General features: G+C 66.6%; 83 protein-coding genes, 2 tRNA genes, 3 rRNA genes, 2 pseudogenes and 1 riboswitch (2 of these 91 running past the window's edge). Of the genes and pseudogenes, 45 read left to right on the top strand and 45 right to left on the bottom strand.

Features of this window, described 5'->3' with window-relative positions:
• On the top strand, positions 1-1,406 hold the 3' portion of the coding sequence (locus LG3211_RS04190; protein WP_057941723.1) for a DNA polymerase Y family protein. It extends 115 nt beyond the left edge of the window; the window shows 1,406 of its 1,521 coding nt (coding positions 116-1,521); the start codon falls outside the window, past its left edge; the stop codon is at positions 1,404-1,406.
• A gap of 75 nt (positions 1,407-1,481) precedes the next feature.
• Here the strand turns inward: LG3211_RS04190 and LG3211_RS04185 are convergent, their stop codons facing one another.
• The 6 genes from LG3211_RS04185 to LG3211_RS04160 all read right to left on the bottom strand — a co-directional run bounded on the left by LG3211_RS04185 (position 1,482) and on the right by LG3211_RS04160 (position 9,319).
• Positions 1,482-3,314 carry an ABC transporter ATP-binding protein gene (locus tag LG3211_RS04185; protein ID WP_148649170.1) on the bottom strand — a complete coding sequence of 611 codons (1,833 nt, stop codon included), beginning with the start codon at positions 3,312-3,314 and terminating at the stop codon, positions 1,482-1,484.
• Between the two features lie 761 nt (positions 3,315-4,075).
• A 5S ribosomal RNA gene (gene rrf, locus LG3211_RS04180) occupies positions 4,076-4,190 on the bottom strand.
• A gap of 175 nt (positions 4,191-4,365) precedes the next feature.
• Positions 4,366-7,229, bottom strand: a 23S ribosomal RNA gene (locus LG3211_RS04175).
• A gap of 257 nt (positions 7,230-7,486) precedes the next feature.
• Positions 7,487-7,563: transfer RNA gene (locus LG3211_RS04170), tRNA-Ile, on the bottom strand.
• A 32-nt stretch (positions 7,564-7,595) separates the two neighbouring features.
• A tRNA-Ala gene (locus tag LG3211_RS04165) sits at positions 7,596-7,671 on the bottom strand.
• A 103-nt stretch (positions 7,672-7,774) separates the two neighbouring features.
• A 16S ribosomal RNA gene (locus LG3211_RS04160) occupies positions 7,775-9,319 on the bottom strand.
• The 16S, 23S and 5S rRNA genes sit together here with 2 tRNA genes alongside, the layout of an rRNA operon.
• 762 nt (positions 9,320-10,081) lie before the next feature.
• On the opposite strand from LG3211_RS04160, the gene LG3211_RS04155 reads away from it, so the two are divergent.
• Complete coding sequence (locus LG3211_RS04155) at positions 10,082-10,525, top strand: DUF192 domain-containing protein (protein ID WP_057941721.1); 444 nt, start codon at positions 10,082-10,084, stop codon at positions 10,523-10,525.
• Between the two features lie 73 nt (positions 10,526-10,598).
• Here LG3211_RS04155 and LG3211_RS04150 read toward each other — a convergent pair.
• Positions 10,599-10,861, bottom strand: a pseudogene (locus LG3211_RS04150) (rubredoxin).
• Between LG3211_RS04150 and thiE the strand changes: the two are divergent.
• Positions 10,860-11,498 carry a thiamine phosphate synthase gene (gene thiE, locus LG3211_RS04145; RefSeq protein WP_057941720.1) on the top strand — a complete coding sequence of 213 codons (639 nt, stop codon included), beginning with the start codon at positions 10,860-10,862 and terminating at the stop codon, positions 11,496-11,498. The pseudogene LG3211_RS04150 and the gene thiE overlap by 2 nt on opposite strands.
• Positions 11,491-12,774 (top strand): glutamate-1-semialdehyde 2,1-aminomutase, encoded by a 1,284-nt coding sequence (gene hemL, locus LG3211_RS04140; RefSeq protein ID WP_057941719.1) that lies wholly within the window; start codon positions 11,491-11,493, stop codon positions 12,772-12,774. Before thiE ends, hemL begins: the two co-directional genes overlap by 8 nt.
• A 66-nt stretch (positions 12,775-12,840) precedes the next feature.
• Here the strand turns inward: hemL and LG3211_RS04135 are convergent, their stop codons facing one another.
• The 3 genes from LG3211_RS04135 to LG3211_RS04125 form a co-directional block, all read right to left on the bottom strand.
• The gene (locus LG3211_RS04135; RefSeq protein WP_057941718.1) at positions 12,841-14,955 is read right to left on the bottom strand and encodes a TonB-dependent siderophore receptor; all 2,115 of its coding nucleotides are present in this window, start codon (positions 14,953-14,955) and stop codon (positions 12,841-12,843) included.
• Between the two features lie 150 nt (positions 14,956-15,105).
• Positions 15,106-15,525 (bottom strand): HIT family protein, encoded by a 420-nt coding sequence (locus tag LG3211_RS04130; RefSeq protein ID WP_057941717.1) that lies wholly within the window; start codon positions 15,523-15,525, stop codon positions 15,106-15,108.
• 34 nt (positions 15,526-15,559) lie between these two features.
• Positions 15,560-16,780 carry an acetylornithine/succinyldiaminopimelate transaminase gene (locus LG3211_RS04125; RefSeq protein ID WP_057941716.1) on the bottom strand — a complete coding sequence of 407 codons (1,221 nt, stop codon included), beginning with the start codon at positions 16,778-16,780 and terminating at the stop codon, positions 15,560-15,562.
• A 284-nt stretch (positions 16,781-17,064) separates the two neighbouring features.
• On the opposite strand from LG3211_RS04125, the gene LG3211_RS04120 reads away from it, so the two are divergent.
• Entirely contained in the window at positions 17,065-18,660 is a 1,596-nt protein-coding gene (locus LG3211_RS04120) for a M20/M25/M40 family metallo-hydrolase (protein ID WP_057941715.1), read from the top strand.
• Positions 18,661-19,681: 1,021 nt separating this feature from the next.
• On the opposite strand, the gene LG3211_RS04115 is transcribed toward LG3211_RS04120, so the two are convergent.
• Complete coding sequence (locus LG3211_RS04115; protein ID WP_057941714.1) at positions 19,682-20,500, bottom strand: SDR family oxidoreductase; 819 nt, start codon at positions 20,498-20,500, stop codon at positions 19,682-19,684.
• A 104-nt stretch (positions 20,501-20,604) separates the two neighbouring features.
• On the bottom strand, positions 20,605-21,267 hold the full coding sequence (locus LG3211_RS04110; RefSeq protein ID WP_057941713.1) for a protein kinase family protein: 663 nt from the start codon (positions 21,265-21,267) through the stop codon (positions 20,605-20,607).
• 204 nt (positions 21,268-21,471) lie between these two features.
• Between LG3211_RS04110 and LG3211_RS04105 the strand changes: the two genes are divergently transcribed.
• Positions 21,472-23,517, top strand: a complete 2,046-nt coding sequence (locus LG3211_RS04105) for a bifunctional DedA family/phosphatase PAP2 family protein (RefSeq protein WP_057941712.1) — start codon at positions 21,472-21,474, stop codon at positions 23,515-23,517.
• Here the strand turns inward: LG3211_RS04105 and LG3211_RS04100 are convergent.
• The 3 genes from LG3211_RS04100 to LG3211_RS04090 form a co-directional block, all read right to left on the bottom strand.
• Positions 23,493-24,083 (bottom strand): LON peptidase substrate-binding domain-containing protein, encoded by a 591-nt coding sequence (locus LG3211_RS04100; RefSeq protein ID WP_057945263.1) that lies wholly within the window; start codon positions 24,081-24,083, stop codon positions 23,493-23,495. The two genes, LG3211_RS04105 and LG3211_RS04100, sit on opposite strands and share 25 nt — an antisense overlap.
• A 153-nt stretch (positions 24,084-24,236) precedes the next feature.
• The gene (gene mpl / locus LG3211_RS04095) at positions 24,237-25,577 is read right to left on the bottom strand and encodes a UDP-N-acetylmuramate:L-alanyl-gamma-D-glutamyl-meso-diaminopimelate ligase (protein WP_237049880.1); all 1,341 of its coding nucleotides are present in this window, start codon (positions 25,575-25,577) and stop codon (positions 24,237-24,239) included.
• 266 nt (positions 25,578-25,843) lie between these two features.
• Positions 25,844-26,422, bottom strand: coding sequence for an adenylate kinase (locus LG3211_RS04090; protein ID WP_057945261.1), 579 nt, complete (start codon positions 26,420-26,422; stop codon positions 25,844-25,846).
• Positions 26,423-26,606: 184 nt separating this feature from the next.
• Here LG3211_RS04090 and LG3211_RS04085 point away from each other — a divergent pair, with 184 nt between their 5' ends.
• From LG3211_RS04085 to LG3211_RS04070, 4 genes are all read left to right on the top strand, one after another.
• Positions 26,607-27,911 (top strand): 6-phosphofructokinase, encoded by a 1,305-nt coding sequence (locus LG3211_RS04085; protein WP_057941711.1) that lies wholly within the window; start codon positions 26,607-26,609, stop codon positions 27,909-27,911.
• A 9-nt stretch (positions 27,912-27,920) separates the two neighbouring features.
• Positions 27,921-28,835, top strand: a complete 915-nt coding sequence (locus tag LG3211_RS04080; RefSeq protein ID WP_057941710.1) for a helix-turn-helix domain-containing protein — start codon at positions 27,921-27,923, stop codon at positions 28,833-28,835.
• Between the two features lie 106 nt (positions 28,836-28,941).
• Positions 28,942-29,406, top strand: a complete 465-nt coding sequence (locus tag LG3211_RS04075; protein ID WP_057941709.1) for a VOC family protein — start codon at positions 28,942-28,944, stop codon at positions 29,404-29,406.
• Positions 29,407-29,626: 220 nt separating this feature from the next.
• Positions 29,627-30,436 carry a hypothetical protein gene (locus LG3211_RS04070; RefSeq protein WP_057941708.1) on the top strand — a complete coding sequence of 270 codons (810 nt, stop codon included), beginning with the start codon at positions 29,627-29,629 and terminating at the stop codon, positions 30,434-30,436.
• A gap of 76 nt (positions 30,437-30,512) precedes the next feature.
• Here LG3211_RS04070 and LG3211_RS04065 read toward each other — a convergent pair whose 3' ends face one another.
• From LG3211_RS04065 to LG3211_RS04060, 3 genes are all read right to left on the bottom strand, one after another.
• Positions 30,513-31,046, bottom strand: a complete 534-nt coding sequence (locus tag LG3211_RS04065) for a hypothetical protein (RefSeq protein WP_237049829.1) — start codon at positions 31,044-31,046, stop codon at positions 30,513-30,515.
• Positions 31,047-31,202: 156 nt separating this feature from the next.
• On the bottom strand, positions 31,203-31,373 hold the full coding sequence (locus LG3211_RS26260) for a hypothetical protein (protein ID WP_187313131.1): 171 nt from the start codon (positions 31,371-31,373) through the stop codon (positions 31,203-31,205).
• Positions 31,374-31,468: 95 nt separating this feature from the next.
• Positions 31,469-31,654 (bottom strand): hypothetical protein, encoded by a 186-nt coding sequence (locus LG3211_RS04060; protein WP_057941707.1) that lies wholly within the window; start codon positions 31,652-31,654, stop codon positions 31,469-31,471.
• Between the two features lie 620 nt (positions 31,655-32,274).
• Between LG3211_RS04060 and LG3211_RS04055 the strand changes: the two are divergent.
• The 3 genes and pseudogenes from LG3211_RS04055 to LG3211_RS04050 all read left to right on the top strand — a co-directional run.
• A pseudogene (locus LG3211_RS04055) lies at positions 32,275-34,299 on the top strand (sodium-translocating pyrophosphatase); the annotation flags it as partial.
• Between the two features lie 45 nt (positions 34,300-34,344).
• A complete protein-coding gene (locus LG3211_RS26975; protein WP_235115165.1) occupies positions 34,345-34,803 on the top strand; it encodes an OmpA family protein in 459 nt (152 codons plus the stop codon).
• Positions 34,804-35,066: 263 nt separating this feature from the next.
• Entirely contained in the window at positions 35,067-36,026 is a 960-nt protein-coding gene (locus tag LG3211_RS04050; RefSeq protein WP_222837571.1) for an alpha/beta hydrolase family protein, read from the top strand.
• Between the two features lie 91 nt (positions 36,027-36,117).
• Here the strand turns inward: LG3211_RS04050 and LG3211_RS04045 are convergent, their stop codons facing one another.
• The 4 genes from LG3211_RS04045 to LG3211_RS04030 all read right to left on the bottom strand — a co-directional run bounded on the left by LG3211_RS04045 (position 36,118) and on the right by LG3211_RS04030 (position 40,175).
• A complete protein-coding gene (locus LG3211_RS04045; RefSeq protein WP_148648738.1) occupies positions 36,118-36,675 on the bottom strand; it encodes a hypothetical protein in 558 nt (185 codons plus the stop codon).
• Positions 36,676-36,999: 324 nt separating this feature from the next.
• A complete protein-coding gene (locus LG3211_RS04040; protein ID WP_057941704.1) occupies positions 37,000-38,538 on the bottom strand; it encodes a M91 family zinc metallopeptidase in 1,539 nt (512 codons plus the stop codon).
• Between the two features lie 144 nt (positions 38,539-38,682).
• A complete protein-coding gene (locus LG3211_RS04035) occupies positions 38,683-39,096 on the bottom strand; it encodes a discoidin domain-containing protein (protein ID WP_057941703.1) in 414 nt (137 codons plus the stop codon).
• Between the two features lie 83 nt (positions 39,097-39,179).
• A complete protein-coding gene (locus LG3211_RS04030; protein ID WP_057941702.1) occupies positions 39,180-40,175 on the bottom strand; it encodes a sterol desaturase family protein in 996 nt (331 codons plus the stop codon).
• 334 nt (positions 40,176-40,509) lie between these two features.
• Between LG3211_RS04030 and ppa the strand changes: the two genes are divergently transcribed.
• Together ppa and LG3211_RS04020 are read left to right on the top strand one after the other, a co-directional pair.
• Positions 40,510-41,058 carry an inorganic diphosphatase gene (ppa, locus tag LG3211_RS04025; protein ID WP_057941701.1) on the top strand — a complete coding sequence of 183 codons (549 nt, stop codon included), beginning with the start codon at positions 40,510-40,512 and terminating at the stop codon, positions 41,056-41,058.
• 274 nt (positions 41,059-41,332) lie between these two features.
• Complete coding sequence (locus tag LG3211_RS04020; protein ID WP_057941700.1) at positions 41,333-42,727, top strand: trypsin-like serine peptidase; 1,395 nt, start codon at positions 41,333-41,335, stop codon at positions 42,725-42,727.
• Positions 42,728-42,858: 131 nt separating this feature from the next.
• Here LG3211_RS04020 and LG3211_RS26255 read toward each other — a convergent pair whose 3' ends face one another.
• The 9 genes from LG3211_RS26255 to thiC form a co-directional block, all read right to left on the bottom strand.
• The gene (locus LG3211_RS26255; protein ID WP_187313130.1) at positions 42,859-43,644 is read right to left on the bottom strand and encodes a hypothetical protein; all 786 of its coding nucleotides are present in this window, start codon (positions 43,642-43,644) and stop codon (positions 42,859-42,861) included.
• A 122-nt stretch (positions 43,645-43,766) separates the two neighbouring features.
• A complete protein-coding gene (locus tag LG3211_RS04010; protein ID WP_057941698.1) occupies positions 43,767-44,864 on the bottom strand; it encodes a M35 family metalloendopeptidase in 1,098 nt (365 codons plus the stop codon).
• A 40-nt stretch (positions 44,865-44,904) separates the two neighbouring features.
• A complete protein-coding gene (locus tag LG3211_RS04005; protein ID WP_057941697.1) occupies positions 44,905-46,269 on the bottom strand; it encodes a S8 family peptidase in 1,365 nt (454 codons plus the stop codon).
• Positions 46,270-46,534: 265 nt separating this feature from the next.
• Entirely contained in the window at positions 46,535-49,477 is a 2,943-nt protein-coding gene (locus LG3211_RS04000) for a TonB-dependent receptor plug domain-containing protein (protein WP_057941696.1), read from the bottom strand.
• 125 nt (positions 49,478-49,602) lie between these two features.
• On the bottom strand, positions 49,603-49,842 hold the full coding sequence (locus LG3211_RS25400; RefSeq protein ID WP_148648737.1) for a hypothetical protein: 240 nt from the start codon (positions 49,840-49,842) through the stop codon (positions 49,603-49,605).
• Between the two features lie 444 nt (positions 49,843-50,286).
• Positions 50,287-51,201 carry a helix-turn-helix domain-containing protein gene (locus LG3211_RS03995; protein WP_057941695.1) on the bottom strand — a complete coding sequence of 305 codons (915 nt, stop codon included), beginning with the start codon at positions 51,199-51,201 and terminating at the stop codon, positions 50,287-50,289.
• A gap of 143 nt (positions 51,202-51,344) precedes the next feature.
• A complete protein-coding gene (locus tag LG3211_RS03990; RefSeq protein ID WP_057941694.1) occupies positions 51,345-53,672 on the bottom strand; it encodes a winged helix-turn-helix domain-containing protein in 2,328 nt (775 codons plus the stop codon).
• A gap of 288 nt (positions 53,673-53,960) precedes the next feature.
• On the bottom strand, positions 53,961-54,647 hold the full coding sequence (locus LG3211_RS03985) for an ion channel (RefSeq protein WP_057941693.1): 687 nt from the start codon (positions 54,645-54,647) through the stop codon (positions 53,961-53,963).
• Positions 54,648-54,922: 275 nt separating this feature from the next.
• Positions 54,923-56,815: a phosphomethylpyrimidine synthase ThiC gene (thiC, locus tag LG3211_RS03980; RefSeq protein ID WP_057941692.1), complete on the bottom strand. Its 1,893-nt coding sequence runs from the start codon at positions 56,813-56,815 to the stop codon at positions 54,923-54,925.
• Positions 56,816-56,881: 66 nt separating this feature from the next.
• Positions 56,882-56,985: riboswitch (TPP riboswitch) on the bottom strand.
• A gap of 150 nt (positions 56,986-57,135) precedes the next feature.
• Here thiC and LG3211_RS03975 point away from each other — a divergent pair.
• The gene (locus tag LG3211_RS03975; RefSeq protein WP_057941691.1) at positions 57,136-57,798 is read left to right on the top strand and encodes a hypothetical protein; all 663 of its coding nucleotides are present in this window, start codon (positions 57,136-57,138) and stop codon (positions 57,796-57,798) included.
• A 25-nt stretch (positions 57,799-57,823) separates the two neighbouring features.
• Here the strand turns inward: LG3211_RS03975 and LG3211_RS03970 are convergent, their stop codons facing one another.
• Positions 57,824-58,987: a M23 family metallopeptidase gene (locus LG3211_RS03970; protein WP_057941690.1), complete on the bottom strand. Its 1,164-nt coding sequence runs from the start codon at positions 58,985-58,987 to the stop codon at positions 57,824-57,826.
• 457 nt (positions 58,988-59,444) lie between these two features.
• On the opposite strand from LG3211_RS03970, the gene LG3211_RS03965 reads away from it, so the two are divergent.
• The 18 genes from LG3211_RS03965 (at position 59,445) to glpK (ending at position 83,103) form a co-directional block, all read left to right on the top strand.
• The gene (locus LG3211_RS03965; protein WP_057941689.1) at positions 59,445-60,029 is read left to right on the top strand and encodes a YbhB/YbcL family Raf kinase inhibitor-like protein; all 585 of its coding nucleotides are present in this window, start codon (positions 59,445-59,447) and stop codon (positions 60,027-60,029) included.
• A gap of 355 nt (positions 60,030-60,384) precedes the next feature.
• Complete coding sequence (gene thrA, locus LG3211_RS03960) at positions 60,385-62,958, top strand: bifunctional aspartate kinase/homoserine dehydrogenase I (protein WP_083512297.1); 2,574 nt, start codon at positions 60,385-60,387, stop codon at positions 62,956-62,958.
• Positions 62,955-63,947: a homoserine kinase gene (locus LG3211_RS03955; RefSeq protein WP_083512296.1), complete on the top strand. Its 993-nt coding sequence runs from the start codon at positions 62,955-62,957 to the stop codon at positions 63,945-63,947. Before thrA ends, LG3211_RS03955 begins: the two co-directional genes overlap by 4 nt.
• A gap of 193 nt (positions 63,948-64,140) precedes the next feature.
• Positions 64,141-65,436 carry a threonine synthase gene (thrC, locus tag LG3211_RS03950; protein WP_057941687.1) on the top strand — a complete coding sequence of 432 codons (1,296 nt, stop codon included), beginning with the start codon at positions 64,141-64,143 and terminating at the stop codon, positions 65,434-65,436.
• A 166-nt stretch (positions 65,437-65,602) separates the two neighbouring features.
• Positions 65,603-66,172 (top strand): hypothetical protein, encoded by a 570-nt coding sequence (locus LG3211_RS03945; RefSeq protein ID WP_148648736.1) that lies wholly within the window; start codon positions 65,603-65,605, stop codon positions 66,170-66,172.
• Between the two features lie 473 nt (positions 66,173-66,645).
• Positions 66,646-68,379, top strand: coding sequence for a dihydroxy-acid dehydratase (gene ilvD, locus LG3211_RS03940; RefSeq protein ID WP_057941685.1), 1,734 nt, complete (start codon positions 66,646-66,648; stop codon positions 68,377-68,379).
• A gap of 57 nt (positions 68,380-68,436) precedes the next feature.
• Positions 68,437-69,462, top strand: a complete 1,026-nt coding sequence (gene ilvC / locus LG3211_RS03935) for a ketol-acid reductoisomerase (protein ID WP_057941684.1) — start codon at positions 68,437-68,439, stop codon at positions 69,460-69,462.
• The gene (gene ilvG, locus LG3211_RS03930; protein WP_057941683.1) at positions 69,462-71,216 is read left to right on the top strand and encodes an acetolactate synthase 2 catalytic subunit; all 1,755 of its coding nucleotides are present in this window, start codon (positions 69,462-69,464) and stop codon (positions 71,214-71,216) included. The genes ilvC and ilvG overlap by 1 nt, the downstream gene beginning before the upstream one ends.
• Complete coding sequence (locus LG3211_RS03925; protein ID WP_036111253.1) at positions 71,200-71,436, top strand: ACT domain-containing protein; 237 nt, start codon at positions 71,200-71,202, stop codon at positions 71,434-71,436. Before ilvG ends, LG3211_RS03925 begins: the two co-directional genes overlap by 17 nt.
• 239 nt (positions 71,437-71,675) lie before the next feature.
• Positions 71,676-72,464: an aminotransferase class IV gene (locus tag LG3211_RS03920; RefSeq protein WP_057941682.1), complete on the top strand. Its 789-nt coding sequence runs from the start codon at positions 71,676-71,678 to the stop codon at positions 72,462-72,464.
• A 2-nt stretch (positions 72,465-72,466) separates the two neighbouring features.
• Positions 72,467-73,615 (top strand): threonine dehydratase, encoded by a 1,149-nt coding sequence (locus LG3211_RS03915; RefSeq protein WP_083512294.1) that lies wholly within the window; start codon positions 72,467-72,469, stop codon positions 73,613-73,615.
• Positions 73,612-75,198: a 2-isopropylmalate synthase gene (locus LG3211_RS03910; RefSeq protein ID WP_057941681.1), complete on the top strand. Its 1,587-nt coding sequence runs from the start codon at positions 73,612-73,614 to the stop codon at positions 75,196-75,198. Before LG3211_RS03915 ends, LG3211_RS03910 begins: the two co-directional genes overlap by 4 nt.
• 184 nt (positions 75,199-75,382) lie before the next feature.
• Complete coding sequence (leuC, locus tag LG3211_RS03905) at positions 75,383-76,807, top strand: 3-isopropylmalate dehydratase large subunit (RefSeq protein WP_057941680.1); 1,425 nt, start codon at positions 75,383-75,385, stop codon at positions 76,805-76,807.
• Positions 76,807-77,451, top strand: a complete 645-nt coding sequence (gene leuD, locus LG3211_RS03900; RefSeq protein ID WP_057941679.1) for a 3-isopropylmalate dehydratase small subunit — start codon at positions 76,807-76,809, stop codon at positions 77,449-77,451. The genes leuC and leuD overlap by 1 nt, the downstream gene beginning before the upstream one ends.
• Entirely contained in the window at positions 77,441-78,529 is a 1,089-nt protein-coding gene (gene leuB, locus LG3211_RS03895) for a 3-isopropylmalate dehydrogenase (protein ID WP_057941678.1), read from the top strand. Before leuD ends, leuB begins: the two co-directional genes overlap by 11 nt.
• Positions 78,530-78,956: 427 nt before the next feature.
• Positions 78,957-80,480 carry a glycerol-3-phosphate dehydrogenase gene (glpD, locus tag LG3211_RS03890; protein WP_057941677.1) on the top strand — a complete coding sequence of 508 codons (1,524 nt, stop codon included), beginning with the start codon at positions 78,957-78,959 and terminating at the stop codon, positions 80,478-80,480.
• A 280-nt stretch (positions 80,481-80,760) separates the two neighbouring features.
• Positions 80,761-81,480: an MIP/aquaporin family protein gene (locus tag LG3211_RS03885; protein ID WP_222837570.1), complete on the top strand. Its 720-nt coding sequence runs from the start codon at positions 80,761-80,763 to the stop codon at positions 81,478-81,480.
• 117 nt (positions 81,481-81,597) lie between these two features.
• On the top strand, positions 81,598-83,103 hold the full coding sequence (glpK, locus tag LG3211_RS03880; RefSeq protein WP_057941675.1) for a glycerol kinase GlpK: 1,506 nt from the start codon (positions 81,598-81,600) through the stop codon (positions 83,101-83,103).
• Positions 83,104-83,193: 90 nt separating this feature from the next.
• Here the strand turns inward: glpK and LG3211_RS03875 are convergent, their stop codons facing one another.
• The 3 genes from LG3211_RS03875 to LG3211_RS03865 form a co-directional block, all read right to left on the bottom strand.
• Positions 83,194-84,615 carry a sialate O-acetylesterase gene (locus tag LG3211_RS03875; protein ID WP_083512293.1) on the bottom strand — a complete coding sequence of 474 codons (1,422 nt, stop codon included), beginning with the start codon at positions 84,613-84,615 and terminating at the stop codon, positions 83,194-83,196.
• Between the two features lie 164 nt (positions 84,616-84,779).
• Entirely contained in the window at positions 84,780-87,986 is a 3,207-nt protein-coding gene (locus LG3211_RS03870; protein ID WP_269465120.1) for an efflux RND transporter permease subunit, read from the bottom strand.
• A gap of 118 nt (positions 87,987-88,104) precedes the next feature.
• The gene (locus LG3211_RS03865) at positions 88,105-89,268 is read right to left on the bottom strand and encodes an efflux RND transporter periplasmic adaptor subunit (protein ID WP_083512292.1); all 1,164 of its coding nucleotides are present in this window, start codon (positions 89,266-89,268) and stop codon (positions 88,105-88,107) included.
• Between the two features lie 534 nt (positions 89,269-89,802).
• Between LG3211_RS03865 and LG3211_RS03860 the strand changes: the two genes are divergently transcribed.
• From LG3211_RS03860 to LG3211_RS03850, 3 genes are all read left to right on the top strand, one after another.
• Positions 89,803-90,465 (top strand): TetR/AcrR family transcriptional regulator, encoded by a 663-nt coding sequence (locus LG3211_RS03860; protein WP_057941672.1) that lies wholly within the window; start codon positions 89,803-89,805, stop codon positions 90,463-90,465.
• Positions 90,466-90,635: 170 nt separating this feature from the next.
• Positions 90,636-91,301: a protein-L-isoaspartate O-methyltransferase family protein gene (locus LG3211_RS03855; protein ID WP_057945256.1), complete on the top strand. Its 666-nt coding sequence runs from the start codon at positions 90,636-90,638 to the stop codon at positions 91,299-91,301.
• A gap of 88 nt (positions 91,302-91,389) precedes the next feature.
• Positions 91,390-92,808, top strand: coding sequence for a TolC family outer membrane protein (locus LG3211_RS03850; protein WP_057941671.1), 1,419 nt, complete (start codon positions 91,390-91,392; stop codon positions 92,806-92,808).
• 282 nt (positions 92,809-93,090) lie between these two features.
• On the opposite strand, the gene waaA is transcribed toward LG3211_RS03850, so the two are convergent.
• On the bottom strand, positions 93,091-94,389 hold the full coding sequence (waaA, locus tag LG3211_RS03845; RefSeq protein ID WP_057941670.1) for a lipid IV(A) 3-deoxy-D-manno-octulosonic acid transferase: 1,299 nt from the start codon (positions 94,387-94,389) through the stop codon (positions 93,091-93,093).
• A gap of 142 nt (positions 94,390-94,531) precedes the next feature.
• Here waaA and lpxL point away from each other — a divergent pair, with 142 nt between their 5' ends.
• Positions 94,532-95,458, top strand: coding sequence for an LpxL/LpxP family Kdo(2)-lipid IV(A) lauroyl/palmitoleoyl acyltransferase (lpxL, locus tag LG3211_RS03840; protein WP_057941669.1), 927 nt, complete (start codon positions 94,532-94,534; stop codon positions 95,456-95,458).
• Positions 95,459-95,491: 33 nt separating this feature from the next.
• On the opposite strand, the gene LG3211_RS03835 is transcribed toward lpxL, so the two are convergent.
• The 6 genes from LG3211_RS03835 to LG3211_RS03810 all read right to left on the bottom strand — a co-directional run bounded on the left by LG3211_RS03835 (position 95,492) and on the right by LG3211_RS03810 (position 100,574).
• Complete coding sequence (locus LG3211_RS03835) at positions 95,492-96,835, bottom strand: O-antigen ligase family protein (RefSeq protein ID WP_057945255.1); 1,344 nt, start codon at positions 96,833-96,835, stop codon at positions 95,492-95,494.
• 34 nt (positions 96,836-96,869) lie between these two features.
• On the bottom strand, positions 96,870-98,012 hold the full coding sequence (locus LG3211_RS03830) for a glycosyltransferase family 4 protein (RefSeq protein ID WP_057941668.1): 1,143 nt from the start codon (positions 98,010-98,012) through the stop codon (positions 96,870-96,872).
• 10 nt (positions 98,013-98,022) lie between these two features.
• A complete protein-coding gene (locus LG3211_RS03825; RefSeq protein WP_057941667.1) occupies positions 98,023-98,226 on the bottom strand; it encodes a zinc-finger domain-containing protein in 204 nt (67 codons plus the stop codon).
• Between the two features lie 286 nt (positions 98,227-98,512).
• Positions 98,513-99,226, bottom strand: coding sequence for a pirin family protein (locus tag LG3211_RS03820; protein ID WP_057941666.1), 714 nt, complete (start codon positions 99,224-99,226; stop codon positions 98,513-98,515).
• 37 nt (positions 99,227-99,263) lie between these two features.
• The gene (locus LG3211_RS03815; RefSeq protein ID WP_057941665.1) at positions 99,264-99,842 is read right to left on the bottom strand and encodes a YceI family protein; all 579 of its coding nucleotides are present in this window, start codon (positions 99,840-99,842) and stop codon (positions 99,264-99,266) included.
• 144 nt (positions 99,843-99,986) lie between these two features.
• Complete coding sequence (locus LG3211_RS03810; protein WP_057945254.1) at positions 99,987-100,574, bottom strand: malonic semialdehyde reductase; 588 nt, start codon at positions 100,572-100,574, stop codon at positions 99,987-99,989.
• A gap of 144 nt (positions 100,575-100,718) precedes the next feature.
• On the opposite strand from LG3211_RS03810, the gene LG3211_RS03805 reads away from it, so the two are divergent.
• On the top strand, positions 100,719-101,666 hold the full coding sequence (locus LG3211_RS03805) for a mitochondrial fission ELM1 family protein (RefSeq protein WP_057945253.1): 948 nt from the start codon (positions 100,719-100,721) through the stop codon (positions 101,664-101,666).
• Between the two features lie 147 nt (positions 101,667-101,813).
• On the opposite strand, the gene LG3211_RS03800 is transcribed toward LG3211_RS03805, so the two are convergent.
• Both LG3211_RS03800 and glnE read right to left on the bottom strand, forming a co-directional pair.
• Positions 101,814-102,224, bottom strand: coding sequence for an immunity 22 family protein (locus LG3211_RS03800; RefSeq protein ID WP_057941664.1), 411 nt, complete (start codon positions 102,222-102,224; stop codon positions 101,814-101,816).
• A gap of 151 nt (positions 102,225-102,375) precedes the next feature.
• A complete protein-coding gene (gene glnE, locus LG3211_RS03795; RefSeq protein WP_057941663.1) occupies positions 102,376-105,225 on the bottom strand; it encodes a bifunctional [glutamate--ammonia ligase]-adenylyl-L-tyrosine phosphorylase/[glutamate--ammonia-ligase] adenylyltransferase in 2,850 nt (949 codons plus the stop codon).
• A gap of 997 nt (positions 105,226-106,222) precedes the next feature.
• Between glnE and LG3211_RS03790 the strand changes: the two genes are divergently transcribed.
• The 5 genes from LG3211_RS03790 (at position 106,223) to LG3211_RS03770 (ending at position 112,972) form a co-directional block, all read left to right on the top strand.
• Positions 106,223-106,723 carry a hypothetical protein gene (locus LG3211_RS03790; protein WP_057941662.1) on the top strand — a complete coding sequence of 167 codons (501 nt, stop codon included), beginning with the start codon at positions 106,223-106,225 and terminating at the stop codon, positions 106,721-106,723.
• A 32-nt stretch (positions 106,724-106,755) separates the two neighbouring features.
• The gene (locus LG3211_RS03785) at positions 106,756-108,165 is read left to right on the top strand and encodes an XVIPCD domain-containing protein (protein WP_057941661.1); all 1,410 of its coding nucleotides are present in this window, start codon (positions 106,756-106,758) and stop codon (positions 108,163-108,165) included.
• 430 nt (positions 108,166-108,595) lie between these two features.
• Positions 108,596-110,629: a multicopper oxidase family protein gene (locus LG3211_RS03780; protein WP_057941660.1), complete on the top strand. Its 2,034-nt coding sequence runs from the start codon at positions 108,596-108,598 to the stop codon at positions 110,627-110,629.
• Positions 110,630-111,003: 374 nt separating this feature from the next.
• Positions 111,004-111,495 carry a hypothetical protein gene (locus tag LG3211_RS03775; protein ID WP_057941659.1) on the top strand — a complete coding sequence of 164 codons (492 nt, stop codon included), beginning with the start codon at positions 111,004-111,006 and terminating at the stop codon, positions 111,493-111,495.
• Between the two features lie 28 nt (positions 111,496-111,523).
• Positions 111,524-112,972: an XVIPCD domain-containing protein gene (locus LG3211_RS03770; protein WP_057941658.1), complete on the top strand. Its 1,449-nt coding sequence runs from the start codon at positions 111,524-111,526 to the stop codon at positions 112,970-112,972.
• A 31-nt stretch (positions 112,973-113,003) separates the two neighbouring features.
• Here LG3211_RS03770 and LG3211_RS03765 read toward each other — a convergent pair whose 3' ends face one another.
• Positions 113,004-115,007, bottom strand: coding sequence for an esterase/lipase family protein (locus tag LG3211_RS03765; protein WP_148648734.1), 2,004 nt, complete (start codon positions 115,005-115,007; stop codon positions 113,004-113,006).
• A gap of 158 nt (positions 115,008-115,165) precedes the next feature.
• Between LG3211_RS03765 and LG3211_RS03760 the strand changes: the two genes are divergently transcribed.
• Positions 115,166-115,343 carry the beginning of a hypothetical protein gene (locus tag LG3211_RS03760; protein WP_057941656.1) on the top strand. Its footprint extends 185 nt past the window's final position, so 178 of the gene's 363 nt are visible here — the first part of the coding sequence; the start codon lies at positions 115,166-115,168; its stop codon lies beyond the right edge, outside the window.

Genomic DNA, 115,343 nt, shown 5'->3' with positions numbered 1-115,343 from the left:
TGCCGGTGATGGCGGCGACCACCTGCTGCATCGCCGCCAGTCGCGAAGCCAAGCTGCACGGCGTCAAGACCGGCACGCCGGTGCACGAAGCGTTGGAACGTTGCCCCGATATCGCGATCGTGCAGGCGCGGCCGGCGCGTTACGTCGAACTGCATCATCAGCTCATCGCCGCGATCCAGGACTGCATCCCGATCGACGGCAAGCCGCTATCGATCGACGAAGTCGCCTGCCGCCTGATCGGCCGCGAGCGCCAGCGCGACAACGCCGTGGCGATCGCGCACAAGATCAAGCAGACGCTGATCGATCGCGGCCTGAGCCCGGCGATCCGTTGCTCGATCGGCATCGCGCCGAACACCTTTCTCGCCAAGACCGCGTCGGATATCGAAAAGGTCGATGGTCTGACCGTGGTCGAACTCGCCGATCTGCCCACCGCATTGCATGGCCTAGGCTTGCAGGATCTGTGCGGTGTCGGTCCGTCGATGCTGCAACGCCTGATCGACGCCGGCATCGAGACCGTCGAACAACTCACCGCCGCGCCGCGCGAACACCTACGCGCGATCTGGGGCGGCATCGAAGGCGAGCGCTTCTGGGCGCAATTGCGCGGCATCGAGCCCCCCTCGCGTCAGCGCAAGGCGGTCGCCTCGGTCGGCCATTCGCATGTGCTCGATCCACAACTGCGAAGCGCCGCGGGCATGCGCTCGGTGTTGTTCAAGCTGCTCGCCAAGGCAGCGATGCGTTTGCGCATGGAGCAGTGCAAGGCGCGCGGCCTGAGCATTCATATCCGGTTCGTCGGCAAGGAGCAGCGCTTCAGCCGCGATCTGTCCTTCGCCCCGCTCGACGACACGCCGACCTTGCTGCAATTGATGGCCGAAGCGATCGAACCGCTGATGCGCGCCGCAGGTAATGGCCGCTGGAAGGTGAAACGGTACCCGCCGCTGTCGGTGGCGGTGTCGCTGATCGATCTGCAGCCTTGCGCCGCCGACAGCGCCTCGTTGTTTCCCGAGCGCCAGCGCAATCAGGCGCTCACCCGCGTGCTCGACCAGGTCAATCAACGCTACGGCAACAACCGTCTGTACTTCGGCGCGATGCAGGACGCGCTGGTGCACGGCGCCGCGCCGATGCGCATTCCGTTCCAGCACATTCCAGACGAGGCCAGCGAAGCCGATCTGGGTTCCGCGGCGCTGGTCGCCGATCCGAGCATGGACGAGCTGTGGCTGCAGCGCGAGCGCCAGTTCAAAGCGATGGCGGAGACCGCGCATCGCCAGGCGCGCGAACGCAGCGCCGGCTCGTCCAGGCCGGCACCCGCGGCGCCCGCCCATCAGCCTTCCGGCGTCGGCGGTTGGGTGCGCAAACGCCGCACGTCCGACGACGAGGGCGGCGTCGGCACCACGGGCTCGCTGTTCTGAACAACGCCCCGAAATCGAGGCGTAAAGCCCCTCCCCCGCAAAGCGGGAGAGGGGTTGGGGTGAGGGCATCCCAGGTTACGCATCCATAGCCACGAAGCCCCCGGTCTGCCGCTTCCACAAGCGCGCATACAGACCTTCGCGCGCGATCAGCTCTTCGTGCGTTCCGGTTTCGATGATGTGGCCCTTGTCCATGACCACCAACCGATCCATGCGCGCGATCGTCGATAGCCGGTGCGCGATCGCGATCACCGTCTTGCCTTCCATCAACGTTTCCAGGCTTTCCTGGATCGCCGCCTCGGCTTCGGAGTCCAACGCCGAGGTCGCTTCGTCCAGGATCAGGATCGGCGCGTTCTTCAACAACACGCGCGCAATGGCCACGCGCTGACGCTGCCCGCCGGACAACTTCACGCCGCGCTCGCCGACGAGGGCTTCATAGCCGATACGACCTTCGCCATCGACCAGGCGCGGGATGAATTCGGCCGCCCGCGCCTTGCGTGCGGCTTCGAACATCGCCTCGTCGCTCGCGTCCGGACGGCCGTATAACAGGTTGTCGCGAATCGAGCGGTGCAGCAGCGAGGTGTCCTGCGTGACCACGCCGATCTGCGAACGCAGGCTTTCCTGAGTGACGCCGGCGATGTCCTGGCCGTCGATGAGGATGCGGCCGCCTTCCAGGTCGTACAGACGCAGCAGGATGTTCATCAGGGTCGATTTGCCCGCGCCCGACGGCCCCACCAGGCCGATCTTTTCGCCCGGTTTCACCTCCAGATCCAGATCGGCGATGAGCCCGCTGTCCTGCCCATAGTGGAAGTGCACGTTCTCGAAACGCACGCGGCCCTCATCGACCTGCAACGGTTTGGCCTGTTCGCGATCGACCACCGTCAACGGCCGCGAAATCGTCTCGATGCCGTCCTGGACCGTGCCGATGTCCTCGAAGATCCCGTTCACCGTCCACATGATCCAGCCGGACATGTTGTGGATGCGGATCACCAGGCCGGTCGCCAGCGCGATCGCGCCGACGCTGATCGACCCCTGATGCCACAGCCACAAGGCCAGGCCGCAGGTGCCGACGATCAACAGACCGTTGAGCGTGGTGATGCTGATGCCCATCATCGTGGTCATGCGGGTCATGTCGCGCGAGCGCTGGGTCTGCTCGATCATCGCTTCGGCCACGTACTCCTCTTCCCGCCGCGAGTGCGCGAACAGCTTGAGCGTGGCGATGTTGGTGTAGCCATCGACGATGCGTCCCATCAACTTGGAACGCGCGTCCGATGCGCGCCACGAGCGCAGCTTCACCCTCGGCACGAAGTAGAACAGCAAGCCGATGTAGACCGCGATCCACACCGCCAACGGCGCCGCCAGCCATACGTCGGCCTGGGCGAACAGATAGATCGCCGAGGCCGAATACACGATCACGTACCACAGCGCGTCGAAGGTCTGCGTGGTGGATTCGCGCAGCGACGGGCCGGTCTGCATGATCCGGTTGGCCACGCGGCCGGCGAAATCGTTCTGGAAGAAACTCAGACTCTGCCGGAGCATGTAGCGATGGGTTTGCCAGCGCACCAGATTGGTCATGCTGGGATGCACGGTCTGATTGAGCAGCAGGTCGTGCAGGCCCAGGCACAGCGGACGCACGATCAACATCACCGCCGCCATCCATAGCAACTCGTCGCCGTGCTGCACGAACAACTGCGCCGCCGGCGTGGTGTTGACCAGATCCACGACCTTGCCGAGATAGTCGAACATCACCACTTCGACGATCGCGACGAAGAAACCGACCACGGTCAGCATCACGAAGATCGGCCAGGCCTGTCTTATGAAATGCCAATAGAACCGCGCGACCGAACGCGGAGGCATCGCCTCCGGGGCGGGCCGGAACGGATCGATCAACGATTCGAACCAACTGAAAATTTTCATGGCGTAGTGCCTTTTGAACTTAGGAACGACTCCCGGGCGCGCGCATCGCCCGAAGTCGCGGTCGAAAGCCGCACGGGACGAGCAACGCACGCGAGCGAACAGGCGCCGCATCGGCGCGAGATCAACGGATCGGGAGTGAGGCGGCGGACGCGCGCGTGCGATCCAGGGCCAAATCGCCCGGGAGCGGTGAACGGTCTGCCAAGGGCGGCTCGGGACGTCCCCGAGACCGCAAGCGCCGACTTAGCGGCGGACCTTGCCTGTGGTGGTGAACTTCATTCGACGACTCTCCTTTTCCGACTTAACGATCGATGCCGTCAATGCGCGGCGACGATCGGTGGCGCGGCCCGTCCCGTCGGGACGATGCGGCCGGCAAGCTGACGCTCATGGCGGCAGCGGGGCGAGTGTACCCGGACTTGGCGGCGGCATGCCGGCGCGGCGCTGAACTGGCTGGTTTCTTTTTGTACATGGCCGGATTGGGCACGGTTCGGTGTCGAGGCGCCGGGGGCGGAGCGCGTAAGCGTCAGTCGGCGGGGGCTGGAGCATTCAGGCATTCGACGGACTGCGCCCCCAAGGATTCAGCGGCACCGTCTGAATCGCCAACCGCTTCCATGATGAATCAACTGCGCGTCGGAAGTAACTTCCAAGTAGCTGCTGACCACAGAAGAAACAGCGAACGAAACATCGGACTGTATTAAGTTTCTCGCGCACAAAGAAAAACGCCGCAACCAGAAGGTTGCGGCGTTTTAGGGTAAAGCCCCTGGCGATGACCTACTCTTGCATGGCTTAGGCCACACTACCATCGGCGCATATGCGTTTCACTTCCGAGTTCGGGATGGGATCGGGTGGTTCCACACAGCTATTATCACCAGGGAGAGGGTGGAGGGTCGCAGGTCTCGATGGATTGAGTTGCGCGCACGCTCTCGTGGGATTGCTTCAGACGGAAAGGAGCCCGTCGTCGGCGAATAAGTTGGAATGTAGCGAGTCAGTGTTTGGTTTGGAACGTCTTCGGACGTGTCACATAGAGACCAAGGCAACTTGAGGTTATATGGTCAAGCCACACGGATCATTAGTACAGGTTAGCTCAATGCATTGCTGCACTTACACACCCTGCCTATCAACCACCTAGTCTTGATGGTTCCTTTAGGGGACTTAAAGTCCCGGGAGATCTCATCTTGAGGCGCGCTTCCCGCTTAGATGCTTTCAGCGGTTATCGCTTCCGAACATAGCTACCCGGCAGTGCCACTGGCGTGACAACCGGAACACCAGAGGTTCGTCCACTCCGGTCCTCTCGTACTAGGAGCAGCCCCTCTCAAATCTCCAACGCCCACGACAGATAGGGACCGAACTGTCTCACGACGTTCTGAACCCAGCTCGCGTACCACTTTAAATGGCGAACAGCCATACCCTTGGGACCGACTACAGCCCCAGGATGTGATGAGCCGACATCGAGGTGCCAAACACCGCCGTCGATATGAACTCTTGGGCGGTATCAGCCTGTTATCCCCGGAGTACCTTTTATCCGTTGAGCGATGGCCCTTCCATACAGAACCACCGGATCACTAAGACCTACTTTCGTACCTGCTTGATCCGTCGATCTTGCAGTCAAGCACGCTTATGCCTTTGCACACAGTGCGCGATGTCCGACCGCGCTGAGCGTACCTTCGTGCTCCTCCGTTACACTTTGGGAGGAGACCGCCCCAGTCAAACTACCCACCATACACGGTCCCCGACCCGGATTACGGGCCTAGGTTAGAACGTCAAGCACGACAGGGTGGTATTTCAAGGATGGCTCCACCACAGCTAGCGCCATGGTTTCATAGCCTCCCACCTATCCTACACAGACGAACTCAACGTTCAGTGTAAAGCTATAGTAAAGGTTCACGGGGTCTTTCCGTCTTGCCGCGGGAACGCTGCATCTTCACAGCGATTTCAATTTCACTGAGTCTCGGGTGGAGACAGCGCCGCTGTCGTTACGCCATTCGTGCAGGTCGGAACTTACCCGACAAGGAATTTCGCTACCTTAGGACCGTTATAGTTACGGCCGCCGTTTACTGGGGCTTCGATCAAGAGCTTCGCCTTGCGGCTGACCCCATCAATTAACCTTCCAGCACCGGGCAGGCGTCACACCCTATACGTCCACTTTCGTGTTTGCAGAGTGCTGTGTTTTTGATAAACAGTCGCAGCGGCCTGGTCACTGCGGCCCCCCTCAGCTATTAACCATGGAGGGCGCACCTTCTCCCGAAGTTACGGTGCTATTTTGCCTAGTTCCTTCACCCGAGTTCTCTCAAGCGCCTTAGAATTCTCATCCTGCCCACCTGTGTCGGTTTTCGGTACGGTCTGCGTAAGCTGAAGCTTAGGAGCTTTTCCTGGAAGCGTGATATCAGCAGCCTAGCCCTAATGGGCCGGTCCTTAGTCTCAACGTTGCGCCCCCGGATTTGCCTAAGGGCACCGCCTCAACTCTCTCACCAGGACAACCAACGCCTGGCCTGCTTAACCTTCTCCGTCCCTCCATCGCACTTACGCGAGGTGCAGGAATATTAACCTGCTTCCCATCGACTACGCATTTCTGCCTCGCCTTAGGGGCCGACTCACCCTGCGTCGATTAACGTTGCGCAAGGAAACCTTGGGCTTTCGGCGTGCGGGCTTTTCACCCGCATTATCGTTACTCATGTCAGCATTCGCACTTCCGATACCTCCAGCAGACTTCTCAATCCACCTTCATCGGCTTACGGAACGCTCCTCTACCGCGCATACAAAGTATGCACCCCAAGCTTCGGTTTATCGCTTAGCCCCGTTAAATCTTCCGCGCAGACCGACTCGACCAGTGAGCTATTACGCTTTCTTTAAAGGGTGGCTGCTTCTAAGCCAACCTCCTGGCTGTCTGTGCCTTTCCACATCGTTCACCACTTAGCGATAAATTTGGGACCTTAGCTGTGGGTCTGGGTTGTTTCCCTTTTCACGACGGACGTTAGCACCCGCCGTGTGTCTCCCGGATAGTACGTACTGGTATTCGGAGTTTGCCATGGTTTGGTAAGTCGCAATGACCCCCTAGCCATAACAGTGCTCTACCCCCAGTAGTATTCGTCCGAGGCGCTACCTAAATAGCTTTCGAGGAGAACCAGCTATCTCCGGGTTCGATTAGCTTTTCACTCCTAATCACACCTCATCCCCTACCTTTGCAACGGGAGTGGGTTCGGGCCTCCAGTTGATGTTACTCAACCTTCACCCTGGGCATGACTAGATCACCCGGTTTCGGGTCTACTGCCCGCGACTATGCGCCCTTATCAGACTCGGTTTCCCTTCGCCTCCCCTATACGGTTAAGCTTGCCACGAACAGTAAGTCGCTGACCCATTATACAAAAGGTACGCAGTCACTCTTGCGAGCTCCTACTGCTTGTACGCACACGGTTTCAGGATCTATTTCACTCCCTTCACCAGGGTTCTTTTCGCCTTTCCCTCACGGTACTGGTTCACTATCGGTCGGTCAGGAGTATTTAGCCTTGGAGGATGGTCCCCCCATGTTCAGACAGGGTTTCTCGTGCCCCGCCCTACTCGATTTCATCGCATCAGCCCCTTCGCATACAGGGCTGTCACCTTCTATGGCCGAGCTTTCCAGCTCGTTTTGCTGAAGCTGATGCAACTTAAGGGCTAGTCCCCGTTCGCTCGTCACTACTTAGGGAATCTCGGTTGATTTCTTTTCCTCCGGGTACTTAGATATTTCAGTTCTCCGGGTTCGCTTCCAGCAGCTATGTATTCACTGCAGGATACCTATTGCTAGGTGGGTTTCCCCATTCGGACATTACGGGATCAATGCTTATTGCCAGCTCCCCCGTACTTTTCGCAGGCTGTCACGTCCTTCATCGCCTCTGACCGCCAAGGCATCCACCGTGTGCGCTTATTCGCTTGACCATATAACCCCAAGTTGCCTCAGGATTACACGGGTCCAGGGGTACAAAGCCCGGACTCGAATATAACGACTCAATTAATAAAGTGTCTCTCGACACTCGCCTTAGCCTCTACGACACGTCATGGACATTCCGTCTCAAAACGCTCGCTACATTCCAGTTTTCAAAGAACACGTTAAAGGCTTCAGCGCCTTCGACGTTTCAAATCTTTATGTGTGCGCAATTCAGAAGTTTTGTCGCTTGCTCTAGCCTTCGCCAGGGTGGTGGGTCTGGGAGGACTCGAACCACCGGCCTCACCCTTATCAGGGGTGCGCTCTAACCACCTGAGCTACAGACCCAATTCGTCCCTGCGGACTACTTACTGGCTAGGTGGTGGAGCTTGTCGGGATCGAACCGACGACCCCCTGCTTGCAAAGCAGGTGCTCTCCCAGCTGAGCTAAAGCCCCATCGAAACGGGACGACTCCGCAATCGCCCTGTGGCGATCGGGAACTCTGAATGCAGGTTACTTGTGCGGACGTCCGACGAGCAATTTGCTGTCTTTAGTCTCTAAAGGAGGTGATCCAGCCGCACCTTCCGATACGGCTACCTTGTTACGACTTCACCCCAGTCATCGGCCACACCGTGGCAAGCGCCCTCCCGAAGGTTAAGCTACCTGCTTCTGGTGCAACAAACTCCCATGGTGTGACGGGCGGTGTGTACAAGGCCCGGGAACGTATTCACCGCAGCAATGCTGATCTGCGATTACTAGCGATTCCGACTTCACGGAGTCGAGTTGCAGACTCCGATCCGGACTGAGATAGGGTTTCTGGGATTGGCTTGCCCTCGCGGGTTTGCAGCCCTCTGTCCCTACCATTGTAGTACGTGTGTAGCCCTGGCCGTAAGGGCCATGATGACTTGACGTCATCCCCACCTTCCTCCGGTTTGTCACCGGCGGTCTCCTTAGAGTTCCCACCATTACGTGCTGGCAACTAAGGACAAGGGTTGCGCTCGTTGCGGGACTTAACCCAACATCTCACGACACGAGCTGACGACAGCCATGCAGCACCTGTCTCACGGTTCCCGAAGGCACCAATCCATCTCTGGAAAGTTCCGTGGATGTCAAGGCCAGGTAAGGTTCTTCGCGTTGCATCGAATTAAACCACATACTCCACCGCTTGTGCGGGCCCCCGTCAATTCCTTTGAGTTTCAGTCTTGCGACCGTACTTCCCAGGCGGCGAACTTAACGCGTTAGCTTCGATACTGAGAGCCAAGTTGCTCCCAACATCCAGTTCGCATCGTTTAGGGCGTGGACTACCAGGGTATCTAATCCTGTTTGCTCCCCACGCTTTCGTGCCTCAGTGTCAGTGCTGGTCCAGGTAGTCGCCTTCGCCACAGATGTTCCTCCCGATATCTACGCATTTCACTGCTACACCGGGAATTCCACTACCCTCTACCGCACTCTAGTAAGCCAGTTTCCAATGCCATTCCCAGGTTGAGCCCAGGGCTTTCACATCAGACTTAACAAACCACCTACGCACGCTTTACGCCCAGTAATTCCGAGTAACGCTTGCACCCTTCGTATTACCGCGGCTGCTGGCACGAAGTTAGCCGGTGCTTATTCTTCCGGTACCGTCATGACATCGGGGTATTAACCCAATGCTTTTCTTTCCGGACAAAAGTGCTTTACAACCCGAAGGCCTTCTTCACACACGCGGCATGGCTGGATCAGGCTTGCGCCCATTGTCCAATATTCCCCACTGCTGCCTCCCGTAGGAGTCTGGACCGTGTCTCAGTTCCAGTGTGGCTGATCATCCTCTCAGACCAGCTACGGATCGTCGCCTTGGTGGGCCTTTACCCCGCCAACTAGCTAATCCGACGTCGGCTCATCTATCTGCGCGAAGCCCGAAGGTCCTCCGCTTTCACCCGTAGGTCGTATGCGGTATTAGCGTAAGTTTCCCTACGTTATCCCCCACAAATAGGCAGATTCCGACGTATTCCTCACCCGTCCGCCACTCGCCACCCAAGGAGCAAGCTCCTCTGTGCTGCCGTTCGACTTGCATGTGTTAGGCCTGCCGCCAGCGTTCACTCTGAGCCAGGATCAAACTCTTCACTTAAATGTTTCGATTCCAGCCTTGCGGCCTTCATCAATGCTTTGAGTGCAGACTTCGTTCCAGGCCAATTACTCAATTTGCATTTGCATGCTCTTCAAATCTTTGGACTCTGTTACGAACGTCTGCAAGATGGACAACTATCCACTCGCCAGACGCCCGCACAAGTCACCTGCGCACACTGTCAAAGATCCTTGAAACCGGCCTCAGCGCCTGGTTTCGTACTCGCCACCGAAGTGGCCGAGCGAGCCGCACACTATACAGCAGTTTTCGTGAACGTCAACACCTGTCCGCGAAACTTCTTGCTGCTTCCCGACTCCAACTTCGCTTCGATTTCCGAAGCTTCCGTCTCACCGGGCCGCGCATCTTACAGCATGTTTCCGACTCGTCAACCACCTCGTCGAAACCGCCGTTTTCCGCGCTCCGCAACTCGATAAACCGAACTGCGGGCCGCGCATCCTACAGCATGTTTCCGATGCGTCAACTACCCATCGAAACCGCTGTTTTCTGCGCCCCAACCGCTCGATGAACAGGGCGGCGGGCCGCGCATCTTACAGCATCATCTTCGACCGTCAACTCCTGCCGAAAACGCTGTCTTCCGCGCTTCCCACCGACCGATACAACCCGTCAGCGGGGCCGCGCATTATGCAGATGCGCATGGGGTTGGGGAAGGGGGGCTGAGCAAGAAAAACGAAATAATTTCGGCTTGACGATCGCCCCGTGCTGGCCGATGGTCGCGCCATCCATCGCGCTATAAGGAATTACGCCATGCTCAAGCGGTTCGCGCTCTTGCTCGCCTGTGCCGCGGCGCTCGTCGGCTGCGCCTCGGACTCGGCGGAAAGCTGGGTCGAGGTCCGCGGCCAGCGCTATCGGGTGGAGGTTGCCAAGACCGACGAAAGCCGCCAGCGCGGGCTGATGTTTCGCGATGAGATGGCGGCCGATCACGGCATGGTGTTCGTGCACGAGGCCGAGACGCCGCAGGCCTACTGGATGAAGAACACCCATATCCCGCTGGATATCCTGTATTTCGACAGCAAGCGCAGGCTGGTCACGCAACAGCGCGACGTGCCGCCGTGTTCGGCCGGCGACCGCTGCCCGCCCTATCCCAGCGATGCGCCGGCCAAATACGTGCTGGAGCTCAATGCCGGCCAGGCGGCCAAGCTGAAGCTGGAGAGCGGGGACGAAATGAAGCTCGGTCCCGGAATCGACTGACGGCGCCGGCGCGGGCCGGCTGAACCGTATCGCCCGCCGCCATAGCGCGGGCCAAGAGGTCGGAGCCGGTGGCTCAGACCTCCATCATCTCGAAATCGTCCTTGGTCACGCCGCAGTCCGGGCAGGTCCAGGTATCGGGGATATCCGCCCAGCGCGTGCCCGGGGCCAGGCCTTCTTCGGGCAGGCCCTTGGACTCATCGTAGATAAAGCCGCACACGACGCACATCCAGGTGCGGTAGGCGGTGGTCGCGGCGATCTCGGACATGGGCGGATAATGCTTGGCGTTGCGGGACGGGCATTGTCCCATCCCGCCCTCCCCGACGGAAGCTGACCCATGAAATCATCCTGGCCGCGGCGCGGCCTGTACGCGATCACGCCCGACGAACCCGACAGCGGGCGGCTTGCGGCGCGGGTCGCCACGGTCCTGGAGGCCGGCGCGGCCTGGCTGCAATACCGCAATAAACAGGCCGACGCCGGTTTGCGGCGCCAGCAGGCCCTGGCGCTGTTGCCGCTGTGCCGGGCGCGCGGCGTGCCGCTGATCGTCAACGACGACTGGCGCCTGGCCGCCGACATCGGCGCCGACGGCGCGCATCTGGGCGAAGACGACGGCGAACTGGCCGCCGCGCGCGCCGCCCTGGGCGATGCCGCGATCCTCGGCGCCTCGTGCTACGACGACATCGCGCTGGCGCGTACTGCCGCCGCTCACGGCGCCAGTTACGTCGCCTTCGGCGCGTTCTTCACCTCGCCGACCAAGCCCAATGCGCGCCGCGCCGCGCCGCAACTGCTGCAACAAGCTGCGGCGCTGGGCTTGCCGCGAGTGGCGATCGGCGGCATCACCCCGGACAATGCGCGCGGCCTGGTGCTCGCCGGCGCCGACCTGCTCGCGGTGATCAGCGGCGTGTTCGACGCGCCCGATCCCGCCGCCGCGGTCGCCGCCTACCTTTCCTGTTTCGAAGAAGAAGCCAATGAATAACCCACGCTCCCACGATCTGTTCACCCGCGCCTCGCAACTGCTGCCCGGCGGCGTCAATTCGCCGGTGCGCGCGTTCAAGTCGGTCGGCGGCGAACCCTTCTTCGCCGAGCGCGCGCAAGGCGCGCATCTGTTCGACGTCGACGGCAATCGCTATATCGACTACGTCGGCTCGTGGGGCCCGATGATCGCCGGCCACGCCCATCCGCAGGTGCTCGCCGCGGTCGAGCGGACCATGCGCAACGGCCTGAGCTTCGGCGTGCCGAACCCGCTGGAAGTGACGATGGCCGAAGCCATCACCCGCATCGTGCCGAGCTGCGAGATGGTGCGCATGGTCAACTCCGGCACCGAAGCCACGCTGTCGGCGATCCGGGTGGCGCGCGGCGCGACCGGCCGCAGCCGCATCGTCAAATTCGAAGGCTGCTATCACGGCCACGGCGACAGTTTCCTGGTCAAGGCCGGCAGCGGCGCGCTGACCCTGGGCCTGCCGAATTCGCCCGGCGTGCCGGCGGCGCTGGCCGATCTCACCCTGACCCTGCCCTACAACGATTTCGACGCAGCCACGCGCTTGTTCGAGCAAGCCGGCGACGACATCGCCGGCCTGATCATCGAACCCATCGTCGGCAACGCCAACTGCATCCTGCCCGAAGACGGTTATCTGCAGCATCTGCGCGAGTTGTGCAGCCGGCACGGCGCGCTGCTGATATTCGATGAGGTCATGACCGGTTTCCGGGTCGCGCTGGGCGGCGCGCAACAGCGCTACGGCATCGTTCCGGACCTGAGCACCTTCGGCAAGATCATCGGCGGCGGCATGCCGGTCGGCGCTTACGGCGGCCGGCGCGATCTGATGAGTCAGGTCGCGCCGAGCGGCCCGATCTATCAGGCCGGCACGCTCAGCGGCAATCCGGTGGCGATGGCCGCGGGCCTGGCGACGCTGGAACTGATCCAGGCGCCGGGCTTCCACGATGCGCTGGAACGCAGCACGCACGCGCTGTGCGACGGCCTGGAAGCGGCCGCGCGCGAGGCCGGCGTGGCCTTCCACACCACCCGCGCGCCGGGCATGTTCGGCCTGTATTTCCGCGAAGGGCCGGTGCGCAGCTTCGCCGATGCCATGGCTTCGGACACCCAGCGTTTCAATCGTTTCTTCCACGGCATGCTGGAGCGCGGCGTGTATCTGGCGCCGTCGGCGTTCGAAGCCGGATTCGTCTCCAGCGCGCACGGCGAGGCCGAGATCGCCCAGACCATCGAAGCGGCGCGGGCGGCGTTCGCCGCGTTGTAAGCGAACCGACTGCGCAAACGAAAAGGCCGACGCATTGCGTCGGCCTTTTCGTTACGGCAACCGCGATCAGAACGTGAACGTCGCGCTCAAGCCGATGTTGCGCCGCGCGCCGAACCAGCAATCGCCGCGACCACCGCAGTAGCTGAAATAGCGCTTGTCGGTGAGGTTGGTGACATTGAGAGCCCAACGCCAGGCACCGACGTCGTAGGACACCATCGCATCGCCGAGAACGACCGACGGCGTGGTCGGGCTGGGCGGTTCGACGAAATCGCTGAAGTAGCGCACGCCCAGGCCGGCGGCGAAACCGTCGTGGCCGCCGATGCTGAAACGCTGCTTGCCCCACACCGCGGCCTGATGGCGCGGTGCCGGGGTCAGCTGCTTGTCGTTGTCGAGATAGTTGTAGTGCGCGGTGATCTCGAAGCTGGAGGTCAGCTTGCCGGTGAGTTCGAGTTCCAGCCCGTTGACCTTGGTCTTGCCGACCTGCAGGTTGTTGTTCGGATTCGACGGGTCGGCGACCAGGCGGTTTTCTTCGCGCAATTCGTAGGTCGCGGCGGTGAAGCTCAACTCGCGCCCGGCCGGTTCGAACTTGACGCCGGCTTCGACCTGCTCGCCCTTCTGCGGCTTGTAACGCGCGCCACTGATGGCGTTGGTGCCGGCCACCGGGGTGAAGGACTCGCTGTAGCTCACATACGGCGACCAGCCGGCCCAGTCGTGGAACATCACGCCCAGGCGCTTGGTGGTGGCACTGGATTTTTCGTCGGGCGCGCCGACCTTGCCGCTCTTGGCCCGGTCGTGGCGCAGGCCGGCGACGACGATCCAATGCTCGCCGATATGCATCTGATCCTGCAGATACAGGCCGATCTGGCGCTGGCTGGTATTGACCGCGGCGCCCAGCGGCGGCGGCGTGTACGGCACGTAGACCGGATTGAACACGTCGATCGGCGGCAGCGTGCCGCCGCGTTCGGGCGAGCCGTCGAAGCTCTGCGCCTCGCTCTGCTTGAAACGCTGCGCATCCAGGCCGAGCAGCATCTGATGCTTGACCGGGCCGGTGCCGAAATGGCCCTCGACGTGCTGGTCGATGTTCTGCATCCGCGCCTCGTTGTGGGCGAACCAGCCTTCGCGGTTGATCACGCGCTGCTGCGGATCGATGAAGGGATTGAGCGGATTGCTGAAGGGATCGGCGTAAACGGTGACGTAATCGACCTCGTTGCGCGAGGCGCGGAACGACTGGCGCAAGATCCAGTTCTCGTTGAAGCGGTGTTCGAACAACCAGCCGGCGCTGCTGTGGTCGGTGTCGTAGTGGTCGCCGGGATTGCCGATGAAACGGCTGGCCGGAATACGCCCGTTCGGATTCGGCGAAATCAGCCCGCTCCACTGGAAGAACTGCGAGGTCGAACCGGTGCGGTCCTGCTGCCAGCGCAGCAGGAAGGTCAACGAGGTGTCTTCGCTGGGGCGCCAGGTCAGCGACGGCGCGATCAGGCGGCGGTCGTCGTTGACGTGATCGACCTGGGTGTCGCTGTCGCGGTACAGGGCGACGAGGCGATACAGCCAGGTGCCGTCGGCGGTCAACGGGCCGGTGAAGTCGGCGTTGATCTGGCTGCGGTCGAAGCTGCCGACCTGCACGCCGATCTCACGCTGGGTCTGCGCCTGCGGGCGCTTGCTGACCAGATTGATCACGCCGGCGGTGCTGCCTTGTCCGAACAGCATCGACGACGGGCCGCGCAGCACTTCGATGCGTTCGAGCATGTACGGATCGGTGCGGGTGGTACTGGTGTAGTAGTTGTACGCGCTGCGCAGGCCGTCGAGGTATTCGGTGGGATCGCTGCCGCGGATCAGGGTCCAGTCGCCGCGCGAATCCAGCCCGTAGGCGTCCGAACGCACGCCGGCGGCGTAGTTGAGCGCGTCCTGGACGTTCTGCGCGCCCTGGTCGCGCATCTGCTCGCCGGTGACCACAGTGATCGCCTGCGGGGTTTCCCCGATCGGCGTGTCGGTCTTGGTCGCGGTGGTCGCGTTGGCGGCCTTGTAGCCGGTGGCCTGGCCTTGGACGACGACGTGGTCGAGGTTGGTGGCCTGCGGATCGGGCGCGTCGGCGGCCTCCGCGGGGGCGGCGGCCAGAGCGGGCGCGCTCAGGGAAAAGGCGATGGCCAGGGCCAAGGGCGCCTGAAGATGGCTGCGGGACATGCGGGGGGACTCCGAGGGCTTGAAGCAAACGAGAATTATTATCGTTTGAACGAAATGCCTACGTAAAGCCCCTGTGAACGCGATCGGCCGACAGGGCGTGCGGCGAAATACCGGCGCCGGGGCGATCGGGTCAGAAAATCGAGCGCGCGATCAAAGCCGCGCGGCGATGCGCTCGGCCAGACGATCCAGGCTGGCACGATCGCTGGGCTCGGGCAGGCCGTCGCGGTACGCGCTCAGGATGCCGTCGTTGTGGCGGCGCGGCTGCACATGCAGATGGACGTGCGGGACTTCCTGCCCACCCGCATCGCCGTTGGATTGCCACAGATTGAGCCCCGGCGGCGGCTCGTGCGCGGCCAGCGCCTTGGCCACGCACACCGCGACCGCCATCAGATGCCCGGCCGTCGCCTCATCCAGGGCATAGATGTCCGGCACGTGCCGGCGCGGCACGACCAGCACGTGCCCTTCCACGGCCTGGCGCAGGTCCATGAAGGCGACGACGCGATCGTCGCGGTAAACGAAACTCGCCGGCGCGCGGCCGGCGAGAATTTCGCAGAAGACGCATTCGCTCACCGGCGATGCCGCCCACGCGCGCCGGCCATCGGCCTCAGCGTCCGAGGAACTTCAGCAGCGCCGCGCGCAGGCGCGACAGGCCGTCGGCGATGTCGGCATCGCCGATGTTGAGCGCGGGCACGAAGCGCAGCACGTCCGGCCCGGCCTGCAGGACCAGCAGGCCGTGTTCGACGCAGCGGTCGAGGATTTCGCCGGCCTTGCCCGCGTACTCGGGCCGCAGTTGCACGCCGATCATCAGGCCGCGGCCGCGGACTTCCGCGAACAGGCCAAGCTCGGCGTCCAGCGAGGCCAGACCATCGCGAATCGCCTGCGCCTGGCGTTCGACATTGGCCGCGATCTGCGGCGAGCGCAGTTCGCGCAGCGCCGCGCCCGCCACCGCCGCCGCCAGCGGATTGCCGCCGAAGGTGGTGCCGTGGGCGCCGAACTGCATCGCCTGCGCGGCCTTGCTCGCCACCAGCATCGCGCCGATCGGGAAACCGCTGCCCAGCGCCTTGGCCAGGGTCACCGCGTCAGGCTTCACGCCGTAACCGTGGCAGGCGAACAAGTGCCCGGTGCGGCCCATGCCGCATTGGATTTCGTCCAGGATCAGCAAGGCGCCGTGGCGATCGCACAACTCGCGCAGGCCGCGCAGGAAATCTTCCCGCGCCGGCGTCACCCCGCCCTCGCCCTGCACCGGCTCGACCAGCACCGCGCATACCGCGCCATCGGCCATCGCCGCTTCGGCCGCGGCCAGATCGTTGAAATCGCTGTAGCGAAAGCCCGGCGGCAGCGGCTCGAAACCTTCGTGGTACTTGGGCTGCGCGGTGGCGGTGACCGCGGCCAGGGTGCGGCCGTGGAAGCTGCCGCGGAAACTCAGAATCACCCGGCGCTCGGGTTCGCGGCCCTGCGCGGTGGCCCACTTGCGTGCGAGCTTGATCGCCGCCTCGTTGGCTTCGGCGCCGGAGTTGCACAGGAATACGCGCTCGGCGAAACCCGAGGCTTCGACCAGTTGCTCGGCCAGATGCAGCGGCGGCTCGCTGATGAAGACGTTGCTGGTATGCCACAGCTTGCCGGCCTGCTCGGTCAGCGCCGCGACCAGCGCCGGATGCGCGTGGCCGAGCGCGTTGACGGCGATGCCGGCACCGAAATCGACGTATTCGCGGCCGTCCAGATCCCAGATGCGCGAGCCTTTGCCGTGATCGAGCACGATCCGGCGCGGGCGGTAGACAGGCAGGTAGTAGCGCTCGGAGAGGGCGTACAGCGAGGCGGTATCCATGGGGGCGTCGATGCGGCGAGGGGAACGGAACGGCCATTGTCGCCGATCGCTGTGGCGCTTGCAGTGCCGAAGGCCGGCAGGGCGGCCTGGGCGCGGCCGGGCGCCGGCGCGGGGCCGGGAACGCGACGGCCGCCATCCCTGTTGCGATGCCAATGCGGGCATCATCAGCCGGCGCCCAGGCAACGGCGCATGCGGCCGCGTTCCCGCTCGGGACCACGTCCGCAAGCGCCATCCGATCGCTGCTCCAACGCCGATTCAACGTTACCTACGACGAGGGAAACGCCATGAGTTCACGCTGTCGCCGTATCGCTACGCCGTTTACGATCGCCGCGCTGTCCGCCTCGCTGATGTTGGCGCTGAGCCCGGCCTTCGCCGCGCCGCCCCAGATCGTCATCACCGAAACCCAGGCCTTCGACGCCAGCTCGGTGCCCGCCTACACCGGCGATTACGCCGACGTGTACGCGCAGTTGGACAAGCAGCGCGAAGCCGATGTCGCGCAACTGCAACGCTGGGTGCGGCAGCCGTCGATCAGCGCGCAGAACAAGGGCATCGCGCAGATGGCCGAGTTGCTGCGCGATGATCTGTCCAAGCTGGGTTTCCGCGACACCGCGCTGGTGCCGACCTCCGGCCATCCGGGCGTCTACGGTTATTACGACGCTGGCGCCGCGCACACGCTCGTGGTCTACATGATGTACGACGTGCAGCCGATCGAGCCGACCGGCTGGAAGGTCGATGCCTTCGCAGGTTCGCTGATCGATGAGCCCAAGCTCGGCAAAGTGCTGATGGCCCGCGGCGCGACCAACCAAAAAGGGCCGCAGCGCGCGTTCCTCAACGCGCTCGATGCGGTGATCAAGACCCGCGGCAAGCCGCCGGTGAATCTGATCGTGCTGGCCGAGGGCGAGGAAGAACTCGGCTCGCCGCACTACCCCGAGGTCGTGGCCAAGTACCAGGAACAACTGCGCAAGGCCGATGGCGTGTTCTTTCCGATGAACACCCAGAACCGCGACGGACAGGCGTCGATGTTCCTCGGCGTCAAGGGCATCGTGTACATGGAGCTGGAGGCCAAGGGCAATCCGACCACCGGCGGCCCGCAGCGCAACGAGGTGCACGGTTCGCTCGCGGCCAAGCTCGACTCGCCGAGTTGGCGGCTGGTGCAGGCCTTGGCGACGTTGACCACGCCCGACGGCGAAATCGCGGTGCCGGGCTATCGCGACGCGATCCGCGCGCCCAATGCCGAGGAGCAGCGATTGTTCAACGGCATCGTGCGCGGCGCCGAGGGCGAGCAGGCCAAGCAGCTCGAAGGCCTGGGCGCGGCGCGCTGGAAAAACGGCCGCAACGTCCGCGAGGCCGCGGCCGCGGAGTTGTTCGATACCACTCTCAACATCGACGGCCTGGTCGCGGGTTATACCGGCGAAGGCGTGAAGACGATCCTGCCGCATCGCGCGGTGGCGAAGGTCGATTCGCGACTGGTGCCGAACCAGACGCCGGATCAGGCCTTGGCGTTGATCCGCAAACAGCTGGATGCGAAAGGGTTCCAGGACATCGAGATCCGCAAGCTGTCCGGCTATCCGCCTGCGCAGACTTCGGTCGATGCGCCGCTGACTCGTGCCGCGCTGGGCGTCTATCGCAAATACGGGCAGACGCCGCCGGTGGCGCCGCGTATCGGCGGCAGTGCGCCGTACTACGTGTTCACGCAGACCTTGGGTCTGCCGATGATCGCGGGCGGACTCGGGCACGGCAACGGGGCGCATGCCCCGAATGAGTACATGGTGATCGAGCCGGAAGCGGGGTCGAAGATCGCGGGGTTGGTGCAGGTGGAGCGGTTCTATGTGGATTTGCTGTATTCGTTGTCGGATGCGTTGAAGCAGTCGGGTAAGTAAGACCGGTTCGCGCGGCGGCTTCAGCGTGAGGCGGCTTCGTGTTTTCGGGTGTGGCCGAACATCCGGCGCAGCAACTGATGAATTGCTCCGCATTTGCTCTGGCACTGTACTTGCTCCTGCTTTGACTTGCCCCTGCTTCGCACTTGCTCTGGCCCAGCGCCGCTTGTAACTCGCGAGACCAGGGACACCCGGAGGGCGGCGCACATGGACGTGCGCCGGGTCCCACCTTGGGCAGGATGCCCAATGTGGGACCTGCCCGCGAAAGCACCGCACTCGTGGCTCTTGATTCGAAACAGCCCAAAGCCCTTTCTTTGGTTACTTTTGACCGAAGGAAATCCCGTGGGACTTTGTCGCTTTGGACAAAGAAAGTGACCCGCCGCTCTATGGCGGAAGCGTTAGGCGTTTGATCTTGCCCTTGCTGTTGCTTGAGGCTTCTTTTCTCGTCATTCCCGCGAACGCGGGAATCCAGTGCCTTTCGTGCGAGAACGCTTGAAGTCGCTGGATTCCCGCTTTCGCGGGAATGACGGCAGGAGGGAGTGCGCAGGCCTGGGTGCTTCGATCAGAGGCTTCGGGTTCTTTAGAAGCTTCAAACAAGGTCAAACGCTACAAGCAAGATCAAACGCTAAACGCTTCCGCCATAAAGCGGCGGGTCACTTTCTTTGTCCAAAGCGACAAAGAAAGTAACCAAAGAAAACGCATTGACTGTTTCGAGTCAAAAGCCACGAGTGCGTAGCTTGCGCAGGCAGGTGCCACATTGGGCATCCTGCCCAAGGTGGCACCCGGCGCACGTCCATGTGCGCCGCCCTTCGGGTGTCCCTGGTCTCGCGAGTTACAGGCGGCGCCCAGCAACGGCAAAAGCTAAAGCTAAGCAAAGCCGGAGCAGAGCAAGGCCGGAGCAGAGCAAGGCCGGAGCAGAGCAAGGCCGGAGCAAAATCTTGGCGTTCGCAGGCGCTATGGCAAGAGCCGTTGCAACGCGGACCCCACCATTGTCGAAACGAAATGCCGCCGGCAAAACGCTACGTCAATCCAAGAACAAGTCCGGCAGCAACGACTGGCCCGGATCGACCGCGTACTTGCTGAAATCGGTCACCCCCGCCTCGCTCAATACCTCTTCGTCGATCAGGAAATGACCGTAGAAGCCCTTCGCCGGCCGCACCAGCACCGCGTGCGCGGCGTCGGCGACGATTTCGGGTTTGCGGCAACGGTCCAGGGGGACGCCGGGGATCAGGTTCAGAGCATCGGTGGCGATGATGGTCTTCGGCCACAGGGCGTTGACGGCAACTCCGGTTGGACCGAATTCGCCGGCCAGGCCCAGGGTGACGAAGCTCATGCCCATCTTCGCCAAGGTGTAGCCGGTGTGCTGCGCCCACCACTTCACCTCCAGGCTCGGCGGCGGCGCCAGGGTCAGGATATGCGGGTTCGGCGCTTGTTGCAGATACGGAAGACAGGCCTGCGCGCACAGGAAACTGCCGCGCGAATTCACCTGCTGCATCAGGTCGAACCGCTTCATCGGCGTGTCCAAAGTTCCGCGCAGCCAGATCGCGCTGGCGTTGTTGACCAGGATATCGATGCCGCCGAACGCATCCACCGTCGCCGCGACCGCGGCGTTGACCTCGTCTTCTTCGCGAATATCGCACTTGAGCGCGAGCGCGCGACCGCCGGCGGCGGCGACTTCGGCCGCGACGCTGTGGATGGTGCCCGGCAACTTGGGATTGGCGACCGAGGACTTGGCCGCGATCGCGATGTTGGCGCCGTCGCGCGCGGCGCGCAGCGCGATCTCGCGACCGATACCGCGCGAAGCGCCGGTGATGAAAAGGGTCTTGCCGGACAGAGTGCTCATGGTTTGGGCCGTGATTGGGGATTCGGGATTGGTGATTCGCAAAAGCCGAAGCGTACGACCCATCCTATCCCGAATCCCTAATCACAAATCCCCAATCCCCGCCCTCAAGGCTTAGGCCCCTGCCCCTCGTTGTCTTCCCAATGCAGGATGCGCCGGGTCACGAAGCGATACACCGGCTTGCCGGTCGCGAACCAGGCCTCGCGCACCCACGAGTGACGCTTGAGCACGCGCCGCTCCACCGGCGTCAGCGCGTTCGCGCAATAGGTGCGCTTGTGCTTGAGCAGATGGCGCAGGTCCTCGCGCGCAAGCAGCCGCATCCAGCGCGAGCGCGGGTCGCCGCGCACGGCGAGTTGGAAATCGATGATCGCCGGAGTGCCGTCGGCCAACACCAGCCAGTTGGCTTCCTTGGCCAGATCGTTATGCGCCAGGCCGCGCCGGTGCAGGCGCTGCAACAGGCGCCGGGCCAGCCGGAAATAGGCCAGATCGCCATGTGGCGGGCGCTGGTACATGGCCGCGCCTTCCATATAGCTGCGATCGAGCCGGCGCCCGTTCCAGCGCAACAACTGCGGCGTCGCCTCCAATCCGTGCACTTGCTGCAGCGCGCGGGCCTCGCGCCGCGCCAGCCACCAGGCCGGCAGACGCAGCCACAGCGGCACGTGGGCCAGATCGCGGCGCACGAACAGGCCGCCGGCATCGCGCATCAGGGCGATGCGGCCGAAACTGTCGGCCTTCAGCGCGGCCACTTCGATTTCACTGACGTCGGACATCGGGGAAGTGTACTTCGGGCCCGGTCGGGGGCATTGGACGCAGAGTGTGGGGATTACGGAACTCGCAGCCTTGCCGCGACTCGATTCATGGAGAACGGCCCCCGTCCACCGCCCTCGTTCCCCTTCCGCCCCGTCCCTGTCCCGTGCCCTCAGTCACGCCCACCAGTCACCCGCGCCACAGAATGGCCTGCCTATAATCGTCCGATGGACTCAGCCTGGCTAGAAAGCGCGACCGCATGGATCGCGGCCAATCCGATCGCGGCCGGCATCGTGATCTTCCTGATCGCGTTCTGCGATGCGCTCATCATCCTCGGCATCGTGGTGCCGGCGCTGCCGTTGCTGTTCGCGGTCGGCACGCTGGTGGGCCTGGGCCACATCAACGGCCCGTACGCGCTGATCTGCTCGACCCTGGGCGCCTTCGCCGGCGACGGGCTGAGTTACTACATCGGCCACCGCTGGGGCCCGCAATTGCGCGAGCGCTGGCCGTTCGCGAAATATCCGCAATGGCTCGACCGCGGCGAGAATCTGTTCCGCCGCAACGGCAGCAAGGCCATTCTGATCGCCCGCTTCGTCGGCGCGATCCGTCCGTTCGTGCCGGCCATCGCCGGCATGCTGCGCATGCCGATGCGCCGCTACGCCCTGCCCAGCCTGATCGCCTGCGTCGGCTGGTCGGCGCTGTTCCTCGCCCCGGGTTGGGTGCTGGGCGCGTCCTACGACGCGGTCGCGGCGGTCGCCGACCGGCTCGCGGTGGTGCTCGGCGGCCTGGTGGTGGCGGTGGCGCTGGTGTGGGCCACCGTGCTCTACACCTGGCGCTGGTTCGCCAATCACGCCGACAACCTGCTCGCGCGCGCGCTGCGCTGGACCCGCGCGCACCCGCGCCTGGGCCGTTACGCCGCCGCGCTGATCGATCCGAACCGGCCCGAATCGGCGTCGCTGGTGATGCTGGCGGTATGTCTGCTGGCGATCAGCTGGATCTGGTTCACCCTGCTCGCCACCTTGCTGGCCAGCGGCGGGCCGCTGCAGATCGATCACACCGTCCACGAGTTCATGTGGACTTTGCGCAATCCGCTCGCCGACCGGATGATGGCCGCGCTCGCTGGCCTGGGCGATCTGCAGGTGCTGGCACCGGCGTCGATCGCGGTGCTGGCCTATCTGGCCTGGCGGCGGCGCTGGATGGCCGCGGCGCATTGGGTCGGCGCGATCGTGTTCGGGCTGGTGCTGACCTCGGTGCTGGAAGCGGCCATCGACATGCCGCGTCCGCCGACCGCGCCGGCCGGATTCGGCTTTCCTTCGGTCGCGGTCACCATGACCACGATCGTGTTCGGCTTCTTCGCCGTGCTGATCGCGCGCGAATTGCCGGGGCGGCAACGGGTGTGGCCGTACTTGCTGGCGGGCGTGGTCACTACCCTGGTCGGATTCGCGCGGCTGTATTTGGGCGCGCACTGGCCCAGCGATCTGGTCGGCGGCACCTTGTTCGGCATCGTCTGGCTGTTGCTGCTGGGCATCGCCTATCGCCGCCACGTGGCGCGTTCGTTCTGGATGCGCCCGCTGGCGTGGTTGTTCTACAGCGTGTTCGTGATCGCGGCCCTGTGGCATGCGCCGCGTTCGGCCGATGCGCTGCTGGCCAAGTTCGCTTCGGCCACGCCGACCACGGTGCTGGACGCCGCGCAATGGTGGCAACGCGACTGGACGCAACTGCCGGCGCAGCGCAACGAACGCGATGCGCGCCGGCGCTGGCCGCTGGACATCCAGATCGCCGGCCCGCTGCCGCCGTTGCGCGTCAGTCTGGAAGCGGCCGGCTGGCGCGTGCAGGAACAGGCCGACTGGCTGGCGACCATCGCCCTGCTCGACGACGACACGCCGCCACGCGAGCAAGTCGTGCTGCCGGCGACGCTGGATGCGCAGGCCGAATCGCTGCTGATGCTGCGCGACGGCCCGACGCCCGACGTGCAATACGCGCTGCGCCTGTGGCCGGCGCCGTCGGTGTTGTCCGACGGCACGCCGCTGTGGATCGGCACCACCCAGACCCTGCGCCTCAACCAGCCCTTCGGCGCGGCGGCGCTGTGGCTGCCGCAGTCCGACGACGGCAACGCGCACGCGCAGGTGCGTCATGCGCTGACCGGTTTCACCATGATCCAGCAGGCGCATCCGAAGAACGGCGTGAAGGTGTTGCGAGTGCGTTCGCAGTATCGGCCGCCGGGCGACGCGCCCGCCTCGCCCCAACCTCAGGGCAACAGCGACAGCAACTGATCCAGGCGCAGGTGCGGATCGTCTATCTGCAACAGCACTTGCCGCTGCGGCAACGACAGCGGCAATAGCTCGGCCAGGCGCCAGCCGACCCAGGCCGCGTCGTCCATGCGCGAATGCGGGGCCTTGGCGTGTTCGCCGCCGGCCTGTTCCAGCAGACTTTCGAGCAAGGTCACCAGCAGCGAATGCTGCGGCCGTACGACTTCCTCGCCGTCGCCGGCGCACCATTGCACTTCGGCGACCTGCAGGCCGTTATCGCGCACGCGCACGCGGCTGGCGTGGAAGCGGCGCGCGCCGCGCACGCGCAAGGTCAGCAGGCCGTCGTCGCCGGTGCCGAAGTCTTCAATCAAGGCTTCGGTGCCGTAGGCCGCGGCCGATGCCGGGTTGCCGACTTCGCTGCCGTCGATGATCAAACACACGCCGAAGCCGCGGCCCTGGCGGCCGCATTCGCGCACCAGATCCAGATAGCGGCGTTCGAATACGCGCAAACCCAGCGAGCCGCCCGGCAGCAGCACGGTGTGCAAGGGGAACAGTCCCAGCGTCTCGGCGGCGGCGGTGTCGGCGGACATGGCCGCAGTGTAACCGCGGCGCGCGCGCTCACCCAGCCGGTTGCGGTGGCGAGAATGCGATGCGGCGGCGAAGCCTGCGACCGGCATCGCAGAGCGAGTCGGGCGATGCCCTCGCCGATGCCGGCGGGCGCTTGGCCCGCCGCGTAACGATCGTCAGCTAGCTTGCGATTCGCGCAAGGCGGCGAAGAACCGGCGCGGCGCGCCGTCGAAGCCGCCGTTGGACATGAACACGACGTGGTCGCCCGCGCGCACGCGTTCGCGCAAGGCCGCGATCAGCGCATCGGCGTCAGGCACGGTGACGCCTTCGCCGCGCAATCCGCCCACGACCTTGCCCGCGTCCCAGGCCAGTTCGGGGCGATGCAGAAACACCACCGCGTCGGCATCGTTCAACGACGGCGCCAGCGCTTCGCAATGCGCGCCCAGCCGCATCGAATTGCTGCGCGGCTCCATCGCCACCACGATCCGCGCCGAACCCACGCGCGCGCGCAGGCCGGCGAGCGTAGTCGCGATCGCGGTCGGGTGATGGGCGAAATCGTCGTACACGGTGACGCCGCCGGTTTCGCCGATCACTTCCAGCCGGCGCTTGACGCTGCGGAATTCCGCCAGCGCCGGCAGCACCGTCGCCACCTCGACACCGACCGCGTTCGCCGCCGCGAGCGCGGCCAGCGCGTTCATCACGTTGTGGCGGCCGAGCAGCGGCCAGCGCACTTCGCCGATCTCGCGGCCGCGATGGACGACGACAAAGGCGCTGCCGTCTTCGTGGATCATGCGCGCGGTCCAGTCGTAACCGGCCTTGCCTTCCAGGCCGAAGCGCTCGACCGGCGTCCAGCAGCCCATCGCCAGCACTTCGCTCAGGCGCTCGTCCTCACCGTTGACGATCAGGCGTCCGCGACGCGGCACGGTGCGCACCAGGTGATGGAACTGGCGCTGGATCGCGGCCACGTCGGGAAAAATATCCGCGTGGTCGTATTCCAGATTGTTGAGGATCGCCACCAGCGGCCGGTAGTGGACGAACTTGCTGCGCTTGTCGAAGAACGCGGTGTCGTATTCGTCGGCCTCGACCACGAACTCGCGGCCCGCGCCGATGCGCGCGGACACGCCGAAGTCCTCCGCCACCCCGCCGATCAGGAAGCCCGGCTTGCGGCCGGCGGCTTCCAGCAGCCAGGTGAGGATGGTGGTGGTCGTGGTCTTGCCGTGGGTTCCGGCGACGGCGAGCGTGTCGCGGCCCGGCAGCACCTGCTCGGACAGCCACTGCGCGCCGGAGGTGTATTTGCGGCCGTCGTCGAGGACTTGCTCGACCGCGGGATTGCCGCGCGAGAGCGCATTGCCGACCACGATTTCGTCGCAATCGGCGGAAATGTGCTCGGGTCTGTAGCCCTGCTGCAGCGCGATGCCGAGTTGTTCGAGCTGGGTGGACATCGGCGGATACACCGCCTGGTCGCTGCCTTCGACTTCATGCCCGAGTTCGCGCGCGAGCGCGGCGACACCGCCCATGAACGTGCCGGCGATGCCCAAGATATGGAGCTTCAAGATCCGAAATTCCGAAAGAGACTGCGAATGTTCAACGTAGCGGCTCCCGCTGGCACCAACTCCCCCTCTCCCGCTGGCGGGAGAGGGATGGGGTGAGGGGGCGCGAAGGTCGGCGAGCGGCGCAACCTGCCTGGCACCAACTCGAACCACCTGGCTTTCAATATGGCGTGGGGCTGCGCTTGCCCTCACCCCAGCCCTCTCCCGTGAACGGGAGAGGGAGCAAAAGCGAATCAGCCGACAACCGGCGCCGGCGACAACGCCTCGACGATCCGCGTGAACACCTCATCCAGCGAGCCCACGCCATCGACCACGGTCAGGCGCCCATGCTGGCGGTAATACTCGATGACCGGCGCGGTGACTTCGTCGTAGACCTTCAGGCGGGTGCGGACCGCGTCCGGACTGTCGTCCTTGCGGCCTTGCTCGGCGGCGCGGCCGGCGATGCGCTCGACCAGCAGCTCGATCGGCACTTCCAGCTGCACGGCGAAGTCCATCGGCTGGCCGATCTTCTTCAGCAGCGCATCCATCGCATCGGCCTGGGCCAGATTGCGCGGGTAGCCGTCGAGGATGAAACCGCCGGCGGTGTCGGGACGCGAGAAGCGGTCCTCGAGCATGCCCAGCAGGATTTCGTCGCTGACCAGGTTGCCGGCATCCATCACCGCCTTGGCTTCCAGGCCCAGCTTGGTGCCAGCGGCGACTTCGCCGCGCAACAGGTCGCCGGTGGAAATATGCGGCACCTGCAGATGCTCCTTGAGCCGCGTGGCTTGCGTACCCTTGCCGGAACCGGGCGCGCCCAGTAGTACCAATCGCATCAACATCGCTCCTAAGACACATGAAACCATGGCGTCCGTGCGCCCTGGCGACGGACCCGGCCCGCCGGCCGCGCTTGAAGCTGGCCAGTCCGCGGGGCGGCGCTACACTCGAAGCTGCCAACCACCCGCCGGGCAAAATGTTGCGGTCAGCTTACCGCAAACCGGCGCCAATCCTGGAATCCCCATGCCGACCGGAACCCCCGCCAGAAAGTCGCCCCGCCCGTCTTCGGGCAAGATCGCCGGAAACCTGCTTTACGCGCAATCCGGCGGTGTGACCGCCGTCATCAATGCCACCGCCGCCGCGGTGATCGAGACCGCCCGCGCCCGCGGGGTCAAGGTATTGGCCGCCCGCAACGGCATCCTCGGCGCGCTGCGCGAGGAGCTGATCGACACCTCGAAGGAAACCGCCGCGGCGATCCGCGCCCTGGGCCACACCCCCGGCGGCGCGTTCGGCTCGTGCCGGGTCAAGCTCAAGTCGCTGGACGCCGACCGCGCCCGCTACGAGCGCCTGCTGGCCGTGCTCAAGGCCCACGACGTGCGCTGGTTCCTCTACAACGGCGGCAACGATTCGGCCGACACCGCCCTCAAGGTCTCCCAGCTGGCGGCCGAATTCGATTACCCGCTGACCTGCATCGGCGTGCCCAAGACCGTGGACAACGATCTGGCCGTGACCGACTGCTGCCCGGGCTTCGGCTCGGCGGCCAAGTACACCGCGGTGTCGGTACGCGAGGCCGCGCTGGACGTGGCGGCGATGGCCGAGACCTCGACCAAGGTCTTCGTCTATGAGGCCATGGGCCGCCACGCCGGTTGGCTGGCCGCGGCCGCGGGCCTCGCCGGCGACGGCCCGGACGCCGCGCCGCACCTGATCCTGTTCCCGGAGCGGCCGTTCCAGGAAGCGGATTTCTTCGCCAAGGTGAAGGCCACGGTCGAGCGCGTGGGCTATTGCGTGGTCGTGGCCAGCGAAGGCATCCAGACCGCCGACGGCCGCTTCGTCGCCGATGCCGGCGGCGGCAAGGATTCCTTCGGCCACACCCAGCTCGGCGGCGTCGCTTCGCATCTGGCCGGGCGGGTCAAGGACGCGCTGGGCTACAAGGTGCATTGGGCCCTGCCCGACTATCTGCAGCGCTCGGCGCGGCACGTGGCGTCGAAGACCGACGTCGAGCAGGCGCGCGCGGTCGGCAAGGCCGCGGTCGAGTTCGCCCTGAAGGGCATGAACTCGGTGATGCCGGTGATCGTGCGCACTTCCGATGCGCCGTACCGCTGGAAGATCGAAGCCGCGCCGCTGAACAAGGTAGCCAATCACGAGAAGAAGATGCCGGCCGGGTTCCTGCGCAAGGACGGCTACGGCATCACCGCCAGCGCGCGCAAATACCTGGAGCCGCTGATCCGCGGCGAAGCGCCGCCGCCGTACGGGCGCGACGGCCTGCCGCAGTACGTGGCGCTGAAGAACACCGCGGTGAAGCCCAAGCTGCCGCCGTTCGAGGGCTGAGCGGCGACCGTGTCCAGCCGCGCGCCGCTGCTGCCGCCCCTGCGGCCCTGGATCGAACAGGTCTGGGTCAGCGCGCGCGCCGACGCGGCGCCGGCGCATGCGCGCGAGCATTCGCTGCCGAGCGGGTCGATGCATCTGGCGATCCGGCTCGACGGGCCGCCGTTGCGGTTGTATGCGGATGCGGACGATCGGGTCGGGCGCGGTTATTCGGCGGCGGTGGTGGCGGGTGTCCGAGCTTCGTACTGCATCAAGGACACGTCGTTGCCGGCCGCTTCGGTTGGCGCGGTGTTGCGTCCGGGCGCGGCGCTGGCGCTGTTCGGGGTGTCGGCGGCCGAGTTGGAAAGCCGCCACGTCGATCTGCGTGAGTTGTGCGGCGCGCGCGCCGACGACTTGTACGAACGCCTGTCCGCCTGCGCCGATCCGCGCCGCCGCCGTGCCTTGTTCGAACGTTTCCTGCATGCGCAGCTGCGGCCGGTGCGTGGGCTCGATCCGCAGATCGCGCAGGCGGTGAGCAGCCTGCAGCGCAGCGCGCCGGCCTTGCAGGCAGCGGCGCGGTTGGAAACGATCGTCGCCGATGAGGATGACGACGACGACCTGCGCATCGCCGCGCTGGCCCGGGCCAGCGGACGCAGCCACCGCCACTTCATCGCCGGCTTCCGCGATCTCGCCGGTCTGGCGCCGAAGCGCTATGCGCGGGTGCTGCGTTTCAAGCGTCTGCTCGCCGCGCTGGCGGCGACGCCGCGGCCGCAGTGGGCGCAGTTGGCGGTGGATACGGGGTATTTCGATCAGTCGCATCTGATCCGAGAGTTCCGCCGCTTCGCCGGGGTGAGTCCGCGCGAGTATCTGGCGGCGGGGGCGGCCTCGGCGCATCACTTGCCGCTGGGAACCGCGCGCGGCGATTTGAGCGGAAAGCATCGGGGCTGAAAGCCCCTCCCACAAAAGCCCCTCCCACGAACTCGGTAAATTTCGTCCAATCCGCAGCGCCGGCGGCACCGCACACTCGCGCTCACTTTCCACACGGAGCCCCCTCATGGCCGTCCACGAACTGTTCTCCTACCTGTGCGTGGCCGACGCCCAGGCCGCGGTCGAGTTCTACTGCAAAGTGTTCGAGGCCAGCGAGAAGTTCCGCCTGGTCGAACCGGGCGGGCGCATCGGCCATGTCGAACTCGACCTGGGCGGCACCACCTTGATGCTGTGCGAGGAATTCCCCGAAGTGGACATCCGCCGGCCGCAGCCCCAGCACGGCCACAGCCATACCCTGCATCTGCACGTGGACGACGCCGACGACACCGTCGCCCGCGCGGTCGCCGCCGGCGCGCGGCTGACCATGGCGCCGCGCGATCATTTCTACGGCGAGCGCTCGGGCACGGTGATCGATCCGTTCGGCCATCGCTGGAACATCGGCCACAGCATCGAGGCCTTGGCGCCGGAGGAAATGCAGCGCCGCTACGATCTGGACCCGGATTGCGCCGGCGGCGAAACGGCGTCCGACTGAAGCCCGGCGGGCCGGACGGTACAGCCCGGAAGGCCCGCCGCGGCGCGTGGCCGGCGGTCACCGCATCTGTGCGCCGCGTCGCCTAATCCCGCCCCCCGGGGCGGGATAGCCACCGAAAAACGTTGAATCGCCCACCCGATTGCGGCAATCTGCCGCCGTCGGCGTTCGTGCGGGATCAGAGCGCAGGGACGCAACGATTCATCATTACAGGGAGTCCTTCATGAAAGGCAAGTTTCTGGTTCCGTTGGTGCTGCTGATCCCTTCCCTCTCGGCCGTCGCCGGCCAGTGCGAAACCAATTTCGTCAAGAAGGGCAACATGATCACCGGCACCGAGTACTTCACCTCGGTCCAGGTCAGCGGTCTGTCGGCGGCCAGCGCCATCGGCCAGGTCCGCAACGCCGGCATCGCGCGCAACATGGTCGTGCTCGACGAAGACCTGAACGCCGGCACCCTGGTGCTGGAAGAGCCGTCCACCGCGATGAGCCGTCCGCTGCCGCTGCAGGTCACCGCCGACAACAGCGGCACCGTGACCGCGTCGCTGAAGCTGCGCAAGGCATCGGTCGGCCATACGGAAGAAATCAAGAAAGGCATCTGCGAGATGATCGGCTCGCTCAAGCCGGGCAAGACCGCGCCCTCGCGCGCCGCCGCGCCCAAGCCGCTGCCGACCGTGATCGACGCGCCGCGCCTGGCGCGTGAAATCGAAGCGCAGGCGAAGGAAAACGCCGCCGTGGTCGCCGACCGCTACAAGGGCCGCGTGTACACGGTGAAGGGCTCCAACGCCGGCGTCAGCGACGGCAAGAACGGCCGCTACTACGTCACCTTCCAGGCTACCACCTCGCTGATCCCGGGCATGGCCGGCAGCGATCGCGAGCTGTTCGCCACGCGCGTGCGCTGCCTGCTGCAGCCCAACCAGAAGGCCTATGCGCTGACCTTGCGCGCCAACGACCGGATCCAGCTCACCGGCACCTTCGATGAGTACAACGACACCGACTTCGTGGTCGAACTCAAGGATTGCGTCGGCGTCAAGTAAGCCGACGCTCGCGCTGGAAACGCAGAGGGCCGCGAAAGCGGCCCTCTTGCTTTATCGAAGTTGGAAACCGCCGCGCTCAGCCGCCGCAGGCCTTGCCTTCCACCGTCATCGACGCGGCGAACATCGGCACCGCCGCCAGTTTGCTGGCCGCGGCCTTTTCTTTTTCTTCCTGCAGGTACAGACGCGACTTGCCCTGCGCGTCCAGCGTCGGCGGCGCGATCGCGGCCGGCTTGCGCCAGATCCGCACCACCGCCTGTTGCTGCGTGCAGGCCGCGTTGGAAACCCGGATCAGATCGTTGAACAACCAGCCGCCGGCCACCGAGGGCTGGGCCTTGGCCGCATCGACGAAACGCGCGCGCGGCTGGCAATTCGGGCTGGTGCGCACGACCGCGAATTTGTACGGCTGCGCGGCCTGGCCGGTGAACGCGCCCTCAAGGCGCGCGCAGGCTTCGGGAATCTGCCGCAGCGTGCGCACCTCGCCGACCGGCTGGGCCGGCACGGCGGCATCGCGCTTGATCTCGGGCGCCGGATCGGCGGCGGACACCGGGGCGGCGTTCAACGCCAGGGCGCTGAACAGGCTGACACTGACTAGGACGGGGACGTAACGCATCGTCGGCTCCGGTTCGCAAGGCCGACGCAGCCTCGCACGCAGCGGCTGAACCGTCACTTCACCCCGGCCGCGCGGGCGTTCGCGCGGCGGCGCGCCGTGTTGCGCATCGGCGACGATCGCGCCGCCGACACGCGCGATACCACGATGGGCGACCGGTCAGACCGGGCACACGCCGATGGCGCAACACTGCTGGCAATACGCCAGCGATGCTCCGGTAGCCCGGCAACTGGCGATGCAGCCGGTGCCGGCCTGGGGCACGGCCACGGCCGACATGCCCACGCCCAGGCCGAAAACGAAGAGACAAGCGACGATCCATTTCCTGCGCATGAGGACTCCTTATCGTTGCCAGCCGCGCATCCGGGGTATATCCGGCGGGCGCGGCGAAAGCCGGCGGCCGCGTTACGGCCGCCGGCACGCTCGGCTCAGTCGATCACCGGGCACTGCTTCTGCACGCAGCAGGCCCAGCAGTACGCGTGTGTGTTGGTGAGCTTGCACTCGGCCAAGCACGCGGCCATTTCCTCGGTGATGTTCGCGCTACCGGCGAAGGCGGTCACGCCCAGGCCCATGCCGAACAAAAACACGCAACCTGCGATCAGCTTCTTGCTCATTCGTTTCTCCCCAATCGTTTGAAGTTCGACGGAACATCCTTTCCTGCACTTCAAGCGCGCGGGCCCCGGATCGATTCGCGACTCGGCGCCCGGCTCTCGGCCGCGGATGCAGCGATCCGCGGCGCGCGCCGCGCCGGTCGTGGCGATTCCATGACCTTGCGGCACGCGCTGCGATCTAAGCCGCGTGCCGCGGCAGTGTCAAACCGGCCCGTCATGCGCGGGCAAACAGCGGTGCGCACGTTCGCGCGGCCGGCCGCGCGAACGTGCGCGCGGCCTCGCCCCGGCCACGCATTCAGCCTCGAATGACTCCCGCCTATGGACGCAGGTCAAGCCCGCGCCGGGATCGAGTCGGGAACAAACTCGATGGGTTCCGTGACACGGGTCGCAAGCCCGCCTCGAATGTCTCCGCGGCCCCGGCGCGTCAACGGCGCGTGGTTTCGTCGGCCCAGTGCCTATGCCATAGTCGGCCCACGCCGTGTTCGCAGCACGGCGTCGCTGCAATGCAGCACGCGCAGCGCGCGGGACGCGATTCCACGGCGCATCGGCCAACGAGCGAATTCGCGGCTTACAACTCGATCCGTTGTCCTGTGATGTCCACTTTCTAACTCGGGGAGGGGTTCATGCTGGAGCAGTACGGTTTGATTCTGGCGCTAGGCTGCGCCGTCATCGCGATCCTTTACGGCATCGTGTCCGCGCGCTGGATCAGCGCTCAACCCGCCGGCAACGCACGCATGCAGGAGATCGCCGGCGCGATCCAGGAAGGCGCACGCGCCTATCTCAATCGTCAATACACCACCATCGCCATCGCCGGCGCGGTGTTGTTCGTACTGATCGGCATCTTCCTCAACTGGCATACCGCGATCGGTTTCCTGATCGGCGCGGTGCTGTCGGGCGCGGCCGGCTACATCGGCATGAACGTATCGGTGCGCGCCAACGTGCGCACCGCCGAAGCCGCGCGCAAGGGCATGGGCCCGGCGATGGACGTGGCGTTCCGCGGCGGCGCCATCACCGGCATGCTGGTGGTCGGCCTGGGCCTGCTGGGCGTGGCCGGGTACTGGCTGGTGCTGGCCAAGATGGGCGTCAGCGGCGAGAAAGCCCTGCACGCGCTGGTCGGCCTGGCGTTCGGTTCCTCGCTGATCTCGATCTTCGCCCGACTGGGCGGCGGCATCTTCACCAAGGGCGCCGATGTCGGCGCCGACCTGGTCGGCAAGGTCGAAGCCGGCATTCCCGAGGATGACCCGCGCAACCCCGCGGTGATCGCCGACAACGTCGGCGACAACGTCGGCGACTGCGCCGGCATGGCCGCGGACTTGTTCGAAACCTACGCGGTGACGGTGATCGCGACCATGCTGCTGGGCTCGCTGATGGCCGGCGAAGTCGGCGGCAACGGCGTGCTGTATCCGCTGGTGCTCGGCGGCGTGTCGATCATCGCTTCGATCATCGGCGCGTTCTTCGTCAAGGTGAAGACCGGCGGCTCGATCATGGGCGCGCTGTACAAGGGCGTGATCGTCTCGGCGGTGCTGGCGGCGATCGCGTTCTATCCGATCACCACCGAGCTGATGCGCGATTCCAGCTTCGGCGCGATGAACGTCTACGGCTGCGCGCTGATCGGCCTGATCCTCACCGGCGTGATCGTGTGGATCACCGAGTACTACACCGGCACTCAGTACGCGCCGGTCAAGCATGTCGCGCAGGCCTCCACCACCGGTCACGGCACCAACATCATCGCCGGCCTGGGCGTGTCGATGAAATCGACCGCGCTGCCGGTGATCGCGGTATGCGTGGCGATCTGGAGTTCGCACTACCTCGCTGGCCTTTACGGCATCGCCATCGCCGCGACCTCGATGCTGTCGATGGCCGGCATGATCGTGGCGCTGGACGCCTACGGCCCGATCACCGACAACGCCGGCGGCATCGCCGAGATGGCCGAACTTCCGCCGGAAATCCGCGCCATCACCGACCCGCTGGACGCGGTCGGCAACACCACCAAGGCGGTGACCAAGGGCTATGCGATCGGTTCGGCCGCACTGGCCGCGCTGGTGTTGTTCGCCGATTACACGCATAACCTGCAGGCTGCGCATCCGGGCGTGGTGTTCAACTTCGATCTGTCCGACCACATGGTGATCATCGGCCTGTTGATCGGCGGCCTGATTCCGTACCTGTTCGGCGCGATGGCGATGGAAGCCGTCGGCCGCGCGGCCGGCGCGGTGGTCGAGGAAGTGCGGCGTCAGTTCCGCGACATTCCCGGGATCATGGAAGGCACCGGCAAGCCGCAGTACGACAAAGCCGTGGACATGCTGACCAAGTCGGCGATCAAGGAAATGATCGTGCCCTCGCTGCTGCCGGTCGCGGTGCCGGTGGTGATCGGCCTGCTGCTGGGACCGAAAGCGCTCGGCGGCCTGTTGATCGGCACCATCGTCACCGGCATCTTCGTCGCCATCTCGATGACCACCGGCGGCGGCGCCTGGGACAACGCCAAGAAGTACATCGAGGACGGCCATCACGGCGGCAAGGGTTCGGAAGCGCACAAGGCCGCGGTCACCGGCGACACCGTCGGCGACCCGTACAAGGACACCGCCGGCCCGGCGATCAATCCGCTGATCAAGATCATCAACATCGTCGCGCTGCTGCTGGTGCCGCTGTTGCCGGTCGGCGGTCTTAACGCGTCCGATGCCGGAGTCCCGCAGCCGATGCCGGCGCTGACCGCGCCGGCCGACAGTTCGGGCGGATCCGGCGTAGGCGGCGAGCCCGCCGCCGAAGCTCCGGCCGCCGATGCGGCCGCTTCGTCCGCCGCGAGCGATGATGCGAACACAAGCGGCAGCGACGCCGCCTCGCCGCAGCGCAGCGCCAAGCTCTACTTCGAGGTCGGCAAGTCGCAGCCTCCGGCCAATGCCGAAGCCGATCTGGCCGGCGTGGTCGCCGCGCTCAAGGACGACGCCAGCACCAAGGCGCGCATCTCCGGCTTCCACGACGAAACCGGCACCGCCGCGACCAACGCGGAGCTGGCCAAGAAGCGTGCGCAGGCGGTGCAGCAGTGGCTGGAATCGCAGGGTATCGCGGCCGACCGCATCGTCCTCGACAAGCCGGCGATCGCTACCGGCGGCGGCGACGCCAAGGAAGCGCGGCGGGTCGAGATCACCGTCGAGTAACACCGGCAGCGCAGGCTGCATACGACGACGGCGGCTTCGGCCGCCGTTTTCGTTTTTGGCGTTGCGGTGGGAGACAACTGTGGTGGGAGGGAGCTTTAGCCCCGATGCTTTTCGACCCGGCACCGCCATCTGAAAGAAAAGCATTGGGGGCTGAAGCCTCTCCTGCAACAGATTCCGAGGCATGCGCGGGTTGTGGCTATGATTGCGCCGAACCATTCAGGCTCAACACCCGCATTCACCACGGGACTCACAGGAAGGACACGATGAAAACGAACTATGGATGGCTGCTGATGCTCGCGCTGATCGCCGGCGGTTGCGCGCGCTCCGGCGTCGACGCGAACCCGCCGGGCACGGCTTCGAACGCAGACGCGGAAGCGAAAACCCTCAGCCAGGCGCGCGCCTCGGTCGATCCGCAACTGATCCGCCAGCAACGCGACGGCACGCAGGTGCCGGTGCCGCCGCAGGGCACGCTCGATCTGGTGCGCTATCCGTCCGCGGCCGGCGAACTGGCCGCCTATCTGAGTCCGCGCCCCGCGCAGCCGGGCAAGCATCCGGCGATCATCTGGATCAGCGGCGGCGACTCCAACACCATCGGCGACTCGTGGACGCCGCAGTCGCGCGACAACGATCAAAGCGCGATGGCGTTCCGCCAGGCCGGCGTGGTGACGATGTATCCCTCGCTGCGCGGCGGCAACGACAATCCCGGCGTGCGCGAAGCGTTCTACGGCGAGGTGCAGGACATCCTGGCCGCGGCCGATTATCTGGCCAAGCTCGATTTCGTCGATCCCAAGCGCATCTACCTGGGCGGGCACAGCACTGGCGGCACCCTGGTGCTGTTGGTCGCCGAAACCGACCCGCGTTTCCGCGGCGCATTCGCCTTCGGCCCGGTCGCGGACGTGTCCGGTTACGGCGAAGGCATGCTGCCGGTGGCGCTGGACAACGAAGCGGCGATCCGCCTGCGCTCGCCGGTGCATTGGACCGCGTCGATCCGCAGCCCGGTGTTCGTATTCGAAGGCGACCACGACGCCAACACCGAAGACCTGCTGCTGTTGCGCAAACTCAATCAAAGCCCGCAGGCGAAGTATTTCCTGATCCCGCGCGCGACCCACTTCACCACGCTGGCGCCGGCCAACGAGTTGATCGCGAAGAAGATCATCGCCGACCGCGGCGAACACAGCGATATCGGCTTCAGCGAGGCCGAACTTTCGCAACTGCTTCCGTAAGCGATCGTGGCCGATCGCTCGGACTATGCGTGAGCGCAGCCGCTGCGCTCACGCTCCGCGCCTGTCGCAAGGCGCGGCGTCCTTGCGGGCTTCAGGATTCAAAAGCCATGCGCGCGACATCGAACCAAGGCGTGCACAGCGTTTGCTGACGTTCGGCCACGGCGAACGACGCGCGCCAGATTTCGACGTCGCCGACCTGCTCGGGCGAGTTGAAGTCGGCCTCGGCGAATGCGGCCACGCCCAGGCACCAGCGCAATCGCTTCGGCGCCTGCAGGCCGGGCAATGCGAATTCGAAATGCCCGTTGGATTGCGCGCCGGCCGCGAGCTTCGCCGCCAGCGGCGTGGGCGGCGATACCGGCGCCGGGCGCGGCAACGGCAGGGCAATGTGTTCGAGCACGACGTCGTCACCGACGTTGCGCAATGTCGGTGCGGCGATCGCGCCGGCTTTCTGCCGGCCGCTCGCGAGCGCATGGCGATCGCCGCGATCGAACACCGCCAACGCCCGCGCGCCGGTGTTGCGCAATCGGTAATCCACCCGCAGTACGCGCTTGGCCGGATCGTAGGCGAAGGACGCGGCCAGCTCGGCGTCCTGCCCTTGCACCTGGGTTTTCGCCGCTGCGGCCGATGAGGCATGGGTGGAAGCAGACATGGTCCGGCCGGGCTCCGCGGCGAAACAGGGAGACGACGCTGCCGCGGCTATGGCCAGCAACGCGATGGGGAAACGGGCAGCAGATTTTTTGAATTTCATACCGCGACTCGGATAAGGGAACGGTACTAGAGGTGTGGTTTTTTTTGTGAGAGGGGCTTCAGCCCCGATGCCGTCCGGTCCGATGCAGCGATCTGAAAGGAAAGCATCGGGGCTGAAGCCGCTCCTACAAAAGATCTCGCGGCAATCTAAACAAAGCGAAGGCAGCCCGCGGTGAACGCGGGCTGCCTTCAGGCTCCCCTAACCTAACCGCAGTGGCAGCGATATTCAGAGCGAATAGCTCGGCCGGTCCGGCAAGCCGAGTTCGCCGCGCAAGCCGTTCTCGGTCAGATGATCGGGATTGGCCGTGGTCTTGGGCGTGCCGGGATCGCCGTCGAAGTCGTAGGCCGGCGCGCTGGTTTCCAGGCCCACCGCCTGACGTTCGGCATTGGGCACCCGGCCGTCGTCCGGACCGGTGCCGCGATAGGTGCCCGGCTGGAAGCTGCCGTTGACGCCGTTATAGGAATGCGACATCTCGTGATACAGCACCACCACCGGCGCCGGGAATTCGGCCATGTGGAACGAGGGGTTGTAGCTGATCTGCACGTCGCCGCCCTTGCCCGGCTTGCCGTTGACGATGTCGGCGTCGTTGCTGAAGGTCTGGGCGTAGCCGTTCTGCTCGTTGGCCAGTTCCTTGATGGTCACGGTGTTGCCGCGCGCGGCGGCCTTGTCGAATTCGGCCAGCATCTGCTGCCCGTTCGGCGAGCTGCGCAGGAAGTCGATCTCGGCGCCGACGCGCTGCTTGAACGCATCCGAGCCTTCGATGCTCACGCCCTTGCTGGAGCTGATCTCGACGTTGATCACCGTGTTCCTGGCGCCGCCGGCGGCATTGATCAGATCGGCGGCGGTCTGCGCATAGACGGTGTCGGTGCCGGACTGGTTATCGACCGTGTCCTTGCCCGCGCCGGTATAGACCGCGTCGTCGCCTTCGCCGCCGCGCAAGGTGTCGTCGTCCAGGCCGCCGGACAGCATGTCCTTGCCGGCGCCGCCGTCGAGCGCGTCGTTGCCCTTGCCGCCTTCGAGGAAGTCCACGCCGTCGCCGCCGGCCAGGCGATCGACGCCGTCGCCGCCGTACACCACGTCGTCGCCGCTGCCGGCGTCGAGACGATCGTCGCCGCTGTTGCCGAACACATCGTCGCGGCCGGCGCCGGTGCTGATGTCGTCGTTGCCCAGGCCGCCGTCGATGCGATCGGCGCCGGCGCCGGTGGCGATCTTGTCGTCGCCCGCGCCGCCATCGACGACGATGTTGACCTTGACGTTGGAGGCGACGTTGATGGTGTCGTTGCCGGCGCCGCTGCGGATGGTGAGTTCCTGGTTTTCGCCCAGGCGCACTTCGTACTTCTCGCCGTTGACGCCGACATCCAGGGTGCCGTCGTCGCGCTGGGTGATCTGCACGTCGTCGTTTTTCGCGCCGGTGCTCAGCACCACCTGGTCGGTGCTGACGTAGGTGCGGCCGCCGCCGGCATCGGCCAGGGTCTGCTCGCGCGCGATCGAGACTTCGGCGCCTTGATGCAGCGGATCGATCTGGACGGTCTTGCCGTCGGGCGTGCTGCCCTGGCTGCGCTGCTGCGGATTGGTGTCGGTGCCTTCGATGCGGACCGCATCGCCCGTCGCCGCGCTTTGCGCCGGCGCCAGCAAGGCGGCCGGATCGGCGGTCACCTGTGGCTGCGGGTCGAGCAGACGGCTCGGGTCGTTGGCGGCCGGGTTGTCCCAGTAGCTGTCGGCCGGGGGCGGCGCGGGACGGGTGGCATCGAGCTGTACGGACATGTCGGACCTGCGATGGACGGAGTTCGAGCCTCCATAGATACGCAGACGTATGGCCGCATCCAAGCTAGGGCGTACCCAAGCTAGGGTCGGCACCAGGGTCGGCACCAGGGTCGGCCCGCGGCCGGCGCGGGCCGCTGGCGCGGGTTACCAGACTTCCAGTTCGTAGATCCGCGTGGCCGGATCGGCCGGGTCCTGCGCGGGTTGGCTCACCTCCAGGCGCACGTAGCGCGCCTGCATCGGTGCGATGCGATGGGTGCTGACGCCTTCGACGTTGTCGTCGATCTTCACCACTTGCCGCCACCTCGCGCCGTCGGGCGACACCGACAGGGCGAACGCGCGGGTGTTCATCGATGCCGGTTCCGCGCCGGCCTGCGCATGCTTGACCGTGAAGCCGTGCAACGTGCGCAGCGATTGCAGATCCACCTGCAGCCACGCCGGCCGTTCCAGCGAGCAGAACTTGTCGTGGGTCTTGCTGGCGAGCAAACCGTTGACCGCTTTCTCCGCTTCCTCGCCGGGCTTGCAGATCGTCGAGCCCGTGGTCGGACGCTTCAGAGCCAAGTTAACCCGCGCAGGTTCCAAGGCCTGCGCCGACGACCCAAGCAAAACCAGACTCACCGCCACGCCCCACCCGCACCAACGCGTCATACCGATGCCCTCTGTTGCGCCAGCCACGCACGTTTGCTCGCCTCGGCCGTCTTGTGGTCGCCGTCGTGGCTCCAACCCGGCGGCATCACCAGATACAGCAACTTGTTCTTCAATCCCGGCGCTTTGGCGATATCGCGCCCCAAGGCATGGAACTCGCCCAGGTAAGCGTCGAGAAAACTGCCGGGCTTCATCGGCCGGGTGATGCCGTATTCGATGCGCACGTCTTCGCGCTGCGGCTGGTAGGTGCGAAACACGCGGTCCCAGACGTTGAGCAGATTGCAGAAGTTGGTGTCCATGTAGACCACGTTGCGCGCGTGATGCACGCGGTGATGCGCGGGCGTGAGGATGATCCGGTGCAGGAACCCCAGGCGTCCGTCCTTGAGCGCGTGTTCGCCCAGATGGATGAACTGCCCCCACAGGCCGTCGATGAACATGATCAGCAGCAACAGCGGCGGCTCCACCCCGGCCAGGATGCAGATGCTGGTGCGTACCAGGTCCGCGTACGGCGCCTCCAGGAACAAGTGCGCGTAGTTGACGGACAGATTCATCGCCACCGGCGCGTGATGAGTCGAATGCAGACACCACAGCAGCCGCACCTTGTGCGCGAGGTAGTGGTAGACGAAGTGCGCGAACTCCCAGACCAGATAGCCGTAGATCAGGCCCGGCACGCTGATGCCGACCTGAAACGGCGCGTACGGCTGCAGCAGGCCGATGCACAGGGTGACCACGCCGAAGGTCAGGAACGCCGAGATCAGCCGGTTGGCCAGCATGGTCAGGAACGGGAGCTTGTAGTCCTCAAGCTTGAACTGGCGATGGGCGATGGTGCGCAGCAGCTCATAGACCAGCAGGACCGGGATCACCGGATACAGCAGCGCCGCCGCGCCGTCGGCGCTGAGCAGGGCCCGGTAGCCGCGCTCGGCCAACAGCTCCAGCAATGCGCCCAGGCCGAAAAAGCCGACCAATTCCTGCTGGACATGCCCCCACCACTGCATCGCCGCCCCCGGATTTATATCGATCTAAATCGAGGATAGACAGCCGGGCCGGCAACCGGCAAGCCGGCGGCCGCGCAGGCGTTGGACGGCGGATTTGCGTTTTTTGGACGCCTCCCCAGGTGCCGTCGGACCTCGGCGCTCGATCGCGCGTTTCGCCGCCGATCGCCGCACGAAGGCCGGGCTTTGCCGCCGATTGGACGTTTACGCGCCGAGCGGGGACGCACCGATCCGCCCTGCCCCTCGTGCTGCAATGCAACAGCCGGCCGCGTAGAATGGCGCACCCCTTTCTTTCATCCGGCCCGCACCTGCGCGGGCCTCAGCAGTCGGAGCACACATGGGTCTGGACCTCGTTCCCACCGGCAAGAACCCGCCGCACGAGCTCAACGTCATCATCGAAATCCCGAAGGACGCCGAGCCGGTCAAGTACGAGGTCGATAAGGCCTCCGGCGCGATCTTCGTCGACCGCATCCTCTCGACCCCGATGCGCTACCCCTGCAACTACGGCTACGTGCCGCACACCGTCTGCGGCGACGGCGACCCGGCCGACGTGCTGGTGGTGCTGCCGCTGCCGCTGATCCCCGGCTCGGTGATCCGCTGCCGCCCGGTCGGCGTGCTGCGCATGGTCGATGAGGCCGGCAGCGACGAAAAGATCCTGGCCGTACCGGTGGACAAGGTCTTCGCCGGTTACAGCCACATCAACGACATCGACCAGGTCAGCCCGCACTGGCTCGAGCGCATCGGCCACTTCTTCGAGCACTACAAGGACCTGGAGAAGGGCAAGTGGGTGAAGCTCGACGGTTGGGGCAACGCCGAGGAAGCCAAGAAGATTCTTGTGGAGTCGATCCAGCGCTACGCGGCCGAGGCCGACAAGCCGAACTTCTGATCGATTCGCCGCATCGCACGACCGGATGCAAAAAAGGCCGCCCCGATGGGCGGCCTTTTTTTTGCCCCGCGCCGAAGCCGGCATTGGCGCCGATAGCCTCGCGGCTTGGGCGACTTGCGAATTGAGACCGGTCTCACGGTCGAACACACCGAGGGCGCTTTCTGTCCACATCGTGTGGGTAGGGAGACCGCGAGTGGGCGGCGTTACAACTACTGCCCCTCTCCCGCTTCGATGGGGCTATCGGCTTACCCACCGCACTCAGGAATCCATGCCCATGATCGCAAAGAACGCGCTGTCGCTTGCCTTGCTCGCCGGATTGTCGGGTTTCACGACTCTCGTCTCGGCGGAAGAAATGGGGCCCGCTCCCGTCACCGCGGCGCCCTCGGCCAAGGCTCTGGGGGGCGTCGAGTTCGCCACAGGCAGCAAGTCGAAGGCCATCCGGGCGGTCGATCTGGGCCTGCCGGAACAAGCCGCGCTCACCGCGATCCGAGGCCGTCGCGCCGATCAGGTCAAGAACGGCACCCCGCTTGAGGTCGGCTTCACCCGCAACGTCGGCCGCAGCCGCATCGACCTGGGAGGCCTGGACTGGGAGACGCTGGCCGACGGTTCGCGCGGCGCGCGTTTCACTCTGACCTCCACCAACGCGGTCGCGCTGCGGGCCGGCCTGCAATTGCGGGCGACCGGCAAAGCCGCCGCCTCGGCGGTCACGTTCCGCTTCGCCGGCAGCGACGGGCGCGTCTTCGCTCAGGACGGCGGCGCGTTCTCCGGCAAGGCGCCGGGTTGGTCGGCGGTAGTCGCGGGCGACACGATCACCGTCGAAATCGTCCTGGCCGCCGGTCAACGGCCCGATGCTTTCTCGCTGAGCGTGCCGCAGCTGTCGCATCTGGATATCGATCCGGCCGGCAGTTCGCGCGAGTTCGCCAAGGCCTCCGGCGTGGGCGCAAGCCAGGCCTGCGAACAGGACATCGTCTGCCGCGTCAATCCGAGCGCCAGCTTTCTCGATACGAGCAAGGCGGTGGCGCGGATGGTCTTCACCACCAGCGCGGGGTCCTATCTGTGTTCGGGAACGCTGCTCAACAACAGCAACTCGCCGAAGCGGAATCTGTTCTGGACCGCGGCGCACTGCATCAGCACGCAGACGGTCGCCGACACGCTGCAGACCTATTGGTTCTTCGACGCCACCGCTTGCAATAACGACACCGCCAATCCGGGCGCGGTCACCTTGTCCGGCGGCGCCTATCTGCGCCATGCCGACACCACTCGCGACACCTCGCTGCTGGAGCTGAAGAGCGCGCCGCCGACGGGCGCGCTCTACGCCGGCTGGAACAGCGCGGCCATCGCCGCCACCGGAACTTCGATCGAAGGCATCCACCACCCCGCCGGCGATCTCAAGAAGTACTCGCTGGGCACGGTGAAAGGCTTGTCGACGACGCTCGACGGCAAGACGCCGCTCACCCAGGTGGTCTGGAATGCGGGCGTGACCGAAGGCGGTTCGTCGGGTTCCGGGCTGTTTACGATCAACAGCTCCGGCGACTACCAACTGCGCGGCGGCCTGTACGGCGGCTACTCGGCGTGCAGGAAAAAGGGATCGCTGGGCCCGGACAAGCCGGACTCGTACTCGCGCCTGGATGGGGTGTGGTCGAGCATTTCGTCCTACTTCTCGCCTTAATCGTTTCCCTGTTTGAACACTGCCCCCTCGGATCAGGAGGGGGCAGTTCGATCCGCGGGTTTGGCGAGGCGGCGTAAACGATTCATCCCAGACCGCATGCGGGCAGCGCCCGCATGCGAATACTCAGCGGCTCAATGGCCTTTACCGTTTCCCTTGCCGTTTCCTTTGCCATTTCCCTTGTCGTTGCCGTGTCCCTTACCGTTTCCGTGCCCCTTTTCATTGCCACGGAAATCATCGCCCTTCGATCCGCCCTTTCCATGGCCTTTCGACGAAGGATGGTCGGAGCGATACGAATCGTGCTTGGACCCGCCCGGTCCTTTCGAGTGGCCCTTGCCCTTGCCGGGGCCGTGATCGGCCCAGTTCACGTGCACGGATTGATCGACCCGGATCGGATAGCCCCAGCGATCGTACGTGGTCACCGCGCCGCGCTTGAGCGCGTGGAACGCGGGCGAGCCGGGCTTGATGCCCATGCGTTGCGCGACCGCGCCCCAGCCCTGCCCCGGATTGCGGTCGTATTCGCGGACCACGTTCTGGCAAGGCACGCCGAGTGAGCGCGCCAGCGCGCAAGCGTAGTAGACATCGCCCGGGGCCCAACGCCGGCGCTGCAACAATTCTTCGACGTAAGAGCGCGGCGCACCGTAGTAGCCGCTGATCTCATCGACGAAGGGTTCCGGATAGCGCCGTCCGTAATCGTTGATCTCGCCCAGGCGCGTATCCACCCAGACATCGCCGGTGCGTATGTTGTAGCCGACGGTTTGCGCTTGCGCCGTCGCCATCAGGCTCAGGCCAAGCAGCGCAGTGAGCGCGGAGCGCTTTAGAAGTTTCATCGTGACACCTCGTCGTGGTGCGTGTGGTCCAGGACATGCGAAAAACCGCGCCGATGCCCGCAGGCGCCCGCGTCCATGCTTGAAGTTCAACCCTGTGCCCGATCTTAGCGCGAAGCGCCGGGCCCGGATGACGCCGCCGGGCTTGCAAACGCAAAGGCCCCGGGTCGCCCCGGGGCCCGACAGCGAGGGTTTAGTTTCCCGACAGCGACGGTTTAGTTTTGCGAAGGCGTGTTTTCGGCGAAGTACTCGTGACTGTCGGCGTTGTCCACGGCGCTGGCCGGATCGGTGATCGCCAGGTTCTTGGCCCCGGACTGGCCATACACATGATCGTCCGTGCCGGCGACCGCGGTGAAGTGACTGGTCTCGTGGATCAAGGTGCCGGCCTTGGAATCGGTGCCGGTCAGCGGCGCGGTCCAGAAGGCGCGGCAAACGTAAATCTCGTAGGGCTGATTCGGATAGACGTACGCGTAGTACTTCTGATTGCAGCCGCAGTTCACCGTGACTTCGCCGTTGCTTTGATCCAGCGCCGCGTCGATGGCGACGAAGTGCTGGCTCGCCGTCGAATAACGCGCCGAGGTGTAGGCGCCGAACCAGGTCGTGTAGCGCGGGCCGACGGTACCGGCGTTGAGATAACCCTTGGCGTTTTCCGCGTAACCGCGCGCGGCGGTTACCGCGCTGCCGATGCTGTCGATCTGCGTGGCGCTGCAGCTCTTGTACGACACGCCGCCGACCACGGAACTGCCGCCGCCGCTCGGCTTGCCTTGCGTGCTGGCGCCCTGGCCCTTGCCGGCGACCCACAGGCTCAGCGGTGCGCTCTTGGCGATCTGCGGCAGGCCGTTGCCTTGACGCAGCATGGTGCCGTCGGACAAGGAAGCGAACTGCAGAACCGAGTTCAAGGCGACGACGTATTCGCCGCTTTGGCTGAAGTCATAGGCCTTGGACAAATCGACGACGCTGCGCAAAGTTTCGCCCGCGCGCAGGATCGCGAAATCTTCCGCCTGCGGCAGACCGCGCTTGATCATCGGGCCCTGATAGGCCACCGCGACGCCGTCGCGGCTGATCTGGAACAGCTTGGATTCGACCAGGTTCGACGGCAATTGCCACTTGGGTACGCGCGCGGTGTGGCGGCTGGTATTGGTGATGCTGACTTCGACCTGGCCTTGGAAGCCGCCGGCCGGATCGGCCACGGCCATCAGGCCCACGCGCAGGGGGCTGGCCCGGTCCGCCGGCGGCGCGGCCGTGACCGAAGCCAGTGCGCCGGCCAGGACCATGCCGCCCGCGATGGCGGGCATCAGAACGATCTTCTTCATCGTGCAATCCTCAAAATTCAACGAAACGCGAGATCCAGGCTCAGAAGCCGCTGGCATTCAGACGGCCGCCGGAGACGGTCTTCCCGCTCAGCGAAGGCGTCGCGATCGCCGAACTCATGATCGCGCTCTTGATGTCGGCCGCGGTCGCGCCGGGATGCGAGGACGCGTACAGCGCCACCGCCCCGGTGACATGCGGAGTCGCCATCGAGGTGCCGTTGTAGCTGGCGTAGCTCGGCACGATCTGGCCCTTCGAAGACACCGGCACCGTAGACCAGATGCCATAGCCCGGCGCGCCGATGTCGATGGTGGTCGAACCGTAGCTGTAGATCTGCGAGCCGTCGGACCGCAGCGCGGTGACCGAAAGCACGTTCGGGTTCGGATACTCGGCCGGATAGCAGTCCGAGCTCTCGCAGTTCACGCCCGAATTGCCCGCGGCGACCACGAACAGAATACCGGCGGTGTTGGCCCGGCCGATGGCATCCTGCAGCGCCTGCGAGAACGGACCGCCGCCCCAGGAGTTGTTGGTCGCGACGATGTTCAGGCCATGGCGCGACTTGAGATCGTTGAAGTAGTCGATCGCCTTGACCGCATTGGCGGTGGTGCCGCTGCGCCGTCCCAGGAACTTGCCGCTGATCAGCTTGACGCCGCTCCAGCACACGCCCGCCACGCCCTGGCCGTTGCCGCCCGCGCCGGCGATGGTGCCGGCGACGTGGGTGCCGTGATCGTCGCCCGCGCCGTCGAAGACTTCGTTGTCGTTGCCTTCGAAATCCCAGCCGTGCACGTCATCGACGTAGCCGTTGCCGTCGTTGTCGATGCCGTCGACCGGATCGTAGGGATTGGTCCACGCGTTCGCGGCCAGGTCCGGGTGCGAGTACATGTAGCCTTCGTCGATGATGCCCACGACGGTGTTGCCGCAGTCGGTATGGCCGCCGGCCCAGGCCACCGCGGCTTGCGAGCCGTACTGGTTGGCCGGAGTCGAGTTCGAGCCGTACATGCCCCACAACGAGCCGTTGGTGTAGTAGGTGTCGTTCGAGGCGGTCTGATGCTGGTACTGCCAGTTGGGTTCGGCGTATTCGACGTTCGGATTCTGGCTGAGCTCATACAGCGTCGCCGCCAGATCGCGGCCGGCCGGAACGCGCATCAGCGCCAGCTCGCCGCGCTTGGCGTTGCCGGCGCGAAGCGTCTCCAGCTTCTGCAGGCCGAAGGCCTGCCGCGCGGAGGATTGCTGGACGGCGCTGGTGCCATCGCGGTACTTGACCAGCAGCTCATCCGCCTGATGAGCACGGCCGGCCTTGAGTCCGGCGAGGACCAGATCCGGACGTCCGCCGGCGAACGCTGCGGAAGAAACACCGAGCGCGGATACGACGGCGCCGCACAACAACGCAACACGAAACGATGACTTCATTGGCTAGTACCTTCAGGTATTGGCTCGCGACAGACATGGCCGCGTAAAGACTGTATTTGCCAATTCCGTCACAAACATGCTGCACCGCGGCATTCGCTGAATCTGCTGAATCTGTTCATAAAGACGTGACTGAACCGTCAGTTTTAAGTTTCAGTGGTAACTGTCTTGGCCGGGCTCCCAGTAGCCCCAATCCCCAATCCCGAACAAAAAAAACTACGGCCCCTTTCGGGGCCGTAGTCGTATTGCGGTACTGCCTGACTTCTTATCAGAAGCGCTGGGTGTACTTCATGTACACGAAGCGGCCGATGTCGAAGCTGCCGTTGTAGCTGAAGCTGCTGTTCGGCTGGCTGTACATGGTCTGGCCGATGTGGTCGAACACGTTGTTCGCGCCCAGCGAGACCGTGGCGTTCCACGGGGTGTTGTAGCGGACCTGCACGTCGTGGAAGGTGTTGGCGCCCACTTCACGCACCGGCACCGCGCCCTTGTACGCCGAACGATAGTCCGGCTTGTCGCACTCGGCGCCGCCGTTCAGATCGTACGAGCACTCTTCCTTCAGGCCGGAGTAGTAGCGGATGCCCCAGCTCGCGCCGAAGTCGCCCCAGCTCCAATCGGCGTTGAAGTTCGAACGCACGCGGAAGTTGCTCGCGCCGTCGGCGACCCAGCTGGAACGCTGCTCGACCGGAGTCGTGGACTCGTTGTCGCGCTTGTATTCCAGGTAATCGACGTAGGTGGTCTTCCAGGTGAAAGCGAAGTTGCCGTAACGGGTGTCGGCCAGGCGGTAGGAGATGCCCAGGTCGTAACCCGCGGTTTCCTGGTAGCCGGCGTTGATCAGGTTACGGGTCACGCCGACGACTTGGCCGAGGTTGTCCGGATCGGTGTCGCGGATGAAGCGACCGCAAGCCGAATCGATACCCAGGACGTAGCAGTTGTTCAAGATCGAGGAGACGGTCTCAGCCGCGATCACGTCGTCGATCTTGATCTTCCACCAGTCCAGGCTGATGTCGAAGCCGTTGAACCAGCTCGGGCTGTACACGAAACCGACGGTGGTGGACTTCGAGGTTTCCGGCAGCAGGTTCGGGTTCGAACCCGACAGGAACGAGCTGTCGGACTGAGCGTTCGGACCGGTCGCCGGCTTGCCGCCCGAAGCGACCTGGCGGAAGCCCGCCGGAACGCCGCCAGCGCCGCAACGCGTCGCGACCTGCGGGTTACGCACGGCCGAACCGAACAGCGTGTCGCACGGGTCGGTGTAGTTGTCGAAGCTCTCGCTGATACCGCCGTACAGGTCGGCCACGGTCGGGGCGCGGAAGCCCGTCGCGTAGGTGCCGCGGATCAGCAGGTCGTCGATCGGCTTCCACTTCAGGCTGAACTTGCCGTTGGTGGTGTCGCCGAAGGTGTTGTAGTCGGAGTAACGGCCGGCGATGTTGAACGACAGTTCCTTCGCGAAGGCTACATCCGACAGCACCGGCACGGCCAACTCGACGTAGAACTCGTCGAGCGAGTAGCCGCCCTGGGTTTCGCTACCGGCCAGATCGGTGCTCAGGCCCGACTGCAGCAGCGCGTCGGGCGAGTAGTGAGCCTCTTCCTTGCGGTGCTCGTAACCCGCCGCGATGCCGAGGTCGCCCGCCGGCAGCGTGGCGAGCACGCCGCTGAGGTTGAGGCTGTAGACCTGGGTCTTGGTGGTCGAGGTGTCGTGGGTCGGCAGGTACAGGAACTTCTGCAGATCCTTGTTGTTCAGCGAACCCGGGGCGTTGACGTCCGGACCCAGCAGCGGGTTCCAGGCGTAGCAGCCGGCGATCGGGTTGGCCTCGGTGCCGCAGCGCGCGACGCCGCTGGCATCGACGAACGACGGGCCCAGCGCCTTCTCGACGTTCGGCAGGAACAGATTGCCGGTGCCGGTCTTGACGCCCTTGTTCTGGTTGTACAGGTAACCGACGTCCCAATCCCACGGCTTGCCGGCGAATTCGAACGAACCTTCCAGGCCGCCGCTGAAGCGGTAGGTGGTCAGCTCGGACTTGGTCTGGCGCGGCACTTCCCAGCCACGGCGGAAGAAGTTGGCGTCATAGCCCAACGGATTGAAGGCGCTGTCGCCCTTCAGGCTCAGGTCGCCGTCATAGCGATCGCTGAAACCGGTCGAACGGAACGGGTAACCAGCGATCTGCTGGGTCGCTTCGCGATCGGTGTACAGCACGTCGGCCTTGGCGCGGACGTTGTCGGTGATGTCGAATTCGGCGTTCGCGAACACCGAACGACGCTCCAGACCCGTCGACAGGTACATCTGCTGATTGGCGTTAGCCTGATCGGTCAGACCGTTGGTCGGGTGGAAGTTGTTGATGTCCTTGGTGTTGGTCGTGCCGCGGTTGGCCGTGAAGGCGTTGCCGTCGGCGTCGAACAGCGTGCCCCACTGGTTGATGCCGCTCCAGCCGTTGCTGCGAACGCTGCCTTCCGGACCGCCCAGATCGGGGGTCGGATGCGCGCGGCCCTGCGGCGACGCGGTGAAGGAACGATCGCGGGCGAACACCGGATCTTCCTTGCTGTACTCGGCGCCCAAGGTCACCGAACCGCGCTCACCGGTCTGACCGATGACGAAGTTATAGACTTCCTTCGTGCCGTCGCCCTGACCGTACTGGCCCAGGTACGCGCTGCCTTCCAGGCCGTCGAAACGCTTGCGGGTGATGATGTTGACCACGCCGGCGATCGCGTCGGAGCCGTACAGAGCCGAAGCGCCGTCGGTGAGGACTTCGATGCGCTCGACGATCGAGCTCGGGATCGCCGCCAGGTCGGAGTAGCCGCTGGAGCTGATGCCCATGCGCTTGCCGTCGATCAGCACCAGGGTGCGCTGCGGACCGAGGTTGCGCAGGTCGACGTACTGGCCGCCCACGTCTTCGCCCGACGCCAACGCGTCAGCGCGCGAGATCGCCGGCGAACCGGTAGCGGTGATGTTCTGGACGATGTCCGCGATGCTGGTGAAACCCTGCTTCTGGATTTCGGCGCGGGTCATCGTGACGACCGGCTGCGAGGTTTCCAGATTCGCCTGACGGATGCGCGAACCGGTGACTTCGATGCGGTCGAGGGTGGTGGTGGCCTGATTGGAGGCGTCGGCTTCCTGGGCGCCGGCAATCGCCGGGACCAGAGCCGACACTAACGCCGCGGCGATAGCGGACGGCAGCAAGCCGTACCGCGCCGAGGGGCGCAGACTGCGATGGTTCATCTATCTCTCTCCAGTAATCTCGTTATGGGCGTGTTAAAACGCCCTGCAAAATTACGTTCGAAGTGACGATGCTGCTTTGCGGGTGACGCCGGGTGACTTTGCCGAATCGGCCCTCGCGGTCTGGGTCACGTCACAGTAAGAATCGCGCAGCGCGCCTGAAATGTGATGTGTTGGCGTAATTTTTGACCGATAGCGCATTCATCAATTGAATATCGGCACATATCGCGTGGATTTTGCATTGACTGCTCGCACGCTTTGCCGAATCGGCTCGCACAGTTTTCGCTGCGTTTTGGGTGGATCGCGTTCTTCGCGATGCGAATGCTCGGCGATGAATCGCGCGTCGATGACGCGCGGGCGATGCTCATCGATCTCGTATCTGTCTGCATGCGGCGTCGCTCGCACATGCGGGCACCGCCAGCGATCGACATGGCGACGATCGACGGCGCAACCCGCATGGCATTGCACCGACGCCAGCCGGATCGAATGGAAAGTGTGTGCACGCCATCGCGACGACCGCGCCCGGCCTTGCGCCGGACCGGCGCCGAGGCTTCGCTGCGCGCGGGCGCGCAGTCGAAACCCCGGCGGTCTTCATCGGATCGTGTAACTGCCGCGGGGGGAGGCTGGCGGGCACGCGTCTGCGCAATGGATCGGGCAGGCGTACAGCGGGCGCCAGTGATGCGGTCTTGCCGGACAACTTCGGTGATTCAGGCCGCGATGACCTGCGACGCGCTCACCGACCTGCTTCTTTCGTACAACCACATCTATCTTTCGTATCGCTTTCGTCCCGACGGCTTGCGCCGTCGCGGGACTCAGCTCGCCATCGCCAGCTTGCGCATCGGCACCAACGCCGGCTTGGCCGACTCGAGCTTGGCGCTGGCCGCGGCGCTGCGGTAACGCGTGGCGGAGGTGCCGAAGCGGGCGCGGAAAGCGCGAGCGAAGCTGCAGCAGTTGTCGAAACCGCTGGCGGCCGCGACTTCGCCGATCATCATCGAGGTGTTCTTCAACAAGTCCGCCGCGTGCTCCAGACGCATGCGCGCCGAAGCGGCCTGCGGGCTTTCCTCGTACAGGCTGTGGAAGGTCTTGGAGAAGTACCAGCTCGAGAAGCTGGTCAGCTCGGCCAGCTCGCTGATGCGCACGACGCGGTCGCAGTTGCCTTCCAGGTACAGGCGGGCGCGTTGCAGACGCCCGAACACCTGGCGCTTGCGGCTGCGCGAGCGGCCCGGGCAACGCTGGATGCGGGCGGTCAGGTCGCGCTGGACGCCGGCCAGGTGCAGCAGGATCGGGCGCAGGGCGTTGATGTCGAAGCCGGTGTCGGCCTCGCCGCCGCGGGCATGGGCCTGGCGCCACAGGCGCAGGGCGATGCGGGCGTCGTGACGGCTCATGCGGCCGCGGCCGGCGTACAGGCTGCTGTCGGCCAGGCGGGCCATCGACTTGATCGCGTCGGCGGTCAGGTTCAGACCGATGCACACGCCGTAGCGGTCGGCCTGCAGGACCGGCTTGGAGTCGCGCTCGAACGCGATCCAGTCACCGCGCTTGAGGCGGAACTTGCCCTCTTTGGCCTCGACCCAGGAGCTGCCGCGCAGCTGTACCCAGATCGAGAAGTGAGTTCCGGACAACTGGGCGCTGCCCAGTCGCGAGACGCCGACGCAACTTGCCTGAACGGACAGATCCTGAGCGTCCAGCTGCAGAAGCTGTCCGCGATCGGCCCACAATGCTTGCTCCATTGGTCCACCTCATTTGCGGGGAATGAGGTTTTTATTTGCCTGAGCAACGAACCCGGTGCCGGAAATTTGACGGAGAGTTAGACGAATTCGGAACGACGTCACAACCGAAGCTTTTCCGAAAGAGGTTTTTACTTCCGAATCAATCAGTTGAGCCAGCCTGGAACAAACGTCTTCGGCTCTTCAGGCAGATCCATGTAACCGATATCGGCGCCGTCCCACTTGGCCAGCGACAAATACACGGTGTCGCCGCGCGGGCTCAGGCTGAATCCATTCGGGGCCGAACGCCGGCTTTGGTCCAGGCACAGCACCGACGGCGGCAGCTGCGGGGAGGCGATCCGGCGCAGCATCGCCAGGCAGGTCGGCTGCTGGTCCAGGTAACGCAACTCGCCGGTTTCGGTCGCCACGTCCCACAGCCGGTAGCGATCGGCGACCGGTTCTGCGTCGTCGATGCGACGCACGCTGGACGGGGTCAGCGCCAAGTCCGACTGCCACAGGCCGGCCTGGGTCTGGCGGGTGAACAGCAGGCGATTGCGGGCGCCGTCCACCCGGACCTGGGAGATGTCGTCGATCGCGCCGGCCAGGCGCCAGGGCGTGCGCCGGCGGTCGAACAGGTTCAGGCGCAGGCGGCCGTCGCCGACGCTGGTCAGGATCAGCAGCCGGCCCGGATCGGGCGGTTGCAGCGCCTGCACCGGCTCGCCGGCGGGAATCGGCAGGCGGTTGACCCGGCCGCTGGCCGGGACGATTTCGTAGACCACATTGCGGCCGTCGGCGTCCGGCCCCACCACGGTGACCCGGGTGCTGTCGGCCGACCACGACGCGGCGTAGCGCGTGCCCGGCTGCACGCCCTGCAGCATGCGCAGCGAGTCGGGCTGATCCAGGTCGGCCCACCACAGATGGTTGCTGCCGGAGCGGTCGGAGAAGAACACGATCTGGCGGCCGTCCGGCGCGACCATCGGCAGCATGTCGCGCGCCGAGGACGGGAACAGCGGATCGACCACGTGCACCGCGCCCTGGCTGCTGTCGCCTAGCACGACCCGGAACAGGCCGAAATACGGTTTGCGCTGGACGAAGGCCGCGGCCGGCCGCGCCGCCGCGACCGCCGGCGCCTGCGCCGATTCGATGCCCAGGTCGCGGGCCTGGCCGGTTTCCAGGTCCAGGCGGAACATGCGGGTATCGCCGTCGATCATGCGGCCGAACAGGATGCTGCGGCTGTCGGGCAGCCAGTCCCAGCCGCGCACGTCGGCGCTGAGCTGGCTCAGGCGCTCGGCGGTGCCGCCCTCGGCCGGCAGCCGCCAGAAGTCGCCTTGCGGGTTGTTGCGCAGGAACACAATCCAGCGGCCGTCGGGCGAGAACCGCGGCGACAGATCGACATTGCCGGCACCGGAGCGATACGGCACCGCGCGCCATTCGCCGCTGGCCAGGTCCAGCACGCGCATGCCGACCAGGCCCTGCGCGGTGAGCATGCTGCCGAAGATCAGGCCGCGGCCGTCGGGGGTCCATTCGAAGGTCGGCGGGCTGCGCGGATCGCAAGCGCCGATATCGCGCTCGGCGCCGCCGTTGGCGGCGATCATCAGCACTTCGCAGGACACGCCCGGCTCGACCCGCAGGAACGCGATCGAGCGGCCGTCCGGCGACCAGGACGGGGCGCTGTCCTCGGCCAGGCCGCTGGGCCGGGTCAGCTGCCGCGGCGGGGTCTGATCGGTGGTCTGGACCAGGATCGCGGTGCCGCGCTGGCCCTCGGGCACCGCCACGTAGGCGACCAGGGCGGCGTCGGGCGACAAGGTCGGGGCGAGCTCGAAGCCCGGCATCGAGGTGATCAGGCGATACGGCCGGGCCGCGCCGGCGATCTTGGCCGGGTCCAGCGACGGCGTGGCCGCGCTGGCCGCGGTGGACTGTCGCGCCATCGACCACCAGACCAGGCCGGCAACCAGCACCACCACCGCCGCGATCACCCCGAGTATGGAATGCCAGGTGCCGCGCGGCCGCGCCTGGACCGGCAGCGGCACCGGATCGACGTGCTCGTCGATCCGCGCCGTCTCGGTGCCGTTGCCGGCGCCGATCAGCTCCACGTCCACGGCCGGCTCGGCGTCGTGCGCCGGGGTCGATTCCGGGCTCAGCCACTCGACCTTGGCCAACAGGCGGTAGCCGTTCTTGGCGATGGTCTCGATGTAGCGCGGATTGCCGCGGTCTTCGTCGAAGGCCTTGCGCAGCTGGGTGACGGCCTGGGTGACCACGTCGTCGGTCGGCAGCGTGTCGGGCCAGACCTCGGCCAGCAGCGCGTCGCGGCTGACCACGCGATCGGCGTGATCCACGAGCACGAGCAACACGCCCATCGACTTGGGCGTGATCCTGCGCGGCCGACGCACCCCGGGCGCGCGGATCTCGCGCAGGGGAATATCGACCACGCAATCGCCTACCCGCAGATGTTCGGCGGGCAATGGCGGCGTCGATGGCTCATGGAGTCGCGGCATGAATCCTGCTAATGGTGCGCACTTGCCTACTGCCGGTCATGTGCCTGAACGCATAGGCGACACGAAGGGCGAATTGACATATCCGGCATAGCGCGATGGCGCGATCGGAAAAGCGCGCCGATCTTTCTTGTTCTAGCCGCCATTCTAACGTCCGCGAAGCTGAGCCGAGGCTGTTCGAGCGTCGCAGGAGCCGTTTAGTGCGCTAAAGGCTTGAAACGTATCGTTCCAAAACACACGAAAATGCGTGTGTTTATGTGTAACCCATCGCGATATTAGCGCTGATTCGTTTCAGTGCCGTTCATGCCGGAGCATCGTCAGCCCGATCAGGCGCGACACCACGGCGGCGATATAGCCCACGCCGGCGAACTGCTCGAACATGGTCAGCACGCGTGCCGCCGGGCTCATCGGCAGGATGTCGCCCAGGCCGACCGCGGACAGATTGGTGAAGCTCAGGAACAGCAGTTCGATCCAGGTCCGCGGCTCGCCGGGCCGTTCGGCGCCGACGAAACTGCCTGGATACCAGGCCTGGCAGACCAGGAAGGCGTACGCGAAGCCCCACGCCAGCAAGGTGAAGGTCGCGCCGGCCGCGAACAGTTCGTCGGCGGTGACCTTGTGGTCGCTCATCATGTAGGCGATCAACGCGCCGGCCGCGTAGAAATACACCGCCGCTTCCAGCGCCGAGGACAGCACCAGCAGGCCGGGGCTGACGATCAGCACCGACAGCACCGACAACGCGAACGCCGGCACCGCCAATAGCCACGCGATCCATTTGATCGCCGGGCTGCGATTGACCACCCACACCGCCAGCGCCAGCACCAGCACGCCGAACGCGCCGAACACCACGCGTCCGTGGCCGCCGGGTTCGAACAGCGGATACGCCAGCATGCTCAGCAACTGCGCCGCGAGCAGGAAGGCGGACGGATGCCGGCGCGCGAGGGCGCGCCATTTCAGGCTGGCGTAGCTCAGATCGCTCATGCGCGGAAGTTTGCAGGACTTGGGGGGCGGCGGACAGAGGGGCGGGTGGAGCAAATCCCCCTCAATCCCCCTTTTTCAAAGGGGGAAGTCCTTCGGATTAGGGCGTGGGATCTGGCGATGGTTTCGGGTCTCGGCGCACCTCAAGCCGCAGTGGCTTGTCTTCCTCCTTTGAAAAAGGGGGATTGAGGGGGATTTGCTTTACCCGCCAAACAAAACGCCCGCGCGCGCCTCTCAGGCAACACGCGGGCGTCAGCCCAGCGACAATCAGGCGCGAATCAAGCCCGGCGATACACCTGCGCACCCTGCGCGCGGAACTCGGCGGCCTTCTCGGCCATACCCTCGTCCAGCGCCGCGGCTTCTTCCACGCCGTGTTCCTTCGCGTACTCGCGCACGTCCTGGGTGATCTTCATCGAGCAGAAGTGCGGCCCGCACATCGAACAGAAATGCGCGACCTTGTGCGCGTCCTTCGGCAAGGTTTCGTCGTGGTACTCGCGCGCACGCTCCGGATCCAGGCCCAGGTTGAACTGATCCTCCCAGCGGAACTCGAAGCGCGCCTTGCTCATCGCGTTGTCGCGCGCCTGCGCGCCCGGATGGCCCTTGGCCAGATCGGCCGCGTGCGCGGCGATCTTGTACGCCATCAGGCCTTCGCGCACGTCCTGCTTGTTCGGCAGGCCCAGGTGTTCCTTCGGCGTGACGTAGCACAGCATCGCGGTGCCGAACCAGCCGATCATCGCCGCGCCGATCGCGCTGGTGATGTGGTCGTAACCCGGCGCGATGTCGGTGGTCAGCGGCCCCAAGGTGTAGAACGGCGCTTCGCCGCAGACCTCGAGCTGCTTGTCCATGTTCTCCTTGATCAACTGCATCGGCACGTGGCCGGGGCCTTCGATCATGGTCTGCACGTCGTGCTTCCAGGCGATCTTGGTCAGCTCGCCGAGCGTTTCCAGCTCGCCGAACTGGGCCGCGTCGTTGGCGTCGGCGATCGAGCCCGGACGCAGACCGTCGCCGAGCGAGAAGGCCACGTCGTAGGCCTTCATGATTTCGCAGATGTCCTCGAAATGCGTGTAGAGGAAATTCTCCTTGTGATGCGCCAGGCACCACTTGGCCAGGATCGAGCCGCCGCGCGAGACGATGCCGGTCACGCGCTTGGCGGTCAGCGGCACGTAGCGCAGCAGCACGCCAGCGTGGATGGTGAAGTAGTCCACGCCCTGCTCGGCCTGTTCGATCAGGGTGTCGCGGAAGATTTCCCAGGTGAGCTCTTCGGCGCGGCCATCGACCTTTTCCAGCGCCTGATAGATCGGCACCGTGCCGATCGGCACCGGCGAGTTGCGGATGATCCACTCACGGGTTTCGTGGATGTGCTTGCCGGTGGACAGGTCCATGACCGTGTCCGCGCCCCAGCGGATCGACCACACCAGCTTCTCGACTTCCTCCGCGATCCCGGACGACACCGCGGAATTGCCGATGTTGGCGTTGACCTTGGTCAGGAAGTTGCGGCCGATGATCATCGGCTCGCTTTCGGGGTGATTGATGTTGTTCGGAATGATGGCGCGGCCGCGCGCGACTTCGTCGCGGACGAATTCGGGCGTGATGATCTTCTGGATATCGGCGCCGAAGGTGTGACCCGGATGCTGATTGAGCAGGTGCGCTTCGCGGATCGAATCCAGGCGCTGGTTCTCGCGGATGGCGATGTATTCCATTTCCGGCGTAACGATGCCGCGGCGCGCGTAATGCATCTGGGTGACGTTGGCGCCGCCGATCGCGCGGCGCGGCAGCGGACGATTGCCGAAGCGCACGTGCGCCAGCTTCGGATCGTGCTCGCGCTTGCGGCCGAATTCCGACGACAGGCCGGTCAGCTCCTGGGTATCGCCGCGCGCGGCGATCCAGGCCGCGCGCACCGGCGCCAGGCCCGAGGCCAGGTCGATGGTCGCGCCGGCATCGGTGTAGACGCCGGAGGTGTCGTAGACCGCGAGCGGCGCGTTGTCTTCGCCGCCGAAGATGGTCGGCGTGCGCGCCAGTTCGATCTCGCGCATAGGCACCCGCACCTCATGCCCATGAGCGGCATCGGGCGAACCTTGCACATAGATCTTCCGCGAACCGGGGATCGGGCGAGTGACGTCTGCCGACAGCTTGTCGGCTTGCTGGATCAGTTCGGAGGGCACCGCGTTCATTGACTGTCGTCCTGTTGTTCGCTCCTACGGAGCCGGGACGAAGCGGGCGCGCGCAGACGCGGCAAAGCCGGGTCTTGCGAAGCTTCCCTACGGCGGTGTCAACCGCATCAGGTTCGAAGGGACTGTCTCAACCGCCGGCGCAAGCCGCCGCGGTACCCCCGCTTCAGTGCGCATTAGACATGGAAACGCGGGCCGGCGCCAATGCGCGGGCGTTCAGCGGGACCCGGCGCGACCGGCGCCAGGGCCATCCGGCACGCCCCGTGAACCCGGACGCGACCGGCCCGATTGCCCGCCGCGGCCGCGCCGGCTAGCGTGTGGCCATGCCCAGTCCTTCGAACCGGCGCCTGCCGCCCTCCTATTTCGCGCGCCGCGTCCTGTGGGCGACGACGCTGATCCTCACCGTGGCGGCCTGCGCGGCGCCCACGCCCAAGCCTGCCGATCCGGGCACGGGCGCGAATGCCGCGAGCGGCTCCGTCGCCGCCGACCCGCTCGCCGCGCTGCGGCCGCTGTGCGGCCACGCCTATGCCGGCCGCGTCGTCGCCGACACGCCCAAGAGCGCGGAGGACCCATTCGCCGGCAAGACCCTGATCATGCATGTGCGCGAATGCGGCGCCGATGCGATCCGCATCCCGTTCCATGTCGGCGACGATCGCTCGCGCACCTGGGTGATCAGCACGCACGACGGCCGGCTGCGTCTCAAGCACGATCATCGTCATCGCGACGGCAGTTCCGACGCCTTGACGATGTACGGCGGCGATCAACGCGGCGACGCCGGCGCCGGCCGCTACGAATTCCCGGCCGACGACTACAGCCAGGCCATGTTCCGAAAACTCGGCCGCGAAGTCTCGGTGCCGAACGTATGGGCGGTGGAGATCGACGCGCAGCGCTTCGTCTACGAACTCTCGCGCCCCGGCCGCCTGTTCCGGGTCGAATTCGACCTGACCCATCCGGTGCCCGCGCCCCCGCCGCCGTGGGGCGGCTGAAGCGCGGGCGCCGAACGCGCGGCCCTCAGTGGCCCGGGTTGGTGAACCAGCCGGAGCAGTAGTTCTGCCCGTTCTTGGCCAGGTAGAAGCGGCTGCAGTTGGTGTCGTAACTGCTGCCGGTGGCGGTGATGCGGTAGCCCGACAGATAGGCGCCGTTGAGGTGATAGAAGCTGCCGTTGAGCTTGAGCGACCAATGCTCGTGCGGACCGGTCGAGCTGCCGCCGTTGCACAGCGCCTGCGCCCGGGTGTTGGCCGGATTGGCGATGGCGGTGTTGCTGCCGACGTTCGCGCCGGTGTTGTAGCGGATGTTCATCAGATGGTAGTAGGTCGTGGACCAGCCGCCGCTGTGCACGATCTCGGCGAAGCACGAAGAGTGGCGCTTGAACGAACCGTTCGCCGACGCCGACACCCAGGTGTTGCTCTGGTTGCTGCCCCAGCCGCCGCCCAGCGACATGTCCAGCGACGACATCGGGTAGTTGCCCGAGCCGGTGTTGGTATGCGCGCCGCCGACATGCCAGCGCGCGCCGCGCGGGAACGGGAATTGCAGCAGGCCGTTGGGCGACAGCGGCTGCACATCCGGCCCGGCCTTGGCGAAGCGCGCCGACGGCGCCTGGGCCTGGCGCGGCTCGTTGAACAAACGGCCGTAGACCAGTTGGAACTCGCCGTCGCCGCTGAGTTTGGCGCTGGCCTGGCTGGCGCCGGCGCGCTCGAACAAGGCCTGCAGCGGATTGGCGCGCGCCACGGTCACCGCGCCCTTGGCGTCGGGGCCGTCGTTCTCGTACAGCGCCTCGCGCAGGGCCTGCGCGACTTCGCGGGTCTGGCCGTTGAAATCCTTCGCTTTCGCCAACGCGCCGAACGGACGCTTGGCCGCGTCGGCGGCGGCGTGCTTGCGCGTGATCGCGCCGCTCTGCTGCTCCATCAACGCGATCAACACCTTCGGGCTGATGCCGCTGTAACCGGCCCAGTGCGAGATCGATTCGGCGTGCCGCGACAGATGCGGCGCGTTCTTGGCCAGATACGCATCGATATCGAAGTCGAACATTTCGTCGTACGAATACACCAGATCCTGTCCGCTCAAGCCGCGTTCGGCCGCGCCCGCGCCGCCGCTGATCGCGGCCAGCACGCAACACGTCAGCAGTGCCAGTCCCATCTTGGAAAACGCCTGGTTCGATCCTGTCTTGTTCGACATCGTCTTGCTCCCGAGGTTTGATTGGGCGGCTCGCTGGCAGACCACCGCGTCGTCGTACGCGGACATTCGCTCGCGGCGGCCACCCGGGTTGGTGCGAGCCGCAACGACTCTGACCGTCCGCGCAAGCGCTGTCGTGCGACCGCGGTCAAATCGGCGAAGCACAAATGAGACTGCGGCTGCAACATCCGCACAAGAATGGAATGCGCGTAAAACCGCTGGATTTCAGCGTTCAGCGAGAAACGGTCGGAGCGCACAGATCGCCGCGCGCGCATCGGGCCGCACGATCGTGCGCAAACCGCGGCATCGATGGCGCGCACGCAGGTGAAGCCGCTTCGATGCACGAACCCGGCGACGATCGCCGCGCGCCCGAAGCTCGCGCAAAGCCCGCCGAACTCGCGCATCATGTGGGCACGATCCGGACCGTCGTATCGCGTCGCCCTTTCATGGAATCCATCGCATGAACACGCTGCACCGCCATATCGCTTCGCTTGCCCTGTCGCTGCTGGCGCCGCTGGCGCAGGCCGCCGACTTCACCGTGGAAAGCCCCGACCTGCGCGAAGGTCAGAGCATCGACAACGCCTTCGTGCACAAAGTCCTGGGCTGCAAAGGCAGCAATACCTCACCGCGGTTGGCGTGGAGCAATCCGCCGGCCGGCACCCGCAGCTTCGCGGTCACCGTGTACGATCTCGACGCACCCGGCGGCAGCGGCTTCTGGCATTGGCTGGTGGTGAACATTCCCGCGAAAGCCAACCTGCTCGATCACGGCGCCAGCACCGCGGGCCTGCCGGCCGGCGCGTTGCAGATCCGCAACGACTTCGGCCAGGCCGGCTACGGCGGCCCGTGTCCGCCGCCGGGCAAGCTGCATCGTTACGAATTCACGGTGTGGGCCTTGAAGATCGACAAGCTCAAGATCGAGCCCAGCGCCGGCGGCACGCTGGCGGCTTTCATGATCAAGCAGAACGCCCTGGGCCAGGCCAAACTCACCGCGCCGTACGAGCGTCCGCAGGCCGAAGGCAAAAATTCCCCGGCACCGGCTCGGTGACCTGCGCGCATATCGCCGCCCGGCGGCCGCATCGCGCCGGGCGCCGGGCGCCGGGGCCTTCGCACCCGCCCGCACAAATCTTCATCGCCCCTCTTGACGCGCCGCACAACGGCGCGGTATTGCTAGCCCATGCACCCCGCCTTCGCCATCGCCCGCAACGTATCGACCCAGCCGCTCGGCCGGGTATCGAGCGTATGGTCGATGTCGATTACCACTACCGGTACCGGTACCACCTCTTCAGGGGTGCGGACGGGCGTGTCCAGCTAACAGACCACGCCGCTCCGCACCCGAATCCGGGTGCGGGCTGGCCGCCCTACCCCGGACCGGAACGCGGAGCTCCAACAGGAGCTTCACCATGTCGTCCGCCCCGCCCCAAGCCGCTTTCGATGCCCAGCCCGATGCGGCCGTGGCTGAAGAACCCCTCGCCAGCGACCTCGACGCGCCCGTAGCCGCCGAACCCGTCGCCCCGGCCCGTCATACGCATAAATTCGGCGGCAGCAGCCTCGCCGACGACGCCCGTTATCGCGTCGCGGTCGGCCTGCTCGACGACGGCTCGCGCGAAAGAGTGGTCGTGGTCTCGGCGATGCAGGGCGTCACCGACGCGCTGGTCGCGCTGGTCTCCAGCGCGCTCGACGGACAGGACTGGGCGCCGGCCTGGGCGGTCCTGCGCCGGCGCCATGTCGAAGCGGCGCAGTCGCTGGACCCGCACGACCGCCACGGCACAATCGAAGCGATCGAAGCCGAATTCGCGCGCTTGCGCGAAACCATCGACGGCCTGCGCACGCAACCCGACGACACCTTGGCCGCGGCGCTGCCGGGCCTGGGCGAAGTGCTTTCTTCCTACCTCATGCACGCCGCGCTCGGCGGCGACACCGCGGGCTGGACGCGGCTGGACGCGCGCGACGTGCTGGTGGTGCATCCGGGCGAAATGGGCGTCGGCGTGGACTGGGCGCGCAGCCGCGAAAACCTCGATGCCTGGCGCAAGCAGCACCGCTCGCGCGATGTGATCGTCACCGGCTTCGTCGCCCGCGATGCGCACGGCCGCGACACCACGCTCGGCCGCAACGGCAGCGACTACTCGGCGGCGATCTTCGCCAATCTGTTCGACGCCGACGCGCTGACCATCTGGACCGACGTCGACGGCGTGCTTTCGGCCGATCCGCGCCTGGTGCCCGACGCGGTCTGCCTGCCATCGATGTCGTATGCCGAAGCCTGCGAACTGGCCTACTTCGGCGCCAAGGTGCTGCACCCGCAGACGCTGGCGCCGGTGCAACAGCGCGGCATTCCGCTGCGCATCCGCAACACCCGCAATCCACGCGCGCCGGGCACCTTGATCAGCCTGCGCCCGCAAGCCGACGGCAGCACGCCGGTGAAGGGGCTGAGTCTGGTCCACGATCTCGCCGTGCTGGAACTGGTCGGCAACGGCATGGTCGGCGTGCCCGGCACCGCCGAGCGCCTGTTCGGCGCGCTGCGCGGCGCCGGCGTGTCGGTGACGATGATTTCGCAAGGCTCCTCGGAACATTCCATCTGCGTGGTCGTGCGCGCCGATCAGGCCGCGCGCGGACGCGACGCGATCGTCGCCGCCTTCGCCGACGCCATGGCCGACGGCCAGACCCAACACGTCACCGTCACCCCGGACATCTGCGTGCTCGCCGCGGTCGGAGACGGCATGGTCGGCCTGCCGGGCGTGGCGGCGCAGTTGTTCGACGGGCTGGCGAAGGCGCGCATCAACCTGCGCGCGATCGCCCAGGGCGCGGGCGAACGCAACATCTCCGTGGCGATCGCCGCGGGCGACGCCACCCGCGCGCTGCGCGCCGCGCACTCGGCGTTCTGGCTGTCGCCTCAGTGCATTTCGATCGGATTGATCGGCCCGGGCAAGGTCGGCCGCGCGCTGCTCGCGCAACTGGCCGCGGCGCAGCCGCGCCTGCAGCGCGATGCGCGCCCGCAGTACAAGCTGGACCTGCGCCTGCGCGCGATGGCCGACAGCCGGCGCATGCATCTGGCGCCGCGCGCGATGGCCTTCGAAGACGCCGGCGACAACTTCGCCGCCGACGCCGAAACGCTGGACCTGGAACGTTTCGCCGCGCACGTGCGCGCCGAGCACATTCCGCATGCGCTGATCGTCGATTGCAGCGGCAGCGACGCGGTCGCCGCGTATTACCCGCAGTGGATCGCCGCCGGCATCCACGTGGTCACGCCGAGCAAGCACGCCGGCGCCGGCCCGCTGGCGCGTTACGAGGCGATCCGCGAGGCCTCGCGCAACGGCGGCCAGTTCCGTTACGAAGCCACCGTCGGCGCCGGCCTGCCGATCATCCAGACCCTGCGTTCGCTGCTCGACACCGGCGATGAGCTGACCGAGGTCGAAGGCATCCTGTCGGGCACACTGGCATGGCTGTTCAACCGCTACGACGGCCAGACCGCGTTTTCCGAACTGGTGCGCGAGGCGCACGCGCTGGGCTACACCGAGCCCGATCCGCGCGACGACCTGTCCGGCACCGACGTCGCGCGCAAGCTGGTGATCCTGGCGCGCGAAGCCGGGCGGGCCCTGTCGCTGGAGCAGATCGAAGTCGAAAGCCTGGTGCCCGAAGCGCTGCGCGGCGTATCCAAGGACGAATTCTTCGAGCGCCTGCATGAACTCGACGCGCCGTTGCAGCAGCGTTTCGATGCCGCGCGCGCCGCCGGATTGAGCCTGCGCTACATCGCCCGGCTCGATCGCGACGGCCGTGCCAGCGTCGGCGTGGTCTCGCCGCCGCCGGGGCATGCTTCGCTGCACGGCGCCCTGACCGATAACCTGATCCAGTTCCGCACCCGCCGTTACGCGGATAATCCGCTGGTCGTGCAAGGCCCCGGTGCGGGGCCGGACGTCACCGCCGCCGGTGTGTTCGGCGACATGCTGACGATCGCGCAAACCCTCGGAGCCCGCGCATGAGCGCTGCGTCACCTTCTTCCCCCGCCCGCTCCGACGACGCGCAAGTGCCCTCGGCGCAGCAGGTGCGCGCGTTCGCGCCGGCCAGCGTCGGCAACATCGGCGTGGGTTTCGATGTGCTCGGCCATTCGATCCAGGGCCCGCGCGATGTCGCCACGGTGCGGCGCATCGCCGAACCGGTGGTGCGCATCCGCGCGATCCGCGGCGACGTGCCGGGCGCGGATTCGCTGCCGTTGCAGGCCGAGCGCAACACCGCCGGGCAGGCGTTGATCTCGTTGCGCGAAAAGCTCGGGCTGGCGCACGGGTTCGAACTGGAATTGGACAAGGGCATCGCGCTGGGGTCCGGCCTCGGCGGTTCGGCCGCGTCCTGCGTCGCCGCCTTGGTCGCGGCCAACGCCTTGCTCGCCCAGCCGCTGTCGCGCGAGGCCTTGTACGAGTTCGCGCTCGACGGCGAATCGGTGTCCAGCGGCAGCCGCCACGGCGACAACGTCGCGCCGATGCTGCTCGGCGGCGTGGTCATGGCGACTTCGACGCGGATGATCGCGCTGTCGGTGCCGGACTGGTTGTACGCGGTGGTGGTGCATCCGGATCAAGTGTTGGAGACGCGCCGCGCGCGCGCGGTGCTGAGCGATCCGTATCCGCTGTCGCAGGTGGTCAAGCAGAGCGCGCACCTGGCCTTGTTCCTGACCGGCCTGCAGCGCGGCGATGCGCAGTTGCTGCGCGAAGGCCTGGTCGATCTGCTGGTGGAACCGCGGCGCGCGCCGCTGATTCCGGGGTTCGCCGAGGTCAAGGCGGCGGCGTTGGAGCACGGCGCGCTGGGCGCGAGCATTTCCGGCGCCGGGCCGAGTTGTTTCGCGTGGTTCGAAACCAAGACCCAGGCGCAGATCGCCGCGGCGGCGATGCGTATCGCCTTCGCCGCCGCGGGTTTCGACTCGCGCGCTTACGTCACGCCGGTGGCGGGGCCGCGCGCGGAAGTGATCGGCTCGGTGTGATGGGGGCGTTGGTTGTGGTCAAAAGCAAATCCCCCCTAGCCCCCCTTTTTCAAAGGGGGGAACGCATTCGTGCGCTGGTGACGATCCCTCGCAACCCGCCTATCGCTTCCCCCCTTTGAAAAAGGGGGGCTAGGGGGGATTTGCTTTTCCGCCCAGCCCTCCAAAGCCTCTCCCCCCTCTGCGAGTCCATTCCATGAATTTCCTGAGCACCCGCGGACGAACGCCGCCCACCGCGATCGACCAGGCCTTGTCGGCCGGTCTCGCCCCCGACGGCGGCCTGTACGTGCCCGAACGTTTCCCCGCGCTGTCGCAACCGCTCGCCGCCGACGGACTGGACGCGACCGCGCACGCGATCCTCGCGCCCTACTTCGAACAATCGGCCTTGCGCGAATCGCTGCGCGAGATCTGCGCGCGCGCGTTTTCCTTCGACGCGCCGCTGCGCCCGCTGTCGCAACCCGACAACTGGCTGCTGGAGCTGTTCCACGGCCCCACCGCCGCGTTCAAGGACTACGCCGCGCGCTTTCTCGCCGAAGCCCTGGCCGGATTGCGCGAGGACACCGCCGCGCCCACGACGATCCTGGTCGCCACCTCCGGCGACACCGGCGCCGCGGTCGCCGCCGCGTTTCATCGCCGCCCGGGTTTCCACGTGGTCATCCTCTATCCCGACGGCCGCGTCTCGCCGCGCCAGGCGCACGGCCTGGGCTGCTGGGGCGACAACGTGCAAGCCTTGCGCGTGGACGGCGACTTCGACGCTTGCCAACGCTTGGCCAAGCAGGCGTTGTCCGACGATGCTCTGCGCGCGCAGCGGCCGTTGAGCTCGGCCAACAGCATCAGCCTGGGCCGGCTGCTGCCGCAGGCGGCGTACTACGCGCACGCCGCCAGTCGCCACTACGCCCAGCGCGGCGAGCCGCTGAACTTCATCGTGCCCACCGGCAACCTCGGCAACGCCTGCGCGGCCTTCGTCGCCAAGCGCATGGGCCTGCCGATCGGCGAGATCCGCCTGGCGACCAACGCCAACGACACCTTGCCGCGCTACTTCGCCGGCGCCGACTATCTCGCCCAGCCGACCCGGGCGACCTTGGCCAATGCCATGGACGTGGGCGCGCCGAGCAACTTCGAGCGGCTGCGCTATTGGCATCGCGACGACGCCGAACTGCGCCGCGCCACGCAGGCGCAGAGCATCGCCGACGCCGTCATCGTCGACACCATTCGCAATGCGCCGCAACGCCACGGCGTGGTGCCCTGCCCGCATACCGCGACCGGTCTGCATCTGCTGGAAACGCTGCGCGCGCAAGGCGACGAGCGGCCGTGGGCGGTGGTCGCCACCGCCCATCCGGCCAAGTTCGAGAGCATCGTCGAGCCGCTGGTGGGGCATGCGGTCGAGCCGCCGCCGGCGTTAGCCGAGTCGCTCGCCCGGCCGGCGTCCGCCGACGCGATGGCGGATGACTATGCAGCACTGCGTGAGTATCTGCTGGCCAGCGATCGTTGAACAACGCGAATCCGCACGCGCGCTGCAATCAGCGGCGCGTGCGTCGCATCCGGCTCTTCATGCGAAAGGAGTCAGCGCCAGCACCGCTTCCATGACCCCGGCTTCCTGACCATGGCCCAGCGACATCGAATTTGCGCGCGCAACCGGACCGTCCAGACGCTGCCGTATGATCCTCGCCGCCGCGCGGCCGTCGCCGCATGCGAGCGCAACAGGGGGTCATGTGAAACGAGTCAACAAGCAATTCATTACCGCGACTATCGCCCCGCTATTGGCGCTGGCCGGGTGCGTCACATATCAGCCGCCCACCGCCGAAGGCTCCGCCACGCTGTCGATCCGCAACCCCTCCGACACCATGCGTTTGTACCCACGCACCTTCGTCGACGGGCGCACCTGTTCGGGTGGCCGGATGGTCGGCATGTCCGGCTTGGGATTCGGCATGGGGCCCCGCGGCGACGCCGAATCCAAGATCGACGCGGGCAAGGAGTTCACCCTGAGCCTGCTCGGGCAGATTGCCTACGGCTACCCGAACCGCACCATCAGCAGTTGCACCGCGTTCGCCACCTTCGTGCCGCAGGCCGGCCAGCGCTACGTAACCGAACTGGCCAGCGGCTCGGGCGGCTGCCGGGTCGAGGTGTTCGTCGACCAGGGCGGTTCGACGCCCTTGCAGCCCGAACCCAGCCTGCGCTCACGCCGGCCGGCTGGCAGCGGCGACAAAGGCGGATGCCTGCCTGATTAAGCGCAGCCGTCGGCGCCGTCAGTCAGGCCGAGCCACGGACGTTGCAAGCCCGGGTCGCAATGGGCGATCCGGCAATGGCGAGCTGTGACGCGCTATGCGAGTTGCGCTGGTTGCCGACGAAACTATTGACAAGCGCCGAACCGACATGCTCTTCTCGACCCCATGACGCAGCGCAGCAACCACCCGCAGACGACTTCGCTCCAGGCCGCCAAGGCCTCGAACGACGCCGCGCGCGTCTTGCTCCGCCTTGCGCCCGCAATCGCCACGACCATTCTCGTACTCGTACTTATTACCGGGTTTATCAGCGCGGGAAGCGGGTTCGTGTAGAAAAACACACAACCCAAGGTCGAAAGAACCTGAACCCCGCGCCCAAAAGGCGCGGGGTTTTTCGTTTTACGGCCCTGGGTTCCTGAAAACACCGCACGCGGACGTGCGGGCACTGCGAAGGATTCGCAGCAAAGGAATCGCCGTTCGTGAGAAGCAACGCCATCAAGCAAGGCCCGGCCCGAGCCCCCGCGCGCGCGATGCTGCGCGCCACGGGCCTGGACGACGCGGCCATCGCCAGACCGCTGGTCGCCGTCGTCCACACCTGGTCCGACGTCTCGCCGTGCAACATCACCCTGCGCGATCTGGCCCAGCATGTGCGCCGCGGCGTGCACGACGGCGGCGGCACGCCGATCGAGTTCAACACCATCGCCGTCACCGACGGCATCGCGATGGGCACCGACGGCATGCGCGCGTCGCTGGCTTCGCGCGAAACCATCGCCGATTCGATCGAGCTGGCCGTGTCCGGCCACTGCCTGGACGCGATGGTGCTGCTGGTCGGCTGCGACAAGACCATCCCGGCCGCGGCGATGGCCGCCGCGCGCCTGGATATCCCGACCGTGATCCTCTACGGCGGCACGATCATGCCGGGCCATTGCCCGTCGAAGAAAGGCCAGAGCGACGACAAGCCGCTGACCGTGCAGGACGTGTTCGAAGCGGTCGGCGCGCATTCGGCCGGGCGCATCGACGACAGCGAACTGCATCGCATCGAATCGCACGCCTGCCCCGGTGCCGGCGCCTGCGGCGGCCAGTTTACCGCCAACACCATGGCGATGGTGCTGACCTTCCTGGGCTTGTCGCCGCTGGGCTACAACGACATCCCGGCGATCCACGAAGACAAGCCCGAAGCCGCGCGCCTGTGCGGCGAACTGGTCATGCAGCAACTGCGCAACGGCGGCCCGACCCCGCGCGCGCTGCTGAGCGTGGATGCGCTGCGCAACGCCGCGCGCGCGGTCTCGGCCACCGCCGGTTCGACCAACGCCGCGCTGCATCTGCTGGCGATCGCGCACGAAGCCGGCGTCGCCTTCGACCTGGAAGAGTTCGAAGCCGCCGCGCATACGCCGGTGATCGCCGACCTGAAACCCGGCGGACGCTACACCGCCGCGGAAATGTTCGAATTCGGCGGCGCGGCGCTGGTGGCGCGCGAGCTGAAGACGGCCGGTCTGATCGAGGATATTCCCACGGTCACCGGCCGTTCCTTTTTCCAGGAGCTGTCCGAAGCGGTGATGGCCGATGTGCAGGACGTCGTGCGTCCGGTCAACGATCCGATCAAGCCGCGCGGCGGTTACTCGATCATCTACGGCAACCTGGCGCCGGAAGGCTGCATCCTCAAGCTGGCCGGCCACGGCCGCGAACATTTCGAAGGCCCGGCGCGGGTGTTCGATTCGGAAGAAGCCGCCTTCGCCGCAGTGCAGGCGCGGCAGATCCAGGCCGGCGACATCGTGGTGATCCGCTTCGAAGGCCCCACCGGCGGCCCGGGCATGCGCGAAATGCTGGCGGTGACCGCGGCCCTGGTCGGCCAGGGCCTGAGCAACGACGTCGCCTTGATCACCGACGGCCGCTTCAGCGGCGCTACGCACGGCTTCATGGTCGGCCACATCTCGCCGGAAGCCGCGCACGGCGGGCCGATCGCGCGCCTGCGCGAAGGCGACCGCGTCAGCATCGACGTCAAGACGCGCAAGTTGGAGGTCGCCGCCGATCTGTCCTCGCGCGAACCGGCGCGGATCGCGCCGCGCGTGACCACCGGCGTGCTGGCCAAGTACGCGCGACTGGTCGGCTCGGCCTCGCAGGGCGCGGTGACCGCGCCCGGCCCGCTGCAATCGCCGCCGGCGAAAAGAATCGAAGCCACCCTGATCGAAGAACCCGCAACCGAACCCGCCTGATCGCCACTCACCACTCACTCCTCTCAACTCGTTCCTCCCCTTCCCGAGACCACAGACATGACAGCAACGAGCTTCCGCCCCAAGATCGCCATCGTCGGCTACGGCAGCCAAGGCCGCGCGCACGCGCTCAACCTTCGCGATTCCGGCTTCGACGTCACCGTAGGCCTGCGTCCGGGCGGCCCGACCGAGCTGAAGGCCAAGGCCGACGGCTTCACCGTCAAGACTCCGGCCGAAGCGGTCGCCGAAGCCGAGCTGGTCGCGGTGCTGACGCCCGACATGGTTCAGCCGCAGCTGTATCGCGATGTCATCGAGCCCAACATCAAGCAAGGCGCCTGCCTGCTGTTCGCGCACGGCTTCAACGTGCATTACGGCCAGATCGCGCCGCGCGCCGATCTCGACGTGGTGCTGGTCGCGCCGAAGGGCCCGGGCGCGCTGGTGCGCCGCGAATACGAAATCGGCCGCGGCGTGCCCAGCGTCTATGCCGTGCATCAGGACAAGACCGGCCGCGCGGAAGAGTTCGCCCTGACCTACTGCGGCGGCATCGGCGGCGCGCGCCAGAACGCGATCAAGACCACCTTCAAGGAAGAGACCGAAACCGATCTGTTCGGCGAACAAGCCGTGCTGTGCGGCGGCGCGACCAAGCTGGTCCAGGCCGGCTGGGAAACCCTGGTCGAAGCCGGTTACCAGCCGGAAGTGGCCTACTACGAATGCCTGCACGAACTGAAGCTGATCGTGGACCTGTTCTACGAAGGCGGCGTCACCCGCATGCACGAGTTCATCAGCGAGACCGCGCAGTACGGCGCGCTGACCCGCGGCACCTACATCGTCGATGACCACACCAAAGCGCAGATGCGCAAAGTCCTGACCGAAATCCAGGACGGCACCTTCGCCAGGCAGTGGATCGCCGAATACGCCGCCGGCAACGCCAACTACAAGGCGCTCAAGCAGGGCGATCTGGAGCACCCGATCGAAGCGGTCGGCAAGAAACTGCGCGCCAACATGAAGTGGCTGGACAACGCGCCCAAGGCGCAGACCGCCGCTCCCGCCGCCACACGCGGCGAACGACAGGAAGAGGCTGCCTGATGAACGGTGCCCGCTGGCTGGTGCAAGCACTGGCCGCAGAAGGCGTCGACGTTCTGTTCGGTTATCCGGGCGGCACGATCATGCCTTTCTACGATGCCCTGCACGGGTCGGACCTGAAGCACATCCTGGTCCGTCACGAGCAAGGCGCGGCTTTCGCGGCGAACGGCTACGCCCGTGCCAGCGGGCGAGTCGGCGTTTGCGTAGCCACTTCCGGACCCGGCGCGTCCAACCTGGTCACCGGCATCGCCGATGCAATGCTGGACTCGGTGCCGATGGTCGCCATCACCGGTCAAGTCGCGACCACGCTGATGGGCACCGATGCGTTCCAGGAACTGGACGTGTTCGGCATGACCATGCCGATCGTCAAGCACAGCTTCATCGCGCGTAAGGTCGATGACCTGCCGCGCATCGTCGGCGAAGCCTTCCGCCTGGCGCGTTCGGGCCGCCCCGGCCCGGTGCTGATCGATCTGCCCAAGGACGTGCAGAACCAGGACGCCTCGCATCTGCCCGCGCACGTGCCGCTGCCGACCGATCCGGTGCCGGCCGCGGCCGACGCTGCGTATCACGAAGCCGCCGCGCTGATCGCGCACGCACGCAAACCGCTGGTGTACGGCGGCGGCGGCATCGCCCTCGGCGATGCGGTCGAATCGTTCCGCGCCTTCGTCGAGGGCAGCCAGATTCCGTCCGTGCTGACCTTGAAGGGACTGGGCGCGCTGCCGGCCGATCACGCCCTGAACCTGGGCATGCTGGGCATGCACGGCAACCGCGCGGCGAATCTGTCCGTGCAGGAATGCGATCTGCTGATCGTGGTCGGCGCGCGTTTCGACGACCGCGCCACCGGCAAGCTGGACGAGTTCGCGCCGAATGCGCGCGTGGTGCACATGGATCTGGACGCCTGCGAGATCGGCAAGCTGCGTCACGCCGACGCCGCGGTCAACGGCGACCTGCGCCGCTCGCTGGACGCGCTGACGCCCCCGGTCACCGCGCAACTGCAGGCCCGCAACGGCGCCGCGCGCCGCGCCTGGCGCGACACCTGCCTGCAGCGCAAGCGCGAATGCGCGCCGCGCTACGACGCACCCGGCGAAACCGTGTACGCGCCGGCCCTGCTGCGCCGCCTGTCGGAACTGGCGCCGGAAGCCATCGTCTCGTGCGATGTCGGCCAGCATCAGATGTGGGTCGCGCAGCACTGGCAGTTCAACGATCCGCGCAAGCACCTGACCAGCGGCGCGCTGGGCGCGATGGGTTTCGGCGTGCCGGCCGCGTTGGGCGCTCAGCTGGAAAGCCCGCAGGCGCAGGTGATCTGCGTCAGCGGCGACGGCTCGTTCCTGATGAACGTGCAGGAGCTGGCGACGATCGCGCGCTATCGCCTGCCGGTGAAGATCGTGCTGCTCGACAACCAGGCCCTGGGCATGGTCCGGCAGTGGCAGGAACTGTTCTTCGAACGCCGCTATTCCGAGATCGACCTGTCCGACAACCCGGACTTCTGCGCGCTGGCCGCCGCGTTCGGGGTCAAGGCGATGTATGTCGATCGCGCCGACTCGGTCGAGGAAGCGCTGACCTACATGCTGGAAACCCCGGGCCCGGTGCTGCTGCACGTGGCCATCGACCAGGCCGCCAACGTCTGGCCGCTGGTCCCGCCCAATCACAACAACGCGCAGATGCTCGACCCGGAAGCGGGCGACGCGGACGCCATCACCAGCCTCACGCCACCCACCACCGCCGAAAAGGAGGACGCCGATGCGATACCAGCTTGAACTGACCCTGCGCCAGGCCGAAGGCGCGCTGGCACGCGTATTGGGCGCCGCCGAACGCCGCGGTTTCCGTCCGCTCTCCGTGGACGGCGAAGCGCAACCCGACGGCGATCGCTGGCATCTGCGCATGACGGTGGAAGGCGATCGCGCCGACACCGCTTTGCAGAGCCAGCTCGCCAAGCTTTACGACTGTCTTGCCGTTGAGGTTTCTCCATGCAGCTGAACACCGAAATCGCTAATCAACCGGCCGCAACGGAAGCGGCGCATGGAGGCTTCGCGGCTTCCGCGGTTCGTGAGCGGGCTTATGCGCCCAGTCAGAGCGAGGGCAAGCCGACCGGATCCGGACGTTCTGAGTCCCATGCTCGGAGCGAAGTCCCGAATCCGACGGATCAACCCGTCATTTGGTTCGACGGAAATTTTATCGCCGGCAACGCTCCGGAAGCGCCGCTGACCACCCACGCCATGCACTACGGCACCGCGGTGTTCGAAGGCATCCGCAGCTATGCCACCGCCGACGGCGGCGCGGCGGTGTTCCGCCTGCCCGAGCACATGGAACGCATGCGCAAGGGCGCGGACATGTTCGGCATCGAGTTCGATGCCGAGCGCGCGACCCAGGCCACCCTGGCAACGCTGCGCGCCAACGGCCACCGCGACGCCTACATCCGTCCGCTGACCTGGATGGGCACCGGCAGCATCGGCCTGGACGTCGATCCGCTGACCCAGCACCTGATGATCGCGACGATGGCGAAAGTCGTGCATCTGGGCGGTGCGCGCACGCGCCTGACGGTGTCGCCGTGGAAGCGCAATCCGGCCACCTCGATGCCGCCGCTGAAGCTCAGCGGCGCCTACGTCAACTCGATCCTGGCCAAGCGCGAAGCCAAGCAGCGCGGCTTCGACGAGGCGCTGTTCACCGACGACAAGGGCTACGTCGTCGAATGCACCGGCGCCAACGTGTTCATGGTCAAGAACGGCGTGGTCACCTCGGTCGATCACCGCGACGCGCTGCCGGGCATCACCCGCGACACCATGATCGAGCTGTCCGGCGCGGAGTCTCGCGAAGTGACCCTGCACGAGCTGCTGGACGCGGACGAAGTCTTCGTCTGCGGCACCGCCGCCGAAGCCACCGCGATCGCCGTGCTGGATCGACGCGAATTCGGCGACAACCCGGTCACGCGCGAACTGGCGGCGCTGTACGGCCGCGTGGTGCGCGGGCAGGAAGCGCGTTACGCCTCCTGGCTGACCGCGGTCTGATCATGGACGGCGACGTAGCCCGCATGGCCCAAGTAAGCGCCGCCGACCTGTTGGCGGCGCAAGCGCGGCTGCGCCGCTACCTGGATCCCACGCCGCTGCACCACGCCGAACGTTTCGGCTGCTGGTTGAAGCTGGAAAACCTGCAGCGCACCGGTTCGTACAAGGTGCGCGGCGCCTTGAACGCGCTGCTGGCCGCGCGCGAACGCGGCGATCACCGCACCGTGATCGCCGCCTCCGCCGGCAACCACGCGCAAGGCCTGGCCTGGGCGGCGTACCGCCTGGGCGTCAACGCGATCACGGTGATGCCGCGCACCGCGCCGCAGACCAAGATCGCCGGCGTCGCCCACTGGGGCGCGACCGTGCGCCTGCACGGCGACACCTACGACGAAGCCAAGGCCTTCGCGATCGAGCTGGCGCAACAACACGATTACCGCCTGCTGTCGGCCTTCGACGATCCCGACGTCATCGCCGGCCAAGGCACGGTAGCGCTGGAACTGGCCGCGTTCGCCCCCGACGTGGTGCTGGTGCCGATCGGCGGCGGCGGCCTGGCCGCCGGCGTCGCGCTGGCGTTGAAATCCGAATTGCTGTCGGGCTCGGCCGCCGCGCGCCGCGTGCGCGTGATCGGCGCGCAGGTCGAAGGCGTGGACTCGATGGCGCGCGCGCTGCGCGGCGATCGCCGCCTGATCGAACCGGCCGCGACCCTGGCCGACGGCGTGCGGGTCAAGGACCCCGGCCGCCTCACCGAGCGCGTGCTGAGCACGCTGCTGGACGACGTGGTCATCGTGCGCGAAGCCGAGCTGCGCGAAACCCTGGTCCGGCTGGCCCTGGAAGAACACATCATCGCCGAGGGCGCCGGCGCCCTGGCGCTGGCCGCCGGCCGCCGCATCGCCGGCAAGCGCAAGTGCGCGGTGGTCTCCGGCGGCAATCTCGATGCCGGCGTGCTCGCGCGCCTGCTCTCGGAAGTGCGACCGCGCGCACCGCGCCGTCCGCGCCGCCGCACCCGCGACGCCGCCGGTCGCGAAACCGCAACCGTCGAGGCGGACATTTACAAGCTCGCCAACCTGTCATTCGAGCGCAGGGCCACGCAGCCCGACGCCGTCGTCGCAAACCATTCCCAGCATCCAGTCGTAACAGAGGAAATTCCCGCATGAACGACTCGCCCGGTCCGGTAACGCCCATTACCGAGGCCTCCCAACACGTCACCATCTTCGACACCAGCCTGCGCGACGGCGAGCAATCGCCCGGCTGCAGCATGACCGCGAGCCAGAAGCTGCGCTTCGCCCACGCGCTGTCGGAACTCGGCGTGGACGTGATCGAAGCCGGCTTCCCGGCCAGCTCCGAGGCCGATCTGGAAGGCACGCGCGCGATCGTGCGCGAAGTGCGCGGCTCCACCCTCGCCACCCTGGCGCGCTGCCATCCGGGCGACATCGAAGCCTGCGCGCGCGCGCTCGAAGGCGCGGCCAAGCCGCGCATCCACGTGTTCATCTCGACCAGCCCGCTGCACCGCCAGCACAAGCTCAACCTGGACAAGCAGCAGGTGCTGGAGCGCGCGGTCGCCGCGGTCGAGCAGGCGCGCCGCTATGTCGATGATGTCGAATTCTCCTGCGAGGACGCGCTGCGCACCGAGCACGAATATCTGGTCGAAGTGTGCAGCGCCGCGGTCGCCGCCGGCGCGCGCACCCTGAACATTCCCGACACTGTGGGCTACACCACGCCCGGCGAAATCCGCGCCTTGTTCGAATACCTGCGCGCCAACGTCCAGGGCGCCGACAAGGCGGTGTTCAGCGCGCACTGCCATAACGACCTGGGCCTGGCCGTCGCCAACAGCCTGGCCGCGATCGAAGGCGGCGCGCGCCAGGTCGAATGCACCATCAACGGCATCGGCGAACGCGCCGGCAACTGCGCGCTGGAAGAGCTGGTGATGGCGCTGCGCGTGCGCAACGCTTATTACGGCGCGACCACCCGCATCGACACGCGCCGGCTGGTGCCGACCTCGCGCCTGCTCTCGCGCATCACCGGCATGGTGGTCCAGCGCAACAAGGCCATCGTCGGCCAGAACGCGTTCGCGCACGAGTCGGGCATCCACCAGCACGGCATGCTCAAGCATCGCGGCACCTACGAAATCATGAATCCGGAAGACGTGGGCTGGGCCGAATCGCAGATGGTGATGGGCCGCCACAGCGGTCGCGCCGCCTTGAACGATCGCCTGCAGACCCTGGGTTTCAGCCTGGACGAAGCGCGCTTGAACACGGTGTTCGCCAGCTTCAAGGCCCTGGCCGAGAAGAAGCGCGAAGTGTTCGACGCCGATCTGGAAGCGCTGGTGCTGGGCGCCGACGCCAAGGCCGCGCGCGGCTATCGCCTGGTGCGCGCCCACGTCAGCACCGGCGTCTCCGACGGCAGCCTGCCGACGGCGAGCGTGCAACTGGTCGAACCCGACGGCTCCACCGTCAGCGAAGCGGCGGTCGGCGACGGCCCGGTGCACGCCTTGTTCGCGGCGCTGGCGCGCGCCACCGGCGTGGCTTTGCGCATCGACAGCTACAACGTGTCCAGCGTGACCACCGGCGACGACGCGCAAGGCCAGGCCAGCGTGACCGCGCGCGTCAACGGCGTGGAGCTGACCGGTTCGGGCACCAGCACCGACATCATCGAAGCCAGCGCGCTGGCTTGGCTGGAGGTGGCTAATCGGGTGCATCGCACGCAGCAGGCGCCGCCCAAACTCATCGCAACGGCCTGACTTGAGCCCCTCTCCCGCTTGCGGGAGAGGGGTTGGGGTGAGGGCCTTCGGCACCGACCGATAATGTAAGCAACAGCAAAGGCGCCCTCATCCCAACCTTCTCCCGCAAGCGGGAGAAGGAGCCAAGAACAAGAGCCGTACAACAACCGCTCCAGCCATAGCAGCCAAAGCAAACATCCAACCCATGACCACACCCACCACCTTGTTCGAAAAGCTGTGGAACGCGCACCTGGTATCGCCCGAAAGCGACACCGCGCCCGCCGTGCTCTACATCGACCTGCACCTGATCCACGAAGTCACCTCGCCGCAGGCCTTCGCCGAACTCGAATCGCGCGGTCTGTCGCCGCGCCGGCCCGACCTGACCAAGGGCACGCTCGACCACTCCACCCCGACCCTGCCGGCCGGCGCCGACGGCCGCCTGCCGTTCTTCACCGCCGAGGCCGAGCATCAGGTCGATACGCTGCGCCGCAACTGCGCGCGCTACGGGGTTGAGTTGTTCGATTACGACGGCCCACACCGCGGCATCGTCCACGTGATCGGCCCCGAACTCGGCCTCACCCAGCCGGGCCAGACCATCGTCTGCGGCGACAGCCACACCGCCACCCACGGCGCGTTCGGCGCGCTGGCTTTCGGCATCGGCACCAGCGAAGTCGGCCACGTGCTGGCCACTCAGTGCCTGCTGCAACGCCGCGCCAAGACGCTGGCGATCGAGGTGGAAGGCGAACTGGCGCCCGGCGTCGGCGCCAAGGACCTGATCCTGCACATCATCGGCGAGATCGGCGTCAACGGCGGCACCGGCCACGTCATCGAATACCGCGGCTCGACCATCCGCGCGCTGTCGATGGACGAGCGCATGACGGTCTGCAACATGTCGATCGAAGCCGGCGCGCGCGCCGGCCTGATCGCGCCGGATCAGGTCACCTACGACTATCTCGCCAAGACCCCGCGCGCGCCGCGTGGCGCCGACTGGGATCGCGCGCTCGCGCGCTGGAGCCAGTTCAAGACCGACGACGGCGCGGTGTTCGACCGCCACGTGCATATCGACGCGAGCAAGATCAAGCCGACGCTGACCTGGGGCACGCACCCGGGCCAAGTCGCGGCGATCGACGCGCGCCTGCCGCAGGCCAACGATCCCGACGAAGCCAAGGCGCTGGCCTACATGGGCTTCGACGGCGGCGCGACCATGGCCGGGCGTCCGGTCGATGTCGTGTTCATCGGCAGCTGCACCAACTCGCGTCTGTCGGATTTGCGCCAGGCCGCCGACGTACTGCGCGGCCGCCACGTGCATCCGCGCGTGCGCATGCTGGTGGTGCCCGGCTCCGAGCAGGTCAAGCGCGACGCCGAAGCCGAAGGCATCGACGCGATCGTGCGCGCGGCCGGCGCCGAATGGCGCGAGCCTGGCTGTTCGATGTGCATCGCCATGAACGGCGATCTGGTCGGCCCCGGCCAGTTGGCCGTGTCCACCAGCAACCGCAATTTCGAAGGCCGCCAGGGCAAGGGCGCGCGCACCTTGCTGGCCTCGCCGCTGACCGCGGCGGCCTGCGCGGTCGCCGGCCACGTGGTCGATCCGCGCGATTACCTCAACGCCGACGTCAAGGAGGTCGCGTGATGTCCGCTTCCGTCAATCCGCCTGCCAACACGGAAGGCTTCGTCGAACTGGTATCGCGCACTGTGGTCCTGCGCGAACGCAACATCGACACCGACCAGATCATTCCCGCGCGTTTCCTCACCACCACGCAGCGCAAGGGCCTGGGGCGTTTCGCCTTCAACGACTGGCGTTATCTCGCCGACGGCTCGCTCAATCCGGCCTTCGAACTCAACAAGCCGCACAACGCCGGCGCGGCGATCCTGGTCGCCGGGCGCAATTTCGGTTGCGGCTCCTCGCGCGAACACGCGCCGTGGGCCCTGACCGACCTGGGCCTGCGCGCGGTGATCAGCAGCGAGATCGCGGACATCTTCCGCAGCAACTCGCTCAAGAACGGCCTGCTGCCGATCGTGGTCGCGCAGGAGCTGCTGGACGAACTGCTGGAGCAACCCGGCATCGAGCTGCGCGTGGACGTGCGCACCCGCACTCTGCACTTGCCCGACGGGCGCGGCGTGCAGTTCCCGCTCGACGCCTTCGCCCAGACCTGCCTGATCGAAGGCGTCGATCAGCTGGGTTATCTGCTGCGCCAGATCGACGCCATCCACCAATTCGAACAACGCCGCGACGCGGCGGTTCACAGTCAACAGGAGCAACACCATGCGCGCTGACATCGTCGTGCTGAAAGGCGACGGCATCGGTCCGGAAGTCACCCACGCCGCGGTCGAAGTGCTGCGCGCGGTCGCCCGCCGTTACGGTCATCAATTCACCCTGCACGAGCATCTGATCGGCGGCGCCGCGATCGACGCCACCGGCGAGCCGCTGCCGGCGGCGACGCTGGAAGCCTGCCAGCGCGCCGACGCGGTGCTGCTGGGCGCGGTCGGCGGGCCGAAGTGGTCCGATCCCAAGGCCAAGGTCCGCCCCGAACAAGGCCTGCTGGCCCTGCGCAAGGGGCTGGGCCTGTACGCCAACCTGCGTCCGGTGCAGCCGCACGCGGCGACCCTGGGCGCGTCGCCGATCAAGCCGCATCTGCTGTCGGGCGTGGACATGATCGTGGTGCGCGAGCTCACCGGCGGCATCTACTTCGGCCAGAAGCAGCGCAGCGAAACCAGCGCCAGCGATCTGTGCGAGTACAGCGTGGCCGAGATCGAGCGCGTGGTGCGTCGCGCCTGCGAACTCGCGCGCGGCCGTCGCCACCATGTGGTTTCGGTGGACAAGGCCAATGTGCTGGAGACCTCGCGGCTGTGGCGCGAAGTCGCCACGCGGGTGGCGCGCGAGGAATTCCCCGACGTGACCTTGGAGCATCAGCTGGTCGATTCGATGGCCATGCACCTGATCGCCAAGCCGCGCGCGTTCGATGTGATCGTCACCGAGAACATGTTCGGCGACATCCTCACCGACGAGGCCTCGATGCTGGCCGGCTCGCTGGGCCTGCTGCCGTCGGCCTCGCTCGGCGAAGGCAAGGTCGGCCTGTACGAACCCATTCACGGCTCCGCGCCCGACATCGCCGGCCGCGGCATCGCCAATCCGTGCGGCACCATCCTGAGCGCGGCGCTGCTGCTGCGTTACTCGCTGGGCTTGAATGCGGAAGCCGAGTGCATCGAACAGGCCGTGTCCGCGGTCCTGGACGCCGGCGTGCTCACCGCCGACCTGGCCCCGGCCGGCGAAGCGGCGACGACGGCGGCGGTGACCGCGGCGGTGCTGGCCCAGTTGGAGTTGCCTTGCCAGGTAGCGGAGTTGCGGGACTGATTCGTCTGCGTCTTCCTTTCCGTTCCCGCTCGGCTCCCTCTCCCGCGAGCGGGGTGAGAGGGCGCTGCTTGCGAGCCATTGGCTCGCGCGCCATCGAACGCCCAAGCGCGCAGCGTTTGGGCAGGGGTGGGCTGGGGTGAGGGGCCGAGCGCTGGCAAGCGCCCAACCCCGCGCGCCCTCATCCGCCCTTCGGGCACCTTCTCCCGCCAAGCGGGAGAAGGATCTCCACACAATCTCCAGTAAGTCTGTACCCCTTCCCGACGCCCCACGCGTCGGGATTTTTTTTGCCCGCGCTTTGCCGACCCGGTCACCGCCCCCTCACCCATCATTGATGTGAACCCAGGCAACAATCGCCCGGTAACGCTATGCCATCATCCTGAAGCAACCTGGGTCGGCGACGCGCGGCCCGCAGCCAGACGCGGAGCGCATGACCGAGCAAGTACCCACGGCCGACCTGCTGATCGTCGGCGGCGGCATCAACGGCGCGGCGATCGCGCGCGACGCGGCCGGGCGCGGACTGTCCGTGCTGCTGTGCGAGCGCGACGACATCGCCTCGCATACCTCCAGCGCCAGCACCAAGCTCATCCACGGCGGCCTGCGCTACCTCGAACAATTCGAGTTCGCCCTGGTCGGCAAGGCCCTGGCCGAACGCAAGCGCCTGCTGCGCATGGCGCCGCACATCATCTGGCCGCTGCGCTTCGTGCTGCCGCACCAGCCGCATCTGCGCCCGGCCTGGATGATCCGCATCGGCCTGTTCCTGTACGACCGCCTCGGCGGACGGCGCGGACGCGGGCTGCCGGGGTCGCGCTCGGTCAACTTGCGCAAGCACATCGCCGGGCGGCCGCTGCAGGACGATTTCGTCCGCGGCTTCGTCTACTCCGACGCCTGGGTGCAGGACGCGCGCCTGTGCGTGCTCAATGCCATGGACGCCAGCGAGCGCGGCGCCACCGTGCTCACCCGCACCGCCTGCGTGTCGGCGACGCGCGGCGAACACGACTGGCAGGTGCAATTGCGCGGCGCCGACGGCGCGCCGCGCACGGTGCGCGCACGCGCCCTGGTCAACGCCACCGGCCCGTGGGCGGCGCGTTTTCTCGATGAAGTCGCGCATGTCCCGCACAACCACACGCTGCGCCTGATCAAGGGCAGCCATATCGTCGTGCCCAAGCTGTTCGATCACGACCACGCATACATCTTCCAACAGCCCGATCGCCGCATCGTGTTCGCAATTCCCTACGAACACGACTACACCCTGATCGGCACCACCGACGTCGATTACCGCGAAGACCCGTCGTCGCCGCGCATCGACCAGGCCGAAACCCAATACCTGTGCGAGGCCGCCTCGCGCTATTTCAAACGGCCCATCCGCCCCGACGACGTCGTCTGGACTTACAGCGGCGTGCGGCCGCTGCTCGACGACGACAGCGACCAGGCCTCGGAAATCACCCGCGATTACCTGCTCACCCTCGATCGCCAGGGCGCGCCGTTGCTCAACGTGTTCGGCGGCAAGCTGACCACCTCGCGCAAGCTCGCGGAAGAAGCCTGCGACACGCTCTCGCCCTTGTTCGGCGCGCCGCGTCCGGCCTGGACCGGCGGCGCGCCGCTGCCCGGCGGCGATCTGCCGGACGCGAACTTCGAGGCGTTTCACGAGGATTTCAGCCTGCGCCGGCCGTGGCTGCCCGACGCGCTGGCGCTGCGCCTGTGCCGCAACTACGGCAGCCGCGCGCTGCGGATCGTGGAGAGTTGCTCGCATCTGGAAGAACTGGGCGAACGGTTCGGCTCGGATCTGTACGCGGCCGAAGTGGATTATCTGATCGACTTCGAATGGGCGCGGACGGCCGAGGATATTTTGTGGCGGCGCTCGAAGCTGGGGTTGCGGATCGATGCGCAGGGGCAGCGTCGGCTGCAGGAATATGTCGCGATGAGGTTGGGGGGCGCGGATGGCGAGGTTTAAGAGGTGGCGCTCATTCGCCTTTGCTCGTCATTCCCGCGAAGGCGGGAATCCAGAGACTTCAGCGCCATCCCCCCAGGTCGTCATTCCCGCGAAAGCGGGAATCCAGTGCCTTTCGTGCGAGAACGTTTGAAGTCTCTGGATTCCCGCCTTCGCGGGAATGACGGTTTGAAAGAGGCACGGTAGTTCTTACTGACGTTGCAAAAAATTCCAGAAAGAAGCAACACCCACGCAAGACCCAAAACTAAAAAAGCACCACCAAGCACCAGGGAGATCCACCGCAATGGCCACACCGATGTCGCAATACCTCAGCGAGTTCATCGCCACCGGCATGCTGATCCTGCTCGGCAACGGCGTGGTCGCCGGTGCGCTGCTCAACAAATCCAAGGCCCAGGGCGCCGGCTGGGGCGTGATCACCGCGGCCTGGGGCCTGGCGGTGTTGATCGGCATCTACATCGCCGGCCCGACCAGCGGCGCGATCATGAATCCCGCGCTGACCATCGCGCTGGCCGCGATCGGCAAACTGTCGTGGGCCGTGGTGCCCGGCTTCGTGCTGGCGCAGATCGCCGGCGCCTTCGCCGGCGCGACCCTGGTGTGGCTGGCGTACCTGGCGCACTGGCGGGTCAGCGACGATCCCGCGCTCAAGCTGGCGATCTTCTGCACCGCCCCGGCGATCCGCGACACCAAGGCCAACGTGTTGACCGAAGTCATCGGCACCTTCGCCCTGACCTTCGGCGCATTGGCCATCGGCGCCAACACGCTCGCGCCCGGCATGGGTCCGCTCGGCGTCGGCCTGCTGGTCGTCGTGGTCGGCATGTCGCTCGGCGGCCCGACCGGCTACGCGATCAATCCCGCGCGCGACCTGGGCCCGCGCATCGCCCACGCGCTGCTGCCGATCGCCGGCAAGGGCGGTTCGGACTGGGCCTATGCGTGGGTGCCTGTCGTCGCGCCGATCGTCGGCGCTCTGATCGGCGCCTTCGCTTTCCAGGCGGCATACGGCTAGGAGTGAGTTTAGAGGAGTGAGAAGTGAGTAGAAGCCTTGAAGCTCGCTACTGCTACTCTCCCCTCGGCTCCCGCCTGCGCTCTTACTCACTCCTCTCCACTCACTCCTCCCCCAACCATGGACAAGTCCTACATCCTCGCCATCGACCAAGGCACCACCAGCTCGCGGGCGATGCTGTTCGATCGCGACGGCGCGGTAGTCGGCGTGGCGCAGCGCGAGTTCGAACAGATCTTCCCGCGTCCGGGCTGGGTCGAACACGATCCGCGCGAGATCCTCGCCAGCGTGCAGACCACCGCCATCGAGGTGATGACCAAGGCCCAGATCAGCGCCTCGCAGATCGCCGGGATCGGCATCACCAACCAGCGCGAAACCACGGTGGTGTGGGATCGCCACACCGGCCAGGCGATCCACAACGCCATCGTCTGGCAATCGCGCCAGACCGCGGCGATCTGCGATCAGCTAAAGGCCGATGGCTATGAACCGATGGTGCGCGAGCGCACCGGCCTGTTGATCGACGCGTATTTCTCCGGGACCAAGGTCAAGTGGATTCTGGACAACGTCGAAGGCGCGCGCGAAAAGGCCGAGCGCGGCGATCTGCTGTTCGGCACCATCGACACCTGGTTGATCTGGAACCTGTCCGAAGACAAGACCCACGTCACCGACTACAGCAACGCCTCGCGCACGCTGATGTACGACATCCACAAACGCCAGTGGTGCCCGGAATTGCTGGAGATGCTCGGCGTGCCGGCGTCGATGCTGCCGGAAGTGCGTTCCAGCAGCGAGGTCTATGCGCACACCGGTGCGCGCCACTTCTTCAATAACTCGGTGCCGATCTGCGGCGTCGCCGGCGATCAGCAGGCGGCGCTGTTCGGCCAGGCCTGTTTCGAAGCCGGCATGGCCAAGAACACCTACGGCACCGGCTGTTTCCTGCTGATGAACACCGGCGAGAAAGCGGTGCGTTCCGACAACGGTCTGCTGACCACCATCGCCTGGGGCATCGACGGCAAGGTCGAATACGCCCTGGAAGGCAGCATCTTCGTCGCAGGCTCGGCGGTGCAGTGGCTGCGCGACGGCTTGCGCATGCTCGGCAAGGCCGGCGATTCGCAGGCCTATGCCGAACGCGCGCGTTCGACCGAGGGTGTGTACTTCGTCCCGGCCTTCGTCGGACTGGGCGCGCCGTACTGGCGCAGCGACGTGCGCGGGGCGATGTTCGGGCTGACCCGCGGGACCAGCAAGGAGCATTTCATCCGCGCGGTGCTGGAATCGCTGGCGTATCAGACCCGCGACGTGCTCAGCGCTATGCAGGCCGATTCCGGGATCGAGCTCAAGGCCCTGCGCGCCGATGGCGGCGCGATCGCGAACGATTTCACCGCGCAGTTCCAGGCCGATATTCTCAACGTGCCGCTCAACCGTCCGCGGGTGAACGAGACCACCGCGCTGGGCGCGGCGTATCTGGCCGGATTGGCGGTCGGCTTCTGGGAAAGCCGCGAGCAGATCGCGCGGCAGTGGCAGGTCGAGCGCAGCTTTCAGCCGCAGATGCTCGAAGCCGAGCGCGAGAAGTTGTATGCCGGGTGGAAGCGGGCGATCGAAGCGACCTTGGCGTTCAGTGTCGAGCACGCCTGAGGTTTCCCGATCGGCCTGATCGCCCCGCATCGCGGCATAGCACCGGCGAGCGCGGCCACCCACGGCCACGCTCGCCCCGCCAGGCCGGCCTCACTGGCCGGACAGGTAGCGCGCGGCCCACCTGCGACCGATATCGATGGTCTGATCCGCGCTGTAGTGGGTGCCGTCGGCGAAGCCCGCGCTGATATCGTCCGTGCGAACGTAGAACACGCGTTGCGGATCGGCGGTGGCCGCCTGCACCATGCCGGCGTTGACCTGCTGCATCCCGGTCCGCATGGCGGGATCGGCGAATGCCGGCATATTGGGATTGATCTGGGTCGCATAGAACTGCAACTGTGGTGCATTCACATCGGCGCGGACGTCGGCGATGAACCGGCCCAGGTTTACGCCGTAGCTCGCCGCCGTTCCGAACACCACATCGCTTTCTCCCTGCAGCCAGAACATCGCCCGCAGCGTGGGCGCGTAACCCTGGCTGCGCAGTTCGGCGAGCATCGCCTGGATCTGCTGGATCAGCGTCGGATACAGCGGTGCGCCGATAGCCCCGGTTTTCACGAAGTTATGCGCCAACCCCGCCAAGCTGACCGAGTACTTGATGATCGCGACCGGTTTGTCACCGCCCACCGCGTAATCGCTGCCCAGCGAAAGCTCCGGCCCGAAACCGTCGAAGTTCTCCTTGAAACCCGAGCCTTGCGTGTCCAGTTGCGCCATCGAGCCGACGCTGGCCAGCGCATCGCCCAGCAGGTGTTGCCGATAGCCCAGCAGGGCGCGCGGGTCCGGGGCGTCGGCATAGTGGCGATTGGCCTGGCTCAGTTGCGCCGAATTCGCGCCCCAACCATGGGAATTGGACTGCCCCGACACGATGAACACGTCGATTGGCGTGGACGCCGGGCGGGCCGCTACCGCCGTCGCCGTCAATCGCACGTTGTCCAGATCGGCATAGGTGTCGGCCAGCGAGCTTCCACGTAATTGAATGCGCAGACGCTCGCCCAGCCCCGCCGGATCAGGGCCGGTTTCGAAGCTTCGACTGCTATCGGCGAAGGTGCCCGACGCGGCGAGATTGCGGCTCGCGCCCGACCAACTGACCACCGGCTTGCCAGTCTCGGTCGTCAACCGGATGTCGTAGCTTCCGAACTTGCCACCGCCGCCGTTGCGCGTACCGCTGGCGACGGTCAGCGTATATCGGGTATTGGCCTGCAAACGTTCGGTCAATACCTGTTCGATGCCGCTCTGGCCATTCCAGTGGAACTCGATGTTCTTTCCGTCGAAACCCGGCGTCGCGCCGGAATAGAAGGTCTGTGTCCCCGGCGCATCCGGCGCCAGCAGGCCGCGCTGCCCGCCTTCGCCGAGCGCCCGCCATCCGCCGACGGCGTTGGTGACCGTGAATTCGCCTGCGAAGCTGTCCTGCTCGAAGCTGGGGTTGACGATGGCAACCTCGGCGGCGGACGCGGGCGAAGCGACCCAGGCCAAGGCCAGGGCGCAGGCTATGTGGATGCGTCGCGACGGTATGTTCATGCGATTCCCTCGATGAGGAGATGAAAGAGACGAGCGCCGTCCCGGCCTGCGGTGGCGCTCATCTGTTCAATCGCATTGCCGCGGCGCGGGCGGACCCAGTTCGCGCGCGACTTTGGTCTAACCCGCCGTGCCTGCCGCGCTGAGTCGCGGCAGGCACGGCGGTATCAAGCGGCCGGCGCGGGCGCGGCCGCCTGCTCGCCGTCGTCCGGCACCTTGACCTTGAACCAGGCCGCATACAACGCCGGCAGGAACAGCAAGGTCAGCGCCGTCGCCACCAGCAACCCGCCCATGATCGCCACCGCCATCGGCCCGAAGAACGCGCTGCGCGACAGCGGAATCATCGCCAGGATCGCCGCCAGCGCGGTCAGCACGATCGGGCGGAATCGCCGCACCGTCGCATCGACGATCGCCTTCCACGGCTCGTGTCCTTCGCCGCGATCCTGCTCGATCTGATCGACCAGGATCACCGAGTTGCGCATGATCATGCCCGCCAGCGCGATGGTGCCCAGCATGGCGACGAAGCCGAACGGCACGCGGAATATCAGCAGGAACAAAGTCACGCCGATCAGGCCCAGCGGCGCGGTCAGCAGCACCATGAAGCTGCGCGAGAAACTGCGCAGCTGCAGCATCAGCAAGGTGAACACCGCGAACAGGAACAGCGGCACGCCGGCGTTGATCGACTTCTGCCCGCGCGCGGAGTCCTCGACGCTGCCGCCGACTTCGATCGAATAGCCGTAAGGCAGCTGCGAACGCAGGCCGTCGAGGGTCGGCGAAATCTGCGCCATCACCGACGCCGGCTGGGTGCCGTCGTAGATGTCCGCGCGCACGGTGATGGTCGGCAGGCGGTCGCGATGCCAGATGATGCCTTCCTCGAAACCGTACTCCAGGGTCGCGATCTGGGTCAGCGGCACGCTGCGCCCGTTGCTGGTCGGCACTGCCAGATTGCCGAGCATATCCAGTTGCAAACGCTCCTCTTGCGGGCCGCGCAACAGCATTTCGATCAGCTCGTTGCTTTCGCGATAGGTGCTGATGTGCGAGCCCGACAGCGAGCTGGACAGGAACTGCGACAACTGCGCCGAGCTGATGCCCAGCGCGCGCGCGCGTTCCTGATCGACCTGCAGCCGCACGATCTTGCTCGGCTCGTCCCAGTCCAGGTTGACGTTGGCCACGTGCTCATTGGCGCGGATCTGCTCGCGTACCTTGTAGGCGATCTTGCGCACCTCGTCGATGTGCTCGCCCGAGACGCGGAACTGCACCGGATAACCGACCGGCGGGCCGTTCTCCAGGCGCGTCACGCGCAGCTGCAGCTCGGGGAAACGCGGCACCACGTCCTTGATGATCCAGCTGCGCAGCGCTTCGCGCGCCTGCAAGTCCTTGGGCATCAGCACGAACTGGGCGAAGTTGGCCGCCGGCAGTTGCTGATCCAGCGGCAGATAGAAGCGCGGCGAACCGGTGCCGACATAGGCCACGTAATTGGCCAGGTCCTTGCGCGTCTTGAGCAGGGCTTCCAGGCGCTGGGCCTGTTCGGTGGTCTGACGCAACGACGAGCCTTCGGCCAGTTCCATATCGACCATCAGCTCCGGACGCACCGAATCGGGGAAGAACTGCTGCGGCACGAAGCGGAACAGGACGATCGAGCCGATGAAGGCGGCGATGGTAATGCCGATCACCAGCCAGCGCCGGCGCACGCACCAGGTCACCCAGCGGCGGAAACGTACATAGAACTTGGATTCGTACGGATCGTGGGCATGGTCCACCGGCTCCTTCGGCGCGATCACGCTCGACAGCAGCGGGATGCGCCTGGCGAGATCGCTGCGCGCATCGTGCCAGCGCGCGGCCAGCGATCCGGGCCTGGGCGCGGCGGCATGGCCGTGATCGGGCAGCAGCTTGTCGCCGAGGAAAGGAATGAACGCCACCGCCGCGATCCACGACACGCACAAGGCGATGGTCACCACCTGGAACAAGGACCGCGTGTATTCGCCGGTGCCCGACGCCGCGGTCGCGATCGGCAGGAAACCGGCGGCGGTGATCAAGGTGCCGGTGAGCATCGGGAAGGCGGTGCTGTCCCAGGCGAAGGCGGCCGCGCGCAGGCGGTCGAAGCCCTGTTCCATCTTGATCGCCATCATCTCCACGGCGATGATCGCGTCGTCCACCAGCAGGCCCAACGCCAGCACCAGCGCGCCCAGCGAAATCTTGTGCAGGCCGACGCCGAAGAAGTCCATCACCGCGAAGGTCATCGCCAGCACCAGCGGAATCGAAAGCGCGACCACCAGACCCGTGCGCAGACCCAGCGAGAAGAAACTCACCAGCAGCACGATCGCCACCGCCTCGGCCAACACGCGGACGAACTCGCCGACCGACTCTTCCACCGCCGCCGGCTGATCGGCGACCTTGCGCAGTTGCATGCCCGCCGGCAGGGTCTTCTGCAGGTTGGCGAATTCGCTTTCCAGGGTCTTGCCGAGCTTGAGGATGTCGCCACCCTGCTTCATCGACACGCCGATGCCGATCGCATCCTCGCCCATGAAGCGCATGCGCGGCTGCGGCGGATCGGAGAAGCCGCGCCGCACTTCGGCCACATCGCCCAGGCGGAAGGTGCGGTCGCCGACGCGGATCGGGAATTGCTTGATCTGATCGACCGAGGTGAACTGGCCGCCGACGCGGATCGGCACGCGGCTGGACGCAGTTTCGAAGAACCCGGCCGCGACCAGCGCGTTCTGCTGGTTCAACGCGTCCTGCACCGCCTGCGCCGGAATGCCGAGGGTGGAGAGCTTGACGTTGGACAGCTCGACCCAGATTTTTTCGTCCTGCACGCCGAACAGTTCGATCTTGCCCACGTCCTGCTGGCTTTGCAGGGCGAGCTGGACGCGTTCGGCGTAGTCCTTGAGCACGGCGTAGTCGAAGCCCTCGCCGGTCAGCGCGTAGATGTTGCCGAAGGTGTCGCCGAATTCGTCGTTGAAGAACGGGCCGATCACGTCGCTGGGCAAGGTCGGGCGGATGTCGCCGATCTTCTTGCGCACCTGGTACCACAGCGGCTGGATCTCCTTGGAGCGCATCGAGTCGCGCGCGGCGAAGATCACCTGCGATTCGCCGGCGCGCGAATACGAGCGGATGAACTCGTACTCGCCGGTCTCCATGAGCTTCTTCTCGATCCGCTCGGTGACTTGGCGCGAGACTTCCTCCGCGGTCGCGCCCGGCCACAGCGTGCGCACCACCATCACCTTGAAGGTGAAGGCCGGATCTTCGCTTCGGCCCAGGCGCAGGTACGACATCGCGCCGGCCAGCGCGAGCACCAGCATCGCGTAGACGATCAGGCTGCGATGACGCAGAGCCCATTCGGAAAGGTTGAAGCGCATAAAGTAAACCCACTTCATTATCCCCCTCTCCCGCGACGCGGGAGAGGGCAGGGGTGAGGGCACGAAAGCCTAAAAAACGCCTAAAAAACCCGAAGCCGCCAACGCGCGCCGCCGCGATCAACGGCGCGCGCCGCGATCACTTCTCGACCGGATGGTTGTCGCGGTCCACCGCGAGCACTTTCTGACCGTCGCGCAACAGATGGCCGCCGGCGGATACGACCCAGTCGCCCGCGCTCAGCCCCTTGATCACCGGCACGCGCTCCTGGCCGAAGGGTCCGGTGACGATGGGTTTGAGCTTCACCGTGGCGCTGGCCACATCGGCGACGAACACCGCGGTGCCGTTGCCGGTGCGCTGCACCGCGGCGAGCGGCACGCTCAGGCCGGAGGCGGCCGCGTCGGGCTGATAGATGCGCGCGCTCTGGCCCAGTTCCAGCGTTCCGGCCGGGGCATCGACGCTGACCCGCGCGGCGTAGGTGCGCGAGGCCGGGTCGGCCGCGGGCGAGACTTCGCGCACGCGCGCCGGCCAGCGCTTGCCCGGGATCGACCACAGTTCCACCAGTACCTGCTGGCCCGGCTTGAAGGTCGCGATTGCGCCCTCGGGCACGGCGAAGGCGACTTCGCGCGCACCGTCGGCGGCCAGCGCGAACACCTGCTGGCCGGCCGCGACCACCTGCCCGGCTTCGGCGCTGCGCGAGGCGATCACGCCTTCGGCCGGCGCGCGCAACTGGGTGTAGGCCGATTGATTGCGGGCGACGTCCAGATTGGCGCGCGCCGAATTGAGCTGGGCTTGCGCGGCCTTGGCCGCGGCGTCCTGCGCGTCCATCGTCGAACGGCTGACCAGTTGGTCCTTGCCCAGCTGCGCGAACCGCACCTGGTCGGCGCGGGCGCGGGCGTATTCGGCCTCGGCCGCGGCGAACTGCGCCTGCGCGGCGCGGCTTTGCGCCTCCAGGTCGCCCGGATCGAGCACCGCCAGCACCTGCCCGGCGGCGACGTGGGCGCCGACATCGACCTTGCGCTCGATCAGCTTGCCGGCGACCCGGAACGACAGCGGGCTTTCTTCGCGGGCGCGCACCTCGCCGGCATAGGCCGAGACCGCGTTGACCGCGCCGGTCGGCCGGCTCACCAGCACCGGCCGCACCGCTTCGGCGGCCGGTTTGCCGTCTCCGCAGGCGGCCAGGGCCAGGCTCAGCGCCGCCGCCAGCACCGCCGCGCCGGTTGCGAAACCGCGGCGGCGACCGCCGGGCCGTGCCGGAGCGCCGTGCGAAACTGGGGTGGAGGCGGAAAAAATCCGGCTGCGCATTGCAGATGGCCTCGTCGCGAATTAATGTACTTGGCGGTACTGTATAAATAACGAACCACGCAGTCCAGTATTGTTTCCTACCAAGTTCAACCCCCCCACCACCCCGCGTAGAACCCGCCCCCCACTGCGCCAGCCCATCGAAACCACGTAAAGAACACCCAACTACGCCGCGTCAGCCCATCGAAGCCACGTAGAACCCCCTGCGTCAGCCCATCGAAGCCAGGTAAAGCCCTGCGCCAGTCCCCCGAAACCACGCAAAGAACACCCAACTGCACCACGCCAGCCCATCAAAGCCACGTAAAGCCCCAGCGCCAGCCCATCGAAATTGCGCAAAAAACGCCCCACCTTGCCGCGCCAGCCCATCGACACCGCGCAAAAAACACCCCACCTTGCCGCGTCAGCCCATCGGCACCGCGCAAAGAACACCCCACCTTGCCGCGCCCCCCATCGACACCACGTAAAAAACGCCCCACCCGCCACGCCAGCGAGCCACCGCCCCCCAGCCCTACCGACCAGAGCCTCCAGCCCCAATCCATGTCCACCCCCCGCCCCACCCACCCCGCCGCGCCCCCCAAGCCCCCCGGCCCCGGCCGCCCCAAGGACCTGGGCAAGCGCAACGCCATCCTCGAAGCGGCCAAACGGCTGTTCCTGATCGAAGGCTTCGACGGCGTGAGCATGGATCAGATCGCGACCGAGGCCGGCGTCTCCAAACTCACCGTTTACAGCCATTTCGGCGACAAAGAGACCTTGTTCGGCGCCGCGGTGAAGGCTTATTGCGAGCAGCACCTGCCCTCGCCGCTGTTCGAGGCGGCCCTGGCGACCCCGCTGCGCGAGCGCCTGCTCGAGATCGCCACCGCCTTCTACGAGTTGATCAGCACGCCCGAGGCGATCCAGATCCACCGCCTGCTGTGCTCCCCGCAGATGGCCGACTCGCCGCTGTCGAAGATGTTCTGGGACGCCGGTCCGCAACGGCTGCACACAGAGTTCGCGGATTTGCTGCAACGCCGGGCCGAAACCGGCGAACTGGAGGTCGAAGACGCGTTGCGCGCCGCCAACCAGTTCTTCGCCCTGGTCAAGGGCGAGCCGCACGCGATGCTGATGTTCGGCTGCGGCAGCACCGGCAAGAGCGAATTGAAGGCGCATATCGAGGCATCGGTAACGATGTTCCTGCGCGCCTATGCCCGCCGCGAGGCCTGACTTTGCCGGGTCTGGCAACGCGTCGGAATGAGCTAAGTGGGCACGGTGCCAGGAGTTCTGGTGACTTTCGGCACTAAGCCCCGTTGGGCCCGTGGTTAATTCTTTTTCTGCCGGGCAAGCGCGGTCCCGGTAGAATTCGCGGTTCCCGCGCACGATGAAGACCCCCCATGATTACGATCGATTACGCCAAGTCACGTGAACTGATGGTCGAACAACAAGTTCGGCCCTGGGACGTGCTCGACCCGCGCGTGCTCGATGTCCTGGCGCAATTGCCGCGCGAAGCCTTCGTGGCCGAGGCGCACCGCAACCTGGCCTACACCGACCTGTCGCTGCCGCTGGCGCATGGCGAATTCATGATGAAGCCGGTGATGGAAGGCCGGACCCTGCAGTCGCTGGCGGTCGATCCGACCGACGACGTGCTGGAGATCGGCACCGGCAGCGGTTACCTCACCGCCTGCCTGGGCCGCCTGGCGCGCGAAGTGGTCAGCCTGGAAATCCATCCCGACCTGGCCGCGACCGCGCGCGAGCGCCTGGCCGCCCAGTCCGTCATCAACGCCCAGGTCATCGAGGCCGACGCGCTGAACTACAGCACCGACCGCCGTTTCAACGCGATCTGCGTGACCGGCGCGGTGTCGCAGATTCCGCCGCAGTGGCTGCAGTGGCTGCAGCCGGGCGGCCGCCTGTTCGTGGTCCGCGGCCGTTCGCCGGCGATGGAAGGCGTGCTGTTGACCGGCGGAGAGCGCAACGAAGTCAACGCTTCGCGCATCCAGTCGTTGTTCGAAACCGATTTGCCGTATCTCCAAGGCGCCGCACCCGCGCCCGCCTTCGAGTTCTGACCGACCTGTCAGTTATCCGTCAGCCCTTCGTAAGAGCCCGCGTGCCAGCATGCGGGCTCTCAAAAACAAGCAAGTCCAAGGAAGCCGCATGATCCGCCGTCCGCTCGTTCTTGCCCTGGCTCTAACCCTGCTGCCGGCCGTCGCGTCGGCCGAGGACCTGCTGCAGACCTACGAGGCGGCGCGCCTTGGCGATCCGGTCCTGTCGCAGGCCGAATCCAGCCGGCTGGACACGCTGGAAAACCGCATCCAGGCGCGCGCGCAGTTGCTGCCGTCGCTGAGCGGCGAGGCCCGGCTGACCCGCAGCCGCACCTTCGGCAAGAGCAACGGCGCCAGCAGCGATCCCACCCAGCCCAGCCTGCCGTTCGGCACCAACATCGAAAACAACAGCACGCAGCGCAACTACTCGCTCAACGCGAGCCAGATGATCTACAACCGCGCGGCGATCAAGGGCCTGCAGAGCCAGAACGCGCTCAGCGAGGCCAGCGACTTCACCCTGGAGTCGGCCAACCAGGAACTGATCACGCGCACCTCGCAGACCTACTTCAACGTGCTGATCGCGCTGGAAAACCTGGCCGCGGCGGAAGCGGCTGAAACCGCGCTGCAGAAGCAGTTCGACTACGCCTCCAAGCGCCTGGAAGTCGGCCTGGCGCCGATCACCGACGTGCACGAAGCGCGCGCCCAGTACGACGATGCGCGCGCGCGCACCATCACCACGCGCAACACGGTCGAGGACGCCTACCAGGCGCTGAGCCAGATCACCGGCCAGCCGGTGCGTTCGCTCAAGGCGCTGCCGGCGGACTTCAAGCCGGCCCTGCCCGAAGCGCAGAACATGGACGCCTGGGTCAACAACGCGATCCAGAACAATCCCTCGCTGCGCGCGCAGGAACTGGCGGTGCGTTCGGCCGAGATCAACGTGGAAACCGCGCGCGCCGGGCACTGGCCGACCCTGAGCCTGGGCGCCAGCTACGGCGACAGCGCGAGCTGGGGCGACACCACCGCCCAGGGCATCACCGAAGACAATCGCAGCAGCGGCAGCCGCGGCCCGAGCGTCGGCCTGACCTTGTCGGTGCCGTTGTACTCCGGCGGCGCGGTGCAGTCGGGCGTGCGCCAGGCGCTGGCCCGCCGCGACTCCGCGCAGGACGAGCTGGAACGGCAGAAGCGTTTGCTGGTGCGCAATACCCGCAACGCGTACCAGGTCCTGATCGCCGGCATCAGCGAAGTCGAAGCGCGGCGTCTGGCCGTGGTTTCGGCGCAGGCCGCGTACGACGCTTCGCAGGTCGGCCTGGAAGTCGGCACCCGCACCGTGCTGGACGTGTTGAACAACCAGCGCACCTTGCTGCAGGCGCAGCAGGCGTATGCGCAGTCCAAGTACAACTTCCTGCAGAACCGTTTGCTGCTGGAGCAGTCGGCCGGTTCGCTGGACGTGGCCGATGTGCAGGACATCAACCGCCTGCTGACCGCCGACGCCGCGACCAACCTGGCGCCGCCGCCGGCTACGGTGCAGTGATCGCGTAGCGACAGGCGCGAGATAAAAACCGCCGGCCAGTCCGGCGGTTTTTCTTTGTCTGGGCGGCGCGGCGGTGCTGCGGGCCCTGCACCACCCGCGCTGCTCCCCTTTGAATGCGCCACCGCTGTCCCCCCTTTGAAAAAGGGGGGCAGGGGGGATTTGCTTTTGGCGCTTTAGCGAAACAGCAACAGCAACAGCAACAGCGAATCCCCCCTGCCCCCCTTTTTCAAAGGGGGGAACAGCATGGGACTTCATGCAGACGCATGCAGACGTTTGTTGTTGCTACAACTCCCGAGCCGGCAACGACGGCTGCAACAACGCCATCGTCCGCGCCAACGCGCCGCGGCCCAGTTCGACCAGCGCCCGGCCGGCGTCGATCATCTGCGCGCGCTCGATCGGATCGGCGAGCAAGCGCTCCACCGCCGCCTCCACCGCATCGGCGTCCTGGCCGATGCGCAAGGCGCCGGCGTCTTCCAGCCGCTGCGCGATCTCGACGAAGTTGTGCAAATGCGGCCCGGTGACGATAGGCGTGCCGGTCGCCGCCGGTTCCAGCAGGTTATGCCCGCCGATCGCCTGCAAGCTGCCGCCAACGAAAGCGACATCGGCGCAGGCGTAGAAACTCATCAACTCGCCGAGCGTGTCGATCACGAACACATCGTCGCCCGGCTGCGGCCAGCGCGCGCGCGAACGCGTGGACACCTGCCAGCCGGCGCTGCGCGCGTTCTCGGCCACCACCCGGAAACGCTCCGGATGGCGCGGCGCCCACAGCAGCAACAGGCCGGGGAAACGCTCGCGCAGGCGCCGGTGCATGGCCACGGTCGCGGCTTCTTCGTCCTCGTGCGTGCTCGCGGCGATCCACACCGGCCGCTCGCCGGTATGCCGATGGCATTCCAGGGCGAACTCCTCCAGCGCATCGGGCACGCTGACGTCGAACTTCAGATTGCCGGTCTGGATCACCTGCTCCGGGCTCGCGCCGAGCTGGATGAAGCGCTCGCCGTCGGCGCGCGACTGCGCCGCGACCGCGCGCACCGTGCGCAGCGCACGGCTCACCAGCGGCGCCAGCGCGCGGTAACCGCGCAGCGAACGCTCCGACAGCCGCGCGTTGAGGATGTAGGCCGGAATGCCGCGATCGCGGCAGCCGAACAGCAGGTTCGGCCACAACTCGGTTTCCATGATCAGCGCCGCGCACGGCTTGTGATGGCGCAGGAAGCGGCCGACCGCGCCGGGCAGATCGTAGGGCAGATAGACGTGCTCGACCGAGTCGCCCCAGGCCGAGCGCGCGCGATCCGAACCGGTCGGGGTGATGGTGGTCACCAGCAGGCGCAGGTCCGGGCGGCCGCGGCGCAAGGCGTTGACCAGCGGAATGGCGGCGTTGACCTCGCCGACGGAGACTGCGTGCAGCCACAAGGTGCGCGTCTGCGCCGGGCCGCGGTAGATCGCGTAGCGCTCCAGCCAGCGCTGGAAGTAGGCCGGCTGGCGAAAACCGCGCCAGATCAGGTGATACACCGTGACCGGCGCCAACAGATACAGCGCGACCGAATACAGGCCGCGCAACAGGCGCTCGATCAAATCCTTCCGCATGCGGTAAGGATAAGGGCTGTGGCGGTGATTCGCAGGTGGAGACGATGCGGAACGAGACCGGAACACCGATGCCAAGCCGATCCGCGTCCCTTTCGATCCCGCCCACGCGGCCATTCACGCGCTCACCGCATAAACTATCGGCATGGCCGAACCCGCCCTGCCTCCGCGTCCTTCCCTGCTGTCGCCGCGCCTGTGGCCGATGTGGCTGGCGCTGGCCGGCATGTGCGCCGGCGCGCGCCTGCCGTGGGCGCTGCAGCGCCTGATCGGCGGCTGGATCGGCGCCTTCGCGCTGCGCGCGGCGAGCGAGCGCCGGCGCGCGGCGCGGATCAACCTGAAGCTGTGCTTCCCGGAAAAGACCGAGGCCGAGCGCGAACAACTGCTGCGCGAGAGCTTCCGCGACCTGGGTGTGGGCTTCTTCGAATTCGCCCGCGCCTGGTGGGGCGAGGTCGCGCCGATGCGGCGCACGGTGCGGATCGAGGGCCTGGAGCTGCTGGACGAGGTGCGCGCGGCCGGGCGCGGCGTGCTGATGATCTCCGGCCATTTCATGACCCTGGAGATGTGCGGCCGGCTGATGTGCGATCACCTGCCGCTGGCCGGCATGTACCGCAAGCACCGCAATCCGGTGATGGAATGGGCGGTCAAGCGCGGCCGCCTGCGCTATGCGGCGGCGATGTTCACCAACGAAGAAATCCGCCCGGCGATGCGCCACCTCAAGCAGGGCGGCTTCCTGTGGTACGCGCCCGATCAGGACATGCGCGGCAAGGACACCGTGTTCGCGCCGTTCTTCGGCGTGCCGGCGGCGACGATCACCGCCACGCATCAGTTCGCGCGGCTCAGCGGCTGCGCGGTGGTGCCGTTCTTCCATCGCCGCGAAGGCGCCGACTACATCCTGCGCGTGGGCGCGCCGCTGCCGGAGTTTCCGTCCAGCGACGCCACCGGCGACAGCGCCCGCGTCAACGCGCAGATCGAGAGCATGGTGCGGCAGGCGCCGAGCCAGTACCTGTGGATCCATCGCCGCTTCAAGCGCCGCCCGCCGGGGATGGTCTCGCCGTACAAGCGGCAGTCCTGACGTACCAAGCGACCGCGGCCGCGAGTTTCGCGCTTAGCGACTGTCGACCCGGGTCCCGTCCAGCGGCGGCTGCGCCAGCAGGCTGCCCGCGTACAAGGCCGCGAGCAGCAAGGTCAGCCCGCCCCAGAAGGTCGAATAAAAGGCCAGGTGGGTGTTGAACGGAAACACCGTCACCAGCAAGGCCAGCATCGCCGGCCGCGCGCGTTCGCGCGCAGCGCCGTCGGCGAAGGTCCACGCGCGCCAGGCCAGGGCCGCGCCGGCCAGCCACATCAGCAGGCCGAACGCGCCGGTTTCGCTGAGCACTTCCAGTATCAGCTGATGCGCGTGCAAGGCCGGGCCGTAGCCCCAGGACGTGACCAAGCCCGGCTGCGGATCGCAGGCCGGGAAGGCTTCGCGGAAACCGCGCGCGCCCACGCCGTTGATGGGATGTTCGGCGACCATGCACAGCGCCGCGCGCCAGATCCGCGTGCGTCCCGACAGCGCGGTGTCCACGCCGATCAGATCGGTGCTGACGATGTGCGAGGTGCGCTGCAGGCGGTCGTGCACCTGGGTCGAGGTGAAATTCAGCACCACCAGCGCCAGCAGGCCCGAGGCGAACAACGCGAGCAACCGCTTCCAGCCCAGCAGGCGCCAGCCCGACAGCAGCAGCACCAGGGCGAAGGTGATCCACGACGCGCGCGAACCGGCCAGCACCACCACGATTCCGACCGCCGCGCTCGCCGCCAGCCAGCCGCCCACGCCGTAGCGGCGCGCGGCCGCGTACAGCACGAACGGCGAGAAGCTCGCTATCACCTGGCCGAGTTTGAGATTGCAGGGGCCGAGGATGCCGCCGAGCCGGTCGACGCTGGCAATCTCAGCCTCGCTGCAGGTGCTGTGGCCGTTGAGCGCGTGCTTGAGCGCATCGATCAGGAAGAACAGCGGACTGGTGCCGCTGATGCCTTGCAGCAGCGCGTCGGCGGTCCAGATCGAGATGATGATCGCCAGCCCGCCGAAGGTGGTGCGACGTCCTTCCTTCGACGCGACCGCGGCCGCGACCAGCCACAGGAACGGCAGATAACGCAGGTCCACCGCGGCCTCGCGCAAGGCGCGCCCCGGATCGACCGCGTCGATCGCGGAAATCAGTTCGGGCAGCCAGTAGGCCGCGAACAGCACGCTGGTCAGCGCCCAGGCCGGATCGCTGAGCAGGCGCGCGCCGGTGTTGAAGCGCGCCAGCACCAGCTTCACCAGCATGGTGATCGCGCCCAGGCTCAGCGCGGTCTCGGCGATGCCCGGCGCGAACAGCAAGGCGACGTAGGCCAGCACCCACACCGGCGCCCAGCGCCAGCCGACGATCGCCGGCGGCAGCTCCGGCGGCGCGTGCGCGGTGGACGGCGGCAGACCGATCGGAGCGGCGGCGGCCGGGCCGTTGGGGTCAGTGGGCGTCGATGAGTTCGGCATAGACGGCAAGCGTGGCCTCCTGCATCGCCCGCAGGGAAAACGCCATCGTATCCACTGCCGCGGGCGCTTGCGTTAGCAATTCGCAAGCCGCGCTTTGCGCAGCCTGCGCATCGAAGGGCTCGACCGCGCCGCGCGGCTGCAGCTGCGCCAGCAGCTCGCCGACGCCGCCGTGATTCCAGCCCAGCACCGGCCGCCCGCAGGCCAGCGCTTCGACCACGGTGCGGCCGAAGGCCTCGGGTTTGCGCGACAGCTGCAGGACCAGATCGCTGGCGGCGTAGGCGCGCGCGATCGCGTCGGTCGGCTCGGTGAAGGCCACCGCGTCGGCGACGCCGAGTTGTTGCGCGAGTTGTTCCATTTCGCCGATGTATGCCTCGCGTCCGCTTTCGCGCGCGCCCGGCAGCCACAGCCGCGCATCGCGGCCGTCGGCGCGCAGGTCGGCCAACAGTTGCAGACCGTCGGCGTGGCCTTTCAGGCGCGTGCCGCGGCCGGGCAGCAGCAGCAACGGGCCCTCGCCAGCCAGCGCCGGGTGCTGCGCCGCCGCCCACGCGCGCGCGTCGCGATCGGGCCACGGCGCGCGCGGGAACGCCAGCGTGTCGATGCCGCGCGGGATGATCCGCAGTTTGTCCGGCTCGGTGTCGGGATAGTGTTGGAGCACGTAGTCGCGCACGGTGCGCGAGACGCAGATCACGCGCTCGCCGCGGGTCATCACCGCGCTGTAGCGCGAGGGCGAGTTCAGGCCGTGCACGGTGGTGACCAGGCGCGGCCGCGCCTGTTCGCTCATGCCGCGCCAGGCCAGCAGGCCGATCCAGGCCGGCAGGCGCGAGCGCGCATGGACCAGATCGACGTTCAAGTCGGCCCACAAGCGGCGCAGCTTGAACGCGTGCAGCAAAGTGGACGGCGACTTGCGTCCGATCGGCAATTCGATGTGTTCCGCGCCGCTGGCCAGCAGCTTGGGCACCAGCCGGCCGCCGGCCGAGACCACGATCGCGCGATGGCCGGCGCGCACCAGCGCGTCGGCGACTTCCAGGGTGGAACGTTCGACACCGCCCGATTCCAGCGCCGGCAGCAACTGCATGACCGTCAGCCGGCGGGGGTTCGTCGGCTCCGGCGATGGCATGGCGTGCGCGTCAGGCGTCGATCAGGGTGAAGTGCGCGCCGCAGTACGGGCACAGGCATTCGCGCTCGGCCTCGATCGGCAGGTACACGCGCGGGTGCGAGTTCCACAGCGCCATCGACGGCAGCGGGCAGCTCAGCGGCAGATCAGCGAGGGTGACGGTGTAGCGCTGGTCGGCGTTGGCCTGGGTGGGATGGGCGTTGGCTGCGGTGGTCATGGGGGACGACGGGTGGCGACGCGGGCGGGCAGTTTAGCAGCGCGCGGGGGTGGGCCGGGTGTAGGGGGAGAGGCGGATGTGTTGGATTTGGGCGGGTGGAGCAAGAGCGAATCCCCCCTGCCCCCCTTTTTTAAAGGGGGGAACGGCAAAAGCGGGAATGCAGGTGAATCTTTGTCGCCGCGCTGTCATCCGAGCCGATCAAGGGTTGCGACCTGGCAGTCCCCCATCAACACAGCGGCTGTTCCCCCCTTTGAAAAAGGGGGGCAGGGGGGATTCGCTCTTGCTGTCAGCCAGCAAGCGGCAAATCGAACCAAAGCACATCGGCCGACGAATCGCCCAGCCCGGTCAAGACCAGGGGCGCGGATTCCTCCACGAGCCCCAGCGCATCGCCGGCGTCCAGCACCTGCCCGTTGGCATCGATGCGCCCTTGCGCGACCTGCAGCCAATACATCCGCCGCGAATCCAGCGAACGCTCCGCCCGTGTGCCCTTGCCCAGCGCCAGCGAATGCAACGTGAGGTCCTGACGGATCGGCACGCCGCCATGAACTCCGTCGCGCGAAGCGCGCAGCACGAACTCGCCGTCGCCGCCCGCCACCGCCGCCGGCTGCGCATACGCCGGCTGCGCGTTGAGCCGGTCGGGCTGCACCCAGATCTGCAGGAAATGCACCGGCTCGCTCGCCGATGCGTTGAATTCGCTGTGCTCCACGCCGTGGCCGGCGCTCATCCACTGCAACTCGCCGCGGCGAATGGTGCCGCCACCGCCGCTGCTGTCCTGATGCGCCAGCGCCCCGCTGAGCACGTAGCTCAGGATTTCCATGTTGGCATGGCGGTGCGCAGCGAAGCCCGCGCCGGGATCGACGCGGTCTTCGTTGATCACGCGCAGGCAACCGAAGCCCATCCAGCCCGGATCGTAATAACCGCCGAAGGAAAACGTGTGGCGGCTGTCGAGCCAACCGGCCTGGACGCGGCCGCGGGCATTGGATGGGCGTTGGATGATCATGCGCGCGACAGTTTACCGATCAAACCGATCGCGCGGCTCAGGGCTTGGGCACGATCGCTTCGGTGGTGATGTGGATCTTGATCTCGTCGCTGACGTTGGGCACGTACTTGCCGATGCCGAAATCGCTGCGCTTGAGCGTGGTGCTGGCGTCGAAACCGGCGGCGGCGCGCTTGGCCATCGGCTGCTCGCCGATCTTGTTGATGTTCACGTCCAGCACCGCCGGCTTGGTCACGCCGTGCACGGTCAGATCGCCGGTGACCTTCAGCTTCTTGTCGCCGGCCGCTTCGACCTTGGTGCTCTTGAAGGTGATGGTCGGGAACTTGGCGGCGTCGAAGAAATCCGCGCTCTTGAGGTGTTCGTCGAAATCGCCCACGTGCGAGTCCAGGCCGTCCAGCGGGATGGTCACTTCCACCTTGGACGCGGCCGGCTTGGCCGGATCGTAGGTGATGGAGCCGTCCACCTTGCCGAAATGCGCGATCGGGTTGGAGAAGCCGAAGTGGCTCCAGCTGGCGACCACGTCGGTGTGGTTCGGGTCGATCTTGTAGGTCAGTGCGGCGGCGCTGGCGGTGCCGGCGAAAGCCAGGCCCAGGGCGGCGGCGAGCAGGATGCGCTTCATGGTGGAGCTCCTTAAAAAGGGAATCAACGGTTGGATCGCGGGTTCGTGCTTGGGATTCGTGCTTGGAATACTGCGAAACCACTATGGCGCAAGCCGGCGCGGGCCTGATTCGTCCGCGCCGGAAAACGTGCGGGCACGCACGCCTCAGTCGATGCGCGCGGCCTCGTCGAACGGCAGGCGCGGCGAGCGCGGGAACAGCTGGGCATGATCGCCGGCGCCCAGGTTGATCAGGAAGTTCGACTTGATCTTGGTGCCGGCGAAGAAGGCTTCATCGACCTTGGCGTTGTCGAAGCCCGACATCGGGCCGCTGTCCAGGCCCAGCGCGCGCGCGGCCAGGATGAGGTAGGCGCCCTGCAGGCTGCCATTGCGGAAGGCGGTGATGTTGATCGAGGCCTCGTTGCCGGCGAACCAGCTGCGCGCGTCGTCGTGCGGGAACAGGTAGGGCAGCTTTTCGTAGAAATCCAGATCGTGCGCGACGATCACCGTGACCGGCGCGGCCAGGGTCTTGGCCAGATTGCCCGCCGACAGCGCCGGCGCCAGCTTCTGCTTGGCCTGCTGCGACTTCACGAACACGAACCGCGCCGGCGAGCCGTTGGCGCTGGTGGGGCCCCACTTCACCAGGTCGTAGAGCTGACGCAGCGTCTCGTCGCTGATCTCGCCGCCCAGGACGTTGTGGGTACGGGCGGTGCGGAACAGCTGATCGAGCGCTTCGTCGTTCAAAGCCTTGGACATCGTCTTCTCCATGGGGCTGCCAAGCTTGGCAAGGTGATCGGGAGACGGAAGTGTAGAGTCTCGATCCGACCGCAAAACCGTCACTCCCGGAACGGATTAACCGCGCCTGTGCAACGAAACGGCATTTCTGCGAAGACTGACTCCATTTCCGCAACCTGGTCGCTGACCGACGGCCATGCCGGCAATCAGCGTCAGGCGACCGCCCTGGCCCAGGCCCTGGGCCGGCCGGCGACCGACTGGATCCTGAGCCCGCGCGCGCCCTGGCGCTGGGCCTCGCCGCGCCGGCTGCCCGGGGCCTCGAATGCCTTCGGCCCGGATTTCGTCCGCTGGCTGGAGGCCCGGCCGCGGCTGGCGATCGGCTGCGGCCGGCAGGCGGCGCTGGCGACCCGGCTGCTGCGCAGCGACGCTTGCCGCAGCGTGCAGATCCTGGATCCGCGCATCGCCACCCGCCACTGGGACCTGGTGATCGCGCCCGAACACGACGGCCTGCACGGCGCCAACGTCGTCACTCTGCTCGGCAGCCTGCACCCGGTCGATGACCTGTGGCTGGCCGGCGCGCGCAAGACCTTCCCCGCCTTCGGCGCCCTGCCCGGCCCGCGCACCGCGCTGTTGCTGGGCGGGTCGAGCGCGCACGCCCACTTCGATCAGGCCGCCTTCGACGCCCTCGCCGAGCGCTTGCAGACGCTGCTGGAACGCGAAGGCGGCAGCCTGCTGGCGACCACCTCGCGGCGCACGCCCGCGCCGATCCGCGCGCGCCTGCGCGAACGGTTGGCGCGGTTGCCGCGGGTGTCGTGGTACGAACCCGGCGAAGGCACCAACCCCTACCCCGGCCTGCTCGGCTGGGCCGACCGCATCGTCTGCACCGCCGACTCGGTCAACATGCTTTCGGAAGCCGCCGCCACCCGTGTGCCGGTGTTCGCCTTCGGCATCGAGCGCGTCGACGGACGGCCGCGCCGTTTCGTCGACAGCCTGCTCAGCCTGGGCCGGGTGCGCGCGTTCGATCAGCAACTGCTGCCGTATCCAGTGACGCCGCTGCGCGAGACGGCGCGGGTGGCGTTGGAGGTGCGGCGCAGATTGCGGTTGGAGGATTGAGGTGGCGGCGAAAGCGGCCGGGGTGTTTCGGGTGACGTCGCTACGCGAGAGCGCGCGGGTCGCCTTGGAGGCGCGGCGCAGGTTGCGGTTGGAGGATTGAGGCGGCGGCGAAAGCGGCCAGGGTGTTTCGCGTAATGGCTTTCGCGTTTATCGCCGGCTTCGGTTGGGTTTCGCGTTGTCGAAGGTGCCGATGAAGCGCAACTGATTGTAGAGCCGCCCCGGCTGTTCCTCGTGGAAGGTGCAGTGGTCGTAGAAGTACAGCGAATTGCCTTCGTGAACGCCGAGCTCATGGCAGCGCGCGACGATCAGGCGATCGGTGTCGGTCGAATAGGTGTCCACTTCCACCACCAATTCCTCGACCGGAACGATCTTGTTGCCGGCCGTGCCGTAGGCGATGAAGAAATCCGAATCGATGAAACCGCAGCCGAAATCGCGATGCGCCGGGCAACCGGAATCCGGGTCTTCCATGCCCTGGGTGTAGCGATTGAATTCTTCCAGGGTCTGGGTGGAGGTGCCCATCCAGACCGAGATCTTGCCGCGGGTGGTGTCGTCGATCATTGCGATTACTTGCGCTCCAAGTGAGCCGACACAATCCGCCGACTGTCGCGGATTATCTTGTGGGAGGGGCTTCAGCCCCGATGCTTTTCTTTCAGATCGCCGGACCGGATCGAACAGCATCGGGGCTGAAGCCGCCCCGCAAGAACACCAACTAGGCCGGCCGCAATCCATGCTCGCGCATCGCCGCCAGAATCGCGCCGCGCGCCGTCGCGATCGCCTCGGTCTCGACCACCCGCCGCGGCCGCCGGTCCAGCGTGCATTCCAATCCCGCCGCCAACAGCACCGAATGCGCCCGGCCCAACGCGTCGGCCTGCGCATCCGCCAGCGCCGCCGCATCGCGCGCTGCGGCGATCAGGCCGGGCGTGTCGCGCGGCGACAACAACGCCGGCGCCTGCGCCGAATCGCGCAGCACCAGGTACTGCAGCAGAAATTCCAGATCGACCAGACCGCCCTCGCCTTGCTTGAGGTCGAAGTAGGCCGCGTCGCTGCGATCGAGTTCGGCCTGCATGCGCGCGCGCATGGCCGCGACGTCGCCGCGCAGTTTACCGGCGTCGCGCGCCCGCGCCAGGGTGCGCGCGCGCACGGCGTCGAACTTCCCGCGCAGGTCGGCGTCGCCGGCGACGAAACGCGCGCGCACCAAGGCCTGATGCTCCCAGGTCCAGGCGCGCTCGTACTGGTATTCGCTGAAGCTCGCCAGCGACGACACCAGCAAGCCTTTCGCGCCGTCCGGCCGCAGCCGCACATCGACATCGAACAAGCGCCCGGCCGCGGTCACCGCGCCGAGCAGGGCGACGATCTTCTGCGCCAGCCGCGCGAACCATCGCGGCGCGTCCAGCGGCCGCGCGCCGTCTGAAGTCGCGCCGCCTTCGACCGCGGGCGCGTCGTACAGGAACACCAGATCCAGATCGGACCCGAAGCCCAGTTCCTCGCCGCCCAGGCTGCCGTAGCCGAGCACGGCGAAGCGCGCATCGGGCACCCTTCCGTGCGCGGCGGCGACTTCCTGTTCGGCCATCGCCAACACCCGCACGACCACGCCGTCGGCCAACCACGCGAGTTGGCGCGCGCTGTCTTCGGCCGACTGGCGGCCGTCGCGCAAGGCCATCGCGATGCGGAAGCTCAGCGATTGGCGCACTTCGTTGAGCGCCTGCAGGCTGGCCTCGGTGTCGTCGCCGCCATCGACTTCGGCGCAGGCCGCCAGCAGTTCCTCGCGGTCGGGCAAGGGGCCGACCACGCGCGCATCCAGCAATTCATCCAGCAGCAGCGGATGCGAGGCCAGGCGTTCGGCCAGCAAGGCGCTGCGCGAAACCACTTCGATCAACCGCGACAACGCCGCCGGCTGTTCGTCGAGCAAAGCCAGATAAGCGCTGCGCCGCAAGACGTTGTGCAGCAGGGCGAGCAGACGCTTGAGCGCGAGCATCGGCTGCGAGGAGGCCGCCGCGCCCTGCAGCAACGCCGGCAACACCCGATCCAGGCGCGCGCGCACCGCATCGGACAGGCCGCGCACGCCGGGACTGCGGGCGAAATCGCGCAACGCCGCATCGGCATCGGCGGCCGCTTCGAAGCCGGCGTCGGCCAGCGTGTCGGCCTCGCCGGCTTCGGGCAGCGCGCGCCAGTACGCGGTCAGCGCATCGGGCGCGGCGCGGCGGCGGCGCGGCGCCAGCAGGGCTTCGAATTCGGCGGTGATGCGTTCGCGGCGGCGTTCGAGTTCTGTCAGCAACGCCGCCCAGTCGGCGTACGCCAGGCCGCTGGCGATGCGCGCGCGATCGGCGTCGACGCCGGGCAAGGCGTGGGTTTGCGCGTCGCGCAGCATCTGCAGGCGGTTTTCCAACCGGCGCAGATAGCGGTAGTCGTCGGCCAGATTCTCGCCGGCCTCTTCGCCGATCTGCCGTTGCGCCACCAGTTCGCGCAAGGCCGGCAGCAAGCGCCGGCCGCGCAGTTCGGCCTCGCGGCCGCCGCGGATCAGCTGCAAGGCCTGGACCAGGAATTCGATCTCGCGAATCCCGCCCGGCCCGCGCTTGATGTCGTCGGCCAGTTCCTTGCGCGCGACCTCGGCGCTGATCGCCGCCTTCATCGAACGCAAGCCGTCGAGCGCGCCGAAATCCAGGTAGCGGCGATACACGAACGGACGCAAGGCTTCCAGGAACCGCTCGCCGGCGTCGATATCCCCGGCCACCGGCCGCGCCTTCTGCCAGGCGTAGCGTTCCCAATCGCGGCCTTCGCGCTGGAAATACTGCTCCATCGCCGCGAACGACCACGCCACCCGGCCGGCGTTGCCGTACGGGCGCAGGCGCAGATCGACGCGATGGCAGAACCCTTCCGCGGTGATTTCATCGAGCAAGCGCGCCAGTTGCTGACCGAGCTTGGCGAAATAGGTTTCCGCGTCGAGCGCGCGCGCCGGATCGCGGCCGTCGAACTGGGTGCCGCCGTCGTGTTCGTAGGCGTAGACCAGATCGACGTCGGAACTGAAGTTGAGTTCGGCGCCGCCGAGCTTGCCCAGGCCGAACACGACCAGCCGCACGCGCTCGCCGTCGGCGGTGCGCACCGCGCCGTGGCGTTGTTCGAATTCGTGCTCCAGCGCATGCAGCGCGGTCTGCAGGCAGACCTCGGCCAGATGCGTGCTGCCTTCGAGCGTGTCCTCGACGCTGTCCAGGCCGAGCACATCGCGCCAGATCAATCGCGTCGAACCGGCGCTGCGATAACGGCGCAGGCGCGTACCCCAGTCGGTTCGATGCTCAGTGTCGAGGATCGGCGGCGGCGCGGGCGTGGCGCCGTCGTCGGTGGCGAGCGCCAGCAACACCTCGGGTTGGCGCACCAAGGTGTCGATGGCGAAATCGCTGACCACGGCCACGCGCGCGAGCCGCGCGCGCAGCGACGGCTCATCGAGCGCGGCTTGCGCTTGCGGCGAGGCCGCGCGCAGCCGCGCGATGGCGCGTTCGGCCAGCGCGGATTCGAGCGCGCCGGGGTGGTCGGCGGAAGGGTTCGAGGACACGGATACGGGCATGCGCGGATGATCGCATGTCGGTGCTTGTCGTCGATGGCGTGTTGATGCGGCGTGTCGCAGGCGTGCGCGGGTTGCGACTGCGGCAATTCAACTGCGATGGAGCTTTCGATGTGTTCGTTATGGCCGAGTCGTGGCTTGCGCCGCTCTTACGCTCGTCATTCCCGCGAAGGCGGGAATCCAGAGACTTCAACGCCATCCTTCCAGACCGTCATTCCCGCGAACGCGGGAATCCAGCGACTTCAAACGTTCTCGCAAGAAAGGCCCTGGATGTTCGGCTATGCCGAAGTAAAGCAGAACCCGCGTTCGCGGGAATGACGAGCAAAAAAACCGACGCACGACTACCGAGCCAGCGGCTTTGAACGGGCTCTTACGCTCGCTTCGTCTGCGCGCCGCAGAGCGACGTACAAGCCTTCCGAAAGCCCCAAAATCGATCGCCCAACCCTGGAAATAAAAAAGCCCGCTTCCGGTAGAACCGGTAGCGGGCTTTGCTCCCTCCCCCACGTCGGGATGCGGGGCGATCGTGAAGGAACCGTTATCCCCTTTGCACGCTGCACTGCAAAACAGAACTTGCCGGTTCATTTGAAACGCTTGCAACGGCCCCCGGCGGCTTATGCCAAAAGCTAATAACGCCAAGGCTGTTACCGATGCCATCGAAATCCGCGCTGTGACCCCGCCCGAATCGAGGCAACCGCGGACAAGAAACCTGAATAGGGAAAGAGGGTGACCATTTGCGCCAAGCGCTTCGATTCCGCAACGCCGTCGTGCGGCCGGATTGGCCTCGCCCGGCCGTGACTGTCGTTACTTGGCTAGCCGGCGCCGCGCCGCATCCGGTTCCGACACGATCGACTGCGCAAGGATCAGCCTCATGCCCCACCCCGCATCGCGCGCCCCCGACCGCGCATGGCAGCGACCGCTGTATGGCGGCATCCTGGCCGTCTGCGCCCTGCTCCCTGCATTCCCCGTTTGTTCCCAGAACCGATCCGGCCAGGAGGCCACCATGACCGCCGCCCCTCAAACCCCGAGCCCGCTGACCGGCGAGGACGTCAGCCGGCGCGTGCTGAAACTGATCGGCAGCCTGCGCTCCAACGCCGACCTCACCGTCGAACACCTGGAACAGCACACCGGCCTGAGCATGCAGCGCGCCGCCAACGGCGACGGCTCGTTCGGCACCGGCGCGCGCATCGACGCGAACTGGTCCTACAACCTGTTCGTCAGCCCCGTGCTCGGCGAACCCAGAAACCAGCTGACCTTCGACTTCGCCCGCAACGGCGACCCCGCCGCGCCGATGACGCCGGTATGCGGCATGGACTTCGACGACTACGCGCGCGAACTCAAGCGCATGGGCTTCCAGGACAGCGTCGTGCGCGCCGAGCACGGCCGCGTCAGCTATTGGAATTTCCGCGGCCCGGTGACCGTGCGCGTGTTCGTCGAAGGCGAATCCAACGCGTCGCCGGAAAAAATCGGCCACCAGTGCGTGAAAACCATCACCGTCGAATAAGCGCCGCGCTCGCTTCAGGCCAGGAGGCCGCCATGTCCAAACCCATCAGCGCCGATCTGCAGAAGCTGCTCGACGATTTCGGCAAGCAACCCGGCGTCAGCGCCAACGCGGTGAAGAACCTCACCGACACCATCAAGGGCTCGCCCGCGCTCACCGACCAGTTGAACGGCGCGGTCGCCGCCGGCCATCTGAAATCGTTCAAGGCTCTGACCGATCCGAACATGGGCGGCGCCTATAACGGCGGCACCCAGACCATGTCCCTGCCGGTCGCCGGCCTGGACGCGGGCTTCAACAAGGGCGAGATCACCTTCGTGCTGGGCCATGAAGTGCAGCACGGCTTCAACCGCGCCGCGCGCGACGCGGTGCGCTCGACCTTCTACACCGAAGCGCAGGCGCTGGCGAAGAATCCGGCCGCCGTGCACGACTACACGCCGCTGTTGAACAAGGTGATCGAAGGCGATCGCGTCAACGAATCCACCGCCAACATCGCCGGCTGGAACGCGCTGGTCAGCGCGGCGAAGGAAGCCAAGCCCACCGCGACCCTGGGCGATGTCTACAACATGCAGCCCGGCCGCGCCTCGGATTTCATCGCCCGCACCGGCACCGCACCGAACTTCGCCTACGCCGCCAAGCCCGGGCTCACGCTCGAAGCCGACCTCACCATCGCGGTCAATCCGGCCAACACCGCCGGCATGGCCAAGTACTACTACGATCTGCCGCCGGCCAGCACCGGCCTGGGCTACGGCGGCAATTCCGACTATCCCAACTATCACGGCGCGATCTACCTGCCGATGATCAGCCAGTGGGAACAGGCGCACGGCCGCACCGCCGACGGCGGCAAGCCGCAGGTCCACATCAACATGAACTCGCTGCATCTCAATCGCGAAATCATGGAGACCAACGGCCTGGACCTGGGCACGGCGAGCAAGCAGCCTTACTTCGACACCAGCACCACGCCGCCGACCGCGGCGAATTTCCACCACACCAAGGACACGCACCGGTCGGTGCGCGATCCGATCGCGCCGACTCACGACGCACCGTCGCAAACGCCGGCCGCGGGCGTGGGTGCGCGCGCGGCGCATGGCAACGACCCGTTGTTGCAGGGCATTCGCGACCAGGTCCAGGCCGAGTTCGCCCGCCACGGCAGCCCGCTGTCCGAGCGCGACGCCGACCGCGTGTCCGCGGCGCTGGCGGTGCAGAGCAAGAACGCCGGTATGGGACTGCCCGATCATGTGGTGTTGAGCGTGGACCCGGCGACGAAGGAAGTCGGCAAGACCGTGTTCCTGGTCAAGGGCGAACTCGACAGTCCCTCGCACACGCGCGTGAGCGTGTCGCCGCAGCAGGCGCCTGCGCTGGAAGATTCGTTGCGCCAGCTCGAATCGGCCGCGGCCAATGCACCGGCGCAAAGCACGCAGCAGGCGGCGAAGGCGATCCAGCAGTAAACGACACTCGGCGCGCTGACCGCCGCAGTCCGGGCGCGATCCGTCCCCGCAACGACGCGGGGCTCGGTCGCGCGCCGGTGTCCTGTCGCGCCGGCTTTCGCCGTTGATCAAGCGAGCGCGCCGACTCGACCTACCAGACGCCGTTCTCACTGCAGGTCCGTCATCGCCGGGTAGCGCGACCGGGTTCTCAATCCGGGAACCCTCGTCCCCGGCGCGGACGGACCGGCAGCACGCAGCACCGTCGAAGAGCAACCGCGCGCGATGCATTCGCGAAACCGCGGCCGCCCGCGACGGGCAACAGGGGCCATGACCGATCTCGCAGCAACCAAGCCGTAGACGACGGCGCGGCGCGCCCGTGGGCGCTCGCAATTCGCAGGCAGTCGAACCCAGTGCCGTTCCCGCACTTCACTCATTCCATCAGGAGCCCAGCATGGAACGCATTCATTCCTTCTCCGCCGCCGGTACGCGGCTTCGTCTCGCACGCACTCCGCTCGCGGCCGCCGCCGTCGCCTGTCTGTTCTCAGCCGCGCCGTTCGCGCTATGGGCGCAGGATGCGAGCAAGTCCGCCGCGGCGGCCAAACTGGCGCCGCGCGCGCTGGAGCAGCCGGTGCTGGCGCGCATGCTGCGCTCGCAGGACCTCAAGCCGCTGCTGAGCCAGACCCCGGCCGGCACCAAGCCGCTGGACACGCACGAGGCCAAGCTCGATCTGCGCATCGCCTTCACCGAATCGAAGATCTGGAATCCCAACAGCCAGCGCTACGACAAGGTGAAGCTGCGTTCGTACCAGAGCCCGGGCACCAACCCGGACGTGCCCTTCGTCGCGCCGACCATCGTGACCTCGCCGGGCGAAACCGTGCGCGTGGGCCTCGACAATCAATTGCCGCCGCAGCCCGACTGCCACCCGGCCAACATCAACATCCCGCATTGCTTCAACTCGACCAACCTGCACTCGCACGGCCTGTGGGTCAGCCCTACCGGCAACAGCGACAACGTGCTGCTGACGCTGCGCCCGGGCGTCAAGTTCGAATACGAATACAACCTGCCCGCCGACCATCCCGCCGGAACCTTCTGGTATCACCCGCATCTGCACGGCTCCACCGCGCTGCAAGTATCCAGCGGCATGGCCGGCGCGCTGCTGGTGCGCGGCGATCGCCTGCCCGGCAGCGACCGCACCGGCGATGTCGACACCCTGCTGCGCGACGAAACCGGCGCGGCGATGCCCGAGCGGTTGCTGATGTTCCAGCAGGTCGCCTACGCCTGCCGCGGTACCGACGGCAAGATCAAGACCGACAGCAACGGCTTCTGGACCTGCGGCGAAAACGACATCGGCCAGATCGACAACTACGACGATCAATTCGGCTTCGGCGTGTGGCAGAAATCCGGCCGCCACACCAGCATCAACGGCACCGTGCTGCCGACCTTCAACGGCCTGGTCGCCGGCCGCGTCGAACGCTGGCGCCTGCTCCACGCCGGCGTGCGCGATACCGTCAATCTGCAATTGCGCGAAGTCGATGCCGCCTCGGCCAGCATCGCCGGCCTGTCCGGCGCGGCCCTGGACAACTGGGTGACCCAGCACTGCACCGGCGCGCCGCTCAAGCAGTTCGAAGTCGCCAGCGACGGCCTCACCCATGCCAAGGCCATCGTCAAGAGCGAGAACGTGCTGCAGCCCGGCTACCGCAGCGACGCGCTGGTGGTGTTTCCCAAGGCCGCCAAGTACTGCGTGCTGGACGCCGCCGCGCCCGCCAGCGCCAGCATCACCAATGCCCCGGAAGACCGGCAGTTGCTCGGCATCGCCGAGGTCGGCGGCGCGGCGAAGGTCGACGACGTGGAAGCCTTCGTGACCGAAAAACTGGTGGCATCGGCGAAGCAGCAGATGCCCGAGAACGTGCGCGAACGCGTCGTCGCCGGCTTGCGCGATCATCTGCGCCTGGACGACTTCGTCCCGCACCGGACCATCGACAAGGGCGAGATCAACGCCAAGGGCCAGGACGTGGTGTTCAACATCGAGGACGTGGTCGAGGACGGCAAGAAGCGCACCGTCTACATGGTCGACGGCAAGCCTTACGATCCTTCCGCGGCGCGCGACCTGATCCTGGGCAACGTCGAAGAATGGCGCCTGAGCTCGCTGGTGGGCGGCCATCCCTTCCACATCCACGTCAACCCGTTCCAGATCGTCAGCATCCTCGACGACAAGGGCAAGGAAGTCAGCGTCACCGGCGACGTGGACGGCAACGGCAAGCTGGTCGATCCGCAGTACGCCAATCTGCAGGGCACCTGGAAGGACACCTTGTTCGTCAAGAAGGGCTATCACCTGCTGGTGCGCACCCGTTACGAGCGCTACATCGGCGAGTACGTCCTGCATTGCCACATCCTCGATCACGAGGACCAGGGCATGATGCAGAACGTGCGCGTGCTGGTGCCCGACGGCAAGGGCGGCGGTATTTCGGCCACCAGCCATCATTGATGGCGCGCGCGCCTCGCCGTCACTACGGCGAGGCGCGATGCTGGCGCAAGCTTCAACCGCGACAACCTCATCGCTACAGAACGTTTGGCGTATCCGATGCGCCACGGCGCCACAGCATCTGAGTGAATATCCGGGTAGTCCAGCGGTCGATCGCTACAACTCAACCCAAATCCCTGTCTCGATCCGGCGACCGAGCTTGATGTCCGCGCGCGCTTGCTCTATATCGAAAGCGTCGCACGGAAGGAACCGATCGAATGTCGTTCAGCCATCGCCCCGTTCGACACCGGGCGCCCCGCAGGCTCCTGGCGGCGCTGACCTCCGCGTTCGTAGCCGCCTGCGCGCAATCCGGCCCCACATCCGTCAAGGAGCCCGCGATGAATCAGCCCACCCAATCCGCGACGGCATCGCGATCCGATCCGAAAGCGGTCGGCGAGAACTTGCTGAAATTGATCTCCAACCTTCGCTCGGCGGCCGACCTGACCGCCGAACGGGTCGAACGCGAAACCGGATGGACGATGCAGCCGTCCGACAGCGGCGGCTATCGCACGGGCGCGGCCCTGACGCCCGACTGGGGTTATTCGTTGTCGCTGTCCACGCCGTCCGGCTCCGATACCAGGCAACTGCGGTTCGAGTTCAATCGAAAGAACGCCGACGCCACGGCCACCGCGGTATGCGATCCCGACCTGGAACGCTACGCCCAGGCGCTGCAAGCGCTGGGCTACCAGCGCAGCCCGATCGGCGCCGAACACGACCGCGTCCTGGGCTGGAGCTTTCAACGCCAGGACTTGTGGGTACGCATCTACACCCGGGCCGAATCGGAAGAAGCCTTCGACCATGAGTGCGTGAGTCTGATCACCGTCGAGTAATCCCTTCCCGGCCAGGCACGGAGGCCTTATGCCCAGCGAACCCATCGGCGGAAAACTCCGCGATTGTCTTAATGAATTCGCTGAGGACAAGCGCGTCACGCCGGAAGCGCTCAAGAATCTCGAAGCCGCGATCACGCGCTCGCCGGCGTTGACTCATCAACTCAACGAGGCCGCCGACAAGGGCGAGCTCAAGCACTTCCGGCTCAAGCAGGACACACACGCCGGCGGCAGCTTCCAATCGCGCAGCCAGACCATGTCGCTGGGGCTCGACGACCTCACCGGCAAATACGACGCGAACAACATGACCTTCGTGCTCGGCCACGAAGTGCAGCACGGCGTCAAAGCGCCCGGCGCGAAGCTCACGCCGATGGATCAGGCGCGCGACACTTTTACCGCGCAGGCCGGCGTGGTCGCCGCCAGCGCCGACCCCGTCCACGACTACACGCCCGCCTTGAGTCAGGTCATGCAGGCCCATCGCGAGAACGAAGCCAAGGCGCATCTGCAAGGCTGGAACGCCCTGGTCGGTGCGATCCGCGAGAAAGACCCCAGCCCCAGTCTCGAAGACATCTACAAGGCCTCGCCGCGCGCCGCGGATTTCATCGAAATGACCGGCTCGGATTCCAATCCCTCCTATCGCATGAAGAAGGGGCTGGCGCTGGAGAAGGACCAGACCCTGTCCCTGTCCAATGCCGACAACGTCAAGGCCATGGGCGAGTATTACTTCGGCAAGAGCGCGGGCGATGCGCGGCTGGGCTACAAGGGCGGCTCGGACTACACGAATCTTTACGGCGCCTCTTATGTCGGCGAACTGTCGCGCATGGAGCTCGATCGCAGCCGCGCCTTGCCCGATGCGACGCAGGTGCAGATCGACATGAAGTCGCTGGGGTTCAAGGAGCGCACGCTGGAGCGCAACGGCATCGATCTGGGATCGCACGCGAAACAGCGGCTGCCGTACTACGACATCAGCGACAACAAGCCAGAGCTTTCCCACTTCGACCACACCGTCGAAAGCCATGACTACATCAAGAACAACAAGGTGAAGGCCCCGACCGCCGGGCAATCACCGAATTCGGCTCAGGCGCAAACCGCCGACTTGCGCGACGAAAGACACCCCGGACACGCGATGTTTCAGGGCATCCGAAACCAGCTGGGCGCCGAATTGCAGCGACAGCATCTGCCCATGAACGAAGGCGATGCCGATCGTGTCGCCGCGGCCCTCGCCGTTGCCGCCAGGCGCGCCGGCATCGACCGGCCCGATCACATCGTCTTAGGCAATAAAGACGGCGGCCCGGCGAGCGCGACGGTCTTTGCCGTGGCGGGAAAGCTCGACGATCCCGCCCATCTGCGAGCGAGCGTATCCGTTGCCGAGGCGATCAAGACACCGGTGGAGGAATCGACGCGGCAACTCGACGCTGAGCGCGAAACAGCGGCGCCGGCGCGGCAGCCGCCGGCGCAGCAAAACGCGCTTCAGCATTGAGCTTTTCCGGTCGCCCGAGTCGTTCGCGCAATCATTTCGCGCGCTTGCCCCGCTTCTCGTACTCCGCCATATCCAGCCGAAGAATCCGCCGCAGCTCCAAAATCGCCTGCGGCGTCTCCTGCACGCTGTGGCCGGACACGATCACCTTCTCCGACAGCGCGCCGTCCAGATGCGAACTGCGGTACGGCACCGCGCCGTCGCTGGACTGCAGCAGCGGCAGCTTGGTGTCGCGCTGGCCGACGATGGTGTGATACGGCAGACCCGATTCGATCGGCAGGTCTTCGGTGCTGCGCATGAACAACGAATGCGGACTCAGATCGTCCGGCCCGGTCGGCGGGCGGCCTTTGCGGAAACCCAGTTTCTGCAACTCGTCCTGATTGACCTGGGTGCGCTGGATCAATTCGGCGGTATCGCGCAGCACGTCGAACGGCAGGCGGATCAGTTTGCGCACCATGCGCAGCGGCCAGGCGTCGCTGACCACCGCGCCGCGATGCGGCGAGGCCAGGAACACGGCGCGGCCGAACTGCGGCATCGGCCGGAACACGGTCAGCGCGCGCACCAGCGGCTCCTGGCTCAGGCGCTGGGCGGCGGCCGGATCGAAAGAGCGCAAGGTCTCGTCCATCACATGCTCGCCGCTGTCGCTGACCAACAGCCGCGCGATCACCCCGCCCATGCTGTGCCCGACCAGCACCGCGTCGTGGCTGGCGATATCGTCGCCTTCCGGATCGTAGTGTTCGAACGTCTTGCTCAGGGCCGAGTCGATCGCCAGGCGATTGGACAAGATGCCCATGTTGGTCGGATAGAAGACCTGCCACAGCTGATAGCGCTTGCGCAGGGTTTCATCGCCGAGGATTTCGTTGGCCAGGTTGACCCAGGCCTCCGGGCTGCTGGCCAGGCCGTGCACCAGCACGATCACGCGCTTGTCCGGATCGTAGGGCTGGTTGAGATAGATGCGCGGCTTGAAGCTGCGCGCCTGCTTGGGCCGCAGCAGGCTCGACAGACTCAGCCGGGCCAGTTCCGAACGCGCCAGCCACACGCCGTAGGCCGCCGAGTAGTTCGCCGCCAGCGGCACCTTGCGCCCGCCGATGGTCTCGCTGTCGATACGGTAAGGGTTGTAGACGTCCATGCTGGCCTCGCGGCTGGCCAGCACGCCGTCGAGGCTGTCGCCGGCGAAGCGCAAGGTCGCGGTCACCGGCAGATAGCGGGTCTCGCGATAAGGAATGTCCTCGGCATCGGGGTCCTGCGGCGAACGCCGCGGAAACACCGCGACCAGCCCGGTGCCGAATCCATCGCGCCGATACACCGCGCGCAGGTTGTCGAACCCCAGGCTGTCGGATGCGAGCAAGGCCTCGGGTTGCCTGCTGATTTCGGAGGCCTCGTACCCGTGCAGGCCGATCCCAAGATTCATGCCGCCGACCTGCAGCGGCGTCGCCCCGACCTGGCCGCGGCTGGCTTCGAACGCCGATTGCGCGACCACATCGACCGCGCGGTTGTAGTAATGCAGCACGCGCTGCTGGCGCGCTTCGAACACGCGCTGCTCGGGCCTGCGCGGGGTCAGGAACAGATAGGCGTAGGCATAGCGCGCGGTCTCGATCGCCGCGCGCGTGCGCTCGTCGCTGGCGGCTTGCGCGGCGACCTCGGCCGAGACCTGGGCGACGCCGGCGTCGCCCGGCTCGGTGGCCGCGGCCTTGCGCTTGGACCAGCCCGCGCTTTCGGCCGCCTTGCTCAGCGTCGCCGGCGCGGCGTTCATGCGCAGCAACTGCAGCTCCGACGCGGTCGCCAGCCAGTCTTCGATCGGCGCGAGCGCGCGCAGTTGCTGGATGCACGGCGCGGCGTCCTTCGCGCACTGGTCCGGATCGAGCCCGGCCGAACCCAGTGCGGTGGCCGCCGAGGTGCTCAGCTTGCCGCCGTTGAGCGCATCGAGATTGCGTTCGGCGGCGATCTCGCCGAAGCCGCGCTCCTTGACCTTGACCACGGCGCAGCCGCTGCCGCCGAGCAACACCAACCCCACCAACAAGCCGACTAAGCCACGCATGTCCGATCCACCGGGCGGAAACCGCTGGCATTGTCGAGTGTGCCCGCTCTGCCGTAAACACCGGCCGCGGCCCTCGCGCGCCTTCACGCCCGGCCCGCCCCGGCGTTCTGCGTATCGATCCGTCCCCTTTCTTCACTCGCGCGCACGAGGCGACCGCCATGCAGCCATTCGGAAATCCCGCACAGTCAGGCCAACCCGAACTGCACGTCCAGCACATTGCCTGCGTCAACAACGCCGCGTTCGCCATGCGTTTCATCATCCAGCGCCTGGACGGCGACCGGGTGATCAGCCAGGCCCCGGCGGCCGGCGCATTCGCGGCCGGGCAGGCCCGCAGCG

The sequence above is a fragment of the Lysobacter gummosus genome, from assembly GCF_001442805.1.
GTDB lineage: Bacteria > Pseudomonadota > Gammaproteobacteria > Xanthomonadales > Xanthomonadaceae > Lysobacter > Lysobacter gummosus.
This window is presented reverse-complemented; position numbering and strand designations above follow the sequence as displayed.

What these genes read in the sequence shown, in the direction of transcription:
- thiE (WP_057941720.1), top strand. Translation starts at nt 10,860, where the DNA reads ATGAAATCATCCTGGCCGCGGCGCGGCCTGTACGCGATCACGCCCGAC.
- LG3211_RS03800 (WP_057941664.1), bottom strand. Translation starts at nt 102,224, where the DNA reads ATGATCGACGACACCACCCGCGGCAAGATCTCGGTCTGGATGGGCACC.
- LG3211_RS04065 (WP_237049829.1), bottom strand. Translation starts at nt 31,046, where the DNA reads ATGCGTTACGTCCCCGTCCTAGTCAGTGTCAGCCTGTTCAGCGCCCTG.
- LG3211_RS04005 (WP_057941697.1), bottom strand. Translation starts at nt 46,269, where the DNA reads ATGAAGTCATCGTTTCGTGTTGCGTTGTTGTGCGGCGCCGTCGTATCC.
- waaA (WP_057941670.1), bottom strand. Translation starts at nt 94,389, where the DNA reads ATGCGGAAGGATTTGATCGAGCGCCTGTTGCGCGGCCTGTATTCGGTC.
- LG3211_RS04115 (WP_057941714.1), bottom strand. Translation starts at nt 20,500, where the DNA reads ATGAGCACTCTGTCCGGCAAGACCCTTTTCATCACCGGCGCTTCGCGC.
- LG3211_RS03955 (WP_083512296.1), top strand. Translation starts at nt 62,955, where the DNA reads ATGAGCGCTGCGTCACCTTCTTCCCCCGCCCGCTCCGACGACGCGCAA.
- LG3211_RS03785 (WP_057941661.1), top strand. Translation starts at nt 106,756, where the DNA reads ATGTCCAAACCCATCAGCGCCGATCTGCAGAAGCTGCTCGACGATTTC.
- LG3211_RS03975 (WP_057941691.1), top strand. Translation starts at nt 57,136, where the DNA reads ATGCCCAGTCCTTCGAACCGGCGCCTGCCGCCCTCCTATTTCGCGCGC.
- LG3211_RS03990 (WP_057941694.1), bottom strand. Translation starts at nt 53,672, where the DNA reads ATGCCGCGACTCCATGAGCCATCGACGCCGCCATTGCCCGCCGAACAT.
- thrC (WP_057941687.1), top strand. Translation starts at nt 64,141, where the DNA reads ATGAATTTCCTGAGCACCCGCGGACGAACGCCGCCCACCGCGATCGAC.
- glnE (WP_057941663.1), bottom strand. Translation starts at nt 105,225, where the DNA reads ATGCCCGTATCCGTGTCCTCGAACCCTTCCGCCGACCACCCCGGCGCG.
- LG3211_RS04045 (WP_148648738.1), bottom strand. Translation starts at nt 36,675, where the DNA reads ATGTCTGCTTCCACCCATGCCTCATCGGCCGCAGCGGCGAAAACCCAG.
- LG3211_RS04125 (WP_057941716.1), bottom strand. Translation starts at nt 16,780, where the DNA reads ATGGATACCGCCTCGCTGTACGCCCTCTCCGAGCGCTACTACCTGCCT.
- LG3211_RS03925 (WP_036111253.1), top strand. Translation starts at nt 71,200, where the DNA reads ATGCGATACCAGCTTGAACTGACCCTGCGCCAGGCCGAAGGCGCGCTG.
- ppa (WP_057941701.1), top strand. Translation starts at nt 40,510, where the DNA reads ATGGGTCTGGACCTCGTTCCCACCGGCAAGAACCCGCCGCACGAGCTC.
- LG3211_RS04050 (WP_222837571.1), top strand. Translation starts at nt 35,067, where the DNA reads ATGAAAACGAACTATGGATGGCTGCTGATGCTCGCGCTGATCGCCGGC.
- LG3211_RS04060 (WP_057941707.1), bottom strand. Translation starts at nt 31,654, where the DNA reads ATGAGCAAGAAGCTGATCGCAGGTTGCGTGTTTTTGTTCGGCATGGGC.
- LG3211_RS03885 (WP_222837570.1), top strand. Translation starts at nt 80,761, where the DNA reads ATGGCCACACCGATGTCGCAATACCTCAGCGAGTTCATCGCCACCGGC.
- LG3211_RS25400 (WP_148648737.1), bottom strand. Translation starts at nt 49,842, where the DNA reads ATGAGCATCGCCCGCGCGTCATCGACGCGCGATTCATCGCCGAGCATT.
- ilvC (WP_057941684.1), top strand. Translation starts at nt 68,437, where the DNA reads ATGACAGCAACGAGCTTCCGCCCCAAGATCGCCATCGTCGGCTACGGC.
- LG3211_RS03965 (WP_057941689.1), top strand. Translation starts at nt 59,445, where the DNA reads ATGAACACGCTGCACCGCCATATCGCTTCGCTTGCCCTGTCGCTGCTG.
- LG3211_RS03790 (WP_057941662.1), top strand. Translation starts at nt 106,223, where the DNA reads ATGACCGCCGCCCCTCAAACCCCGAGCCCGCTGACCGGCGAGGACGTC.
- LG3211_RS04105 (WP_057941712.1), top strand. Translation starts at nt 21,472, where the DNA reads ATGGACTCAGCCTGGCTAGAAAGCGCGACCGCATGGATCGCGGCCAAT.
- LG3211_RS04030 (WP_057941702.1), bottom strand. Translation starts at nt 40,175, where the DNA reads ATGCAGTGGTGGGGGCATGTCCAGCAGGAATTGGTCGGCTTTTTCGGC.
- LG3211_RS04120 (WP_057941715.1), top strand. Translation starts at nt 17,065, where the DNA reads ATGAGTTCACGCTGTCGCCGTATCGCTACGCCGTTTACGATCGCCGCG.
- LG3211_RS04070 (WP_057941708.1), top strand. Translation starts at nt 29,627, where the DNA reads ATGAAAGGCAAGTTTCTGGTTCCGTTGGTGCTGCTGATCCCTTCCCTC.
- glpK (WP_057941675.1), top strand. Translation starts at nt 81,598, where the DNA reads ATGGACAAGTCCTACATCCTCGCCATCGACCAAGGCACCACCAGCTCG.
- LG3211_RS04040 (WP_057941704.1), bottom strand. Translation starts at nt 38,538, where the DNA reads ATGTCCGTACAGCTCGATGCCACCCGTCCCGCGCCGCCCCCGGCCGAC.
- LG3211_RS04000 (WP_057941696.1), bottom strand. Translation starts at nt 49,477, where the DNA reads ATGAACCATCGCAGTCTGCGCCCCTCGGCGCGGTACGGCTTGCTGCCG.
- LG3211_RS03815 (WP_057941665.1), bottom strand. Translation starts at nt 99,842, where the DNA reads ATGAAGCGCATCCTGCTCGCCGCCGCCCTGGGCCTGGCTTTCGCCGGC.
- LG3211_RS03825 (WP_057941667.1), bottom strand. Translation starts at nt 98,226, where the DNA reads ATGACCACCGCAGCCAACGCCCATCCCACCCAGGCCAACGCCGACCAG.
- LG3211_RS03945 (WP_148648736.1), top strand. Translation starts at nt 65,603, where the DNA reads ATGATCCTCGCCGCCGCGCGGCCGTCGCCGCATGCGAGCGCAACAGGG.
- leuC (WP_057941680.1), top strand. Translation starts at nt 75,383, where the DNA reads ATGACCACACCCACCACCTTGTTCGAAAAGCTGTGGAACGCGCACCTG.
- leuB (WP_057941678.1), top strand. Translation starts at nt 77,441, where the DNA reads ATGCGCGCTGACATCGTCGTGCTGAAAGGCGACGGCATCGGTCCGGAA.
- LG3211_RS26260 (WP_187313131.1), bottom strand. Translation starts at nt 31,373, where the DNA reads ATGCGCAGGAAATGGATCGTCGCTTGTCTCTTCGTTTTCGGCCTGGGC.
- LG3211_RS03830 (WP_057941668.1), bottom strand. Translation starts at nt 98,012, where the DNA reads ATGCCATCGCCGGAGCCGACGAACCCCCGCCGGCTGACGGTCATGCAG.
- lpxL (WP_057941669.1), top strand. Translation starts at nt 94,532, where the DNA reads ATGGCCGAACCCGCCCTGCCTCCGCGTCCTTCCCTGCTGTCGCCGCGC.
- LG3211_RS04100 (WP_057945263.1), bottom strand. Translation starts at nt 24,083, where the DNA reads ATGTCCGCCGACACCGCCGCCGCCGAGACGCTGGGACTGTTCCCCTTG.
- LG3211_RS03765 (WP_148648734.1), bottom strand. Translation starts at nt 115,007, where the DNA reads ATGCGTGGCTTAGTCGGCTTGTTGGTGGGGTTGGTGTTGCTCGGCGGC.
- hemL (WP_057941719.1), top strand. Translation starts at nt 11,491, where the DNA reads ATGAATAACCCACGCTCCCACGATCTGTTCACCCGCGCCTCGCAACTG.
- LG3211_RS03865 (WP_083512292.1), bottom strand. Translation starts at nt 89,268, where the DNA reads ATGCGCAGCCGGATTTTTTCCGCCTCCACCCCAGTTTCGCACGGCGCT.
- LG3211_RS03970 (WP_057941690.1), bottom strand. Translation starts at nt 58,987, where the DNA reads ATGTCGAACAAGACAGGATCGAACCAGGCGTTTTCCAAGATGGGACTG.
- thiC (WP_057941692.1), bottom strand. Translation starts at nt 56,815, where the DNA reads ATGAACGCGGTGCCCTCCGAACTGATCCAGCAAGCCGACAAGCTGTCG.
- LG3211_RS26975 (WP_235115165.1), top strand. Translation starts at nt 34,345, where the DNA reads ATGCCGGCGCTGACCGCGCCGGCCGACAGTTCGGGCGGATCCGGCGTA.
- LG3211_RS04090 (WP_057945261.1), bottom strand. Translation starts at nt 26,422, where the DNA reads ATGCGATTGGTACTACTGGGCGCGCCCGGTTCCGGCAAGGGTACGCAA.
- LG3211_RS03915 (WP_083512294.1), top strand. Translation starts at nt 72,467, where the DNA reads ATGGACGGCGACGTAGCCCGCATGGCCCAAGTAAGCGCCGCCGACCTG.
- mpl (WP_237049880.1), bottom strand. Translation starts at nt 25,577, where the DNA reads ATGGGCGGTGTCGCCGCGCTCGCGCGCGAACTCGGGCATGAAGTCGAA.
- LG3211_RS03985 (WP_057941693.1), bottom strand. Translation starts at nt 54,647, where the DNA reads ATGAGCGATCTGAGCTACGCCAGCCTGAAATGGCGCGCCCTCGCGCGC.
- LG3211_RS03875 (WP_083512293.1), bottom strand. Translation starts at nt 84,615, where the DNA reads ATGAACATACCGTCGCGACGCATCCACATAGCCTGCGCCCTGGCCTTG.
- LG3211_RS03920 (WP_057941682.1), top strand. Translation starts at nt 71,676, where the DNA reads ATGCACTACGGCACCGCGGTGTTCGAAGGCATCCGCAGCTATGCCACC.
- LG3211_RS04020 (WP_057941700.1), top strand. Translation starts at nt 41,333, where the DNA reads ATGATCGCAAAGAACGCGCTGTCGCTTGCCTTGCTCGCCGGATTGTCG.
- LG3211_RS04075 (WP_057941709.1), top strand. Translation starts at nt 28,942, where the DNA reads ATGGCCGTCCACGAACTGTTCTCCTACCTGTGCGTGGCCGACGCCCAG.
- LG3211_RS04155 (WP_057941721.1), top strand. Translation starts at nt 10,082, where the DNA reads ATGCTCAAGCGGTTCGCGCTCTTGCTCGCCTGTGCCGCGGCGCTCGTC.
- LG3211_RS03770 (WP_057941658.1), top strand. Translation starts at nt 111,524, where the DNA reads ATGCCCAGCGAACCCATCGGCGGAAAACTCCGCGATTGTCTTAATGAA.
- LG3211_RS03810 (WP_057945254.1), bottom strand. Translation starts at nt 100,574, where the DNA reads ATGTCCAAGGCTTTGAACGACGAAGCGCTCGATCAGCTGTTCCGCACC.
- LG3211_RS04135 (WP_057941718.1), bottom strand. Translation starts at nt 14,955, where the DNA reads ATGTCCCGCAGCCATCTTCAGGCGCCCTTGGCCCTGGCCATCGCCTTT.
- thrA (WP_083512297.1), top strand. Translation starts at nt 60,385, where the DNA reads ATGTCGTCCGCCCCGCCCCAAGCCGCTTTCGATGCCCAGCCCGATGCG.
- LG3211_RS04110 (WP_057941713.1), bottom strand. Translation starts at nt 21,267, where the DNA reads ATGTCCGACGTCAGTGAAATCGAAGTGGCCGCGCTGAAGGCCGACAGT.
- glpD (WP_057941677.1), top strand. Translation starts at nt 78,957, where the DNA reads ATGACCGAGCAAGTACCCACGGCCGACCTGCTGATCGTCGGCGGCGGC.
- ilvG (WP_057941683.1), top strand. Translation starts at nt 69,462, where the DNA reads ATGAACGGTGCCCGCTGGCTGGTGCAAGCACTGGCCGCAGAAGGCGTC.
- LG3211_RS04085 (WP_057941711.1), top strand. Translation starts at nt 26,607, where the DNA reads ATGCCGACCGGAACCCCCGCCAGAAAGTCGCCCCGCCCGTCTTCGGGC.
- LG3211_RS03775 (WP_057941659.1), top strand. Translation starts at nt 111,004, where the DNA reads ATGAATCAGCCCACCCAATCCGCGACGGCATCGCGATCCGATCCGAAA.
- leuD (WP_057941679.1), top strand. Translation starts at nt 76,807, where the DNA reads ATGTCCGCTTCCGTCAATCCGCCTGCCAACACGGAAGGCTTCGTCGAA.
- LG3211_RS03850 (WP_057941671.1), top strand. Translation starts at nt 91,390, where the DNA reads ATGATCCGCCGTCCGCTCGTTCTTGCCCTGGCTCTAACCCTGCTGCCG.
- LG3211_RS03910 (WP_057941681.1), top strand. Translation starts at nt 73,612, where the DNA reads ATGAACGACTCGCCCGGTCCGGTAACGCCCATTACCGAGGCCTCCCAA.
- LG3211_RS03820 (WP_057941666.1), bottom strand. Translation starts at nt 99,226, where the DNA reads ATGATCATCCAACGCCCATCCAATGCCCGCGGCCGCGTCCAGGCCGGT.
- LG3211_RS03780 (WP_057941660.1), top strand. Translation starts at nt 108,596, where the DNA reads ATGGAACGCATTCATTCCTTCTCCGCCGCCGGTACGCGGCTTCGTCTC.
- LG3211_RS03860 (WP_057941672.1), top strand. Translation starts at nt 89,803, where the DNA reads ATGTCCACCCCCCGCCCCACCCACCCCGCCGCGCCCCCCAAGCCCCCC.
- LG3211_RS03870 (WP_269465120.1), bottom strand. Translation starts at nt 87,986, where the DNA reads ATGAAGTGGGTTTACTTTATGCGCTTCAACCTTTCCGAATGGGCTCTG.
- LG3211_RS04010 (WP_057941698.1), bottom strand. Translation starts at nt 44,864, where the DNA reads ATGAAGAAGATCGTTCTGATGCCCGCCATCGCGGGCGGCATGGTCCTG.
- LG3211_RS03995 (WP_057941695.1), bottom strand. Translation starts at nt 51,201, where the DNA reads ATGGAGCAAGCATTGTGGGCCGATCGCGGACAGCTTCTGCAGCTGGAC.